The sequence below is a fragment of the Actinoallomurus iriomotensis genome (genome assembly GCF_030269445.1).
GTDB classification, from domain to species: domain Bacteria; phylum Actinomycetota; class Actinomycetes; order Streptosporangiales; family Streptosporangiaceae; genus Actinoallomurus; species Actinoallomurus iriomotensis.
This window is the reverse complement of the sequence record NZ_BSTJ01000001.1, coordinates 372081-487179: the sequence shown is the minus strand read 5'-3', so window position 1 is coordinate 487179 and position 115099 is coordinate 372081. Positions and strand designations below refer to the sequence as shown.

Here is a 115099-nt window from a genome sequence, read left to right as displayed (position 1 = left end):
CGCGGCACCGGCACGATCGAGGTCGACTACCTCAACGGCGAGATCGTCCTGCTCGGCCGCGAGCACGGCATCCCGACGCCGGTCAACGAGCTGTTGCGACGGCTCGCCAACCGCTCGGCGCGTGAGGGGCACGGTCCGGGTGAGCTGACCGCCGAGGAGTTCTGGACGGCGCTGGAGGGCGCGGGCCGGTGAGACGGCCTCCGGTGCGGGTGCGGCGCGTCGTGTCGCTCGTACCGTCGCTGACCGAGGCGATCGCCGCGACCGCGCCGGACCTGCTGGTGGGTGCCACCGACTGGTGCACCCACCCGCCGGACCTGGACGTCGTCCGCGTGCGGGGCACCAAGAACCCCGACGTCGACCGGATCATCGCCCTCGAACCGGACCTCGTCGTGGCCAACTTCGAGGAGAACCGCGCGGCCGACCTCGACCGGCTGCGCGCGGCCGGGGTCCCGGTGTGGGAGACCGTCATCCGCGACCTGCCCGAGGCCCTGTCGGAGCTGGCGACGATGCTCGGCGCCTGCGGCCTGGAGGAACCGCCGTGGCTGGGCGCCGCCCGTACGGCCTGGGCGGACGTGCTGGACGAACCGCCCGCGCCCACCCGTACGGCGGTGGTCCCGATCTGGCGGAGACCGTGGATGGTGCTGGGCCGCGAGACGTTCGCGGGCGACGTGCTGGCACGGCTGGGCGTCGCCAACCTCTACGCCGGCGACGCCGAGCGGTACCCGAGGGTCACGGTGGAGCGGATCCTGGACCGCCGCCCGGACGTGGTCGTCCTGCCGGACGAGCCGTACGCCTTCGGCCCCGGCGACGGCCCGGAGGAGTTCCCCGGCGTACGGGTGGCGCTGGTGAGCGGGCGCCACCTGGAGTGGTACGGCCCGTCACTCGCCGAGGCCCGCACCGTCCTGACCGCGTCTCTGTAGCCGCGCCGCGGTCAGAGCTGGACGGGCCCCGGGTGCTCGGCGGCGGCGAAGGCCGACAGGATCGCGTCGTGGTCGCGGCCGGCGGCGAGCAGCAGGTGCATCAGGACGCGCGCCTTCAGCGGGTCCAGGGACGTCGTCGTGAAGGCGTCGTGGCCCGTGGGGGAGGCGAGGACCACCGGCATGCGGGACGCGGCGGCCGCCAGCGTGCCGGCGATCGGGTCCAGCGGCCCGCCCGCCACGACCAGGCCGTCGCAGCGCTCGGCCAGCGCGCCCAGCAGTTCGCCGTCGTCGCCGAGGACCGCCGTGTGCACGCCGACGTGCGGCGTGCGGTCGGCGGCCGGGCCGCCGCGTACGGTCAGGCGCTCCGGCGGACGCCACTGCAGGCGTGCCGATCCGGCGGTCACGCGGCCCAGCGGGCCGGCTCCGGGCGAGGAGAAGGCGTGCGCGCCGGTGCGCCGGACGTACCGCGCCGCGTGGATCTCGCCGTGCGCGACCACCAGGCAGCCGGAGCCGGCCGGTGCGGCTGCGGCGACGCTGAGGGCATCCGCCAGGTCCACGGCCCCGGCCGGACCGGCGGCGAGCACGAGCGGCGCCTCGCCGGTGTGCAGCACGTCGAGGGCCCAGGCCGTCTCGTCGAGCGCGTCATCGTCGTGGACGATCACGACGCCCTGCGCGCCGTCGGCGAACGCCCGCGCCGCCGCGTCCGCCAGGGCGTACACGCCGGCGAAGCCCGCGGCGGGTGCCGGCGGCGTACGGGCCTCGACGGCGATGCCCGGGACGTCACGCGCCGTGGACTCGTCCGTGGTGAGCAGGACGATCGTGCGGCGCGGTGCGGCCTGCTCCACCGGCGCCGGAGCCGACGCGGGCGGCGGAGCCGTGCCGGTGTCGGGCGGTGGCGGATCCGTGGTCGCGGTGGCGCGCCGGGGCGGCGTGACGGTCCACGACGGCGGGATCGGCCACGGTGGCGGCCCTGGGGAGAGGGTCATGTCGCGTCTGTCCTCCGGCGTCATGCGGCGCCGAAGCGCCCGCTCCGTGATCATGCGTTATACCGAACCTATTGCATGATCACGGATGGCGGGCGACCGACTCAGCGGTAGGCGGCTCAGCGGTAGGAGTGCTCGGGCGCCGGGAAGACGCCGGAGACGACCTCCTCGGCGTACTCCTGGGCCGCTGAACGCAGCACCCCGGCGACGTCGGCGTACTTCTTGACGAACTTGGCGGTGTGCGGCGTCAGCCCGGCCATGTCCTGCCAGACGAGGACCTGCGCGTCGGTGCCCGCACCGCCGCCGATGCCGATGGTCGGGATGGACAGGGCGGCGGTGACCCGCTCGGCCAGCTCCGCCGGGACGCACTCGAGCACGACCGCGAACGCGCCCGCGGCCTCCAGAGCCTTGGCGTCGGCCATGAGGCGCTCGCCGGACTCGCCGCGGCCCTGGACGCGGTAGCCGCCGAAGACGTTCACCGACTGCGGCGTCAGGCCCAGGTGCGCCATGACCGGGATGCCGGCCGCGACCATCGCCTCGACCTGCGGGAGGACGCGCTCGCCGCCCTCCAGCTTGATGGCGTGGGCGCCGGCCTCCTTGAGGAAGCGCGTCGCGTTGCGCAGTGCCTCCTCCGGACCGGTCTGGTACGACCCGAACGGCAGGTCGGCGACGACCAGCGCGCGCGACGTGCCGCGGACGACCGCCGCGGTCAGGGGGAGCAGCTCGTCCACGGTGACCGGCACGGTCGAGTCGTAGCCGAGGACGACCATGGCACCGGAGTCGCCGACGAGCAGCACCGGGATGCCGGCGTCGTCGAACACGCGCGCGGTCAGCGCGTCGTACGCGGTGAGCATGGGCCACTTCTCGCCGCGTTCCTTGGCCGCCGCTAGGTCGCGGACGGTGACGCGGCGTCCGGTCTGGCCGCCGTAGAGCCCGACGGGCACGGTCGACCGACTTTCAGATGCAGACATCGATACCTCCAGCCTCGAGGCGCCGCTCTGGCGTCCCCGGACATACCGAATGATTACACGCGCGCAACGGCCGGAACACCCCCGAAAATTTCCCTGTTCATAGCGAAACGGGACCGTTGCGTATCGATCGGGAAGAGATCCGTGCTCGGCGGTGTTCAGATACGCGACAGACTCGTATCGAATCCCTGAAGGGTCAGATGGATCCGCAGACCATCCACAGAAGGCGCTGGACGATCCTGTACGTCCTCGTCGTCTGCCTTCTCGTCGTCGTGCTCGACAACACCGTCCTCAACGTCGCCCTGAAGACCATCGCCGACCCCGGTGCGGGCCTGGGCGCGTCCCAGGGCCAGCTCGAGTGGGCGATCAACTCCTACACGCTCGTCTTCGCCGGCCTGCTGTTCACCTTCGGCGTGCTCGGCGACCGCATCGGCCGCAAGCGGATGCTGATCATCGGCATGGCGCTGTTCGGCCTGTCGTCGCTGGTCTCCTCCTACGCGCAGTCGCCCGACCAGCTCATCCTGGCGCGCGCGGCCATGGGCCTCGGCGGCGCGGCGGTCATGCCGCAGACGCTGTCGGTCATCGCGAACGTCTTCGAGCCGGAGGAGCGCGGCCGCGCCATCGGCATCTGGGCCGGCGCCGTCGGCGTCGCGATCGCCCTCGGCCCGATCCTCGGCGGGCTGCTGCTCGACCACTTCTGGTGGGGCTCGGTCTTCCTCATCAACGTCCCGATCGTCATCGTCGGCGTGATCGCCATCGCCCTGGTCGTCCCCGAGTCGCGCGGGCAGCGCATGAAGATCGACTTCGGTGGCGTGCTGCTGTCCATCGCGGGCCTGGTCCTCGTGACGTACGGCATCATCGAGGGCGGTGAGAAGGCCGCGGTGTTCGTGCCCCAGGTGTACGGCCCGGTGCTCGCCGGCGTCGCGCTCCTCGCGGTGTTCGGCTGGTACGAGACCCGCATCGAGCACCCGTCCCTCAACGTCCGGCTCTTCCGCGACGGCCGGCTTTCGGCCTCGGTCGGCGCCATCGCGCTGGTGTTCTTCGCGCTCGGCGGCGTCGTGCTGTTCATCTCGCTGTACGTGCAGAGCGTGCGCGGGTACTCCCCGCTGGGCGCGGGCCTGCTGACGATCCCGCTCGCGGTCGGGCAGCTGCTCGTCGCGCCGCGCAGCGCCCGTCTCGTCAGCCGGTACGGCGCGCGGCGCGTGGCCGCGACCGGCCTGATCATGGTCGCCGCCGCCCTGCTGAGCTACCACGTGACCGCCACCGTGGACAGTCCGATCTGGCTGCTCGAGATCACGTTCTTCGTCCAGGGCGCGGGCATGGGCATGGTCATGCCGCCGGCCACCACCGCGGTCATGTCGGTGCTTCCCCGAGAGCAGGCCGGCTCGGGCTCGGCGATCAACAACATCGCCCGGCAGGTCGCGGTGGCGCTCGGCGTCGCCGTCCTCGGCTCGCTGGTCACCTCGCTCTACCGTTCGGGGATGAAGCCGCATCTGACGGCGCTGCCCGCGAGCCTGCGCGGGGCCGCGGGGGAGTCCATCGGGGCCACCGCGGGCGTCGCGGAGAAGCTCGGCCCGGCGGGCCGCGCGCTCCTGGGACCGGCGCACGAGTCCTTCGTGCACGCCATGCACGTGACGTCCGCCATCTCCTCGGCCGTCGCCCTCCTTGGAGCGCTCGTCGTACTCCGGTGGATGCCGGGTAAGAGCCAGGAGGAGAGCTTCGAGGTCTCGGCCGAGGAGCGAGAGCCGATCGAGGTGTGAGACGGTGATCCGCGATGAGTCAGACGCGTGAACGCCTCCCCGCTCAGGTCGCCGCGGGGTCGCCCGGCGCCGGAGGCTCCGAGGGCTCGGTGAGCTCCGGCAGACCGGCGGGGGCGGCCCGGCCGCCCGGCCGCCCGCGCAGCGAGCGCGCCGACAAGGCGATCGTCGAGGCGACGGTGGACCTCCTCGCCGAGGAGGGCGGCGTGGCGGGGGTCTCCATCGAGGCCGTCGCCGCCCGCGCCGGGGTGGGCAAGACGACGATCTACCGGCGCTGGCCGAACAAGGAGGCGCTGATCATCGACGCGCTGGCCGCGCTGAAGGAGCCGTTCCCGGCTCCCGTCGGCGCGTCGGTCCGCGAGGATCTGATCGCCATCGCGCAGGCCTTCGTGTCGAACAAGACGGACAAGAAGCGCCTCGACTGCTACTGGAGCATCATGGGCGGCGCCGAGCGGTATCCGGAGCTGATGGCCCGGTTCACCCGCGAGGTCATCGAGCCCCGGCGCGACGTGATCCGCACGGTGCTGCGGCGTGGGGTGACGGCGGGGGAGCTCCGGCCGGACCTGGACGTCGAGACCGCGCTCTGGCTCATCATGGGCGCCCTGGCCCAGCGCGCCCGCGCGTTCGGCGCGGGTCCGGTGCCGGATGACTTCGCCGCCCGGGTGGTCGACGCCCTGATGACGGGAATCGCCGCGCGCTGAGCCCCGGCCCGTACGGCGGCGGCACGGCGTCCACCGGCAGGCCGGGCCGCCGCTTCCTCACGCCGGAGGACGCTGTTCCGTGTTCATCCGCCTGCGAGTGGTGATACGGGTAGGGCGATCCGGTGAACGGTGCGGCTCGCCGATGCGTGTGACGGGACATTCGGATGTGTGATCAACTGGTGAGCATGCTCTCGCAGTCTGCAGTCGACAATTGCGATTTGTCTCGTATTTAGCGGCCAACTCGACATACTTGACCCACAGCAAGGGTGCGCGGCGGCGCCGAACAGCGGGACAACGGAAGGGTTCGTCAGCCATGGCCGATTCTTCGGCGAGAACGCTCGTGCTCGGCATCGGCCGTTCCGGTGAGATCCTGCAGTGCGGCCAGAACGCCCCCGGCGTCGTCGGCCGCGCCCCGGAGGACATCGTGGGCACCGACGCGGCCGGCCTGTTCTCCACCGACGCCAAGGAGACCCTCACCGGCCTGCTCGACGCCCTCGGCGCCGGCCAGGAGCGCACCGCGGTCCTCAGCGTCCTCGACGACGGCGACCCCCGCGACGCCGTGGTCACCGTCGTGCCGATGCACGGGCGCGACGGCGACTCCGGCCTGATGATGATCCGGGTCGCGGTGACGGACCTGGAACGCTTCACCGACCCGGCGCTGATGCGCTGGGCGCTGCTGGAGGACGCGCTGCCGCGCATCAGCGCGATGCTCGATCTCGAGCAGATGGCGCAGGAGCTCGCCGGCGTGATCGTCCCGCACTTCTGCAACTCCGCCGGCGTGCTCATCCGCGAGAGCATCATGGGCGCCGACGAGGTCCCCTCCTTCTCCCCGGAGGGCACGGCCATCCTGCACCGGCTGGCCGTCGCCGCCGACAACGACTTCCCCAGCTGGAGCGCGGCCTTCCCCGCCGGTGAGGTCCTCGCCTACCCGCCCGGCACGCCGTACGTCCGCTGCATGGCCACCAGCGCGCCCGTCCTCGAACCGCACCTCGACACCAAGGCCGCGCGCGCGATCGCGCGGGCCTGGCGGCGGCCTCCCGTCGGCCGGCTCCTCGACGGCGTCTCCATGGTCCTGCTGCCCCTCATCGCCCGGGGCACGACGCTCGGGTTCATCGTCTGCACCCGCAGCGACGCGCACCGCCCCTTCGACGCGTACGACGTCGAGATCGGCATGGAGTTCGCGGCCCGCGCCGCCCTCTACATCGACAACGCGCGCCGCTACAGCCGGGAGCGCGCCACCGCGCTCACGCTCCAGCGCAGCATGCTCCCCACCGGGCTCACCGCGCCGTCCAGCGTCGAGATCCGCCACCGCTACCTGCCGGGCAACCAGCTGATCGAGGTCGGCGGCGACTGGTACGAGGCCATCGCGCTCCCCGGCGGGCGCGTCGCCCTCATCGTCGGCGACGTCGCCGGGCACGGTGTCCGCGCCGCCGTCACCATGGGCCGGCTGCGCACCGCGCTGCAGACGATCGTCAACCTGGAGCTGTCGCCGGCCGAAGGCCTCCAGCAGGTCGACGCGCTGATGCGGGGGATCGGCGAGCGCGAGCCCGCCTTCGCGACCTGCGTGTACGCCGTGTACGACGCCACGGACGGCACGTGTGAGATCGCCTCCGCCGGCCACCTGCCGCCGCTGCTGCTCCGGCCGGGCGGCACCAGCGAGTTCCTCGACGTCTCGCCCGCGCCGCCGCTCGGCGTCGGCGAGGGCATGATCGAGACCCGGAAGTTCACGATCGGCGACGGCTCCATCCTCGTCCTCTACACCGACGGGCTCGTGGAGAACCGTGGGCAGGACATCGACGACGGCCTGCTGCGGCTGCGGCGCGTGTTCGGGCCGGAGGCGCTGCTCAGCCCGCTGGAGGACCTCGCCAAGGCGACCCTCGACGGCGCGTACTCCGACCAGGAGCGCGACGACATCGCCGTGCTCATCGCCCGGCTGCGGCGGCTCCCCGAAGAGCACGTGGTCACCATGACCCTCCCGGCCCGGCCGTCGGCGGTGCGCGAGGCGCGCGGGCGAGTGCGCGGGACGCTCGGCTCGTGGGAGCTGGACGAGCTGTCCTTCACCGCCGAACTCCTGGTCTCGGAGCTGGTCACCAACGCCCTGCGGTACGCCACGGGCGACATCGGCCTGCGGATGCTGCTCGACCGCACCCTCGTACTGGAGGTACGCGACGGCTCCGACGCGCTGCCGCGCGCCCGCCAGGCGGCCGACGACGACGAGAACGGCCGGGGCCTGCAGGTGGTGCACCGGCTGGCCAAGCGCTGGGGCGCTCGCCTGGAGGGCCAGGGCAAGGTCGTCTGGTGCGAGGTGGACCTGCCGGGCGACGGCGACCGCGTCCTGGAGTCCTGGCCCGGCGAGGCGCTCCACCTCTGACCGCCACCTTCAGGATCCGGACTTCGGGAACGCGCGAGAAGGACGACTCGCGTATCGTCCGGGGACGGAGCCGGGGAAACGGGTGATGGGTCGGTGGGACGAGGGTGGTTCTGGGGGCGGGCGGCAGGGCACTCGGCCGCCTAGGAGTCTTCCGCGTGGTGGGCGGCCTCCTGCGGGAGGCTCCCGCGGCGGCCTCACGAGGCGCACTCAAGGACGGCGGGCGGGCGCTGCGCACCGTCACCGACCTGGGCGACCTCCGTACGAAGGCACGGTCCTTCGCCAAACGAACGGTGACGAAGGACCCGATCGACGTGGCCACCGGCGAGGTGGTGCTCCAGCAGACCGATGTGGAGCTGGCCGGGGTGCTGCCGCTGACGCTGGTCCGCACCCACGTGTCGTCGTATCGGTCGGGCGGTCTGTTCGGGCCGACCTGGGCGTCAACGCTCGACCAGCGGCTGGAGCTCGACGGCTCGGGTGCGACCCTGGCGACCGCCGACGGCGCGATCCTCACGTACCCGGCCCTGGCGGCGGGCGAGACCGTGTCGCCGGTGGAGGGCGCACGCCTGCCGCTGTCGTCGCGGCCGGAGGGTGGATACACGGTCACCGACCCCCACGCCGGGCACACGATGCACTTCGCGTCGTCCGACGGGACGCTCACCCGGACACTGCCGCTCGTCGCCATCACCGACCGCAACGGCAACCGGATCGACCTGCGATACGACGACGAGGCGACACTCACCGAGCTCAGCCACTCGGGCGGATACCGGATCGCCGTCGACGTCGCGGACCGGCGGGTACGGGCGCTCCGGCTCCTGACCGGCGAAGGCGAGAGCACCGAACTGGTCCAGTACGCCTATGACGAGGCCGGGCACCTCGTCGCGGTCACCAACGGGTCGGGTGAGCCGCTGAGGTTCTCCTACGACGAAGCCGGACGCCTCACGGCGTGGGCCGACCGCAACGGCCACTGGTACCGCTACGGCTACGACGAACGTGGGCGCGCCGTCCGGGGCGAGGGCTCCGGAGGCCTGTTGGACACCCGGCTGACCTATGATCCGGACGGCCGGTTCACCACGGTCACCGACTCCCTCGGACACGTCACGACGTACCACCTGAACGGGGCGCACCAGGTGGTCGCCGAGGTCGACCCGCTCGGGCACCGCACCACCGCGGAGTGGGATCGTTACGACCGTCTGCTGGCACGCACGGACCCGCGCGGCCACACGACACGCTACCGGTACGACGCCGCCGGAAACGTCATCGAGATCACCCGCCCGGACGGCCGCCGCATCACCGGCCGTTATCACGACCTCGGCCTCCCGCTGGAGGTCACCGGGGCGGACGCGGAGACGATCTGGCGGCAGGAGTACGACGAGAGAGGCAATCTCGTCGCCGTGACCGACCCGCTCGGCGGCACAACGCACTGCTCCTACGACGAACGGGGACATCTGCGGGCGGTCACCGACGCCGTCGGCGCCACCACCCGGATCGAGACGAACGCCGCCGGGCTGCCGGTCCGGATCGTCGATCCGGCCGGCGGTGAGGTCCAGTATGAGCGCGACGCGTTCGGCCGGGTCACGGCCATGACGGACCCGGTGGGCGGAGTGAGCCGGTACGGCTGGACGATCGAGGGTCGTCCCGCCTGGCGGACCCTGCCCGGCGGGACCGCCGAACGCTGGGTGTACGACGGAGAGGGCAACCCGACCGCGCACACCGATGGCGCGGGCGGGGTCACGCGTTCGGAGTACACCCACTTCGACCTGCTCGCGGCCCGTACCGGACCGGACGGCAACCGCCTGGAGTTCGGCTACGACACCGAGGCTCGTCTCGTGTCCGTGACGACGTCCGGCGGCCTGGTCTGGCGCTACGAGTACGACGCGGCCGGGCGCCTGGTACGGGAGATCGACTTCAACGGCCGGCGGCTGGGCTACGAGTACGACGCGACCGGCCGGTTGATCGCGCGCACCGACGGCGCCGGGCGTACCACCCGTCTCACCAGAGACCCGCTCGGCCGGATCACCGCACAGGTCACCGACGGTCAGGTGATCGCGTTCTCCTACGACCCGGCGGGCCGCCTCGTCCACGCGCGCGCCCCCGGCTCCGAGGTCGCCTTCGAACGCGACCGGCTCGGCCGGGTGCTCGCGGAGACGTGCGACGGCGCCACGGTCCACAGTGTCTACGACCCGCTCGGCCGGCGGGTGCTGCGGCGTACGCCGACCGGAGCCGAGTCGCACTGGGCCTACGACGCGGCGAGCAGGCCGGTCGCCCTGCGCACGGCGGGACGGACCCTCGGCTTCGACCATGACGCGGCCGGACGGGAGGTCGAGCGCCGGATCGGGCCCGAGGTCGCTCTCACGCAGCAGTGGAGCGCCGACCACCGGCTCGCGGCGCAGTCATTGTGGGGGACGCCGGTGGAGGGATCCGGCGCCCGACGCCTGCAGCACCGCACCTACCGCTACCGGGGCGACGGGCACCCCACCGGCGTTACCGACCTGCTGTCCGGTACGCGCGAGTTCGACCTCGACCCGGGCGGTCGCGTCACCGCCGTCCGGGCCGACGGGTGGACCGAACGGTACGCCTACGACGCGGCCGGGAACCTCACCGACGCTGTCTGGCCGGCGTCGCCTGGCGACGGCGCGTACGACGCGGTCGGTGAGCGCGACCACACCGCCACCCTGCTCCGGCGGGCCGGAAGGACGCACTACGAGTACGACCCGCAGGGCCGGGTGGTGCGGCGGCGCCGACGGACCCTGTCCGGGAAGGTCCTGACCTGGACCTATGAGTGGGGCGACGGCGACCGGCTCGTGTCGGTGACGACACCCGCCGGACAGCGGTGGAACTACCGCTACGACCCGCTCGGACGGCGGGTCGCCAAGGAGTGCACCGGCCCGGCCGGCGTCGTCGAGCGGACCGACTTCCGGTGGGACGGTCCCGTCCTCATCGAGGAGACGCGCACCGTCCATCGGCGCACCGGCACCGTGACACGGACGCTCACCTGGAACCACCGGCCCGGCACGTTCGAGCCCCTGACCCAGGCCGAGCGGGTACCGGCACGCGAGCGGTCCGACGGCTGGGTGGACGAGCGTTTCCACGCCATCGTCACCGACCTCGCCGGGTCGCCCGCGGAACTCATCGACACGGCCGGTGACCTGGTCCGGATGCCTGCGACGAACCTCTGGGGCGCCGGCCTGGGCGGCGACGCCGTGGCCGGCCCGTGCCCCCTGCGCTTCCCGGGCCAGTACCACGACGCTGAGACCGGCCTGGACTACAACCACCGGCGCTACTACGACGCCGCGGTCGGCCGTTACCACAGCACCGACCCGCTCGGCATCACGCCGCAACCCAACCCGCACGCCTATGTCCACAACCCGACCGCGGCGGCCGACCCGCTCGGCCTGGCGCCATACCCGCTGTGGGAGAACAACCGGAGCCTGCGGGAGCAGAAGAGCGAGGTGAGGGCCGCCGCGCTCTTCGGCCTCACCCCGGTGACGCTGCACGAGGGTGCGGGGGTGGCCACCCTGATGAACGCGTTGCACGGTGAGTCGGAGATCAAGTGGGCCGTCGTCCCCGGTGAACGAGAGGCTCCTGAGCTGCGGGTCATCCCCGCCGGCTTCGGTGCCAACGGCGAGCCGAGGACGGAGATGTCGCACACCGTGCTCGCCGGCGTCGGGGGGAAGGTCTACGCCGCCGGCATGGGGACGGCGCTGCCCGGCTACCCCGTGATGATCAACCGGCACAGCGGGCACTTCCTACCCGGCCCCGAGACGTTGGTCATCGGCGAGGAGGCCTTCGAGCGCGCGGGCATCGACTTCCTGTCCTACAGCTTCTGAACGGAGACGGACGAACCGGCTCCCCGGCGTCGACGAGGTGGCCCGGGTGCGGTCGCCGGCACAGGTCGAAGCCCTGCTCGCCCGTACGGATGTGACGTCCGCGCCGGCGGACCGGTGGGAGGTCCTGATCTCGCCCTGCGTCGCGGGAGGCGCCGTCGCGCGAACGCGAGAGACTCCGGACGGAGCCGGCGACCCGTCCGGGGGACGGAGTTCACTCGCCGGTCGCGGTCTGCTTCTTGCCGACCCTCGCCGGGTCGCCGGTGTTCGGGGCGGCGATCTCGCGCCAGCGGTTCGTGATGGGCAGGCGGCGGTCGCGGCCGAAGTTCTTCGGCGTGATCTTCGGGCCCGGGGGGTACTGCCGCCGCTTGTACTCCGCCGCGTCGACCAGCCGGATCACGCGCTCCACCAGCTCGCGGTCGTGGCCCGCGGCGATCAGCGCGTCATGGCCCATGTCCTTCTCGACATAGTCGTCGAGCAGGGCGTCGAGGACGTCGTACGGCGGGAGCGAGTCGGTGTCGAGCTGGCCGGGCCGCAGCTCCGCGGACGGCGGCTTGTCGATGATGTTCCGCGGGATCGGCGGCGTCGCGGAGGCGCGCACGAGCGGGGGCAGCCCCGCCGTCTGCTCGTTGCGCCACTCGCACAGCGCGAACACCGTCACCTTCGGCACGTCCTTGATCGGCCCGAACCCGCCGGCCGAGTCGCCGTAGAGCGTGGAGTAACCGGTGGCCAGCTCGCTCTTGTTGCCGGTGGTCAGCACCAGGTGGCCGTGCTCGTTGGACAGGCCCATGAGGATGTTGCCGCGCACCCGGGCCTGGAGGTTCTCCGCGGCGAGGCCGGTCAGGTCCAGCTCTGCCTCGTACGCGTCGACCATGCCGCGGATCGGCACCGTACGCGCGTGGATGCCCTGCCGTTTGACGAGCTCCTCCGCGTCGGTGATGGAGTGGTCGCTGGAGTAGCGGCTCGGCATCAGGACCGCGTGCACGTTGTCGGGACCAATGGCGTCGGCGGCGATCGTGGCGACCAGCGCCGAGTCGATGCCGCCGGACAGCCCGAGGATGACCGAGCGGAAGCCGTTCTTGCGCACGTAGTCGCGCACGCCCAGCACCAGCGCGCCGTACACCTCGCCCAGGTCGCCGAGCGGCTCGGCGCAGGGCGGTGTCTCCGGCGCGTACGGCGGGACCGGCGTGGACGACAGCAACACCCGCTCGATCGTGATGGTGGTGCCGTCGTGCGCGTCGGCCGGCGTCTCGCCCGGCTCGAACTCCGCCGGCGCGTCCGGCAGCTCCACGTCGGCCACCAGCAGGTCCTCGGCGAACTGCGGGCCGCGGGCGAGCAGTTCGCCCGTGCCGGACACCACGATCGAGTCGCCGTCGAAGACCAGCTCGTCCTGTCCGCCGACGAGGTTGACGTAGGCCAGCGCGCAGCCCGCCTCCCGCGCCCGCCGCGCGCACAGCTCCAGGCGCACGTCGTCCTTGTTGCGCTCGTACGGCGAGGCGTTCGGCACGACGAGCAGCTGCGCCCCGGCCTCACGGGTCACCGTGACCGGCCCGCCGTCCTGCCAGAGGTCCTCGCAGACGGCGACGGCGACGTCGACGCCGTGCAGGCGGAGGACCGGCAGCCGGTCGCCGCGCATGAAGTAGCGGTATTCGTCGAAGACGCCGTAGTTCGGCAGATGGTGCTTTGCCGTACGGACCGCGACGCGGCCCTCGTACAGGACCGCGGCGGCGTCGAGCGGCGCCCCGGCGGGCTGCCCGACCCGATCCACCACGTCCGCGCGCCGGTCGAGATACCCGGTCACCACCGGGATCGAGCCGAGCCCCTCGTCGGCGAGTCGCTTCGCGGTGGCCTCGATCGTCTCGATGGAGGCGTCGACGAAGGACTTGCGCAGGACGAGATCCTCGACGGGATAGCCGGTGAGGAACATCTCGGGGAACACCACGAGATGAGCGCCACGCCCGGCCGCGCGCCGGGTCCACTCGACGATCAGGTCGGCGTTCCCGGTGAGGTCGCCGACGGTCCCGTTCACCTGTGCGAGAGCGATGCGCAATTGTGCCACGGCATCGAGCCTAAGGCGTACGGGGCGGACGCGGGGCACGTGGGCGACGCCCGGCCTCGCCGTCACGAGCCGTCGGCCGGAGCCTGCGCCATGATCGGCCAGACCATGATCAACGTGAAGAACGGGGCGCGTACCCGGCTGTCCACTTTCCTCGCCGGTTTCTTCCTCCTCATCGGTTCGACTACGCCGGCGACCCGGACCAGATCGTCATCGGTCAGCTTCGGGGGGCGGCGCAGACCGGGTCCGGGGGCGGGGTGGTCGGCGACGGGAGGGTGCGGACCTCCGGGATCAGCAGCGGGAAGAGGGCCACGAGGACCTGGAGCACTCCCGCCGTCCACAGTGTCGCGTGCAGGCCCAGCCGGCCCGCGATCGGCGCCACCAGTACGAGGCCGAGTGGCTGGCAGGCGACCGCGCCCGCCCACTCGTACGCGCTCACCCGGGACAGTGTCGTGGCCGGGATGTGCTGCTGGAGCGTCGTCTCCCACAGCGTGTTGAACAGCATCATCACCAGGCCGCCGAAGAACGCCGCCGCGGCGACGACGCCCACCGTGAGGCCGGCCGCCAGGGTCAGGGTCGGGCAGGCGAACGCCACCATCACGATGAGCGCCGACCGCAGGGGGAACCGCGGCCGTACGCACAGGGCGACGATGCTGCCGCCCAGGCAGCCGATGCCGAAGGTCGCCGAGATGACCGCCCACGCGCCGGCGCCCCCGAACGAGCGCGCGCTGACCGCCGGGCCGAGCACGGAGAAGCCGGCGTACAGCAGGTTCATCACCGAGGCCGCCAGGATGATGCTCCACACCCACCGCCGCGACCGGAACTCCCGCCACCCGTCGGCCAGGTCGCGTCCGAAGCGGCAGCGGCGCAGGCGGACGTCGTACCGCAGCCGGAGCCGGGACAGGCACGCGGCGCTGGCCGCGAAGGTGACCGCGTCGACGCCGATGGCCCAGCCGGGGCCCACCGCGACGACGAGCACGCCCGCGACCGCCGGGCCGGCGACGAGTGAGCCGGACAGGGCCAGTACGCGCAGCGCGTTGGCGGCCTGGCGCTGCTCGGGTGTCGTGGTGGCCTGGATGAGGCCGGGCACGGCGGGCATGAACATCGCCGCCGCGAAGCCGTGCACCACCTCCAGCACGAGCAGGTGCCAGACGCGGGCCGCGCCGGTGATCAGCAGAGCCGCCATGACGCCCTGGCTGACGGTGCGCAGCAGGTCCGAGCCCAGCATGAGCACGTTGCGGGGGAGCCAGTCGGCGATCACGCCGCCGACGAGCATGAACAGCACCTGCGAGGCGGTGCCGGCCGCCAGGACGAAGCCGAGGTCGGTCACGTGGCCGGTGAGGCCCAGAACGGCGAAGGCGAGGGCCGGCGCGACCATGCCGTCGCCGAGCATCGACGCGCACTGGCCCAGAAAGAACCAGCGGAAGTTCCGCTCGCGCAGAACTCTCAACCCGCTCGCCGCTTCGGCCGAGCTTGATGCTTGCACCATTCGGCTCGCGTGCCGTTTCTTCGGGTATCAACTTCCGAAGTTAGACATTTAGCGGTTAAACGGTCAAGCCTTCCCTTCTTCCGCGTACGGCGGGGGCCAGCGCCAGGGCGCCCGCGCCGGACACCGCGCACAGGGCCGCGCAGGTCACCCACGGCAGCCACGTGCCGTGCCCGAGCAGCCAGCTGCCGCCGAGCGGGCCGAGCAGCGCCGCGACCGAGAACGCCGTGCCGTACAGCCCGCCGTAACGTCCGCGCAGGTGGGGCGGTGCGAGATCGGCGATGATCGCCGAGGACACGGCGGCGAACAGCACCTCGCCCAGCGTCCACACCAGCACCGTCGCGGCGAACATCGTCGTCGAGCCGGCCAGCGCGGTCAGCCCGAACCCCAGCCCGACCGTGCCCATGCCCGCCGCCAGCACCCGGCTGGCGTCGCGGCGGGCCAGCCAGGCCACGGTCAGCGGCTGGACGATCACGATGCCGACGCCGTTGACCGCCATGGCCAGGCCGTACGCCTGCGGCGGCAGCCCCGCGTGCCGCATCGCGAGCGGCAGCGTGGAGTAGGCCTGGAGATAGACGAAGGCGTAGCCGAACACGATCAGCACCGAGGCGACCGCCACCCGGTCGCGCAGCACGTCGCCGAACCCGCCCGGCTCACGGTCGGCGCGCCGCGTCCGCGTCTCGGGCACCGCGCGCCAGACCAGCACGGCGAACACCGCACAGGTGACGGCGTCGATCCAGAACAGCCAGGAGAAGCCCGCGCGCGACAGCGTGCCGCCGAACACCATGGCGACCGCGAACCCCAGGTTGATCGCCCAGAACAGCAGCCCGTACGCGCGTGGCCGGTGGGCGGGCGGGACCAGGTCGGCGACCAGCGCCTGTGAGGCCGGGCGGTAGATGTCGATGGCGATGCCGAGCACGAACACGACGGCGACCACCATCGGCGTCGCCGTGACGTAGCCGAGCGCCAGCATGGCCGCCGCGGTCGCCAGCATGCCGCCGCTCAGCGTCGCGCGCCGGCCGACGCGGTCGGCCAGCACGCCGCCCAGCGTCTGGGAGAACACCGAGCCCAGCCCGAACAGGGCGAGCACGGCGCCGGTCGCGGTGACGGAGAACCCGCGCACGCCGGTGAGGTAGAAGGCCAGGAACGGCTCGACCATCGTGCCCAGCCGGTTGACGAACGAGCCCGCCCACAGCGCCCAGAACGCCCGGGGCAGGCCGCCGACACGCGTGTGGAGAAACGGGGGGAGCCGGGGCCGGACGGGAGCGGGGAGCTGTTCGCCGACGGAGGTCATGGAGGGAATCGTCGCCGACGGGTACGACATTTTGCGAGCGCTTTTCCGCCGCTTGGCGCGCGGACGCCTTTACTGGCGGTCACGGCACGCAACTGGTTGACTCGCCTCGGTGACCGGGTGTCCCCTGCCCGCCGCCGAAGATCCGAACCCCTCGGAGGCACCGTGCACCCCATCGCTCCGTCACGGCCGCCCGCCCTCCTGGCGATCGCGGCGCTGTTACTCACCGCGTGCGGCGCCGGTGCCGGCGGCGCGACCGTCCAGGGAGTACGCCTCATCGGCAGCGGGCTGCTCACGACCTGCACCCACCTGCCGTACGCCCCGTTCCAGTTCGACCGGCGCGGCACCGTCGTCGGCTTCGACGTCGACCTCATGGATCTCGTGGCGCGGCGGCTCGGTGTCCGCCAGAAGATCGTCGACACCGACTTCACCGCGATCACCTCCGGCAGGGTGTTCGCCGCGGGGGAGTGCGACGTCGCCGCGGCCGGCATGACCATCAACGGGCGCCGCGCCGCCAAGGTGGACTTCTCCCGTCCCTACTTCGACTCCGGCCAGGTGCTGATGGCCCGCCGGCGGCCCCGCGTCCGGCCCGACGACATCGCCCGGGACCGCCTGCGGGTCGGCGTGGTCACCGGCACCACCGGTCAGGAGTACGCGCGGGCGCGCGGGTGGGCGCCCAAGGCGTACGAGAACTCCGTCACCGAACTCGGCGCGCTGCGCACGGGCCAGGTCGACGTGCTGGTCCAGGACGACCCGGTGGTGCGCTACTGGCTGACCGACCCGGACAACGCCGACTTCACCATCGTCGCGGGCGCGCGCACGCGTGAGAGATACGGCTTCGCCGTCCGCCGCGGACGCGACCCCGGCCTGCTGCGCCTGATCGACCAGGTCATCGCCCGCAGCCGCGACAACGGCGACTACCGCCGCATCTACGAGAAGTGGATGGGGCCGATGCCGCCCGACGCCGGCTGACCCGCCGCGCGCCCGAGCCCGGCCGACCGGAACAGGTCACGCCTCTCGCCCGCACCGGCGCCGAGTGCTCGACTGGGTGCGGTCGTACGGGGAGGCGGTGACATGCGCACGGCGGTCGTCCTGTCCGGGGGCGTCATGGTGCTGGTCCTGGCGGTCGCCGTGTCCTGCGTCGCGCTGCGCTCGCCGGGCCGCCCGGCCGCGCCCGGAACCGTCGCGACCGACTACTTCAGCGCCTGGGCGCGGGGCGACGTGACCGCGATGCGCCGCCTCGTCGACGACCCGCCCGCCGACTTCGCCGACCGGCACCGCGCGCTGTCCCACGACCTGCGCGTCGTTCGGATCGAACTCGTGCCCGGCCGGCTCGTACGGGCCGGCGACACCGCGACCGAGGACTTCGCGGTGACCCGCGTGCTGTCCGGCGCCGGAGTCTGGAGCTTCCACGCCGTGCTGCGGCTGGCGCGGCGGCGTGGACGTTGGCGGGTCCGCTGGTCGCCCGCGACCCTGTACCCCTCGCTCGCCGAGGGCGGGCGGCTCGTGCTCATCCGGCTCGGCGCGGCGCCCTCCTCGCCGGTCGCCGCCGACGGCAGAGGGCTGCCGGCCGGCAGCGGCGTCCAGCCCTACCTCGCCGACGTCGCGGACAGGTTCGGCGACCCCGATGCCGAGGACGACCCCGGCTGGGCGGTCGAGCTGGACAACCCCGGCCGCTCCGCGCAGCGGGTCAAGGTCTTTTCCGGCCGAGCGCCCAAGCGCGTGCGCACCACGCTCGACCGGCGATCACAGGCGGCGGCCGACCGCGCCGTGGGGTCGGCGGACGCGGCGCTCGTCGCCGTACGGCCCTCGACGGGCGAGATCCTCGCGATCGCCGACCGGCTCCCGGAGCCCAAGGGCGCCTTCCAGTCGATGAGCCCGCCCGGCTCCGCGTTCAAGGTCGTCACCGCCGCCGCCGCTCTGTCGAGCGGGATGTCGCCGGGGTCACGCGTCGGCTGCCCGGCGGTCACCGTGGCGGCCCAGCGCACGATCCACAACGACCGCGACTTCGACCTCGGAACCGTGCCGCTCGCCCGCGCCTTCGCCGAGTCCTGCAACACGACGTTCGCCCGGCTCGGCGTCGCGGCGGGCGGGCGCCGGCTGGCCGCGACGGCGTCCGCCTTCGGCTTCGGCGCCCACTTCGACCCCGGCGTGACGGCCTACTCCGGCGACGTCCCGGGCGACGCCGAGGGCAACGCGCTCGCCGAGGCGTCGATCGGCCAGGGCAAGGTCCAGGCCACCACCATCGCCATGGCGGTCGTGGCCGCCGCGGTGGCCGACGGCACCTACCGGTCCCCGCGGCTGGTCGCCGCGCACCTGCTCGGCCGGCTCCCGGCCAGACGGCTCCCCGCCACGGTCACCGCCGGGCTCCGCTCGATGATGGGCGACGTCGTGCGGTACGGGACGGCCGCGGGCGCCCGCCTGCCCGCCGGGACGCACGGCAAGACGGGCAGCGCCGAGTACGACTCCGCCGGTCACACGGACGCCTGGTTCATCGGATACCGGGGCGATCTGGCGTTCGCCGTCTTCGTCGAGCACGGGGGAGAAGGCGGAAAGGTCGCCGCGCCGATCGCCGCCCGATTCCTCGCCGTGGCCAGGTCGTGACTGAGTCGTCCCTCCTGGTAGCTGCAGATATGACATAGTCTCGGGCATTGCTTTGCAGCGAACCTGGAGGAATTGTGCCCATACGTCGCCGGTTGGCCGTCGCAGCCGGGCTCTGCGCGACCGCCCTCGTCGTCACCGCCTGTGGCAGCGGAGACAAGGGGGTGACGGTCCAGGGCGCCAAACTCGTGAAGAAAGGCGCCATCACGACCTGCACCCACATGCCGTACCCGCCGTTCCAGTCCCCCCAGGGCGGCAAGGTCGTGGGCTTCGACGTCGATCTGATCGACCTGGTGGCCAAGAAACTCGGCGTCACCCAGAAGATCATTGACACGCCCTTTGAGACGATCAAAACGGGTTCGGCGCTGAACGCGGGCAAGTGCGACGTCGCCGCCGCGGGAATGACGATCACCGCTGACCGCGCGAAGTTCATCGACTACTCCAAGCCCTACTTCGACGCCACCCAGGCCGTGATGACCAGGAAGGGCATCACGTACGCCTCGGTCGAGGACCTGAAGGCCAAGAAGATCAAGATCGGTGCCCAGGCGCAGACCACCAGCGAGGAGTTCCTCCAGGGCAAGGGCGTCGACCCCAAGTCCTACAAGGACGCCGAGAGCCTGCTCAACGGCCTGCGCAGCGCCCAGGTCGACGCGATCATGGCGGACTACCCGGTCGTGCAGGGCTGGCTCAAGGACCCGGCCAACGCCAAGTTCGGCCTCGCGGCCAACATCCACACCGGCGAACAGCTCGGCTACGCGGTCCGCAAGGGCCACAACCCCAAGCTGCTGGCGATCATCAACCAGGTGATCGACCAGGCCAAGCAGGACGGCACGTACAAGAAGATCTACGAGAAGTGGATCGGTCCGCTCCCGGCGGGCAGCTGAGCGTGGCGACGGCACAGGAAGCGGCGCCGCGCCTGACGCGGCGCCGCCGCCGGCAACTCGTGCTCGGCGGCGAGTACGCGATCTTCGTCGTGGTGGTCGTCGCCCTGGTCGCATCGGCCGACTGGGGTCAGATCCACACGAACTTCGCCAACTGGAGCATCGCCAAGCAGCTCTTCCCCGACGTCATCACGGTCGGGCTCCGTAACACGCTGATCTACACGATCACGGGGTTCGTGCTCGGGCTCGCCGCGGGACTCGTCCTGGCGCTGATGAGGCTGTCGTCCGCCGCGCCGTACCGCTGGTTCGCCCTCGTGTACATCGAGGTGTTCCGCGGCCTGCCCGCCCTGCTGATCTTCGTGTTCGTCGGCACCGGCGTGCCGCTGGCGTTCCCCGGCACCAACCTGCCCGGCGGGGTGTACGGCCAGGCGGCGCTCGCCCTCGGGCTGGTCTCGGCCGCGTACATGGCCGAGACGATCCGGGCCGGCATCGAGGCGGTGCCCCGCGGCCAGATGGAGGCGGCGCGCACGCTCGGCATGTCGCACGGCCGCGCGATGCGGACGATCGTCGTGCCCCAGGCGCTGCGGATCGTGATCCCGCCGCTCACCAACGAGCTCGTCCTGCTGTTCAAGGACTCCTCGCTGGCGCTGTTCCTCGGCCTCACCCTGACCGAGCGCGAGCTGTCCAAGTACGCCAACGACGTGGCGAGCCAGCAGGGCAACTCCACGCCCATCATCGTCGCCGCGATCTGCTACCTGATCGTCACGATCCCGCTGAGTTACCTGGCGCGGCGTCTCGAGGCCCGGCAGAAGAAGGGACAGCGATGATCGAGGTCCGCGACCTGCACAAGTCGTTCGGCGACCTGGAGGTGCTGCGCGGCATCGACCTGGAGGTCGGCGCCGGCGAGGTCGTCTGTGTGATCGGCCCGTCCGGGTCCGGCAAGTCGACGCTCCTGCGCTGCGTGAACCTCCTGGAGCAGCCGACCTCGGGCACGGTCGTCGTCGACGGCGTCGAGCTGACCGACCCCGAGTGCGACATCGACGCCGTACGCCGCCGCATCGGCATGGTCTTCCAGCAGTTCAACCTCTTCCCGCACCTGTCGGTGCTGGCCAACGTCACCGTCGCCCAGCGCAAGGTGCTCCGCCGGTCGGCCGCCGAGGCGGAGAAGACGGCCCGCGCGAACCTCGAGCGCGTCGGGCTGGCCGACAAGGTCGACGCCTACCCGGCGCAGCTCTCCGGCGGCCAGCAGCAGCGCGTGGCGATCGCCCGCGCCCTGGCGATGGGCCCGGCCGTGATGCTCTTCGACGAGCCGACGTCCGCGCTCGACCCCGAGCTCGTCGGCGACGTCCTGGCCGTCATGCGGAGCCTCGCCGTCGAGGGGATGACCATGATGGTGGTCACCCACGAGATGAGCTTCGCCCGCGAGGTCGCCGACCGCGTCGTGTTCATGGACGGCGGCGTGATCGTGGAGGAGGGCCCGGCCGCGGAGGTCATCGGCGCACCCGTGAACGAGCGGACCCGTACGTTCCTGTCCCGTGTCCTCGACCCGGCGGCCGCACAGGTCGGCGAGGTGGAGGACGTCTGATCAGGCGCTGGGCAGGGCCTCGTAACGTGGGGGAAACACGGAGACGGCAGAATGTAAGTCGCCACACATGTTTCCGGGCTTACGAAGGGATCGGTTTTGGACCGTCAGCAGGAGTTCGTGCTCCGTACGCTGGAGGAGCGCGACATCCGTTTCATCCGGCTGTGGTTCACCGACGTGCTCGGGTTCCTCAAGTCGGTCGCTGTCGCGCCTGCCGAGCTCGAGCAGGCGTTCGCGGAGGGGATCGGGTTCGACGGATCCTCGATCGAGGGGTTCGCGCGGATCCACGAGTCCGACATGCTCGCCAAACCGGATCCGTCGACCTTCCAGGTGCTGCCCTGGAGGTCCGAGGCGCCGGGGACGGCGCGGATCTTCTGCGACATCCTCATGCCGGACAGCACGCCGAGCTTCGCCGACCCGCGCTACGTCCTGAAGCGCACCCTGGCCCGCGCCGCCGACCTGGGCTTCACCTTCTACACCCATCCTGAGCTGGAGTTCTACCTGCTCAAGGAGCAGGTCGCCGAGGGTGGCAGGCCGGAGCCGGTCGACTCGGGCGGCTACTTCGACCACACTCCGCACCGCGCCGCGCACGACTTCCGGCGCAGCGCGATCATGATGCTGGAGTCGATGGGCATCTCGGTGGAGTACAGCCACCACGAGGGCGGCCCCGGCCAGCAGGAGATCGACCTGCGGTACGCCGACGCGCTCACCACGGCCGACAACATCATGACGTTCCGGCTGGTGATGAAGGAGGTCGCGCTCGAACACGGCGTGTTCGCCTCCTTCATGCCCAAGCCGTTCACCGAGCAGCCGGGCTCGGGCATGCACACCCACATGTCCCTGTTCGAGGGCGACCGCAACGCCTTCTACGAGCCCGGCGCGGAGTACCAGCTCTCCAAGGTCGGACGGGCGTTCATCGCGGGCGTGCTGCGGCACGCCGCCGAGCTCACCGCGGTCACCAACCAGTGGGTGAACTCCTACAAGCGGCTGTGGGGCGGCGTCGGCGCCTCCGCGGGCGCGGGCGGCGAGGCCCCGCCGTACATCTGCTGGGGCCACAACAACCGCTCCGCCCTCGTGCGCGTGCCGATGTACAAGCCGCAGAAGGGCCACGCGACGCGCATCGAGTTCCGCTCGCTGGACACGGCGTGCAACCCGTACCTCGCCTTCGCGGTCATCCTCGGCGCCGGGCTGAAGGGCATCGAGGAGGGGTACGAACTGCCCCCGGGCGCGGAGGACGACGTGTGGGCCCTGACCACCGCCGAACGCCGCGCGATGGGCATCCAGCCGCTGCCGCAGAGCCTCGATGAGGCCATCGTCGAGATGGAGCGCAGCGACCTCGTGGCCGAGGTGCTCGGCGAGCACGTGTTCGACTTCTTCCTGCGCAACAAGCGCGCGGAGTGGGAGGACTACCGCCGCCAGGTCACCGAGTACGAGCGCGACCGCTACCTCAAGGTGCTGTAAGCGCTGGTCAGCGCGCTAGCCAGGCGCATATAGCGACAAGGGCCGACGGCCACGTGACCGTCGGCCCGAATCTGCGCTAAGAGCCCTGGGCCGTCCCTGGGCCGTCTGGCACGGAATCGATGCACTCGTACATGCCATCCACGGCCCTGCGGGTACGGCTCTCACTGCTCTGCATTAGGTGCGTGTAGACGCGGAGCGTGAAGCCGGGATCGGCGTGACCTAGGTACTGGCTGAGTGCCTTGACGTTCTCGCCAGCGTCCAGCAGTACGGAGGCGTAGAAGTGCCGTAGGGCGTGCATCCCGTGCTCTCGGGCGGACTGGTGGCGGGCGCCGGGCGCTGGGTGGGGGATGACTCCAGCCTCGACGAGGGCGGGTTTCCATATCCGAACGTTGAAGTCAGTTCGGCGAACCGCACCTTCACCGCCCATCCGAGTGAAGACAAGACGTTTGGTTACCAGCGGTCCGTCCGGTCGGAGCCAAGGTAGGGAGATCTCTACGGGCGGGTACTCGTCCATGTGATCCGTGAGCACTCGGGCAACGCGACTTGGCAGTGGTACGTCCCGTTCCTTGTTGCGCTTCGGTGCCCCGAACACCAAGTGACCATTTGCGACCTTGATCTGACAGGCGATGTGGAGCCAGCCCGAGTCAAAGTCGATCTCGTCCGCCGGAAGCCCGAAGATCTCGCCTTGTCGGAGTCCGCATCCGGCGCCAAGATCCACCATCGCGCGGTAGCGCTCAGGACACGGTGGGGGACATCGGCGTTCGAGGTGCCCCCCGGCGGTGGGGCAGGGGGGCGTGCGCAGGAGCCCGCTGACGCCGTGCTGCGAGCGATGAGGCGTCGAGGCGCACGCGATCATTGGCCCTGGACGACCTATTTGGCCACGCCAAAAACCGTCTACGGTCTCGCCGTCTCCCTTCCCGCTCGTGACGTGAGTAGCAGGTCAGGCGGTGAGGAGAGCTTGGGACGCTCTCGGCGGCCGGATCCGGTCCTGCCGTTCGCCAGAGGCCCGACATGGCAGATCGTCACAGGTCAAGCCGCCGGTGGCGGCGCCTTAGGGGACATGTGATGTATATCACTTTACCTTTTCTATAGAATAAGTTGACTGTCCCTGTAAGTATCTCCATGGATGTCGGAATCTTCCGGCAAGGGTCGCGACGGGGGTGTCGAAATCGACGGGCCTGTTTGCGGCTGTAGGCCGCGCTAAAAACGGCGCGTTCAACGAAGGGGAGTCGATTGGGTGCTTCATGGGGTAGGCGGTTCTTCGGGGCGAGTACCGCCGTACTGATGATCGCCGCGGTTATGCCGCATTCGGCACTAGCGGCGAGTGTCGAAGATCCGACGACGACAGGTCTAGTCACTCGCTCGGGTGAGCCATTGGCGCATGCGGACATCGTGGCTCAAGCGTGGCCGAATAGATCCGAGCTCGACAAAATCATTCACGAAGGCGGAAAGGTGGCTCTCCCGACCGTCGCCGTTACCAGAACCGATGCCAGTGGGCATTTTAGTTTTAGACTGCCCGATGGCATCGATTCGCGATACGTCGGCGACGACGGAAAGGTCGATCTGCGAATCGTCGCATCCGACTCAAAGAACGCGGTGACGTGGCAGTACACGGCCACGCATGGAGCGAGTTCTAGCGCGGCGCGCAGTGGCCACCGTGTCTGGTCGACGGCGAAATCGGACGCAGGCGGGGACGCGCGCCCGGCCGACCTGCGCTTCGATCTGAGTCCGTCGTCGCCGCAAGCGTACGACGCCACTGACGACCCGGCCGAATGGGTGACCAACAGCGGCACGAAACTGACTCGCAGCGCTGCGTCCCATGCCCGGTCGACGGTGCTGCTGCCGCACACCTCAGTGCGGTCCAGTACGTCAAACGCCGAGCCGTGCGTACTGGAACCATCGACCCTCTATACCCAAAATCCAGAGCGATTTGCAGTTGTATCGGCATGGTCCGGCGCCAAAGGCACAGTTTACCAATCCCAGTCAGTCAGCCATACGCTCGGAATCGGAATTCAGGTCGATGGCCAGAGCGGTGCGTGGACGCAGAACGGAACGGAAAGCATAAATCTTACCCAGGGTTCCGGCGCAACCTTGCCAGGCGTCGCAGACGCGACGGTGGGGAATGAGGTCAACTATCGCTACTACAGGGGCACCCTTAACTGCGTCAACACAAGCTATGTCGAGCCAGAAAGCACGTACGCCTTCCTCAGCATCGCCGAGCGCCACGCGCACGTCTCTTACACCGCCTGCGCCGCCGCATTCCACGGCGCAACATATTGGAAGGACACCGCTAAGAACGTGACCTACGGAGCTGGGCTCGAACTTGGCTGGATGAGCCTATCGGCCCAGTCGGGCTGGACAAGCGACACTAAGATCGAATGGGTGATCACCCAGGACAGCAAGCTCTGCGGGTCCACAAGTTCGGGATGGGCGTCCTCCCCGGAGATGAACTCCGATCCCGCCTGATGATGCTGAGAACTCATGCGACTCGCCGAATCGGGGCGACGCTCTGTGCCGGCCTGGCCGTCCAACTCGCCGGAGCGGGATGCTCCGGCGGTGGCCAGGCCGGCCACGGCGCGGACGATGACGGATCCGGTGTCTCCGCGGAGGTGCCACGTTTGGTTCGCCCCGGTACCGGTGCATCTGCGGGTATGGCATTTCCGGCCAAAAGGGATCATGCCTATTCTGCGGGTCTGGGTGTCTTCTGTTTGGATGCCCCGGGCAGCGTGCGGATAGCCAGCGTTGGTCCGATCGCGACGAAGGGTGGTATCGCGGTCACCGGCTTTGCTATACGGGCGAACCCTGCGGATCAAGGCGGGCTACAGATCGCACTGGAGCCCCGGTCACTCAAGGCCCTTGGGTTCGATCCCGTTCGGCCCCAGACTGTGGACGGCACATGCGGTGCTGCCGGGACGGTTCTGGGCAGCAGCCGAGATGATTCCGGACAAAGGTCCGTGGAGCTGGCGGTCCAGCTAGTCCGGAGCGGTGATGAAACCGGTCGTATCGACGGCTTCCTTCTCACCTATCTGTCGATGGGAAAAAGCGAGAAGATCAAAATCCCGATGACCGTCATCCTGTGTGAAGAAAACGATCGGACAACGAGACAGTGCAACCATCATTAGCCGAACCATACCCATCCGGCTCGTCCACGACGAGTCACGTAACGACGGCTGGTCCGGGGGTGCCCTCTGCCAGGTGGCACGCCATCAGCCCTGACGTGTCCGCCGTGTCCCTCAATCGCCTTTGACCTAAGGAAGCATGAGGGGCGCGGTGGGGGACATCGCGCTTCAATGTGTCCTCGCACACCGAAGGGCTGGAACAGTGGGGGTGAGGTGAGTCGCCTCCGAGCCTCATAGACCGAGCGGCACCGGCCTGGCCGGAACCTCGCCGTCAATGGGTGACTAACTGTGGTCCGCCCCTTTGCACGGGGCGGGAGCACGGCACGGCCGACGCCTTTCAGGGTGTATCCGATGTATCCGATGTATCCCTAGTGCTGTGACCAGTGGAAACCTGGGATACATCAGGGATACACGCCTCTATGTTCCAGCAAGGGACGTGAACCGGCTGGAACACAGGGGGGCGTTTGCTGGGGCCGTCTGTGGGCCGTGGAAGGGCGGCCGAGGGTGGCCGACAATGACCAATGACGACCGCTCGTATGCAGGTCAGCGGCTAGCGGGTGCATGGTGTCGCATGTAGCGGACGCGGTTGATCAGTTCCTGCGCAACAAGCGCGCGGAGTGGGAGGACTACCGCCGCCAGGTCACCGAGTACGAGCGGGACCGCTACCTCAAGGTGCTGTAAGCGCCGGCCGGGCGGCGGCGCGGGGCGCTGATCCACGGGCGGTGGACTCGTGTCACTCGTCGGAAAGGTCGTCCTCCTCGCCGCCGTGCAGGGCGTTGAGCAGCCAGACGTTGGCTCTCATCGCCTCGGCCGTGAGTTCCTCACATGCCCGGCGCGCCGCTTCCAGAGTGAGATCGCCGTCGAGGTCGGAGGGCTCGGCCGTGTCCTCCGACCTCGACCCGGCCTCCGCACGAGCGAGCAGTCCGGCATGAGCCTCGTCGCCGCCGGCCGCCCGCTGGATCCGCTCCCACTCCCGGTGTGCCTGGATCGCCCGTTCCACCGGGCGGACGTACTGTTCGACAAGCTCGATCACCGTCTCGTCGGCTCTCCCGGCCGCCTCGGCCGCGTGCGGCGTCATCTCTCTCATCCGCGTGGCGAGCCCCCACTCTTCCTCCCGAAGCGCCGTGAGCACGAGTGTCCCGTCGAAGCCCGGAGTCAGCAGTCGCTGGGCCTCCTCCACCCGCTCGCGAGCCGCCCGTACCCGTGACAGCCGCGCGCGTTCGGCCTCGTCGAGGTCGGCGAGCGAGACGACGCGATCACGCCCCACCACGTGGGTCGTCCCTCCCCCGCAGTCGGCGACGAAACCCGCGTAGACCATGAGCAGCAGAAACGCGCACACTGCCAAGCCTGCGAGGCCTGGGAACAGCGCCCACGGGAACAGCATCGCGACAGAACCCGCCACCACGGGTTCGCGATCGCGGCGCCGATCGACCGCGTTCCAGGGCAGAAAGGTCAGCGCACCGAGCACCCCGGCAGGCCACGCCCACCACCCGCCGGTCACGTGCTCCAGCGTCCCGACCGAGACGATGACGACGCACCAGGTCAGCGCGCCCGACATGACACGTTGGCGACGGAAGCGGTGGGAGCCGGGCGGTGTCCCCGGACCCGTGACGAGCAGCTCACCCGAACCGGAGCGCACGTCTGCGAGCATGGCGGCGGGAAGTGCCGGGTCGAAGACCAGGTCTCCGGCGGTGGCCACGGCTACGCGGCGAATCACCGACTCAGGACACTAGTCGGCGGCCGCCGGTCTGGGGGAGACGAGTTCCAGGGCGAGTTCGAGCCCGGCCTCGTACCTCTCGTCGTCGGTCGCGTCGGCGTCCTGGAGCATGAACGCCGAGGCGCTGACCGGGACCAGGGCGAGCCGCGACCTGAGCTGGTCGGTGAGCGAGGCGTCGGGGCTGCGCAGCATCGCGGACAGCGTGTTGAACCGGTCGTGGAGCTTCTCTCCCGGAGCGAGCTCCTGCATCGTGGTCTTGCTCTCCTGGATGAAGCGCATCATGCCCTTGGGGCGTTCGCGGGCGAGCCGGGCGTACCGGCGGACGATCTCCTGGCGCGTCTCCGGTGTCGGCGGCTGGTCCTTCGCCCAGTCGATGATCTCGTCCAGGCCGGCGATGAGGTCGTCGAAGAGGCTGACGACGATGTCTTCTTTGGTGTTGAAGTGGTAGTACAGCGCTGCCTTGGTCACGTCGAGCCGCTCGGCGATCTCGCGGAGCGAGGTCTTGTCGTAGCCGTGTTCGGCGAACAACTCGACCGCGACGGCCTGGATCCTCTCGCGGGTCCCGCTTCGTCGTTCGCCCATCGTTCTCACCCCTGGAATAAACCTACTTGCCGACCGGCTAGTACCTAGCCTACCGTACGGCAAGTAAGTTCTGCTGGCCGGTCGGCAAGTAAGCCGACCGGTCGACCTATGGGGAGAGGTTATCCATGACGGGGACGAACACAGAGGACTCCGGACCGCCGTCCGACAGAACCACGCGGTCCCTCTACATCGCGATCATCGGGCTGATGCTCGGGATGTTCCTGGCCATGCTCGACAACCTGATCGTCGGCACCGCGCTTCCGACGATCGTCGGTGAACTGGGCGGCATCAACCGCCTGTCCTGGGTCGTCACGGCGTACACCCTCGCGACCGCCGCCGCGACGCCCATCTGGGGCAAGCTCGGCGACCTGTACGGCCGCAAGGGCATGTTCATGGCGTCGATCGTGATCTTCCTGATCGGGTCGATGCTGTCGGGTCTCGCGCAGAACATCAACGAGCTCATCGGCTTCCGCGCGGTCCAGGGCCTGGGCGCCGGCGGTCTGATGGTCGGCGCGTTCGCGATCATCGGCGACCTGGTGCCGCCGCGTGAGCGTGGCCGCTTCCAGGCGATCATCGGCGGCATGATGCCGGTGGCGTTCGTCGGCGGACCGCTGCTCGGCGGCTTTCTGACCGACCACCTGAGCTGGCGCTGGGCCTTCTACGTCAACGTGCCGCTCGGCGCGGTGGCCCTGCTCGTCACCGGCCTCGGGATGCACCTGCACACGCCGCACATCAAGGCCAGGATCGACTACTTCGGCGCCCTGCTCCTGACCGTCGGGATCGTCGCGCTGACCCTGGTCGCGAGCTGGGGCGGCACGGAGTACCCGTGGGTGTCCGCGCAGGTCATCGGGCTCGCCGTCCTGAGCGTCGTCGCGCTCGCCGGGTTCGTGTTCGCCGAGCAGCGGGCGGCGGAGCCGATCCTGCCGCTGCGGCTGTTCCGCAACCGCAACTTCACGGTCGCCCAGATCCTGAGCTTCCTCGTGGGCGCCGCGATGTTCGGCGCGGTGAACTTCCTGCCGCAGTACCTGCAGGACGTCAAGGGCGCCTCCGCGACCGCCAGCGGGCTCTGGATGCTGCCGCTGATGTTCGGCATGCTCGCCGTGATGCTCACCGTCGGCCAGCTCATCATGCGCAACGGCCGCTACCGCATCTACCCCATCATCGGCGGCGCCCTGCTGACCGCCGGCATGCTCGTCATGCTCCTGCTGAAGGTGAACACCGGCATCGTCCTCGCCTCGGCGCTCACGCTCGTGGCCGGGCTCGGCATGGGCTTCATCATGCAGAACACCACGCTGATCACCCAGAACAGCGTGACCCTGCGCGACATGGGCGCGGCCAGTGGCGCGGTGACCCTGTTCCGTACGATCGGCGGCTCGCTCGGCATCGCCCTGCTCGGCTCGATCTTCACCAACCGCCTGGAGCACACCCTGACCGGACGGCTCGGTGAGAAGGCCGGCCACGCGATCGCCTCCGGCGGCACCCACGTGACCCCGGCGATCCTGTCCACCCTCCCGGAGCCGGTCCAGGAGGCGTTCAAGGCGGGCGTCACCAGCGGGCTGCACGGCACGTTGATCGGCGGCGCGATCCTCGCGTTCCTCGGCTTCGTCGTCGCCTTCCTCGTCCGCGAGGTGCCGCTGCGCGGCGGACCGGCCGCGGTCAAGGAGGCGGCCGCCACGGAGGCCGAACTCGTCGAGCCCGTCATCTGACCCCTGGTACGAGATCGCCCGGCCCCGCCGCACGCGCGGGCGCCGGGCGATGTCACGTCGCGACCGGACGTTCAGCGGCGCAGGGGGCGGCCCAGGTGGGCTTCGGCGACGGTGAGGCTGTCCTCGTAGACGGCATAACGGGTGATCACACCGTCCCGCACGGTCAGACGCAGCGCGTACCGGGCCGTGTACGGCTCGCCGGTGGCCTTCACCGTCTGGTGGATGTCGCCGAGCACGACGGCGTCCGTGCCCTCGACGAGGACGCGCGTCACCGACGTGCCGGCCTTCTCGGGGAGGTGCGCCGCGGCGATCTCGCGGAAGTGCTCGGCGACATCGGCGCGCGTCGCGCGCGGCCGGATCCAGGGAACGGCCGGATGATCGCCTGCCGGCCAGTTCAGCCGCCAGTCGACGGGCTCGGCGAACAGCTCGGCGATCCGGCCGGGATCGCCTTCCCCCATCCGGCGGAGGAGTTCTTCCACCGTGGCGCGCGTAGCGGCGCCCTGGTCCGCGACGGTGAACTGGTGGTCGCACCGGATGAGCCCCTCCTCGTCCAGAACGGCGAATATCCGGCCCGTCCAGGCGACGTCACCGCCATCGGCCGGGATCATGTACGTGGTGAAGGCGACGGTGTCGTGATGGCCGGTCGCGTCGCCGGCGCTCCGGAAGACGAAGCCGGCGGATCGCACGAGTTCCTCGTGGGTCCGGGTGATCCGTGCCTCTATCGCGTCCCGTCCCCGGTGCCGTGCCGACTCGGTGACCTCGACGCCGTCTCGCGCCCACAGGCCGGCGATGAGGTCGCGACGGGCCGCCGCGTCCGGCTCGTTCCACACGGCGACATAGCGATCGACGAACTGCTCCATGTTCAGGTTCATGGCCGGAAGTCAACCCGGGCTTCCCTGACACCTCCTGACAGTGGACCGCGGCAGACTTCGGGCCATGCGCGCGAGCCGGCTGGTCTCGATCCTGTTGCTGCTGCAGACACGGGAGCGGATGACGGCACAGGAGATCGCCGGTGCGCTGGAGGTGTCCGTGCGCACCGTCTACCGCGACATGGAGGCCCTCAGCGCCGCCGGAGTGCCGTTGTACGGGGAGCCCGGCCACGACGGCGGATACCGGCTGCTGGGCGGCTTCCGCACCCGGCTGACCGGCCTGACCGCGGGGGAGGCCGAGTCACTGTTCCTGACCGGGCTGCCCCGAGCCGCCGCCGACCTCGGGCTCGGCGCCGTCGTGACAGCCGCGCAGCTGAAGCTGATGGCGGCGCTCCCCACGGAGTCGCGCGACCGGGCCCGGCGGATCGCCGAGCGGTTCCACCTGGACACCCCGGCGTGGTACCGCGACGCCGAGGACGTCCTGTACCTGACCGCGGTCGCCGAGGCGGTGTGGAACGACCGCGCCGTGTGGATCCGTTACCTTCGCTGGGCCGAACCCCACGAGATCACCCGTACCGTGCGGCCGTACGGCCTGGTGCTCAAGGCGGGCCACTGGTACCTGGTGGCCGGAGCGGACCGGCGGATCCGGACCTACCGCATCGCACGGATCATCGACCTGCGCGTCCTCGACGAACGGTTCGACCGGCCGGCGGACTTCGACCTCGCCGCCCACTGGCGGGCCTACCTGGAACACTTCGACGCGCGCCGCCACCAGGACATCGCGACCCTGCGTCTCTCCCCGGGCGCCGTGGACCGCCTGCCCCACATCATGGAACCGGCCGTCGTCCGCGCCGCGCGACGGACCGCCTCGCCCGCCGACGCCGACGGCTGGATCCGGGTGACGATCCCCGTCGAGTCCCACGACCAGACACTGGGGGAGATTCTCAAACTCGGCGCCGACGCCGAGATCCTCGCCCCCGCCGAACTCCGCGACCACCTCATCCGGACCCTCGACTCCCTCCGCCATCTCTACGCCCGGCCGTGACCGTCGCTGTCGGTCGCCGGAGCGTCTCGGTACCTTTTGGTGGTGAGTGAACGCCGACTCGAAAGCCTCGCCGGGCGGCTGGCCCGGCTGGGCGTCACCGATGCCACGGGCGCCGAACGCCGGCTCCAAGGTCAAGAACTCAACGGGCTGGTCGAGGCCCTGGGCACCGCGGCCGATCCCGACCTCGCGCTCACCGGCCTTCTCCGGCTGCTGGAGACCGCCGACATCCGGGCCGAGCTGAACGCGGACGCCGACGCGCGCGACCGGCTGTTCGCCGTGCTCGGCGTCAGCGCGGCGCTGGCCGACCACCTCGTCCGTCACCCCGGCCACTGGCGTGTCCTCGCCGGCCCCGACGCCGTACGCCGGCCCACCGCCGATGAGCTGCGGCAGACGCTGCTGCGCGCGGTCGGCGCCGACCCCGCTCACCCGGCGCCCCGTGCGACCGCGGAGGATCCCCTGGTCGCGCTGCGCGTGGCGTACCGGAGGTCGCTGCTGCACCTGGCCGGGCGTGACCTCACCCACGTGGTCGACATCGAGGACGTCGCCGCCGAGCTGGCCGACCTCGCCTCGGCCGCGCTGGAGGCCGGACTGGCCATCGCACGCGCCGAGCTGGGCGAGCAGGCGGACCTGTGCCGGGTCGCCGTCATCGGCATGGGCAAGTGCGGCGGACGCGAGCTGAACTACGTCAGCGACGTCGACGTCGTCTTCGTCGCCGAGCCCGCGCCGGGCCAGGACGAGGACGCCGCGCTGCGGGCCGCCACCAGGCTGGCGTCCGGGATGATGCGGGCGTGCTCGGCCACCACGCCGGAGGGCGCGCTGTGGGAGGTCGACGCCGCCCTGCGCCCGGAGGGCAAGTCCGGGCCGCTGGTCCGTACGATGGCCAGCCACCGCGCGTACTACGAGCGCTGGGCCAAGACCTGGGAGTTCCAGGCGCTGCTCAAGGCCCGCCCGGTGGCCGGCGACCTCGAACTGGGCGAGGATTACGTTCGCACGCTGGCGCCTCTCGTGTGGAGCGCGGCCGGCCGCGACAACTTCGTCGAGGACGTCCAGGCGATGCGCCGCCGCGTCGAGGAGCACATCGCGCCGGAACAGGCGGGCCGGCAGCTGAAGCTCGGCCCCGGCGGGCTGCGCGACGTGGAGTTCGCGGTACAGCTGCTCCAGCTCGTGCACGGCCGGGCCGACGAGGAGCTGCGCGGCCCGAACACCCTGATCGCATTGAAGAAACTGTCCTGGGGCGGGTACGTCGGCCGGGGTGACGCCGCCGCGCTCGGCACCGCGTACCGCTTCCTTCGCCGCGTCGAGCATCTCATCCAGCTGCACCGGCTCCGGCGCAACCACCTCGTGCCCGAGGACGAACAGAGCCTGCGGCGCCTCGGCCGGGCGCTGGGGTTCCGGGTGGACCCGGTGGGGGAGTTCACCGCCGAGTGGCGCCGGCACGCGCGCGAGGTACGGCGGCTGCACGAGAAGCTGTTCTACCGGCCGCTGCTGCAGGCGGTCGCCCGGCTGCCCGGCGACGAGGTACGGCTCACCCGCGAGGCCGCCCGTACCCGCCTGGAGGCCCTCGGCTACACCGACCCCGCGGGCGCCCTCCGCCACCTGGAGGCACTGACCGCGGGGGTGTCGCGGCGCGCCTCCATCCAGCGCACGCTGCTGCCGGTGATGCTCGACTGGTTCGCCGACTGCCCGGACCCGGACGCGGGCCTGCTGGGGTTCCGCCAGGTCAGCGACGCGCTCGGCACGACACCCTGGTACCTGCGGCTGCTCCGCGACGACGTCGCCGTGGCCGAGCGAATGGCGCGGGTGCTGGCCTCCAGCCGGTACGCCACCGAGCTGCTGCTGCGCGCCCCGGAGGCGGTCGGCATGCTGCGCGCCGAGTCTGAGCTCACCCCCCGCCCGGCCGACGCCCTGCGGGGCGAGGCGCAGTCGGCCGTGGGCCGCTACCTCTCCTCGCCGCACGACCGGTCGGCGGACGCCGTGGCCGCGGTACGCGGGCTGCGCCGCCGCGAGCTGTTCCGTACGGCGGTCGCCGACCTGCTCGGCCTCCTCGACGAGCGGGCCACCGCCGAGGCGCTCACCGCGATCACCACGGTCACGATCGAGGCGGCGCTGCGGGTCGCGATCGAACGGATCTCGGCGGAGCGGAGCGCGCCGCTACCGACCCGGTTCGCGATCGTCGCGATGGGCCGGTACGGCGGGTTCGAGCTGGGCTACGGCAGCGACGCGGACGTCATGTTCGTGCACGACCCCCTGCCCGGCGCCGACGAGCGGGAGGCCTCGTCCGTCGCGCACGCGGTCGCCGAAGAGCTGCGCCGCCTGCTCGCCCTGCCCGCGCCCGACCCGCCCCTGGTGATCGACCCCGGGCTGCGGCCGGAGGGCCGGCACGGACCGCTCGTCCGCACCCTCGACTCCTATGCCTCCTACTACCGCCGCTGGTCGGCGCCGTGGGAGAGCCAGGCCCTGCTGCGCGCCGCGCCCATCATCGGCGACGAGGGGCTCCGCGAGCGCTTCCGGGCGCTGATCGACCCGGTGCGGTGGCCGGAGAACGGCATCGACGACACGGCGCTGCGCGAGATCCGGCGGCTCAAGGCCCGGATGGAGGCCGAACGCCTGCCGCGCGGCGTCGACCGGCGGCTGCACACCAAGCTGGGTCCCGGCGGGCTGTCCGACGTCGAATGGGTGGCACAGCTGCTGCAGCTCCGGCACGGGCACGACGTGCCCGGACTGCGGACGACCCGGACGCTCGCCGCGCTCGACGCCGCCGCGGAGGCGGGCCTGCTCGACTCCGACGACGCCGCCATCCTGACCGACGCCTGGCGCATGGCCACCCGGATCCGTAACGCGATCATGCTCGTCCGCGGACGGGCGTCGGATCTGCTGCCGACCGAACACCACCGCGAACGCTCGGCGGTGACCAGCGTGCTCGGCTACCCGGCGTCCGGCGCTCTGCTGGAGGACTACCGGCGCCGCGCGCGCCACGCCCGTAAGGTGGTCGAGCGCGTTTTCTACGGAGATGACCAGAGCGCCTGAACTGGGTGACACATGCTGACTGTCGGATACCGGTGGGCGGCCGTGGCCAAGGCCGGCCTGCCCGCGGTGCTGCTGCCGCCGGCGGCCGGGTACGCCGCGTACATCGCGCGCGGCGACGGGCCGCTGATCAGCGTGCTGCTCCTGGTCGTCTTCGGGTTCGTGACGGTCGTCTTCCTGCCGCTGTTCCTGCGCGCCGTCGCACGCGCGTCGCGGGGAGCCCCGCTCCTCACGATCAGCGAGGACGGGGTCACGCTGCACTCGGCACGGGTCCGTCTGCCCTGGTCGAACGTTGCCGAGGTCAGGGTCGAACGCCGGCCCGGCCGTGCGGAGCTGCTGGTGTTCGTGCCGGTGGACGCCGCGCAGGTGGTGACCGCGCACCGCGGGACGCCACGGTGGTTCGCCCGCAGCGGCATCCCCCGGGTCGGCGGCCCGATCTTCGTCCGGGCCGACCAGCTGGCACGGCCGCTGGAGGAGGTCCTCGCGGCCGTCCGCCGCTGGACGTCCGCGCCCGTACGCCGCCGCGAGATCCTGCGGAACGGACCGGCCGGCCGCTGAGCGTCAGCCGGTACGGGCGAAGCGGCGGGCGGCGATCGCCAGTGCCACCGCCGTGAACGCCGCGACCACGGCGAGCTCGAGCACCGGCGAGGGGCGCAGGCCGGCCCAGGACACCGGTTCGAACAGCGCCGACGTTTCCCGGACCGGCCGGTAGGCGTTGAGGGTGCGGCGCATCGCGTCCACCGCGTACGTCAGCGGATCGGCTGGCGTCAGCCACGACATCCAGGCGGGCATCGCCGCGACCGGGAACATCAGCCCGGACAGGAAGATCAGCGGCGTCATCAGCACGCTCAGCACCATCGTGAACGTCCGGGCGCGGCGGATGACGACCGCCACCACCGCGCCGAGCACCGTCATGGCGAGCGCCGTCAGCGCCAGCTCGGCCAGCAGCAGCGCGAACAGCGCCGGATCGTACGGGATGTGGATCAGCCCCGCGCCCGCGAGCACGACCGTGCCCTGGCAGGTGGCGACGGTCGCACCGCCGAGGCACTTTCCGGCCAGCAGCGTGCCACGACGGACCGGAGCGACGAGCATCTCGCGCAGGAAGCCGGACTCCCGGTCCCAGACGATCGAGGCGCCGACAGAGATCGCGGCGGGCTGCGCGGCCATGACGAGCACACCGGGGAACAGGAAGGTGAGATAGTCCGTGGCCGAACCGCCTCCCGCGCCGGCGAACAGCCGCCCGAGCCCGACGCCGAGCACGAACAGGAACAGCAGCGGCTGAAGGAGCGCGACGAGCGTGCCGGTACGGTCACGGACGAAGTGCAGCAGCTCCCGCCGCCAGACCATCCGCCCCGCCCGCAACTCGGCGGCGAGCCACCCGGGACCGACACCGACCGCTTCGTACCGCGCGTGAGCGGCATGCGTCATGCCCGCCGCCCAGTCCCTCGCCGAAGCCCCTGCACGACGGCACGCGCCGGGGTCACGACTCCTCCTCCGCCCCACGAGAACCCTTCACCGGCCTCGTGTTTCCCAGGTCCGGGGGTGTGGCCACCGCGGCCGTGTTCTGATCACCGCGCTCGATCATCGGCGTCCCGCCTTTCGAGAGCGGGCCCACGGTCGCCATGCGACCGGGAAACCGCGGACAACGGACGTGTGCGGGCCGCAGCGCCGTGCGCGTGGGTGGCGGGGTCGGGGATTGGTTCGGTCATCATGGTTTACCTGTGGGTTCGTAGGTGCGTGGTGGGTTGCGGGCATCGGGCCGGCGGTCTGTGCACGCCGTCGAAGTGGCACTGGCGCCGGGGTGTGTTCTTGGTTCCGTCGCGCCCGGTCCGGCCGGCCGCCGGTGGCCGTGGTCGGCAGGCCGCGTCGCGAGGACCCGACTTCGCGTGCAGGTCGGCACCGTGCGTAGCGCGCCGTTGGCGGCGGTGCCGTCGTGATGCCGCCAGGGCGGCAGGGTGGGTCTGACGGATGCGTTGTCCGGCTGGGCGGTGCCAAGGCGCCGCATCGCCGGTCGACAGCCACACCAGGCTGGCTCCCTCCTCCGCCGTGGACGCCGCTCGCGACGAAAGGGATAGGCCAGGCACGCCTCGGGGTCGGGGGCTGGTCCGGTCATCGCGGGTCGCCTGTCGGGTCGTCGCGGATGCGGTGGCCGGTGTGGTGGAGGAACACGTCGTCCAGAGTCGGGCGGGTGACCGTCACCTCGTAGACCGGTACGTCCAAAGTCGCGCACAGGCGGGGGACCAGGCGGGCGCCGTCTTCGGCTTCCACCCGTACGCCGTGCGGGCCCGCCATGGCCTTCACCCCGAACTTCGTGCGCAGGGCGGTCGCGGCCGCCTCGTCGTCGCCCGTGCGCAGGTCGACGCGGTCGGCGCCCAGGACGGCCTTGAGTTCGGCGGGTGTGCCCTGCGCGACGATGCGGCCGTCGTCGATGATGGCGACGCGGTCGCAGCGTTCGGCCTCCTCCAGGTAGTGCGTCGTGAGGAACAGGGTCGTGGCCTCGCGCTCGCGTACCTCGCCGAGGTGGGTCCACAGACGGGCGCGGGCGTGCGGGTCGAGGCCGATGGTCGGCTCGTCCAGGAACAGCACGCGTGGCCGGTGGAGGAGCCCACGGGCGATCTCCAGCCGGCGGCGCATGCCGCCGGAGAACGTGCGGACGAGCGTGTCGTGGCGGGCCGCCAGGCCGACGAGGTCGAGCATCGCGTCGACCCGCGCCGACAGTGTCGTGCGGGGCAGGGCGTACAGGTCGGCGTGGAAACGGAGGTTCTCCTCGGCGGTCAGGTCGCCGTCGAGCGTGGTCTCCTGGAAGACGAGCCCGAGGTCGCGGCGCACCCGGTGCGGCGCGGTCCGCGTGTCGTGGCCGGCGATCTCGATGCGTCCCGCCGTCGGCGTGACCAGGGTGCAGAGCATCGCGATGGTCGTGGTCTTGCCCGCGCCGTTCGGGCCGAGAAAGCCGAACGTCTCGCCCTGGGCGACCGTCAGGTCGATGCCGCGTACCGCCTCCACACCCGGAAAGGACTTGCGGACGCCGACGGCCCGGATCGCCGGGATGTCCGGCGCCGGGCCCGCGTCGTACGGGGCGAGGGCGTGGGGACCGGATGCGGGTGAGCGCTGCCTGAGCCCGAACACGTCGCCGCCTCAGACCTGCCGCGCGACCGCGGTCATCCAGTGGTCGGGCACGACGAACCCGAAGCTCCACCGGTGTCGCGGCGTGGGGTTCACGATGCAGTGCCAGAACAGCCGGCGCGGATCCTGCTCGGCCTTGAAGAAGCGGACCATCCGCGGCGTCTCCCGCAGAGTGACGATCTCCTCGGTACGGGGGTTCATGTAGCGGAAGAACGACGTGTCGGCCGGGTCGGCGAACGGCTCGTCGAAGTCGACGACGTACATCCGCCACCCCGGCTGCGTCTCGTTCGTGTGCCACAGCCGGTAGCCGGACGGGGGATACCAGAGGCTGCCCGAGAACCGGATCTCGGCGGAGAAGAACTCCTCGAGCGTACGGATCATGCGGTGCTTGGCCTCGAGGTAGCGGTCGTATCCGGGATGGTCGACGTGCTCGTCGAGGTTGACGAGGTGGAAGTCGCGGCGCGGGGCGCCGGTGCCGAGGGCCGGGTCGCGCCAGTGCGCCTTCATCATCGACTCGTGCCAGGCATGGAAGGCCGGGTCCGCCGGGGACAGGCCGGTCGACCGCAGGTCCTCCTCACGGAAGGTCCGCGCGAACCGGTCGAGGTCGAACGAGGGCGGTTTGATCTTCAGATGGGGGAGCTGGTCGATGACGCCCTTCAGACCGGGCAGGTCCTCCAGCAGGTATTCGTGGTGGAGCGGGCCGGCGTCGCGTTCGGCCTCGGTGGGGCGCCGTACCGGCTCGGGTGCCTCTCCGGGGGTGAAGGCGGAGGACGCCTCCATCAGCTCGGGCACGTCGAAGGAGTACCCGTAGCGTGACCCGAGCCGGACGATCTCTCGCGTACCGGTGACGGCCTTGAGCTGCTGTTTCAGCTCCGGGGAGTCGTAGGCGATCTGGAGGAAGGCGCGGCTGGACTCGACGGACATGCGGTGTCTCCTTATCGGCTGGGGGCGGGATCGAGGAGCAGGACGGAGGGAACCCGGTCGGGCCGGGCCAGGCGCAGGAAGTGCATGCCGAAGCCGGACAGGCCGAGCATCAGGCCGGGGAAGAACCCGCCCTCCATGACTCCGTTCTCGGCGTCGTCGAGGTGGCGCCACTGTTCCTGCACCTGGACGTTCGCCTCGAGCCGGAACGCCGGCTCGTCGCGCAGCGCCGCGAACCGCAGGAACAGCTCCGCGTTGCCGGTGCGGCCGTGGCAGAGCGTGTCGTTCATCAGGCGCGGGAAGCCCCGCATCGTGGCGGCGAGGGCCTGATGGGCCTCGCGCAGCAACAGCTCGTCGTCACCGCCGAGCGCCGCCCAGCTGGAGATCCGGCTCAGCCCGATGCCGGCCGCGCCGTTGCACCAGGCGTTGGCGAAGTGGTGGCCGTCGCGTACGGCGCCGCCCGGACTGGTGCGCAGGTCGTACCAGTCCTGCTGCGCCTCGTCGAAGTGGCGTGCCTCGTACGCGAAGGCGCGCCGGCCGGCGTCGATGTAGACCGGTTCGTCGATCAGGGCGCCGAGCTGGATCAGCGCCCAGCCGATGCCGGCCGCGCCGTGGGAGAAGCCGGTGAGGTTCGCCACGGCCTCGCCCGGATCGGTGGGCGGCCAGCTCAGCGTGTCGCCGTCCTCGACCGCGTGCCGCAGTAGCAGGTCCGCGCATCGCGTGGCGTGTTCGAGCCCCTGCCCGTCGGTCTCGCGGCCGAGACCGAGCAGCACCGGGATCAGGCCGGCGCAGCCGCTGAGCACGTCGAAGTGGGTGTCCGCGTCGATCGGCCCGGCCAGCTCCCGGTTCAGGCGTACGGCGAGTTCGAGCAGGCCGCGGTCCTGCCAGAGGTGGTGCAGGTGGGTGAGGACGTAGATGAGCCCGCCGAGGCCCTGGAACGCGCCGGGCCGCCGCCGGTCGGTGTGGGTGACGGCGTGGGACAGGGCGCGCCCGGCGGCACGGCGGAACTCCGGCCGTGGCACCAGGTCGTTGAGGTAGGCCAGGAACAGCGCGACCCCGGCCGACCCGTGGTACAGGTCGCCGTCGATGTCCACCTCCGCCATGCCGTCGCCGGTGAGCCCGTACGAGGTCCAGGGCGCGGGCGCCGAGGGGTCGCGGAGCGTACGGCACAGCCGCTCGCCGATCCGCGTGGCGTACTCCAGTGACGCGGTCACGAACGCCGGGCTGGCGACCTCGCCGGAGGACAGGCTGGCGGCGATGTACTGCGTCTGCTGCGCCCGGTTGGCCCGCGACAGCCGCCGGATCCGCTGCGCGGCGCCCTCGATGGGGGAGACCTCCAGCCGCGAGCGCAGGCGTACGGCGTGGTCGTGCACCAGCCACCGGTCGCCGGCCGGTGCGGTGAAGATCGGGATGTCGAGCCGCCACAGCGAGACCAGCTCGCGCTCGGAGAGCGTGCCGTCGGTGTCCCAGGTGCGGGGGAAGGTGCCCACGGTGCCGACGAGCAGGTCGACCTCCAGCGGGTCGACCAGGCACTTGGGATGGCGCGCGGAGATCAGCAACTGGGAGTACACCTGGGTGCCCCAGTTGATGAACCGGGCCGAGGTGTCCGCGAAGATCTCGCTCACCTCGCGGATCGCGTCGTCCTTCCGCTGCTCGAACCAGGCGTACACGCGCCCGAAACCGTCCATGATGGCGTCGGTGAAGTCCTGCGGCTGCATCAGCCGGTCGCCGAGGAAGACGCGGTTGGACCCGGCCGGCTCGACGTGCACCCCCGACCGATGGGTCACCGACGCGCGGAAGCTGAGGCGGTGCTCGTTGACGCGCGGCACCGGGATCGGCATCTCGTAACCCTCGCCGCCGGAGTAGCCGCTGATCCGCATCTCGGTCGCGGACGTCGTGGTGCGCGGCCACTCGAGCAGCCCGGTCTTGAAGACGGAGTCGAGCAGCGTGCCGGCGGGCCGTGCCTGGCCGACCGGGAGCACGCCCAGGACGGTCTCGCAGTCGCACACGTAGGCGTGCCCGTCGGCGATCAGGATGTTCTCGAAGTGCAGGTCGCCGCCGCCGAGGACGTAGAAGACGCCGAGGAGGCCGCCGAGCTCCTCGTACACCCGCTCGACCTGCTCGCGGGCGGCCATGCGGTTGCGGCCGGCGGGGATCAGCGCCTCGTAGCCGTACGACGGTTTCGGCAGCACGGGCCGGGTCGAGAACGCGAGGACGCCGTCGTCGCGGAGCCTGCGGAGCAGGTCCTGCATCGCGGCCTCTGAGCGGACGCAACGCGGTTTGTAGACGAACGAGCCGGTGCCGCCGCCGCTCAGCGCGACCTCGACGATCGCGACGCTGCGCGCGCCCGCGTGGTGGTCGGACAGGCCCAGGCGTACGGAGCGGAACGCGGTGATCTCCTCGCCGAAGAAGGCGGCGCCGATGTCGGCGCGGTCGGCGGCGAGGCGGCCGATCAACTCGCGGCCGCACTCGGCGAGCATGCCGGTCACCTCGGCGAGCCACCGGCCGAGGACGGGGAACCGCAGGTAGAAGCGGTGATACGCGTCGGCGTCGGCGAAGGTCGCGTCGAGATAGGCGAGGTACTCCTCACGGGTCGCGGACGCGCGGTCGATGCCGGTACGGGCGCAGTGCACGTTCGCGTCGGCCTCGACGGCCCAGGCGAGCGACAGCTCGAATCGTTCGAGGAGATGCCGCTGAAGGTCGTCGATGAGCCGCTGGTCGAAGAGCCCTGGATGCCGCGCGTGTTCTTCGCCGAGCCGCCGGCCGAGCTCGTCGAGAAACGGTTCGCACGCGATGGCCAGGTGGCCGTAGTAGACGTCGAACTCCCGCCAGCCGGCGTCCGGCAGGGCCTCCGTCGCTTGCCGGGACGCCGCGTCCGCCGGTCGGCGCGGTCGCGCGGCCGAGAGAGGCTCGCGGGGTGGAGCCTCCGGCGGGTGGAGTCGTGGCTCGGCGGGTGAGGCCTCGGGTGTGTGGTGGGGTTGTGGCCCGGCGGATGGGGCTTCCGGCAGGCGGTGGAACTCGCCTGGTGAGGGCTCCGGCGGGAGGTAGGGGGCACCGGGTGAGCTCTTCGGTGGTCGGTGGGGTTGCGGTGCGGTGGATGGGACCTCCGGCGTGCGGCGGACCCGGCTGTTCGGCGACCGGCCGGGTGAGGCGCTCGACGGGCGGTGGGGCCGGTCGTGCGAGACGTTGCCGGATGGGGCCTCTGACAGGTCGAGAGGCCAAGTCCGCGAGGGGTTCGCGAAGCCGGTGCCGGGAGTTGCGCCGGTGCCCGGAGCGGGGGTGGTGCCGACAGTGGCGGCGGGCGGGCGTGCGAAGCCGCCCAGGGCCGCGCGGTAGACGGGGAGCCACGACGCGTGGACATCGGCGAACGCCGTCCGTATCCGCTCACCGGCGCCCGCCAGGCCGAGCTCGTAGTGCCGGTAGGTGGTCAGAACGGTCACGATCTCTTGCTTGGTGCGTTCGCGCTGAGAGCGTTCGCCCGTGGCGGTCCCGTTCGTGCCGGTATCGATCACGGAGGCCTGAGCGGCGGAGGCTTCGGTCCCGTCCGTAGTGTTCGCATCTGCGCCGGACGTGCCCGTGACGTCCGTGCTGGTCCGGTTTGCGTGGGTGGCCATGGTGGCCTGAGGCGAGGCGGCTTCGGCCGCGTCCACGGTGTCCGCGTCTGCGTCGGTTCCGCTCGCGCGCGTCGCGTCGGTGCAGGGCTCCCCCGAAGGCCCGTCCGTACGGCGCAGGTCCGTGCGGGTCATGTCCGTGCGGGTCACGACAGGCTCGGGTGCGACCGTGTGGGGCCCATCCGTGTGGGGCGTGACCACGTGGGGTCTGTCCGCGTTGCCCTCCGCCGGAGGCCCGGTTATGGGCGTTCCGTCCGTATGGGGCGTCTGATCGCCGGGCGGGTCCGGGTAGGGGCGGGCCTTGTCGGTTTCGGTGCTGGTGGTCGGGCGTGCGTGGAGTCTGGCGGCGAGTTTTCCCGCCAGGCGGTCGATCTTCCACGTGTCGAAGGCGGGGAGGACACCGGGCGTCGCCGTTGTGCCCGAGGCGCGCAGGGTGGCGACGACCCGTTCGCGTTCGGACAGGTTGGCGGCGCGGGCGGCGATGTCCAGGAAGGAATGGTCACTCATGGGGAGAAGCCGCTCCTGCGGTCGCGAGGAACGGTGGGCCGGCGTCTGCCGGCCCACCGCGCGGGGTGTGGGCCCCTTCTGTCGCCTACTTGGTGGTGCCGTCGCAGACCGCCGTGATCGGACCCCAGCTGCAACTCGTCTGGCAGGCGTAGATCTCCATCGCGGCGACGCCCTCGGTCCAGAAGTCGATTGACTCCTGGTCCGGCTGCTCGATGGGAGCGGGCAGCGAGGAGCCGGACAGGCCGAAGGCCGCGGGGTCCGCCAGCAGTTCGGTGCGGAACTCGCTGTCGACGACGGCCTGGAGCGTCATGGTGTCGGACACGGATACCTCCTGAGTGAACGTGGGCTACTGGGTCTTCTCGGCGACGAGCCGGATGCCGATCTGCCGCTCGACGTTCTGCAGCTCCCGGATGGCGGCCGCCATGTTGTCACTGTCGTTCTGCCAGCGAACCAACTCCTTTTCGTCCGGGGACAGCCCGCTTTCTATCCAAATGGACTCGAGCCACGCCTTTGTGGCATGAGGCTGAATATCAGTCATGGGAGTGATTCGGGAAAGAACGGGCTCTTCGTGGAGGTCGAGAGCGCGAGTGAGGACTTCGCGCAGCTTCCCGTCCGGAGGCAGCAGTGAGCAGAAGATCATTAATTGCTGAACTTGCCGGATCTCCTCAACGCCCGGATACAGGGTCGGCCCTTTGGCGGTCATGAGCACCCTTTCCTTGTCGGCGTTCCCAACTTAGGAAGGGGTTCTTTCAGTCCGCTTACAGTTCGCCTTCAGGTGGCGTTGACGAAAGCCGGGGGTCGTCGCGCAGGATCGCGGTGTGCAGGTCGCGTACCTCCGGCCCCGGGCAGACGCCGAGACGGCGGCGCAACGACGCGCTGACCTCGCCGTACGCCTCGAGTGCCTCGGCCGGCCGGCCGCAGCGGTACAGCGCGACCATCAGCTGACCCCAGAAGCGTTCGTGGAAGGGATGCCTGCCGGTCAGTGCGCGCAGTTCGCCGACCAGGCGATCGTGCCGGCCGAGCGCGAGGTCGACCTCGTGCCGCCGTTCCAACGTGCGCAGATGTTCCTCGATCAGGCTGGGAACGACGTCACGGTGCAGGGACTCCGACCGTACGTCGGACAGGACCGGACCGCGCCACAGGGACAGGGCCGCGGTGAGCCCGGCGGACTCGGCGGTCAGGTCGCCGCGCCGCCCGGCCGTACGCGCCTCGGCGACCATCGTGCGGAAGCGGATCAGGTCGAGCCCGCCCGCGTCGAGCTCGATGCCGTACCCGGCCGGGGAGGTGCTGATCAGCCCGGACCCGCCGCCGGTGTGGCGGTCGAGCGTCTGCCGCAGCCGCGTGACGTACGTGTGCAGCGCCCCGCGCGGGCCGCGGGGCGGGTCCCCGCACCACAGGCGGTCGGTGAGCTCCTCGATGGGCACGGTCTGGTTCGCGCTGAGCAGCAGGGTGGCGAGGAGTGTCCGCTGTTTCCCCGCCGCGACGGGCACCCGCCGTGTGCCGGCGGAGACCTCGAGCGGACCGAGGACGCGGAAATTTAGACCATGCACGACTGAACTCCAGACTCGCTTCTCGTACCGCGATCCGGCTTCTGAGGCCGACGACGGGGGAACTCGCCGAAATCATTTGATTTATGGTCAAGTCGGGCTTTCTTTGGTCACGGCCGTGAGGACGCGTCCGTGGCACTTCTGTGTCACCGGTTTCGGGCTCGTACGATACAGCTATGGACGTTGAGGGACAATCACGATCAATGGGCGATGGCCTGGGAAGACGACGTGAGGTGGCGCGTTCGGCGCGGATGATCCCGACGGTGGATTTCGGTGTTCCGTTTTCGCGCGTGTGACCGAGGGTGATCGGTGCTTTAAAAGCGGATTAGTGGCGATATTTCCCTGGGTGGAGGTGCGGGTGGCGCGGGAGGCGGAGAGGTGAGGTCAAAGGGAACCGCGGTGGACACAGAGGTGGCCCCGTGTGCAGGGAGCTGCGCGCCTCTCTGCCACGCTGGGCCACCGGCCGACGGCGAGGTCGCGCTCAAGTCCGCCATGAGGGCTCGCAAAGGCACGGCCCCCGCAGCCGCGGCACCTCGGTCCAGGTCTCGACCGCGAGCAGTCCGGTACGGCTCAGCGCTGACCGCCCGAACGGGCGGCTGCAGGGGCTCTACCGGCGAAGCGGTCCCGTACGCTGCCTGTTCACGCCGACGGCCGCCCACGGCCGCCATTACGCCGCCCCGCGAAGGGGCCGCGGCCCTAGTCGGTGGAGAACACCCGCGCGACGGGGCCCAGGCGGGGGATGACCAGGCGGACGCCCCGGGCGGCCAGGTAGCCGCAGCCCAGTGTCACCGCGCCGCCGACCGCGTCCAGGAAGTAGTGGTTCGCCGTGCCCAGGATGACGAGCACCGTCGCCAGCGGGTAGAGGAACGGCAGGATCTTGGCCCAGGGGCGCCGGATCACGTCCGAGACGGCGATCGCGCACCACAGCGCCCAGCCGGTGTGCAGGGACGGCATCGCCGCGTACTGGTTCGACACGGAGCCGACCGGTGAGGCGCCCGAGGCGTACAGGCCGTGGGTGTGCCAGACCAGCACCGTGTCGACGTATCCCGGCAGCATCCTCGGCGGCGCGAGGGGCAGCAGATAGAAGCCGACCAGCGCGAGTACCGTCGTCGCGAAGATCAGCCGCCGGTAGAAGACGTAGCGGTCCTGGTGGCGGACGTACAGCCAGGCCAGGATGCCCGGGGTCACGATGAAGTGCAGGGTCGAGTAGTAGTAGTTCGCGACGACGCCGATCCAGTGCACGCGTACGAACAGGTGGTTGAGCGGGAGTTCGAAGCCGATGTGCAGCAGGTGCTCGAGGTTGAGGATCCGTCCGCCGAGTCGAAGCGCCGCCGTGTGCGTCGTGGGTACCAGATTGCGTACGAAGGAGTACGCCGTGTAGCAGAGGGCGATGAGCAGGATCTCGCGCCAGACGCGCGGTCGTACCCCGGCCGGCTTGTCCTCCGGTGCCTCAGTCGCGTCGCCCGTGGCGACTGGCGCTACGGCCGAACTCGACATGATCCCCATGGTGTCAGATCCGGCCGCCTGGACTATCGGCAATAGTTGTCTTGTTTGTCACTTCGTGATCCTTCGCTGGACGTGACCGGTTCTCCCGCAGATGGAGGATAAGGCCTGCGGACAGGGCGAACGCCATCACGGTGATCCCTGCCACGGCGTCCAGCAGGTAGTGGTTGGCGGTCGAGAAGATCACGGTGACCGTGACGATCGGGTAGAGCGTCGCCAGGGCCCTGACCAGCGGCCGGCGGGTACTCGCGATCACCGCCACCGCGCACCAGACCGCCCAGCCCGCGTGCATCGAGGGCATGGCGGCGAACTGGTTCGTGAGCGAGCCCGCCTGGGGCGAGGAGTACAGGCCGAAGCTGTGGAGGGCGGTCACCGGGTCGACGAAGCCCGCGCCGCCGAGGAAACGCGGCGGCGCCAGCGGGTAGATCCAGAACCCGACGAGGGCGATCGCGGTGGCCAGCAGCAGCGACGTGCGCAGCCACCGGTACTGCCGCGGACGCCGGCGGTAGAGCCACACCAGCACCACCAGCGTGACCAGGAAATGGGCGGTCGCGTAGAAGATGTTGGCGGCCTTGGCCAGCAGGGGCATGCGCAGCAGCGCGCGGTTGAGCGCCAGTTCGACGTTCGGCCCCAGGGCGTGCTCCAGGCGCATGACCTGCCCGGCGTGGACGTACGCCGCCGACTCGTTGTGCGGGATCACCAGGCGCACGAGGGTGTACGCGCCGTAGAAGACGGCGATCAGGGCGATCTCCCGCCAGAGCCGGGGCGACCACGAACCCTTCAGGTCGATGTCGCGCGGTGCCGGGCGACAGGGTTGGGCGAGCTGGGCCATGTCTAGATCCTGAAGGAAAGCCCGGCTTTTGTGATCACCTCCAGGAATGGTCTGCGACTCGGCCCATATGAGTACACGCCCTAGTCCTCAGGGTGGATACGGTCGCCCGGATCTCCTCCGGCGATCACTCGGCCGGGACCGGCACGACCTCGCTGATCGAGGGCGCCGGTGAGCCGGACTCCCAGGTCAGACGCACGGCGTCGACCGGATCGCCACCGGCGGGCAGGTCGGCGTACCCGTTACGGAGGATACCGATGTGGCGCCAGGTGTCACCCGACCTGACCTCCACCGCGGCGGTGCCCGCCGAACCCAGCACCCGGACGCGCGCCAGCCGCCGTGCCGCCGAGGGCGTCACGACGAGCGCGTCGCCCGCCGCCGGGGCGGCCGAGGCGGTGTAGGCGGTGTCCAGCGACCCGTCGGCCGCGGCGGCCAGGTCACCGGCCGGGCCGCCCGTGACGGTGTAGGTGATCTGGCCCGGGACGCTCACCTGGAACTCCCGCACCACGCACCAGTACCCGTCATTGGCCGCCGTGGCCCGGTAACGGACGTACCGTGCGGTCGTGCGGGCCGGCGCGGTGGCGTGCACCTCCGCCGTGGTCCCGTCCGCCAGCGGCGTCCAGGAGGAGCCGTCGGTGGAGTACTCCAGCGTCCCGGCGTGGATGTAGTCGTTCGGACTGCCGGACTTGCCCATGAGGACGCCGACGTCGCCGATCGGCCGCGGCTCGCCGAAGTCGACGCCGACCCAGTCGCCGGCCGCCGGCGCCGCGTTGCTCCAGAAGTACGTGCCGGTGTCGCCGTCGGTCATCCGGGCGGGGGCGTTGTCCTGGTACTGCGCCAGGGAGGTGATCCCGGCCGGCCGTACGGCTTGCACGCCGGCCGTACGGTCGAACGCCGCCTTCGCCGTGGTGAGGAACCGGTCGATCACCCCGTCACCGATCTTGGGCGCGGTGCCGCTGTGCGGTTCGCGGGTGTCGCGGATGGCGTTCGCCCGTGCCACCAGGGCGTCGACGCGCCGCCGGTCGGCCCAGCCGTGCGCGAGCGGGTGGGTGATCATGTCGAGGGCGGCGTCCATCGCCTGCGCCCAGAGTTCGGTGGCGTCGAGCCACGCCTTGGCCTCGTCGGCGAAGGCGGGATCGATGACGCCGGCCCGGATCCGGGCCGGGGCGGCGGCGAGCGCCCGTACGCGCGTCCGCAGGTCGCGGACGGAGCCGTGGTGGTCGCCGGCGTCCCAGCGCCGCCAGAAGGCGTTCACGGCGGCGGCCAGCTCGGGCGCCTGGGTCAGGTGCAGCCGGCCGTCGTAGGTCGACACGTCCGCGAAGGCGCGCAGCGCGGCGATCGTCTCCCGGTCACCGCCGGCGCGCTCGGCCAGGGCCGCCGCCCAGGCGCGCCCGGCGTCGTACGTGGCGTCGTGCCAGCCGAAGTCGGCGAAGGAGAACAGCGCGACGTCGCTCACCGCGGCCTGGTTGGACGGGTTGGAGATGATCCCGGTGATCGAGCCGGACAGGCCGCTCTCCCGGCCCGTGTAGGCGGCCAGCGGCAGCCGCCCGGCGATGTAGTCGTTGACCGGGTAGTTGTCCCAGACCAGGATCGGGTGGCCGAACACCTTCTCGGCCTGCTTCGCCTCGTCGACCGTGATCGTCGCCGGGATGACGCCGACGCCGGTCCAGTGCACGATCACGTCCGGGTCCAGCTTGTCGCGCAGGGCCTGCTTGTACGGCGAGTCGGTCACGTTGGAGTACTCGGTCGGCACCATCTGCAGCGGATGCACGTCGCCCTTGGCGCGCGCCCACGCCTGCACCTTGTTCAGCACGTACGCCTGCGCCGCGCCCGCTCCGGCCGCGCCGTCGCCGAACTTGTCCTTGTCGGCCGCGCAGTGCCAGACGCCGTAGTCGATGTCGTCGAACGGCACGTTGAACGCCCGTCCGCCAAGGTCGTACACGGCCTCCAGCTTGGCGATCAGCGCGTCCACGTCCGCCTGGGAGGAGTAGCAGATCGACAGGCCGGGGGAGAGGGCGAAGGTGAACTCCACGTGGTTGTCGCGGGCCCGGCTCACCAGCGCGCCGAGCTGGGCGAGCTCGTCGGCCGGGTACGGGTCGCGCCAGCGTTCCCGGTGGTACGGGTCGTCCTTCGGCGCGTACTCGTAGGTGTTCATCTTGTGCGCGCCGAGGTAGTCGAGGTGGGCCAGCCGGTCCTCGTGGGACCACGGAGTGCCGTAGAAGCCCTCGATCGAACCGCGGTAACGCATCGCGGGCCAGTCGCGTACGGCGACGCCCGGCATCCAGCGCTCGCGCACCAGCTGCCCGAACGTCTCGGCCGCGTAGAAGGCGCCCGTGCCGTCGGCGCCGTCGAGGACGATGTGGTCGCGTCCGCGGTACCGGCCCGCGGCCAGCACGTAACCCTCGGGCCCCAGCCCGGTGTGGTCGGCGACGCCGAGGCCCTTCAGCACGGGCGCGCCGCCGGACAGCCAGACGGTCACCTCGGTCTTCGGGTCGGCCGCCGACTGCCGGATGTCGGTCGCGCCGGCCTTCTTCAGGACCGCCCGCACCGTCCGCAGCGCGGGCGCGTCGGCGTCGGCCGTGGCGACCAGCCCGACCGTGCGGGGGAGGCGGAAGCCGTCGGACCGGTCGTTGATCTGCTGCGGCGTGGGCCAGACGGTCGCGGTGGCCGACGCGTGTGCCGGTGGGGTCGGGCCGGGCAGGGGCGCGGTGACGGCCGCGGTGGCGAGCAGGGCGGTGACGGGGGCCCAGAGCCTGCGCATGGGGGAACTCCTCGCGATTCAGAACAACCGCGAACAGCCAATAATGCGCGGAAGTGTTCGTCAAGCGCCGATTTCGGGCGCTAACGCGCGAGATCGGGCAGAATCTGCTCCGTCGGGGTGGTCTCGCGCAGGGCGCGGCCGACCGTGCAGTGGTTGTCGTGCACCCGGTGCGCGACGTCGGTGAAGACCCTCGCGGCGTCCTCGTCGCCCTCGGGGAGCTCGACGTCGTAGGTGACGGTGACGGCGCCCAGGCGGGTCGGCGCGACCTTCTCGGCCTCGACGGTGGCCGCGAGGCGTACGAGCCGGTGGCCGCGTTCGGACGTAAGCGGCTCGACCGTGACGATCTCGCAGCCGCCCAGCGCGGCGAGCAGCAGCTCGACGGGCGTGAAGACGCCGTCGTCTCCCGAACCCCCGATGGCCACCCGCGCGCCGCGGCCGTTGGTGGCCACGAAGCCGCCGTCGTCGGTGCGCTCGACCCGTACCGAAGCCATGATCATCCCCCTTGTCGCCGGACTGCCCTACTAACGCGGCCCCTAACGCGCGCGCTGCCGCAGTTGTTCCAGCCAGCCGCGCGCCTGCTCCACGTGGACCTCGGTCAGGCCCTCCTCCGGATCCACTCCCACGATCAGATGCGGGCCGAGCGCCGGCCCGGTCGCGAGGACGTCCGGAACATCCGGTTCGTCCTCCAACCATACGAAAGGCCGCTCGCCGATCCACTCGGCGACGTGCCGCGCCTTCCAGCCCCCGTAGGAGTACACGGGGTCGCGCGGGGGGATCGGGATGGCGCGCAACTCGGGCAGGCCGACCCGTGGGGCGATCCACTCGTTGGCCGCGTCGGTCCAGTAGCTGGCCCAGACGAGTTCCGCGCCGGTCTCCTCGGCGAGCGCGGTCAGCATCGGCCCGTGGCGGGGGTTGAGCAACAGCCGGAAGGTGACGCCGTTCGGCGTGGCCCGGTACCGCTGATAGCCGGGCGAACGCTGCAGAGGATTGAGAACACCGTCCACGTCGAGCAACACCAGCGGCGTGTCCATGCTTGAGACGCTATGACACCACGTGTCCCACGCCTAGTGCGGATGAGTGATCGTCCATAAGCGGCCGGACATCACCCCACGACAACGGGCGGGCGACGACGAACGGCCCGGTCCGCCTGGGCGGCGGACCGGGCCGGTCACGTGTCGCGGAGGGCGCGGGGCGCCCGGCGCTCAGCAGTCGTAGTACAGCTCGAACTCGTGCGGGTGCGGGCGGAGGCGGATCGGGTCCAGCTCGTTCTCACGCTTGTAGGCGACCCACGTCTCGATCAGGTCCGGCGTGAACACGCCGCCCTCGAGCAGGTAGTCGTGGTCGGCCTCGAGTGCGGCCAGGACCGCCTCCAGCGAGCCCGGCACCTGCGGGACGCTGCGGGCCTCCTCCGGCGGCAGCTCGTACAGGTCCTTGTCCACCGGCTCCGGCGGCTCGATCTTGTTCTTGATGCCGTCGAGGCCCGCCATGAGCATCGCCGGGAAGGCGAGGTACGGGTTGCAGGACGGGTCCGGAACGCGGAACTCCAGGCGCTTGGCCTTGGGGTTCGAACCGGTGATCGGGATGCGGACGCAGGCCGAGCGGTTGCGCTGGGAGTAGACCAGGTTGACCGGTGCCTCGTAGCCCGGCACCAGGCGGTGGTAGGAGTTCACCGTCGGGTTGGTGAAGGCCAGCAGCGAGGCGGCGTGCTTGAGCAGGCCGCCGATGTAGTAGCGGGCCAGGTCCGACAGCCCGGCGTAGCCGACCTCGTCGTAGAAGAGCGGCGAGCCGTCCTTCCACAGCGACTGGTGGCAGTGCATGCCGGAGCCGTTGTCACCGAAGATCGGCTTCGGCATGAAGGTGACCGTCTTGCCCGCCTGCCGGGCGACGCTCTTGACGATGTACTTGTAGAGCATCAGGTCGTCGGCGGTCTTCAGCAGCGTGCCGAAACGGAAGTCGATCTCGGCCTGGCCGGCGGTGCCCACCTCGTGGTGCTGCATCTCGACCTCGATGCCGCACTCGGTCAGCTGCCGGACCATCTCCGAGCGCAGGTCGGTGAAGTGGTCCATCGGCGGCACCGGGAAGTAGCCGCCCTTGTAACGCGGCTTGTACCCGAGGTTGCCGCCCTCTTCCTTGCGGCCGGTGTTCCAGGCGCCCTCGACCGAGTCGATGTGGTAGAACGACTCGTGCTGGCTCGTCTCGAACCGCACGTCGTCGAAGATGTAGAACTCCGCCTCGGGCCCGAAGAACGCCGTGTCCGCGATGCCCGTGCCGCGCAGGTAGTCCTCGGCCTTGCGGGCGACGTTGCGGGGGTCACGGGTGTACGCCTCGCCGGTGAGCGGGTCGTGCACGAAGAAAGTGATGTTCAGGGTCTTGTGCTGGCGGAACGGGTCGATGACAGCCGTCGTGGGGTCCGGCAGCAACAGCATGTCCGACTCGTGGATCTCCTGAAAACCACGGATGGAGGACCCGTCGAACATCAGGCCGTCGGTGAAGACGCTCTCACCGAAGTTGTTCACGGGGAACGTGAAGTGCTGCGTCGTGCCCGGCAGGTCAGTGAACCTGACATCGACGAACTGTACCCCTTCGTCCTTGATGTATTTCAGGACCTCGCTGGCACTGCTGAACATCCGACCTCCTAGGGTGTTTTCAGGGCGCTATCACGCTATGCACCGGCCGTTTCCAAGCCGTGTCCCATGTGTTTCGCACGTGTTACATGCAACCCCGGCGCCGGATGATCACCGGTGGCGGATAGCTTTGGGGTCATGAGCGAACCTCGGCGTTCGGCCGGAACCTGGCTCTCGGGCGCCCGCGCGGCAGGCGCCGACCTCGGCTATCCGGGGGAGCGGATGGGCCTGCCGCAGCAGGGCCCCGGCTCGGTGGCCGGGTACGGCCGCCGGCTCGTGGCGCTGGTCGTCGACTGGTTCCTGGCCCTGCTGGTGGCGCAGATCCTGTCGGCCCTCCTGCACTGGAGCCCCACGATGCGCAGCGTCGTCACCCTGGCGATCTTCGGGGTGCTCTCGTGGCTGCTCACCGGCCTGTTCGGCACCACCGTCGGCAAGCGGCTCGCCGGGCTGCGCGTGGCCGTGCCGAACGGCGGCCGCGTCGGGCTCCTGTGGGCCTTCGAGCGCGCCGTGCTGCTCGTGCTGCTGATCCCCGCCGTGCTGTGGGACCGCGACCACCGAGGCCTGCACGACCGTGCGGCGAACACGGTGGTCGTGGTCCGCTGAGCCGTTCAGCGCGTACGGGGCTTGGGGCCCTTCGGCATGCGCGCGCCCTTGGGGATCGGGCCCTTGGGCATCTGCATCGCCTGCGGCAGCGCGTTGAGACGGTCGGTCAGCTCGCTGACCTCGTCCTTCTTCAGGTTGCGCGGCAGCTTGGTGAGGTGGCGCTGGAGCTTGCCGATCGGCACCTGGCCCTCGTCGTTGCCGACCTGGATGTCATAGATCGGGACCTCCGAGGCGGCGCGCGAGATGCGCTTCTTCTCCGCTCCGATGAGCTTGCCGACCCGCGAGCGAGGGCCCTCGGCGAGCAGGATCACGCCCGGGTGGCCGACCACGCGGTGCACGACGTCCATGTTGCGGTTCGCCTGCACGGCGGGGGTGACGACCCAGCGGCCCCGCATGTTCTCCACGATCGACGCGGCGGCGCCGGGCCTTCCCTCGAGCATGGAGTACTGCGTACGCTGCGCCAGCTGCCCGAAGACGATCATGCCGACCGCGAGGGCGGCCAGTACGCCGAGCGGGATCAGCAGCAGTGCCTGGCCCAGGAGCAGCCCGACGACCACGAACACCACGAGAGTCCCGATCGCCGCCAAGAACACCATCGGCAGAGCCTTGGGATTGGCCTGGTGGACCAGCGAGGCGACCATGCGGATCTGCTTGAGGCGGCCGGGTCTTTCGTCCTGTCCGTCCTGGGACTTCTTTGCCATGGAGGGAAGGATACGAGGGTTCGCGCCCGCAGTCGAAAGCGACGCCGCCGTTGTCGGGCCCGGCGGTAAACAAATTTCCACGCAACGCTTGGGCCTGTTAAGCGTTGACACGCGGTCGGCGCGGTCTTACCGTCCCGGTTCAGATCGTCGCCGTCCTTGGAGTCGCCATGGTGTGGTCGGGTGCCCGTGCTTCGGCACGGAGGGTCTCTCTTGTCGTACTGGTCGGTCTCGCGACCACCAGCGTGGCCGCGGCGCCGCACGCGGGGGCGGCCGAGGCCCCCGCACGCTCGCTCGCGGCCTACCACCAGTGGACGTCGGCCCGCGACTTCGCGAAGGGCTCGTCCGAGGGCGTACGGCCGTCCGGCGCCGGCGCCCTCACCATCGCCCGCACGGTCGGCTCCACCGCGTACGCCGACCCGTACGGCGCCGGCACCAAGACCTGGGACTACGCCCGCTGGACGTCGCCCAAGGTGTCGGTCGGGTTCGGCGCGAGCCAGCTGGTGGCCTCCTGGACCGCCGACACCCCCCACGGCACCTGGCTGCAGGTCGAGATGCGCGGCCACACCGGAGCGGGCGCCGACACCAAGTGGTACGTCATGGGCCGCTGGGCCTCCGACGACCCCAAGGAGGGCGGCGACATCAACCGGACGACGGTGCCCGGCCAGGCCGACGCCAACGGCAACGTCGACATCGACACCTTCATCGCCAAGAACTCCCTCACCTCCTACCAGCTACGGGTCACCCTGTACCGCGCGCCCGGCAAGCACGTGCGGCCGGTGCTCCGCTCCGTCGGCGCGATGGCCTCGCTGGTCGCGCAGCGCACGACCGTGCCGGTCAGCCCGCTCGGCGGGGCCGAGGGCATCGAGCTGAAGGTCCCGACGTACTCCCAGAACATCCACAAGGGCCAGTACCCGGAGTACGACGGCGGCGGCGAGGCCTGGTGCAGCCCCACGTCCACCTCGATGGTCGTGGGCTACTGGAAGCGCGGCCCCTCCAAGAAGGACATGTCCTGGGTGGACCCGTCGTACGCCGACCCACAGGTCGACTACGCCGCGCGTCACACCTACGACTACAACTACGAGGGCACCGGCAACTGGCCGTTCAACCCCGCGTACGCCGGCCGCTTCGGGCTGAACGGCTTCATCACGCGGCTGCGGTCGGTGACGGAGCTGGAGCAGTTCATCAAGGCGGGCATCCCGGTGGTGACCTCGCAGTCGTTCAAGGCCGACGAGCTGCCCGGCTCGAACTACAGCACCAACGGTCACCTCTTCGTCGTCGTCGGGTTCACCAAGAAGGGCGACCCGATCATCAACGACCCGGCCTCGTCCTCCGACGCCGTCGTCCGCAACGTCTACCCGCGTGCCAACTTCGAGAACGTCTGGCTGCGGAGTTCCTCCAGCGGCGGCATCGCGTACATCATGTACCCGCCGGGTCACCGGCTCCCCAAGAACATCCCCGGTATGGAGAAGAACTGGTGAAAACCGTCGCCCGGTGCGCCGTGACCGCGGTCACGGCGCACCGGGGGCCCTCCCCCTGGAGCACCCCATGGTGTGGTCGCGGTTCCGCGCTCCGGCGCGGCGAGTCCTCGTGCTGGTCCTCGCCGGCCTGATGACCACGGCGGGAACCGGCGCGCCCGGCGCGGAGGCGGCGAAGGCCGCGCCGCAGTCGAGCGTCGTCTACCACGAGTGGAGTTCGGACGCCGACTTCGCGGCGGGGGTCTCGGAGGGCGTGGAGCCGTCCGGCACCGGCGCCGTCGCCTTCGCCACCCCGGCGGGCACGGCGAGCTACACCGACCCGTACGGCGGCGGAACCAAGACCTGGGACTACGCCCGCTGGACGTCGCCGACGGTGTCGGTCGGGTTCGGCGCGAGCCAGCTCGTGGCGTCCTGGACCGCCGACACCCCGCACGGGAGCTGGCTGCAGATCGAGATGCGCGGCCACACCGGAGCGGGCGCGGACACCAAGTGGTACGTCATGGGCCGCTGGGCGGCCGACGACCCGGGGGAGGGCGGCGACATCCACCGCACCTCCGTGCCGGGCCAGGGCGACGCCGACGGCGACGTCGACATCGACACGTTCGTCGCCACGGGCTCGCTGACCTCCTACCAGCTCCGGGTGACGCTGTACCGCCTGCCGGGCACCGGGACGCGGCCGGCGCTGCGCTCGGTGGGCGCGATGGCCTCCCTGGTGCCCGGCCGCAAGACCGTGCCGGCCAGCCCGCTCGGCGGCGCGGAGGGCGTCGAGCTGAACGTCCCCGCCTACTCCCAGGAGATCCACAAGGGCCAGTACCCGGAGTACAACGGCGGCGGCGAGGCGTGGTGCAGCCCGACGTCGACGTCCATGGTCGTGGCCTACTGGAACACCGGACCCTCGCCGCAGGACATGTCCTGGGTGGACCCGTCGTACGCCGACCCGCAGGTCGACTACGCCGCGCGGAACACCTACGACCACAACTATCAGGGGACCGGCAACTGGCCGTTCAACCCCGCCTACGCCGGCCGCTTCGGGCTGAACGGCTTCATCACGCGCCTGCGGTCGGTCACCGAGCTTGAGCAGTTCATCAAGGCGGGCATCCCGGTGGTGACCTCGCAGTCGTTCAAGGCATCCGAACTGCCCGGCGCCGGCTACGGCACCAACGGCCACCTGTTCGTGGTCGTCGGCTTCACCCAGAGCGGCGACCCGATCGTCAACGACCCGGCGTCGCCCTCGGACGCCGAGGTCCGCCACGTCTACCCGCGCGCCGACTTCGAGAACGTCTGGCAGCGGAGTTCCTCCAGCGGCGGCATCGCCTACATCATGTACCCGCCGGGACACGCGCTCCCGCCGAACGTGCCCGGCACCGACCCGAACTGGTGACGTTCCTCCCTCAGAGGAGGGCGTAGACCGTCGTCGCGTGCGCGGCGACGTTCCCGCCCGCGGTCATGGCGACCTCGGCGAACGCCAGCGTGCGGCCGACCTTGGTGAGCGTCGCCGTGACGAGGACGTCGGCGTCCACGACGGGACGCTGGAACGTGCTCGACTGCTGCACGGTCGTCATCGGGACGAACTCCCCGCGCGCCGCGGACACCGCGATCACGGTGGCGGTGTCGGCCGCGGCCATGAGCGCCTGACCGCACATGGCCCCGCCCTGCCGGGCCAGCCGGGTGGACCACGGCAGCCGCAGCACGGCCATCAGGTCCCCGGTCTCCTCGACCACGAGGCCGAGCTCCCGCACCCAGGGGGCGAAGTTCTCATTGAGGATGGCGTTGCCGTCGGCGGCGCTCAGCGTCATGCGCCCATCATTCCCACCGCCCGGGCTCCGCGAAAGCGTCCCGCGCGCGCGACAGGGCGCCCGGATACGCGGGCTCCGGCTTCGACCACGTCCTCCGCGATGAGGACCTGCCTGTGACGCGATGCCGCGCCGTGGCTGTGAGCGTCCGTACGGGGCGCGGGGCGTCAGGGGCGGAGGACGAGGCGACCGCGGACCTGTCCGGCCTCCAGTCGCCGGTGGGCCTCCGCGGCGTCGGCCAGTGCCAGCACGTCGGTGACGCGGCACGGCAGCGCGCCCGCCGCCAGCATCGTGTTGATCACCGATGCCGCGCCGGCGAGGTCGGCGGCGGAGGCGTTGCTGATCGCGAAGCCCAGCAGCCGCCCGTCCCTCATGTACAGCGGCCCTACGGGCAGTTCCGCGCGGACGCCCACGCCCGCCAGCAGGACGATCCGCCCGCCGTGGGCCAGCAGGCCGACCGCCGCCTCCAGGTCGGGCCGGCCCGAGGTGTCCACGTGCACGTCGATCCCGTCCGGGGCGGCCTCGCGTACACGCGCGGTCAGGGACGGATCGCGGTAGTCGATCACCACGGCGGCGCCGGCCGCCCGGCAGCGGTCGGCGTCCCGCTCGCTCGCGGACGCGATCACCCTCGCGCCCGCCGCCGAGGCCATGCGCACCAGCGCGTCGCCCACGTTGCCCGCTCCGCCGCCCACGTACACGGTCTCACCGAGCCGCAGGCCGCCGTGGCGGAACAGCGCGAGGAAGGCCGTCGCCGCCGGATGGAGCACGCCCACCGCCTCCACCGCGCCGACGCCCTCGGGCAGCCGGTACAGCCGCTCGGCCGGCACCGCGACCAGCTCGGCGAACGAGCCCTGCCGCCCGCCGTGGCCCATGCCGGCGCACCAGACCCGGTCGCCGGGGGAGAAGCCCGGACCCGCGCCGACGACCTCGCCGGCCAGGTCGCGTCCGATGACGAACGGGAACGGCGTCGGCGTCCGGTAGCGGCCCGAGCGCACGAAGGTGTCCACGTGGTTCGCCGCGACCGCCTCGGTGCGGACGAGCACGTCGGCGGGGCCCGAAACGGGGTCGGGCAGCTCTCCCCAGCGGATCTCCCCGGGAGGTCCGAGACGGGTGATGTACGCGGCTCGCGTCATGAAAGCGAGAGTAGAGGCCGCTTCGGCGTATGTGGCGGGACGTTCAGTTTGCGCAAGCGCCGGACATGGTGGAAGGTCGGCCGGGATACTGAGACGACAGCCCCTGCGGCGCCCGCTCTCCCGTGCGCCGGGGGGGTGCGTGGCGCCGGCGGAAGTTGAGACCGGTCTTTTGCCGCGTTCTCACCATACGTAGCTGTCGATCTCTCTAAGGTAACTGGGATGTCGCGTGCACAACTGCGCATAACGGGAGGTCGGGCTTGCGAGTTGCCATGACGTACCTCAGGCTTCCGGAAGCCGAGGGCGGAGGCGATCCGGGCGCCGTCGCCAGGTCGGTTTTCGGGAGAAAGGGCTGGCAGCAAAACCATGCTGTGCTCCCCATCGCCGGCACGTGGCAGGGCCTCCACTACCTGATCACGGGCGACCCGTGGGAGGGCCCGCACCCGGCCGCCGACGTCGTCTGCGGTGGTCGTCTCCTCACCGAGGACGGTGCCGAGGAGTTCGGCGTGGACGTCATCTACCTGGCGCCCCAGCGGGTGAAGCCGGCCGCCGACCATCTCGCGGCGACCGACTTCCGGCAGATCGCCGGCCGGTACGACCCGAAGCAGATGGCCCGGCTCGGCGTCCAGGGCGCCGACGACTGGATCAGCAAGCCCGTCGAGGCCGTACGCGACCGCGATCTGCGCACCGCGTACGAGAACCTCGTGGGCTTCTTCAAGGCCGCCGCGGACGAGGGTCAGGCGATCTACAAGGCGATGGGCTGACCCGTCGGGTCACCGCCCAGCATCGCGTTGAGGGTGCGGTGCGCGGTGTTCGCGGCGCCGAGCGCCTCGGCCAGCCGCTGCTCGGTGAGCGCCAGGGTCTCGGCCACCGAGACCTCGCGGTCGAGCTCCTGCGACAGTGAGGTCACACCCGCGTCGCGGATGCCGCACGGCACGATCCGGTCGAACCACGACAGGTCCGCGTCGCAGTTGATCTCGAACCCGTGCATCGTCACGCCGCGCGAGACGCGGATGCCGATCGCGCCGACCTTGCGGTCGGGCACGCCGGACACCCACACGCCGCTGCGGCCCTCGACGCGCTTGGTCGCCAGGCCGAGGTCGGCGCACGCCCGGATCAGGGCCTCCTCGATCGTGCGGACGTAGGCGACCACGTCGACCGGCTCCTTCAGCCGTACGATCGGGTAGCCCACCAGCTGTCCCGGCCCGTGCCAAGTGATCTTTCCGCCGCGGTCGACGTCGATCACCGGGGCGCCGGGGTCGCCGATCGGGCGGTCCAGCGGCTCGGTGCGCTTGCCGGCGGTGTAGACCGGCGGGTGCTCCAGCAGCAGGCAGACATCGGGGATCTCGTCCGCGACCCGGCGCTCGTGCAGCCGCCGCTGCAGATCCCACGCCTGTTCGTACGGCACCGCCTGCTCGCCGAACCCGGCATGGACGAACACCAGGTCACCGGTTGTCACGGGGGCCGGCGGAAGGTCGGTGGATGGCTGTATCGCAGTCTCGCTCACGTACAAGAGCGTACGTCCCTCACAGGGAGGCCAGCAGGCGAGGTTCGATGCGGGTCTCCTTGACGCCTCCGGCGCCGTCCGGCTCGATGTCGTAGGCGCCGCGCCCGTCGACATAGCTCACCGCCTGCACGAACTCGATGCCGACGTAGTGCAGGCCCACGGCCTCGTCGGCGGCGTACCCGGAGGGCAGCGTGCCGTCGGCGATGAGGCGGTGCAGCAGCGGACGGCGCTGCGGGTCGCTGTCGTAGTGGACGCCGCAGGAGTACGGGAGCAGGCCCAGGCCGTTGGTGAGCGGGCGCAGGCGCGGCCCGAAGGAGTCGGTGTTGCCGCCGACGTGCCAGCACAGCGCGCCCGCGCTCTGCCCGCACAGGACGACCCCGGACCGCCACGCCTCGGCGAACGCGTCATCGAGGCCGTGCAGGCGCCACAGGGCCAGCAGGTTGGCCACGCTGCCGCCGGAGACGTACACGAGGTCCTGGGCGAGCAGGTGCGCCGCCGGGTCCTCGTGGTTGGGCATGGGGAACAGCGACAGGTGGCTGACCTCGGCGTCGAGCTGGGCGAACGCCGAGTAGAAGTGGGCGATGCGCTCCGAGGCGTCACCGAGCGCGGTGGGCACGAAGCAGACGCGCGGACGGTCGTGGCCCGTGAGGTCGAGCGCGTACCGCAGCAGCGGACTCGGCGACAGGCCGTACCTGTCGGTCGGTATGAAACTGCCACCGCCGATCGCGAGGATGTGCGGCTTCCCGTCGGTGCTCACTGTTCGCTCCCGCCCCTCACTTCGAGACGTCCCCTGCGGACTGTCGCATCAGTCACCGTACGCGGCCGGGCGGTCGCGCGCAGGAGAGTGACGGGTTCCTTGCGAGTTCGTGGAGCGCCGTTCAGCCGAGCAGCGCGGCCAAGGCGGTGTCGATGTCGCGGTGCCGGAAGGTGAACCCGGCCTTCGTCAGGCGGTCGGGCAGCACCCGCTGGCTGATGAGCGCTCCCTCGTCGGCGAATTCGCCGAGGGCCAGCCGCAGCGCGGGCGCGGGCACGATGAACGGCGCCGGGCGGCGCAGCGTACGCCCGATCGCCGCGGTGAAGGCGGCGTTGGTCACCGGCTCGGGCGCGGTGAGGTTGACCGGCCCCTGCAGGCCGTCGTGGATCAGGAAGCGCAGCGCGGCGACCTGGTCGTCGAGGGTGATCCAGCTCATCCACTGCCGTCCGGAGCCGAGCCGCCCGCCGAGACCGAGCCGGAACAGCGGCAGCACCTTGCCGAGCAGCCCGCCCTCCCGCGAGAGGACGAGACCGGTGCGCGGGTGCACGACCCGGATGCCGGCGTCGGCCGCCGGCTGCGCCGCGGCCTCCCAGTCGCGGCACAGCGCGGCGAGGAAGCCCGCTCCCGCCGAGGCCGACTCGTCGACCGGTTCGTCGCCGGTGTCGCCGTAGAAGCCCACCGCCGAGGCGCATACGAACACCGCGGGACGGCGGGAGAGCCGCGCCAGGGCCCGCGCGAGCGTACGGGTGCCCTCGACACGGCTGTCGCGGACCTCGCGCTTGTACGTGTCGGTCCAGCGGTGGGAGCCGATGCCGGCCCCGGCCAGATGGACGACGGCGTCCACGCCCTCCAGCGCGCCGGAGTCCACCCCGCCGAAGGGATCCCACCGGACCTCGTCCTCGGCGGCGGCCGGCCGGCGCACGAGCCGGATGACAGTAAGGCCCTCGTCGCGCAGAGCGCGGACGAGGGCCTTACCGATGAGTCCCGTCGAACCCGTGATGGCGATCTGCACGACCGCCACCCTAGTGAGCGCCGGGCCTCGGGAGTACCGCCCGGGTGAGCCTAGAGCCCCAGCTCGGACTCGAAATTGCCCTCCTCGAGCCGGTGCTTGACCGTCGCGAGGAACCGCGCGGCGTCGGCGCCGTCCACCAGCCGGTGGTCGTAGGTCAGCGCGAGGTAGACGATCGAGCGCACGGCGATGACCTCGCCGAGCTGCGGGTCATCGATCACCGCGGGCCGCTTGACGACCGTGCCGGTGCCGAGCATGCCGACCTGCGGCTGGTTGAGGATCGGCGTGTCGAACAGCGCGCCGCGGCTACCGGTGTTGGTCAGCGTGAACGTGCCGCCGGTCACCTCGTCCGGGCTCACCTTGTTGGTACGGGTGCGCTCGGCAAGGTCGGCGATCCGCTGCGCCAGGCCGCCCAGGTTGAGCTGACCGGCGTTGTGGATCACCGGGACCATGAGGCCCTTCTCCGCGTCCACCGCGATGCCGAGGTTCTCGACGTCGTGGTAGGTGACCTCGTTGGTCTCGGAGTTGATGACGGCGTTCAGCTTCGGGTGGACCTTGAGCGCCTCGACCGCGGCCAGCGCGAAGAAGGGCAGGAAGCTGAGCTTGACGCCCTCACGTGCCTGGAAGTCGGCCTTGGCCTGGTCGCGCAGCCGCGCGATCTTGGTGACGTCGGCCTCGACGACCGTGGTGAGCTGCGCCGACACCTGCAGCGACTCGACCATGTGCCGGGCGATCGACTGCCGCGTCCGCGACATCTTCTCGGTCGTGCCGCGCAGCCGCGCGGCCGCCGCCGACGGCTGGGACGGCGCGGGCGCCTGCACCGCGGGCCGGGCGGCCGGAGCGGCCGGAGCCTGGGCCGGGGCCTGCGGGGCGGGGGCCTGCTGCGCCGGCGCCGCGGGCTGCGGCGGGGGCGCCTGCTTGGCCCGCGCGGCCTCCAGGACGTCCTGCTTGCGGATGCGGCCGCCGACGCCCGTGCCCTTGATCGAGGCCAGGTCGACGTCGTGCTCGGCCGCCAGCTTGCGGACCAGCGGGGTGACGTACGGGCTGTCGCCCGACGGCGCGCCCGCGGGCTCGGCCTGCCGCTGGGGCTGCTGCGGGGGAGCCGGCTGCTGCTGTGCCGGCGGCGGCCAGGACGGGGCCTGCGGCTGCGACTGCTGCTGCGCGGCGGGACGCTCCGGCTCGGGCGCCGGCTCAGGCTCGGGCTCGGCCTGGGCCTGCTCCGGTTCGGGCTCGGGCTGCTGGGGCGCCTCTTCCTGCTGCGCCTGGGCCTGGCCGCCCGTGTCCGCGGCGGCCTCGCCCTCCTGTGCGATGATCGCCAGCTCGGCGCCGACCTCGACGGTCTCGTCTTCGGCGACGGTGATGCTGCTCAGTACGCCCGCGGCCGGCGAGGGGATCTCGGTGTCGACCTTGTCGGTCGATACTTCGAGGAGCGGCTCATCGGCCTCGACGTGCTCACCTTCCTTCTTGAGCCAGCGGGTGACAGTGCCCTCGGTCACGCTCTCGCCGAGCTGGGGCATGGTTACGGAGACCGGCATGGTTCTCAGCGACTCCTCTTGGTGCTGGTTCGGGCGGTGATCAGCCGTGGACGTGCAGTGGCTTGCCGGCGATGGCGAGATGGGCCTCGCCGACCGCCTCGGACTGGGTGGGATGCGGATGGATCAGCTGGGCGACCTCGGACGGCAGGGCCTCCCAGTTGTAGATCAGCTGGCCCTCGGTGATGAGTTCGCCCACACGGCTGCCGACCATGTGGATGCCCAGGACCGGGCCGTCCTTCTCCGCGATGACCTTCACCTCGCCCTGGGTGCCGAGGATCTTGCTCCGCGGGTTGCCGGCCAGGTCGTAGGTGAAGGAGGTCGTTTCGAGACCGCGCTCTTCGGCCGTCTTGGTGGTGATGCCCACCGACGCGACCTCGGGCTCGGAGTAGGTGATGCGGGGTACGCCGTCGTAGTCGATCGGCGCCGGGTCCAGACCGCCGAGCCGCTCGGCGACGAGGATGCCCTCGGCGAAGCCGACGTGCGCCAGCTGGAGCGTCGGGATGAGGTCGCCGACCGCGGAGATGGTCTCGACGTTGGTACGGCAGTATTCGTCGACCTTCACGAAGCCGCGCTCGACCTCGACGCCGACCTCTTCCAGGCCCAGGCCCTCGGAGACCGGGCCCCGGCCGACGGCGACGAGCATGATCTCGGCGTCGAGGGTCTTGCCGCCCTCAAGGGTGACGATCACGCCGGAGTCGGTGTGCTTGACGCCCTCGTAGCGCACGCCGAGCTCGAACTTGATGCCGCGCTTGCGGAACGCGCGCTCGAGCCGCTTGGAGCTGGACTCCTCCTCCAGCGGCAGCAGGTGCGGCAGCGCCTCGACGATGGTCACCTCGGCGCCGAAGGAACGCCACACGCTGGCGAACTCCACGCCGATCACGCCGCCGCCGAGGACCACCACGGACTGCGGGATCCGGTCGAGCGTGAGCGCGTGGTCGCTGGAGATCACCCGCTCGCCGTCGATCTCCAGGCCGGGCAGCGACTTGGGCACCGAGCCGGTGGCCAGGACGATGTGGCCGCCCTCGTAGGTCGTGTCGCCGACGCGGACCTGCGTGGGCGACACGAGCCGGCCCTCGCCCTCGACGATCGTGATGCCCTTGGACTTGATCAGGCCGGTGAGGCCCTTCACGGTGGTGCTGACGACCTTGTCCTTGTAGGCGTGCACGCCCGGCAGGTCGATGCCGTCGAAGCGGGCCTTGACGCCGAAGGTGGCGGCCTCACGTGTCTGGTCGGCGACCTCGGCGGCGTGCAGCAGCGCCTTGGTCGGGATGCAGCCGCGGTTGAGGCACGTGCCGCCCAGCTTGTCCTTCTCGACGAGTAGGACGCTCTTGCCCAGCTCCACCGCGCGCAACGCGCACGCATAGCCGCCGCTGCCACCACCTAGGACGACAATGTCGTAGGTGCTATTCGACACGGGACGCTCCTAACGATGCTCATTCGCGCGCCGGGCGCCGGCGCGATGGTTCTTCCCCGGGAAGCATCTTTCCACTTGTGGCCGGTGCCCGGTGACATGCCTCCCGCTCACGCCGGTGCGCACGCGCCGGGTCCCGCCGCGGCGCGGCGTCTCCCGGGGCCGCCGTCCGCGGTCGTCGCGCGCCGCGGACGGGGCCCGGGAGCCCACCTCAGAGTCCCTGAGCGGCGATGTCCTCCGCGATCTGCACCAGGGTGCGCACGGCCGCGCCGGTGCCGCCCTTGGGCGTGTAGCCGTACGGCTCGCCCTTGTGGAACGCCGGGCCGGCGATGTCGAGGTGGGCCCACCGCACGCCCTCCGGCACGAACTCGCGGAGGAAGACGCCGGCGGTCAGCATGCCGCCCCAGCGCTCGGCGCTGACGTTGGCGATGTCGGCGACCGCGGAGTCCAGGCCCTTGCGCAGCTCCTCGGGCAGCGGCATCGGCCAGACGGCCTCGCCGGCGCGGCCCGCCGCGGCGACCACGCGGTCGCGGACGTCGTCGTCGTTGGCCATCACGCCGGCGGTGCGGGTGCCGAGCGCGACGAGCTGCGCGCCGGTGAGCGTGGCGACGTCGACGATCAGGTCGGGGTCGTCCTCGCCGGAGCGCACGATCGCGTCGGCCATGACGAGGCGGCCCTCGGCGTCGGTGTTGAGCACCTCGACGGTCTTTCCGCCGTAGATGGTGATCACGTCGGAGGGGCGCTGCGCGGTGCCGCTGGGCATGTTCTCGGCGATGGCGAGGTAGCCGACGACGTTGATCTTCGGCGCCAGCCGGGCGATCGCCTTGAGGGCGCCCAGGACGGCGGCGGCGCCGCCCATGTCCGACTTCATCCAGTCCATGGAGTCGGCGGGCTTGAGCGACAGGCCGCCGGAGTCGAACGTGATGCCCTTGCCGACGAGGGCGACGGTGTGGGCGGCCTCGGCGTGCTCGTAGGCGAGACGGACGAGGCGCGGCGGGTTGACCGACCCCTGGCCCACGCCGACGATGCCGCCGTATCCGCCGTCGACCAGCGCCTTCTCGTCGAGGACCTGGATGGAGAGGCCGGTCGCGCCGGCCACCTGCTCGGCGGTCTCGGCGAGGATCTCCGGGCTCAGGTCCGACGGTGGCGTGTTGACCAGGTCGCGCACCAGCGTGACGGACTCGGCGATCACTTCGGCGCGGTTGAGCGCGTCCCCGGCGTCCGCGGAGCTGATCAGGGTCACCTCGCCGACCGGCTTCTTGTGTCCGTTGCCGGTGCGGTAGGTCAGGTAGGCGTAGTTGCCCAGCAGCGCGCCGGTGGCGGTCGCGGTGACGTCCTCGGCGGTGGCGGCGGGCAGCGCGAGCGCGACCGACGCGGATCCGGCCAGCGAGCGCAGCGCGGCGCCGGCCGCACGGCGAAGGGCCTCACCTCCGTCGGCGGAGGCGTCGCGCTCCTTGCCCAGGCCGACGGCGACGATGACCGGCGCGGACAGCTTGCCGAACGTAGGGAGCCTGGTGACCTCTCCCTGCTTCCCGGTCGCACCCAGGCCGGCCAGGACCGCGGCGAGACCGCCGTCGAACGCCCGATCGACACTCTCGGCGCCGGGGGCGAGGCCTATGTCCGGCTCGTTACTGACAACGCCGATCACTACCGCGTCGACGTCTAGGGATGCGATTTCGAGATTGGCAAGCCTGAGGTTCGTCACGTGGCCAGATGCTAGTCGCCCTACTGACTGGTTTCGTCAATTCGATCAACAAGGCCCGCGCCGCTGCCTGCGGGTTTGCCGCCGCCCGTGTCCGTGACCGGCCACGGCGACCAGGCGTGTCCGCGCGTGACGGCCCGCGGTCAGCGCAGGACCATCACCAGCAGCGCGACCGTGACGGCCGTCTCGACCAGCGCGCCCAGCACGTCGCCGGTCACGCCGCCCAGCCGTCGTACGGCGTGCCGGAGCAGGGCCGCCGAGGCCGCCAGGCCGGCGAGGACCGCCAGGGCGCCGCGCAGCGCGTCGTACGCGCCGCCGCCCGGGCCGGTCAGCGCCGCGAGCGCGCCCGCGGCCGCGGTGACCAGGACGGCCGTGACCGCGTCGCGGGAGCGTACGGTGCCGGCGACGAGCGCGCCGAGCCCCTCCGGCCGCGCGGCGCGGACGCGGGTGCGGCAGGCCCACGTGACGGCGAGCCGCCCGGTCATCCCGGCCACGACGACCGCGGCGACCGGGGCCTCGGCGATCGCGGCGACCTGGACGGCGAGCGTCAGCACGAGCGTGACCACGCCGAACGGCCCGATGTCGGACCTCTTCATGATCGCCAGCGCGTCGGCGGCGGGCCGGCCGCTGCCCAGGCCGTCGGCGAGATCGGCGAGGCCGTCCAGGTGCAGGCCGCGGGTCAGCACGGCCGTGGCGCCGACCGCGAGGGCCGCGGCGAGAAGCGAGCCGAAGCCCAGCCACCCGGAGACGACGAGTACCGCCGCGGCGACCGCGCCGGCGAGGAGGCCGGCGACCGGCGCCAGCGTCATCGCCCACCGGGCGGTCTCCCGGTCCACCCGCCCGGCACGGACCGGAACGATCGTGAACAGCGACACGGCCAGCCGCAGCCCGTCGCCGACGGCCGGGTCCGAACGGGTTCTCACGGCAGCTCCAGCACGCTGCCGGCGACGACGAGGGCGGTCTCCTCGGACTCGGCGGCCAGCCGCTGGTTGAGCCGGCCGAGCAGGTCGCGGAACGCCCGGCCGACGGGGGTCTCGGGGACGACCGACAGCCCGACCTCGTCGCTGACCGCCACGACGTGGGCCCGCGTGGACCGCCAGGCCGTGACCAGCTCGTCCACGCGCGGCTGGACGGCGCGCGGGTACTCCCAGGCGCCGAGCGCGTCGAACATCGCGGTCAGCCACGTGCCCATGCCGTCGATGAGGAGGGTGCCGGACGCCGTACGGAGCAGGCCCGCCACGTCGATCGTCTCGGTGGTCTCCCACCAGCGGGGCCGCCGCGCGCGGTGCGCGGCGATGCGGGCGCGCCAGTCCGGGTCGTCGGGATGCATGACGCCCGTCGCGACGTAGGTCACGTCGGCGCCGGCCAGCACGCGTTTCTCGGCCTCCTCCGACTTGCCCGACCGCGCGCCGCCGAGGATCAGGGTCCGCCAGGGCGCGGTGAAGGGGCGCCGCCACCGTTCCAGGCGGCGTTCGAGCTCGGCCGGCGACGCGACGCGGTGGTCGACCTGCACGGCCTCGATCCGCGTCGCGGGCGTCACCGCGCCGATGTGCCGCAGCCAGCCCAGGTGCGCCGGATCACCGGCCAGGTCGAGCAGGACCGCGTCGTACGGCCCGGGGGAGGGCGGCCGGGGCCGGCCGCCCGGCCGGGAGGCGAACAGGACCCGGTGCCCCCGGGGCGTCCGTACCTCGTAGCCGCCCGGGATCTCCTCACGCCGGCACTGTTCGAGCGGCACGCCGTCGAGCAGGACCCGCGTCGGCTCGAACCGGCGCCGCGCGGCGCGCATGCGCGTGCAGGACGCGCACCGGCAGCCGGGCTCGGGCCAGCCGGCCGGCCCCGCGATGCCGAGCAGGTGGATCTCTAGTCCGTCCACGGCCGCCCCGCCTCCCGCACCCGTGCTCGCGCGGTCACGAGCCCTCCTCCGCCGGGGGAGTGACCATAAGGGCCGTGTCTTCGATTCCCTCGCTTCGCTCGGTCACGGTCGCCGGAAGTCCACGGGCGCCTCGAACGCGGCGCGGCGGGCGGCACGGCGCAGGGCCAACAGCACCGGGCGGGCGGTCACCGCGACCAGCACCGCGGTCGTCACCGCCCGCGGCACGTCGAACCCCAGCGACGTGGCGAGGTCGAACGCCACGAACCGGCCGAGGTTCGCGGTCACCGCCGCACCGGGTACATAAGCGATCGACGTCGACACTCCCGTCGCGAACGGCCACAAGGCCAGGTCCTGCAACGAACCATAGAGGAACGCGGCCACCGCGCCATAGCCCGCGAGCATCGCGACCTCGCCCCGGCCGCCGAGACGCGGCAGGCAGCCCGCGAAGAAGCCCACCCACGCCGCGCCGAGCATCTGGAACGGCAGCCACGGGCCCACCCCGGCGGTGAGCAGCGCGCTGGCGAACATCGTCACCGACCCGAGCAGGTACCCGAAGCCACGGCCGAGCACCCGGCCGCCGTGCACCAGCACGAAGAACATCGGCTCGAACCCGGCGACCCCCGTGCCGATCGGCCGCAGCGCCGCGCCGATCGCGGCGAGCACACCGAGGAGCGCGACCGCCTTGGCGTCCACGCCGCCCTCAGAGATCTCGGCGAGCGCGACGAGCAACAGCAGCGGCAGCAGCAGCACGAACAGCCACGAGGCGGGCCCGGCCTGGGTGAGGCCCGCGCCCGGCGCCACGAACAGCGGCCAGCCGAACGCCACCAGGCCGGCCAGCGACACCAGCCCGACGGTCAGCGCCGACCGGGGCCGCAGACGCACCGCGACGGCGCGCGCCCTCACGCGAGCTCCACGAGCGCGGCAGTGGCCTGGGCGACGGTCAGGAGCGGCAGCGGCGCGAAGATCTTGCTCATCTGCGGCGCGAACGCGGGGGAGGAGACCAGGACCTCCTCGGTGGGGCCGTCGGAGACCACCTCTCCCTCGGCGATCACGACCACCCGGCCGGCCACCTCCGCGGCGAGTTCGACGTCATGGGTGGCGAGCACGATCGCGTGGCCCTCGGCGGACAGCTCCCGCAGGATCTCCACCAGCCGTGTCTTGGCCGCGTAGTCCAGGCCGCGGGTGGGCTCGTCGAGCAGGACGAGCGGCGGCCGCCCGGTGAGGATGACGGCGAGGGCGAGGCACAGCCGCTGCCCCTCCGACAGGTCGCGCGGATGGACGTCGCCGGAGACGCCGGGCGCGAGGCGCTCGAACAGCGCCCGGCAGGTGCCCTCGGGCGCGGACATGTCGCGGTCGGCGGCGCGGCACTCGGCCGTGACCGTCTCGGCGTACAGCAGGTCGGCCGGCTCCTGCGGGACGAGCCCGGCGCGCCGCACCATCGCACGGGCCCGCAGCCCATGCGGCGCGGCGCCGAGCACCTCCACCCGGCCCGCCTCCGGCCGCACGAGGCCGACCAGCGACGACAGCAGCGAGGACTTGCCCGCGCCGTTGCGCCCCATGAGGGCGACGACCTCGCCGCGCGCGACGGTGAGGTCCACGCCCCGCAGCGCGGGCACCGGCCCGTACCGGACCCGCAGCCCTCGCACGGTGGCCACGGGCGCGGCGTCCGTACGGGCGGCGGGCGCGGCGTCGTTCTTCAGGGTGTCCTCGCGCGTCAGGCGGGCGCGCAGCGGCGCGGCGGCCCGGCGGGCGTCGCGCACCGACAGCGGCAGCGGCGACCAGCCCGCGGCCCGTCCGAGCCGTACGACCGGCGGGGCCACCGGCGCGTCACCCATGACCGCCGCCGCCGGTCCGTACGCCGCGGGGCCGCCGTCGCCCGCCAGCACGACGACGGTGTCGGCGAGGTGGACGACGCGTTCGAGCCGGTGCTCGGCCAGGACGACGGTGAGCGCCAGGTCGTGCACGAGCCGCTGGAGGATGGCCAGCACGTCCTCGGCGCCGACCGGGTCGAGCGCGGAGGTGGGCTCGTCCAGCACGAGCGCCCGCGGATGCGCCGTCAGCACCGACCCGATGGCGACGCGTTGCGCCTGTCCGCCGGACAGCGTCGCCAGCGGCCGGTCCCGTACGCCCTCCAGGCCGAGGAGGTCGAGCGTCTCCTCGACGCGGCGCCGCATCACCGCGGGAGCCAGGCCGAGCGACTCCATCCCGTACGCGAGTTCCTCCTCGACCACGTCGGTGACGAACCCGGCGCGCGGATCCTGGCCGACGTACCCGACGACGTCGGCGAGGTCACGCGGCGGATGGTCGCGGGTGTCGCGGCCGGCCACGGTGACCCGGCCGGACAGGATCCCGCCGGTGAAGTGCGGCACGAGCCCGTTGACGGCGCGCAGCAGCGTGGACTTGCCCGAGCCGGTACGGCCCACCACCAGGCACAGCTCGCCCTCGTCGACCTCCAGGTCGACGTCGGACAGCACCGGGGCGGCCTCCTCGGCGTACCGGAAGCCCACCCGTTCGAAGCGGATCATCCGGCCTCCCGCCGCGAGGGCGACGACAGCAGCGCCGCGGCCAGGGCCAGCACCAGTGCGGCGGCCGGAAGCGGCGGTGTGCCCGTGCGCGTGCCGGCGGCCGTCGCGGCGGCGGCCGCCAGGCCGCAGGCCGACACGGCCCACTCGGGCCACCTCCACGGGTCGGGGCGGTAGCGGGTGCGCGGCGAGCGGCGGCCGCCCAGCCACAGGCCCGCCGTCGCCGCGACGAGGCCCGGCACCAGCACCGGCGCGCCGAGCGCGGCCGGAGTGTCCGCGCCCAGCAGGCCGTACAGGCCGGCGCACACGGCCACCAGCCCGGCGAGCGTCAGCCCGGCCGTGGCGCGCCGGCGCGCGGGCGAGACCGCCGCGGCACGGCCGTACCCGCGGGAGTCCATCGCCGCCGCGAGCTCCACCGACCGCTCCAGCGCGCCCTCGATCACCGGCATGACCAGCCCGCGCACGGCCCGCAGCCCGCGGTCCGGGCGCCCGCGCAGCCGGTGCGCCGCCCGTACGCGGCGGACGTGCGTCACCGCCTGCGGCGCGAACGTCATCGCGACGACGACGGCGACGCCCATCTCGTACAGGGCGCCGGGCACGGCCTTCAGCAGCCGGCTCGGGCTCGCCAGGGCGCTCGCCGCGCCCAGGCAGACGAGCACGGCGGCGAGACGCAGCCCGTCGTACAGACCGGCCCGCAGGCCGTCCGTGGTCACCGGGCCGCCGATCCGGGTGCCGGCCATCCAGTCCGGGAGGGTCACCGACGGCAGTGTGAACAGGACCGGGCCCGGCGCGGGCGCGGCGAACACCACCCAGAAGACGACGCGCACGACCACGACCAGCACGCCGAGGCGAAGGAACACCGCGTACGAGCCCGCCCACGGGTCGCCGGTGCGCCGGACCGCCACGACCAGCCCGGTGGCGGCCACGACCAGGAGCAGGAGCAGGGGGCTCGCGGTGCGCGTGGCGGCGGTGGCCAGGCCGAGAGCCCACAGCCACCAGGCGCCGGGGTGCAGCGGCCGGGACCCTTTCACCGGCGGTCCCGCCCGCTCACAGCTTGGCGCGGCGGCGTACCGCCATCATGCTGCCGCCCGCGGCGAGCACGAGGATCAGGCCGATGACGATCGTCACCGCCTTGGAGCCGGTGCTCTTCTTCCCGGCCGGCGCGGCCGTGGCGCTCGGCGAGGAGGACGGCGCGGCCGCGGCGCAGGTGCCGAACGCGTCGATGGCGCAGACGAGGCCGGACTTGTCCGCTTGTGGCCGCGCCACCTTCGCCAGGACGTCGGAGCCGGTGGCGTTCTTCGGCACCGACGCGCACGCGGTCTTGGCGGCGGGCGGGGCGGCGCCGGCCGGAGCGTCGGCGGCCTCGCCGTAGTCGATGACGACGGCGACCCGCTTGGCGCCCGCCTGTTCCGGAGTGGAGCCGCAGACCTTGCCGAAGTCCGGGGCGCCGCGCGGCGGCGTGCCCGACTCCCCACTCGACTTGGCGAACCGCCAGCCCTCGACGGAGCCGTCCTTGGGGTGGGCGGACGCGGGGCCGGTCTGGGCGAACGCCCATTTGGAGCCGTCGGCCTGCCAGTAGCCCCAGAACGCGGTGGCGTCCGCGGACGCGGGGGCGGCGAGCGCCCAGACGAGCCCGAGCACGAGTGCCAGGACGAACCCCGGGGCCACGAGGACGCGGAAACGAGCCGTGAGCATGGGCGCCTTTCGGTGGGGTGGTGCCGATGGGACGGGCGCACCACGAGCCGCACGCGCCCGGACTCCCACCCGCAGACCACGACGGATTATCGGAGCCGCTCGCGCCGGCGCGGGCGTCCGGCTCGCCGTGCGGGCGGGGGGCCCGTACGGCACACGGTTGCGGGTCAGCGCCGGATTCGGACCGGCTTTCCCCACGTCGGCGCGTGTGCTGCTGCCGATGAGTTGACCACGGAGGCCGAGACCTCGTCAAAACGGCCCACACCGGTAATCTGGCGATCCGTGAGCCAACCCCCTGGCGGCCCGCCCCCCGAGGGCCCCGAACCGCGGGACGCCGTGCCGTACGGAGCGCCGCCCGCATCGCCTTACGGGCCGTCTCATGGGCCGCCTCCGCAGGCAGGCTGGGGGCCGCCTCCCGGCGGCGCGCCGCCCTACGGCCCGCCGTTCGGGCCTCCGCCCGGTCCGCCGTACGGCGCTCCGCCGTACGGGCCGCCGCGCGGCCGTCGCGGTCTGGTCGTCGGTCTCGTCGCCGGGTTGGTCGTCGTGCTGGTGTGCGTGGCCGTCACGGTGTTCCTGCTGCGGCGCGACGCCCGGCACGGCGAGCCGGTGGCCCTCGCGCCGGGAGTGACCGTCACGACGGCGGCCGACGGCACCGTGACCATGGTCAAGAAGGGCGCCGGGCGTACGGTCGTGGACGTCTACGAGGACTTCCAGTGCCCGATCTGCAAGGAGTTCCACCGGGTCAACGACGCGACGCTGAAGAACCTCGCGGCCGAGGGCCGCGCCAAGGTCGTCTACCACCCTGTCGTGATCTTCAGCGGCGAGCCGCTGGCGGGCAACTCCACACGGGCCGCCGCGGCCGCGCACTGCGTCACCGACGGAGCGCGCTGGCTCGCCTACCAGGACCAGCTGTTCGCCCACCAGCCGGAAGAGGGAAGCCCGGGCTTCAGCCTCGCGGACCTGGTGTCGTACGGAACGGCCGCCGGGGAGACCGGTTCGGACTTCGCCTCCTGTGTGCGGAGCCAGCGGTACGCCGCCGAGGTGGACCGGACCAGCCAGGCCGCGATCTCCGGCGGCCTGACCGGCACGCCGACGGTGAAGGTGAACGGCAGGGCCTTGCCCACGAATGAGACGATGACCGCGGAAGGCCTGCGCGGCGCGGTCGTCGCGGCCGGGTGAGGGAGCACGTGCGCGGAGGTAACAGGAGAGTCATGCCCTGGAGCTGGCGGTACGAGAAGGCGGACGGGTCACCGATCGACGCACCCGGCATCGGCGACGAGACCTGGACCACCCAGGCCGACGCCGAGTCATGGGTCGGCGAGAACTGGCGAAGCCTGGTGGAGTCCGGCGTCGACCAGGTCAGCCTGCTGGAGGACGGACGCGTCGTCTACGGCCCGATGAGCCTGCACCCACCCGAGGGCTGATCCAGCGTCCCGCCTCACCGTCGGACCGGGCGGGTGGCCGGTGCTGGTTCCCGGCGTTCATCGATCACCCCTGACCTCCAGGGCGACGCGTCCAGGGCAGGGCCCTCCGGTGAGCCCGGCCGTCGGTGTGGCCGGGATCACCGGACGGTGGGTCACGGGCGGTGCGGGGGGCTGACCGTCCGGGCCGGGTCGCGCTCGATGACCGGGTCCAGGATCTCGTCGATGCGCTTGAGCAGCTCCGGGTCCAGCCGTACGCCGGACGCGCGCACGTTGTCGCGTACCTGCTCGGGTCGGCTCGCGCCGATGATGGCGGAGGAGACGTTCGGGTTCTGCAGGACCCACGCCACCGCGAGCTGGGCCATCGACAGGCCCGCCTCCTCGGCGACCGGTCGTAGCCGCTGCACCCGCGTCAGGACCTCGTCGCGCAGGACGCGCTTGATCATCGAGGCGCCGCCCTCCGGGTCGGTCGCGCGGGAGCCCGCCGGGGGAGCCTGGCCGGGTTGGTACTTGCCGGTCAGCACGCCCTGGGCGATCGGGGAGAAGACGATCTGCCCGAGGCCCTCACGCTCGGACAGCGGCATGACCTCGGACTCGATGACGCGCCACAGCATGCTGTACTGCGGCTGGTTGGACACGATGCGGTCCAGGCCCATCTCGTCGGCGATCTTCAGTGCCCGGGAGATCTCCTCGGCGCGCCACTCCGACACGCCGACGTAGAGGACCTTGCCCTGGCGTACGAGGTCGTCGAAGGCCCGCAGGGTCTCCTCGAGCGGCGTCTCGTGGTCGAACCGGTGGGCCTGGTACAGGTCGACGTAGTCGGTGCCCAGGCGGCGCAGGGAGCCGTGGATCGACTCGAAGATGTGCTTGCGCGACAGGCCGCGGTCGTTCCGGCCGGGACCGGTCGGCCAGAACACCTTGGTGAAGATCTCCAGCGACTCGCGGCGCCGGCCGCTGAGCGCGCGGCCGAGCACCTCCTCGGCCCGCGTGCCGGCGTAGACGTCGGCGGTGTCGAACGTCGTGATCCCCTCGTCGAGGGCGGCGTTCACGCACGCGACGGCGGCGTCCTCCTCGATCTGCGAACCGTGGGTGATCCAGTTACCGTAGGCGAGTTCACTGACCATGAGGCCGCTGCGGCCGAGATGACGAAACTCCATGTCCCGACCATAGACCGGGGATCCGCTGAGGCCGGTTCAGGCGGTTTCAGACCTGGGCCTTCTGCCCCGGCTTGAGCCGCGGCTGTGGCATGCGCAGCCGCCGGATCTGTAGGGAGCGGGCCGCGGCGTAGAAGCCGACGCCCTGCGTGCTCTCCTCGGGGTGGCGTTCGCGGGCCAGCTTCTTGACCTGGCTGGAGATCCACAGCGACTCGACGATCAATATGAGCAGGATCGCCGGCAGCGCGAATGTCTGCAGGTAGATGCGGACGACCAGCGGCGCGGCCATCGAGGCGACGAGGCTGAGGATGGTGAGGTACATGAAGAACTCGCCGAATGTCCGCCGGGCGTCGACGTAATCGCGGGCGAGCTTGCGTACCGGGCCTTTGTCGCGCCGGGGTAGATAACGATCGTCGCCGCGGGCGATGCCCTCGCGGATCTGCTTGGCGTCGCCGGTGCGCTGCGTGCGTTGCCGCCGCTCGCGGGCGAGGGCCTCCCGGCGCGTTCGCGGGGCCGTGATCGGCTGCCGATTGCGCTTTTCGGCGTCGCGGCGTTTGGGCGTGGGCCGGCCCTTGCCCACCGTCTTGGTGGTGCTGTCGGCCTCGGGGGCCTGGGGCGGCTCTTCGGTGGCGGTCTCGGTGCGGCGTCGGAACACGCAGATCAGCCTACCGGCGCTGGGACGCGAACATAATGACTGTCTTGGTCGTTAACGCGTAGGGTGGTGGCTAACCCCAGCAGCGTTTGCAGAGGCACCAGCACGAAGGGACCGGCCACGCGCGATGAGCGTGATGAAACGAATGTCGATGATCTTCAAGTCCAAGGCCAACAAGGCGCTGGACAAAATGGAGGATCCTCGAGAGACCCTTGACTATTCGTACCAGCGCCAGCTTGAGATGCTCCAGAAGGTGCGCCGCGGCGTGGCCGACGTGGCCACCTCACGCAAGCGCCTCGAACTGCAGATCAACCAGCTGGAGCAGCAGCAGGCCAAGCTGACCGACCAGGGCCGCAAGGCCCTCCAGGTCGGCCGTGAGGACCTCGCGCGCGAGGCGCTGACCCGCCGCGGCGGCCTCGACAGCCAGCTGAACGATCTGCGGGCGCAGTACCAGCAGCTCCAGGGCGAGGAGGAGAAGCTCACGCTCGCCTCCCAGCGGCTGCAGGCCAAGGTCGACTCCTTCCGCACGCGCAAGGAGACCATCAAGGCCACCTACACGGCGGCCGAGGCGCAGACCAAGATCAACGAGGCGTTCTCCGGCATCTCCGAGGAGATGGGCGACGTCGGCCTCGCGATCCAGCGCGCCGAGGAGAAGACCGAGAACATGAAGGCGCGCGCCGGCGCCATCGACGAGCTGCTCGCCTCGGGCGCCCTGGAGGACTACTCCGGTCCGCGCGACGACATCCAGGCCGAGCTCGACCGCATGGGCTCGGGCCCCGGCGTCGACCTCGAGCTGGAGCAGATGAAGGCCGAGCTGGGCATGGGTCCCGCGCCCAAGCAGCTCGACGCCGCCCAGGGACAGCAGCAGGGTCAGCAGGCCCCGCAGGCCCAGCCGCACCAGGCGCCGCAGCAGCCGCGGGAGGGCCAGTGATCGTCCGGATCATGGGCGAGGGCCAGGTCGACGTCGCCGACGGTGACCTGACCGCCCTCAACAAGCTCGACGGCGAGCTCGAAGCGGCGATCGAGTCGGGCGACGAGGAGAAGTTCCGCGGGGCGCTGCACGCCCTGCTGGAGCAGGTCCGCACGGTGGGCAAGGTCCTGCCGGCGGAGGAGATCGCGCCGTCGGACCTGATCCTGCCGCCGGCCGATGCCACGATGGACGAGGTACGGGCGATGCTGGGTGATGAGGGACTCATCCCCGACTGACCGGAGAGGCGAGTGCGACCAGAGAACCCGCGGCGAGCCGACGAGCGAGCGGAGCGGCCGGTGAGGTACGAGCCGTCCGTGGAGCGAGTGAGGCGGCGAGCGCGACCAGGAAACCTGGCACCTATCAGGTCGCTCCGGCGTTAGTACGGGGTGTAACGCAGGTCGGGGGTAGGAGGAGCACGATGGCGCGTTCTCGTTTCGCACCGGATCGGGGACTCACGGCGCGCATGCTGGTGACGATGTTCCTGCTGGGGCTGCTCTACGTCGCCTTCATCGGTTTCTTCATCGTGTTCGTCCCCCGCCTGTGGGTGCTGGTCCTGGTCATCGCGGTGGGCTTCCTGCTGGTCCAGTACTTCTTCTCCGACAAGCTCGCCCTGTTCGCCATGCACGGACGGGTGGTCTCCGAGCAGGAGGCACCGGAGCTGCACGGCGTCATCGACCGCATCTGCGCGATGTCGGACATGCCGAAGCCGCGGGTGGCGGTGGCCGACACGGATGTGCCGAACGCCTTCGCCACCGGGCGCAACCAGGACAACGCGGTCGTCTGCGTCACGACGGGGCTGCTCCGCCGGCTCGACAACACCGAGCTGGAGGGCGTGCTCGCGCACGAGCTCGCGCACGTCGCCCACCGCGACGTCGCCGTGATGACGATCGCGTCGTTCCTGGGCATCCTGGCCGGCCTGCTCACGCGGTTCGGCCTCGAGTGGGGGCTGTGGGGCGGCTTCAACGACCGCAACCGCAACAACAACGACCAGAGCACCGCGATGGTGCTGCTGATCGTCATCGGGGTCAGCGCGGCGGTCTACGCGGTCAGCTTCCTGCTGACCCGTGCGCTGTCGCGCTACCGCGAGCTGTCCGCCGACCGGTCGGCCGCGGAGCTGACGGGGCAGCCGTCGGCGCTGGCCAGCGCGCTGACGAAGGTCACCGGCGACATGGCCCGCATCCCGACGAAGGACCTGCGGGCGGCCGAGCCGTTCAACGCCTTCTACTTCGCACCGGCCTTCTCGAAGGGGTTCAGCATCTCCACGCTCTTCTCCACGCACCCGTCGCTCGACCAGCGGCTCGAGCAGCTCGCGAAGATCTCGGCCCAGCTCGGCCGGGGCGTGTGACGTGGGTTTCCTCGACACTCTGCTCGGGCGCTCCAAGCCGAAGAAGCCCGACCTCGACCGGCTGTTCGCGCTGCCCACGGCCGCGATCACGCTGGAGGCCGCGGCCGGGCTCACGCCCACGGGCGTCGGCTCGGTCTGCTTCCGCGCCGCCGAGGGCGCGGCGTTCGCCCAGATCGAGAAGGACGTGCGTGAGCTGCTCGACTCCGACGAGGGGCCCAAGGTCGAGCTGAGCAAGGACTCCTACGGCTACACCTGGCTCGTGAGCCGGCACGAGCCCACCGACCTCGTGGGGCTCGTCACCGACCTTCACGCGGTCAACTCCTCGCTGGAGTCCGGCGGGTTCGGCCCCCAGCTGCTGTGCTCGGTCGTGGCCTTCGCCACCCCGGACGGCCGCCGTACAGGCCTGGTCTACCTCTACAAGCGGGGCACGTTCTACCCGTTCGCGCCGACGTCGGGGGAGCGGCGCGACAACGCCCTGGAACTCCAGGTCCGCGGCGCGGTCGGCGCCGACCTGCCGGTGGAGGGCGACCTGAGCCGCTGGTTCCCGGTCTGGGGCGCCCCCGGCCTGTGAGACCGCCGAAACCCTCGGGCCCTCACTCGGCATGAAGCGCCTGCGGCCGGTCGATCTGGCGCGGGAGCACGGCCTGTCCTCACAAGCCGTACGCAACTACGAAGAGGCGGGCATCCTCCCCGCGACCGAGCGCACGCCCACCGGCTACCGGATCTACACGCCCCTGCACGCCCAGGCCCTGCGTGCCTTCGTCGCCCTCGTCCCGGGCCACGGCCACCGGACCGCCACGGCGATCATGGAGGCCGTCAACGAAGGGCGGACCGCCGACGCCCTGACGCTCGTCGACGAGAGCCACGAGCGGCTCCTGGAGGACCGGCGGACGCTGTCGGCGGTCGAGGCGGCGCTCCGCGACCTGACGGCCGCTCCGGAGCCGCCCGGCGGGGCGTACGACGGCCGTGGCGGCGTCGAGCCGTCCGGCCGGGACCGTACAGGGGGTGAGACGTCCGTGGGCCCGCTGGCACGGCGGCTCGGGCTCCGGCCGGCGACGCTGCGCAAGTGGGAGCGCGCCGGTCTGGTCCGTCCGCGGCGCGACCCGAGGACCGGTTACCGCGTCTACACCGACGCGGACGTACGGGACGCCCGGCTGGCTCACCAACTGCGGCGGGGCGGCTACCTGCTGCGGCAGATCGCCCCGCTCCTGGAGCGGGTCCGCGAGGCCGGCGGCGTGGAACCCCTGCGGGCGACCCTGGACGAGTGGCGCGGCCGGCTCGACGCGCGCGGCCGCGCCCTGCTGGCGGGCGCGGCCGAACTCGACGCCTACCTGCGACAGCAGGCTCTCTAGGGGAGCGCCAGCATCCGGTCGAGGGCGACCCGGGCGTAGTGCGCGGTCTCGGCCTCCACCGTGATCTGGTTCACGACCTCCCCCTGCGCCAGGGACTCCAGCGACCAGACCAGGTGCGGCAGGTCGATGCGGTTCATGGTCGAGCAGAAGCAGACGGTCCGGTCCAGGAACACGACGGTCTTGTCCGGGTGGCGGCCGGCGAGGCGCTTGACGAGGTTCAGCTCGGTGCCGACCGCCCAGGCCGTACCGGCCGGGGCCTCGTCGATGGTGCGGATGATGTACTCCGTCGACCCGATCAGGTCGGCGGCCCGGACGACCTCGTGGCGGCATTCGGGGTGCACCAGCACGTTGACGCCGGGGATGCGGGCGCGCACCTCGTTCACCGAGTCGAGGCTGAACCGGCCGTGCACCGAGCAGTGCCCCCGCCACAGGATCATCGTGGCGTCGCGCAGCTCGGCGGTCGACAGGCCGCCGTCCGGACGGTTCGGGCTGTAGACGACGCAGTCGTCCAGCGACAGGCCCATCTCCAGGACGGCCGTGTTGCGGCCGAGGTGCTGGTCGGGCAGGAAGAGCACCTTCGACCCCTTGGCGAAGGCCCACTCCAGCGCCCGCCGGGCGTTGGAGGACGTGCACACGACGCCCCCGTGGCGGCCGACGAAGGCCTTGATGTCGGCGGAGGAGTTCATGTACGTGATCGGCACCACGTCGTCGGCGATCCCGGCGTCCTCCAGGACCTCCCAGCACTCCTCGACCTGGTCGTAGGTGGCCATGTCGGCCATCGAGCAGCCGGCGGCCAGGTCGGGCAGGACCACCTGCTGGTCGGCCGAGGTGAGGATGTCGGCGGACTCGGCCATGAAGTGGACGCCGCAGAAGACGATGTAGGGGGCCTGCGGCCGTGCCGCGGCCTCTTGGGCGAGCTTGAACGAGTCGCCGGTCACGTCGGCGAACTGGATGACCTCGTCGCGCTGGTAGTGGTGGCCCAGCACGAAGAGCCGGTCGCCCAGTGCCGCCTTGGCGGCACGGGCACGCTCCACCAGTGCCGGGTCCGAAGCGGGCGGGAGCTCACCGGGGCAGGAGACCCCGCGTTCGCTGGCCGGGTCCGCCCCCTGTCCGAGAATCAGCAGGCTGCTGCCGGTGGTCACTTGGGGGTACCTCCTCCAACAGGACTTATCGTCGATTTGACGATACTGCACGAGCGGGCGTTATGGGCCTCCCAGGACCCGTCTGTGGCGATATGCGGCCAGGAACACAGCGGTGGACTTGGGGAATGGCCGGGGGCAGCGGGTACGTTGTGGAGGAGGGAAAGCCAACAGCGACGGCCGTCATGGGACGGCCGAGCCAACCGGGAGTTCGCACATGACGGTTTCAGCCGACACCTCCACGCAGAATGGCGTCATCCTCACCGACGCCGCGGCGGAGAAGGCCAAGAGCCTGCTCGAGCAGCAGGGCGAGGAAGGCCTCGCGCTGCGTGTGCAGGTCCAGCCCGGCGGCTGCTCGGGCCTGATCTACCAGCTCTACTTCGACGACCGCGAGGTGGACGGCGACCTGGTCCAGGACTTCAACGGGCTGGGCGTCCGGGTCGACCGGATGAGCGTGCCTTACCTCTCGGGCGCGAAGATCGACTTCGTCGACACGATCGAGAAGCAGGGCTTCACGATCGACAACCCGAACGCCGGCGGCTCCTGCGCGTGCGGCGACTCGTTCCACTGATCCTCTAGCGCTTCGCCGGATCATGGTGCCCGTGTTCCCGGGATCGCCCGGGTACACGGGCATTCGGCATGTCAGGGCGCCCAGAGGCAGTAGTCTTGCCGGGTTTTGACCACAGGCTTCGAGATGACCTCGCGGCTATGACGAGGTCGCCGATCGACCGAGGAGTACGACGTCGTGCGCATCGCTGTTGCCGGTTCCATCGCCACCGACCACCTGATGACGTTTCCAGGACGGTTCGCCGACCAGCTGATCCCCGACCAGCTGCACACCGTGTCCCTGTCCTTCCTGGTGGACGCGCTGGACATCCGGCGGGGCGGCGTCGCCGCCAACATCTGCTACGGGATGGGGTGCCTCGGCCAGAACCCCATCCTCGTCGGCGCCGTCGGCGACGACTTCGCCGACTACCGCTCCTGGCTCGACCGGCACGGCGTCGACACCTCCTCGGTGTACGTCTCCCAGCTCCACCACACGGCGCGCTTCCTGTGCACCACCGATGAGGACCACAACCAGATCGCCTCGTTCTACGCGGGTGCGATGAGCGAGGCCCGGGAGATCGAGCTCCAGCCCATCGTCGACCGCGTGGGCGGCCTGGACCTGGTCCTCATCGGCGCCGACGACCCCGACGGCATGCTCCGGCACACCGAGGAGTGCCGTACCCGCGGCATCCCGTTCGCCGCCGACCCGTCCCAGCAGCTGGCCCGCATGAACGACGTACGGGAGCTGATCGACGGCGCCGCGTACCTGTTCACCAACGAGTACGAGAAGTCGCTCTGCGAGCAGAAGACCGGCTGGTCGGACGAGGAGGTCCTGGAGCGCGTCGGCGTGCGGGTGACCACCCTCGGTCCGAAGGGCGTGCGGATCGACCGCGCCGGCGAGCCCTCCCTGCACGTCGACGCCGCGCCGGAGGTCCGTAAGGTCGAGCCGACCGGCGTGGGCGACGCCTTCCGCGCCGGCTTCCTCACCGCGATCTCCTGGGAGCTGTCCCTCGAACGCGCCGCGCAGATGGGCAACCTCCTCGCCGCGCACGCGCTCGAGGTCGCCGGGCCGCAGGAGTACACCCTGCACCGCCAGCAGTTCGTCGACCGCTTCGTCGAGGCGTACGGCCGCGAGGCCGCGGACGAGATCGCCGGGCGCGTCCTGAACTGAGCCTCACCAGCGGGGCGGCCCATGCCGGGTCGCCCCGTACGGACGGGTCAGTAGTTGCGGCGTACGTGGAAGGCCCAGCCGCGGGGGAGGGTCTCCTCCCAGACGAAGTCCTGCGACTTCATCCGGCACCACGCCGGGACGTCCGTGCGGGCCGCCACGTCGTCGGCCTTCACCGCGATGATCTCGCCGACCGGCACCTCGCCGATGCGCTCGGCGAGCATGATGATCGGGATCGGGCACTTGCGGCCCAGTGCGTCGATGGTGACCAGCGCCCGGGGGCCGGTGATCACCGGGGGCGTCTCCGGAGCCGGCGTCTCCCGGACGGCGCGGCGGCGCTTCAGGCCCATATGCCGATCTCCTCGTTCATGAGCCCTCCTCCGTCGGAGGAGTGACCAGGCGCGCGTGTTTCATCGGTTCGCTCGCTCCGCTCACTCACTCGACCGGTGCCGATCAACCCGTCACCCCGCTCGTCTGGCGGAGCCTGCGCACGGCCCCGGGAAGGACCGCGAGAAAACGGTCGACGTCGGCCGCTCTGGTCCCGCGGGAGAGCGATACCCGGACATTTCCATGAGTAATCACTCCCATCGCCTCCAGAACATGGCTCGGTCGGAGAGTATCCGCCGTACAGGAACTTCCGGACGAGACCTCGAATCCCAGCCGGTCGAGCTCGGTCAGCAGCGCCTCGCCCTCCACGTAAAGGCACGAGAACGTGACCAGGTGGGGGAGGCGCTCGACCGGGTGACCGATGACCTCGACGTCCTCGACCAGACGGGGCGCGCGCTCACGGATCAGGTCGACCAGCGCCGAAAGGCGCGGGGCGTCCAGTTCCATCTCCGCACCGTACGCCTCCAGAGCCGCCGCCGCTGCCACGATCGCTGGAACGTTCTCAAATCCCGGGACGCGGCGGCTCTCCCGCTCGTCCTCGGGCAGCGGCGACCTCCAGCGGGTGTTCTTGCGTACGACCAGAACGCCCACGCCGGGCGGGCCGCCCCACTTGTGCGCCGAGGCCGTCAGCAGCGACCAGCCGCCCAGGATCGGCGCCCGGCCGGCCGACTGGGCCGCGTCGACCAGCAGCGGCACCCGGGCCGCGCGGCACGCCTCGGCGACCTCGGCCACGGGCTGGAGCGTGCCGACCTCGTGGTTGGCCGACTGCAGGCAGGCCAGTGCCGTGTCCGGGCGCAGCGCCGCGGCGAACTCCTCCGGATCGACCCGCCCCGTACGGTCGACGCCCACCGTGGTGACCGTGCCGCCCTCGCGCTCGTGCCGCCCGGCGGCGTGCAGCACGCTGGAGTGCTCGACGGCGCCCACGACGAGATGCCGGCCGGCGCGGCGGCGCGCGTGCAGGGTGCCGAGCACGCCGAGGTGGATCGCCTGGGTGCCGGAGGAGGTGAAGGACGTCTCGTCGGCGCGTGCCCCGAAGGCGGCCGCGACCTGCGCGCGGGCCCGTTCGAGCAGCATGCGCGAACGGCGCGCCGAGCCGTAAAGCCGCTGGGGATCGGCCCATCCGCCCTCCAGGGCACCCAGCAGCGCCTCGCGTGCCGCCGGGTGCAGGGGTTCGGTGGACGCGGCGTCGAAGTAGGCCACGACTACGACAGTAACGGGGGTACCACCGGGGTGTCCGGGACCCTCCGCTAATGTTTCCTCCACACGTGTGAACATCGACCTGATCGCCCGAGACTCGGGCTTCATCGTGGGAAGGCAATCCGTGAGTCCGACCCGCCGTAGAGAGCGGCGTACGCCCGCGAGCGCCGCCGCGCCCGGCGCCCGCCGACGCCTGCTGACGGGCGCCGCGGCGCTGTCGGCGCTGGCGTTCGCCGCGACGGCGTGCTCCGCTGAGAAAGTGCGCCTCGGCCTGCCGACGCCGGTCACCGAGCAGGGCAAGCGCGTCCTGACCCTCTGGCAGGGGTCCTGGGTCGCCGCGCTCGCCGTCGGCGCCCTCGTCTGGGGCTTGATCATCTGGGCGGTGCTCTTCCACCGCAAGCGGTCCGATCAGCTGCCGCCGCAGGTTCGCTACAACCTGCCGATCGAGATGCTGTACACCGTCGTGCCGTTCATCATCGTCGCGGTGCTGTTCTACTTCACCGCGCGCGACGAGACGTATCTCGAGAAGCTGACGCCGGCGTCCCAGGCCAGCGACGTGACCGTCGTCAACGTGACGGCGTTCCAATGGAGCTGGCAGTTCGACTATCCGCAGTACCACACCGCGCCGATCGTCGGACAGCCCGTCTCGCCCGACGACCCGCACAAGCCGACGTTCGAGATCCCGGTCGGCAAGAAGGTGCGGTTCCACCTGGTGTCCAAGGACGTCATCCACTCGTTCTGGGTCCCGTCCTTCATCTTCAAGCGCGACATCATCCCGGGGGCCAAGACCGGTCAGGACTTCGAGGTCACCCCCACGAAGACGGGCACGTACGAAGGACGCTGCGCCGAACTCTGCGGTGTCGAGCACGGCCGGATGCTCTTCCAGGTGAAGATCGTTCCGCAGGCGGAGTTCGACCAGTTCATCTCCAGCCATAAGGCGAGCGGGAGCACGCAGTGACCACCACCATCTCTCACCCGACCTCGTCGTCGGCGGGCGCGCCCCGGCGCACGAGCAAGGGCCAGATCATCGCGTCGTGGATGTCGTCCACGGACCACAAGGTGATCGGGTACATGTACCTGATCACGTCGTTCGTGTTCTTCGGCATCGGCGGCATCCTGGCCCTGGTCATGCGCGCCGAGCTGGCCCGGCCGGGCCTGCAGGTCGTCAGCGAGGAGCAGTTCAACCAGCTCTTCACGATGCACGGCACGATCATGCTGCTGCTGTTCGCGACGCCGCTGTTCGTCGGGTTCGGCAACGTGATCATGCCGCTGCAGATCGGCTCGCCCGACGTGGCGTTCCCCCGCATGAACATGTTCAGCTTCTACCTGTTCCTGTTCGGCGGGATCATCACGATCAGCGGGTTCCTGACCCCGGGCGGCGCCGCGAGCTTCGGCTGGTACGCCTACTCGCCACTGTCGAACGCCATCCGCTCACCCGAGGTCGGCGGCGACCTGTGGATCATGGGTCTGGTGCTGTCCGGCCTGGGCACGATCCTCGGTGGCGTCAACTTCGTCACCACGATCTTCTGCATGCGGGCGCCGGGCATGACGATGTTCCGGATGCCGATCTTCGTGTGGAACATCCTGCTGACGTCGATCCTCGTGCTCATGGCCTTCCCGGTGCTGGCCGCCGCGCTGCTGGCGCTGGAGGCCGACCGCAAGCTCGGCGCGCACGTGTTCGACGCCGCCAACGGCGGCGCGATGCTCTGGCAACACCTCTTCTGGTTCTTCGGCCATCCCGAGGTGTACATCGTCGCGTTGCCCTTCTTCGGGATCATCACCGAGATCCTGCCGGTGTTCTCCCGCAAGCCGGTCTTCGGCTACATCGGCCTGGTCAGCGCGACCGTCGCCATCGCCGGCCTGTCCGTGACCGTGTGGGCGCACCACATGTTCCCGACCGGCCAGGTGCTGCTGCCGTTCTTCTCGTTCATGACGTTCCTCATCGCGGTGCCCACCGGGGTGAAGTTCTTCAACTGGGTCGGCACGATCTGGCGAGGGCATCTGACGTTCGAGACACCGATGCTGTGGTCGCTGGGCTTCCTGGTGACGTTCCTCTTCGGTGGCCTGACCGGCATCATCCTGGCCTCGCCGCCGCTGGACTTCCACCTCAACGACAGCTACTTCGTCGTCGCGCACTTCCACTACGTGCTGTTCGGCACCGTGGTGTTCGCGATGTTCGCCGGCTTCTACTTCTGGTGGCCGAAGATGACGGGGAAGAAGCTCAACGAGTTCTGGGGCAAGGTCCACTTCTGGCTGCTGTTCATCGGCTTCCACACGACCTTCCTGGTCCAGCACTGGTTGGGCGCCGAGGGCATGCAGCGGCGCGTCCCCGACTACGCCAAGCAGTTCACCGGGCTCAATGAGGTCTCCAGCATCGGCGCGCTGATCCTGGCGATCTCGATGCTGCCGTTCCTGTGGAACGTCTACATCACCGCCCGCAGCGGCGAGCGGGTCCACGTCGACGACCCGTGGGGCTACGGCAACTCGCTCGAGTGGGCGACGTCCTGCCCGCCGCCGCGGCACAACTTCACCGCGATCCCGCGGATCCGCTCCGAGCGGCCCGCGTTCGACCTGCACTACCCGCACAGCGACGCCAAGCCCGCCGTGACGGCCGGTGCCGGAACGGAGGACTGACGATGAAGGTCGAAGGTTACCTGTTCGTCGGCTGCGCGCTGTTCTTCGCGGTGATGGACGTCATCTACTGGCTGTGGTCGCACGACCCGACCGGCACCACCGCGCTGGCCCTGACCGTGGGCCTGGCCGGGCTGGTCGGCTTCTACCTCCTGTTCACCGGCCGCCGGGTGGGTCCGCGGCCGGAGGACGACAAGGAGGGCGAGATCGCCGACGGCGCGGGCGAGCTGGGCTTCTTCAGCCCGCACAGCTGGTGGCCGCTGTTCGCCGCCGCCGCCGCGGCCACGGCGTCGCTCGGCGCCGTCATCGGCTGGTGGCTGCTGATGATCGGGCTGCTCGCCGTGGTCCTGGCCGCGATCGGATTCGTGTTCGAGTACTACCGGGGTCACTTCTCGCACTGAGGAACCCCAAGAAACGGTCACGAGGGCCGGTGTCGCCGAGAGGCGGCGCCGGCCCTCGTCGCATACTCGCCACGAACACTCACGGGTGGGGGTGCGTATGCGACGAGGGGCGGCCGCCGCCGGCGTGCTCCCGCTCGCCGTCCTGCTCGGGGCCTGCGCCCATCGGACTCCCGCGACGCGCCCGCCGGCCGCGGTGACGGTCCTGCCGGCGCAGGGAGCGAGCGCCGTGCCGCCGGACGCCCCGGTGAGCGTCCGGGTACGCGACGGGCGGATCCGTTCGGTCACGCTGGCCGACGGCGGGCGCCTGGAGGGGCGGACCAGCGCGGACGGCACCCTGTGGTGGCCACGGTGGGCGTTGACCCCCGGCCGCTCGTACACGCTCGTCGTCACGGTCGCGGGCGCCGACGGCCGCGTCGGCTCGGTCCGGAGCACGTTCCGTACGCGCCGGGTGGCGCACACGATCGGCGCGACCGTCGCCGCCCCGGAGCCCGGCGCCACGGTCGGGGTGGGAATGCCGATCATCATGCGCTTCGCGGAGCCGGTGCGGAACCGCACCGCCGTCGAGCGATCCCTGTCGCTGTGGACGTCGACGCCGGTGACGGGCGCGTGGCACTGGACCTCTCCGGCAGAGGTGATCTTCCGCCCACGCGAGTACTGGCCGGCGCACACCCGCGTACGCCTGCTGGCGCACCTGTCCGGCCTGCGGCTGGCAGGGGCCGCGTACGGCGCTGAGGACGTCGCCAGGGACTTCGCGGTCGGTGACGCGCACATCACCGTGGCCAGCGCCCGCAGCCACCACCAGGACGTCCGGGTGAACGGCCACAGAGTCCGCCGGATGCCGATCAGCATGGGGAAGGGGACGCGGCTCAAGTACACGACCACGAGCGGCATCCACCTGACCATGGAGAAGAGCCACCACGTCGTGATGGACTCGGCGTCGGTCGGCTGCCCGCCGGGCTGCCCGGACCACTACCGGCACGACGTCTACTTCGCCGTCCGGATCTCCGACAGCGGCGAGTACGAGCACAGCGCGCCGTGGTCGGTGGGGGACCAGGGCAGTCGCAACGTGAGCCACGGCTGCATCAACCTGGGCCCGCGCGACGCCCGCTGGTTCTTCCGCCAGACCCAGCCGGGAGACGTGGTCCAGGTCACCGGCACCCGCCGGCGCCTCGCACCGGGGAACGGCTGGGGCTTCTGGCAGCTGTCGTGGCCCGAATGGCTGTCCACGAGCCGCCTGGGCCCGTCGTACGGCCAGGGCATGCCCGCCCCGGCCCAGCCGCCCACGCTCACCCCGCGCTGAGGCCGCGCGACGCCCGACGAGGCCGCCACGACCAGGGGCGTCCCGCCGCGGACGGCGGTGGGTTCGCGTCAGGCGGCCAGGCGCTGAGTCAGTTCGGTCCAGCGGTCCAGGAGGGCCGTGGCGCTGCCGGAGTCGATGGCCTCCAGAGCGCGCGTGTACGCCGCTCTCATGGCCTCCGTGAGCCGTTCCGCGGGTGGGGTGCCGTCGCCCGCCACCAGCGCCGCGGCCGCGTTGAGGGCCACGATGTCGCGGACCGGTCCGGTCTCTCCGCCCAGTACCGCGCGTGCCACGCGGGCGTTGTGGCGGGCGTCCGCGCCGCGCAGGTCGTCCGGGGTCGCGCGGGGGATGCCCAGGTCGGCCGGGTCGAAGACGGTCTCGGTCGCCGTGCCGTCGCGGACCACCCACACGACCGACGTCGAGGTGGTGGTCAGCTCGTCCAGGCCGTCGTCGCCGCGGAACACCAGCGACGAGCAGCCGCGTTCGGCGAAGACGCCCGCGATGACGCCCGCCATGCGGGGGTGGTACACCCCGACCGCCTGGGCCGTGGGGCGGGCCGGGTTGGCCAGCGGGCCCAGGAAGTTGAAGATCGTCGGGGTGCCCAGCTCGCCGCGCGTACGCGCGGTGTGCTTCAGGGCCGGGTGGTACAGGGGCGCGAAGCAGAACGTGATGCCGATCTCGTCGGCGACACGGGCCGCGGCGGCCGGCGACAGGTTGATCACGACGCCGAGCTCTTCGAGCAGGTCGGCGGCGCCGCAGGAGGAGGACGCGGCCCGGTTGCCGTGCTTGACCATCCGCGCGCCCGCGGAGGCGGCGACGATCGCGCCCATGGTCGAGATGTTGACCGTGTGGGCCTGGTCGCCGCCCGTGCCGACGAGGTCGACCGCCGGGCCGGGGACGGTGATCGGCGTGGCGTGGGCCAGCATGCCCGTCGCGAGGCCGGTGACCTCGGCGACCGTCTCGCCCTTCGCCCGGAGCGCCACCGCGAAGCCCGCGATCTGAACGTCGCTGGCCTGGCCCGACATGATCTCCTGCATCGCCCAAGTGGTCTCGTCCGCCGACAGCGACTGCCCGTTGAGCAGCGCGTCGATCAGGGCGGGCCACGTCGTACGCGGGTCCATCCGGACGCTCCCTGGCGGCTATCGGGTTATCGGCGGGACAGCTCGGAGCCGGGTCCGGCCTGCCGCTTGCGCACCAGCTCGGCCACGCCCTCGGCGAGGGCGACGGCGTCGATGGGCTGGCTCGCGACGGCGTCGGCGCGCGACCAGGTGGCCAGCCAGCCGTCGTCGCGGCGGGCGATCAGGACCATGATCGGCGGGCAGTTGTAGATCTCGTCCTTGGCCTGGCGGCAGATGCCCATGCCACCGGCGGGCTGCGCCTCGCCGTCGAGCACGGCGACGTCGATGTCGCCCTTGTCGAGACGGGCGAAGACCGCGGGCTCGGTGGCGATCTCGACGTACTCCACCTCCGGGAGCCCGGCGGCGGGCCGCCGGCCGATCGCGAGGCGCACCTGCGTACGAGTGTTCGCGTCGTGGCTGTAAACAAGGATCTTCATCGTGGACTGCGGCGCGGAGGCCCCGGCGGTCAGGCCGAGGAGGGAATGCGCCTCCCCCTTCCGAAAGGACATGGTCGCGCCGCCGCACTGCCGGCGCCTGCGAGCCGGGTGATCACCGATCAGGCGATGACGCCCCGCGCACGTAGCGATGCTACCGGGCGCGACACGGCCCGTACGACCGGCCGGGCGCCAGGACCGGCCCGCAACGGAATGTTCCGGCGAAAACCGCCTGGAAGAGCCCTCGTGGCGGCGATCGGGGCGCGCCTGATGGGGGGTCCTGCGTCACCTACTCGGCAGGTGCCGTAATAATGCTTGCCGTGGCAACAGTATCCGCGACTGACAGCGCAGCACCCCGCACCCGCGCCAACCGGCCCAACCTCGTGAGTGTGGGCACGATCGTGTGGCTGTCGTCCGAGCTCATGTTCTTCGCGGCGCTGTTCGCGATGTACTTCACGATCCGGTCGGTGACCGTCGGAGACGGCGGCAAGTGGCCGGAGGCGAACCTCGACGTCCCGTACGCGTCGGTGAACACCTTCATCCTGCTGATGTCCAGTGTGACGTGCCAGCTGGGTGTGTTCGCGGCCGAGCGGGGCCAGGTCGGGCGCCTCGGAAGCATCGTGAACATGCGCAAGTGGGGCCTGCGCGAGTGGTACTTCTTGTCGTTCCTCATGGGCGCGGTGTTCGTCGCCGGGCAGCTCAACGAATACCGCTCGCTGATCCATGAGGGCACCACGATCTCGTCGAGCGCGTACGGATCGGTCTTCTACTTGACCACGGGCTTCCACGGTCTGCACGTGACCGGTGGCCTCATCGCGTTCCTGTTCATGCTCGGGCGGACGTACGCCGCGAAGCGCTGGACGCACGAGCAGGCGACCAGCGCCATCGTCGTGTCCTACTACTGGCACTTCGTCGATGCGGTGTGGGTCGGGCTGTTCTTCACGATTTACATCATCGAGCTGTTGCAATGATCCAGATGGGACCCTCTTCCGTGAAATGGTTCACCGCATGGCGCCGGCGCCCGTGGGCGGGCTACGCCGTCGTGCTGGCCGCGCTCGCGATCATCGCTGTCGCGTACGCCGGTGTCTCCTCGGGAGGCGATCGCGCGCAGGCGTCTGACACCCAGGCGTCGGCGCAGGACATCGCCAAGGGCAAGGAGCTTTTCAACCAGACCTGCTCGAGCTGCCACGGCGCGAACGCCCAGGGCACGCGCACGGCGCCCAGTCTGATCGGCGTCGGCGCGGCGTCCGTGGACTTCCAGGTCGGTACCGGCCGGATGCCCGCGATGAACCCCGGCGCGCAGATTCCGCGTAAGAAGCCGGTCTTCAACGAGGAGCAGACCCGCCAGATCGCGGCGTACATCGCCTCGCTCGGCGGCGGGCCGGCGGTCCCCTCCAGCGACCAGGTCGACCCGAAGACCGGCGACGCCGCGCTCGGCGGCAAGCTGTTCCGCGCCAACTGCGCCCAGTGCCACAACTTCGCCGGGTCCGGGGGAGCGCTCACGGGCGGCAAGTACGCCCCGCCGCTGGACAAGGCGACGCCCACGCAGATCTACGAGGCCATGGTGACCGGCCCGCAGGCGATGCCGGTCTTCAACGACACGACCATCACGCCGGCGCAGAAGCGCGCGATCATCGCGTACGTCACGCAGACCCGCAGTGAAGTGAACCCGGGTGGCAACGGCCTGGGCCGTGTCGGCCCGGTGGCCGAGGGCCTCGCCGGCTGGCTGGTCGGGATCGGTCTGATGGTCGTCGCAGCCGCGTGGCTCACCGCCAGGAAGCCCAAGAAGAAGCACAATGACTGACAACAACGAGACCAGCGGCGCGACCCCGGAAGAGGAGAGTCGCGTACCCAAGCGTGTGATCGGCACCCCGTCGCCGGCCGGCACTCAGGAGCTGCTTCCCGAGGAGAAGGCCAAGGAGGGCGGCAACGCCTACGTGCTCGACGAGACGAAGGCACGCAAGGCCGAGCGCGTCGCGGCCGCCTTCTTCACGCTCAGCTTCCTGGCCGGCATCGCGTTCATCGTGTTCTACGCCGTCTGGCCGGGCCACGTGGGCAACATCGACCGGGCCGCCCGGTCGAACTACACCCTCGGCACCGCGCTGACGGTCGTCTTTCTCGGGCTCGCGGTCGGGATGACCATCTGGGTGCGTCACCTGGTGACCACCAAGGAGATCGTCCAGGAGCGGCACGCGCTGTCCTCGACGCCGGAGGACCGCCAGGTCTTCAACCAGTACTTCCAGGAGGGCACCGACGAGAGCGGCCTGCTCAAGCGCCGGCTGCTGCGCCGCACGCTGCTGCTCGCCGCCGCGCCGCTCGGCCTGCTCCCGCTCATCCTGCTGCGCGACCTCGGCCCGCTGCCGGAGAAGAAGCTGCGCCACACGGCCTGGAAGCAGGGCACCCGCCTCGTCGTCGACGGCACCGGGCAGCCGCTGAAGGCGGCCGACTTCAACTCTCCGGGCGGCATCATCACGGTCGTCCCGGAGGGCTCCGAGGACAACCTCAATGAGATCGCGACGAGCACGGTCCTGCTGCTGAACCTCCCGGAGGACCAGCTCAAGGTCAAGAAGGGCCGGGAGAACTGGAACGTGGGCGGCATCGTCGCCTACTCCAAGATCTGCACGCACGTGGGCTGCCCGGCGGCCCTGTACGAGCAGACCACGCACCACATCCTGTGCCCGTGCCACCAGTCGACCTTCGACGCGCTTGACAGCGCCAAGGTCATCTTCGGCCCGGCGGCCCGTCCGCTTCCGCAGTTGCCCATCGGCGTCGACTCCGAGGGTTACCTCATCGCCGCGAGTGACTTCCACGAGCCGGTCGGCCCGAGCTTCTGGGAACGCGGGAGGCCGAAGGTATGAACGACATGACCCTCACCCCTGCACGCATCCGATGCGACGGCTCGCGGCACGCACCGATCGGTGAACCGCGCGGCGAGCGAGGAGCGGCGAAATGAGCACGACGACACCTCCCAAGGCCATCGACGGCGCGATCGGTTTCGCCGACGAACGCTTCGCCACCGCCGGGTTCCTCCGCGGCAAGATGAAGAAGGTCTTCCCCGACCACTGGTCGTTCATGCTGGGCGAGATCGCGCTGTACTCGTTCATCATCCTGCTGCTCAGCGGCACCTTCCTCACGCTGTGGTTCAAACCGAGCATGTCCGAGGTCGTGTACCACGGCAGCTACACGAAGCTCAACGGCGTCAGCATGAGCGAGGCGTACAGCTCGACGCTGCACATCAGCTTCGACGTCCGCGGTGGCCTGCTCATGCGCCAGATCCACCACTGGTCGGCGATCCTGTTCCTCGGGTCGATCATGGCGCACATGCTCCGGGTCTTCTTCACCGGCGCCTACCGCAAGCCGCGTGAGATCAACTGGCTCATCGGCATCACGATGTTCACCGTGGCCATCCTCGAGGGCCTGTTCGGTTACTCACTGCCGGACGACCTGCTGTCCGGCACGGGTCTGCGCATCACCCAGGGCGTGCTGCAGTCGATCCCGATCGTCGGCAGCTACCTGTACTTCTTCGCCTTCGGGGGCGAGTTCCCCGGCCAGGACTTCATCCCACGGCTCTACACCGTGCACGTGCTCCTCATCCCGGGCATCCTGCTGGCGCTGGTCGCGGCGCACTTCATGATCCTGTGGTTCCAGGGGCACACGCAGTTCCCGGGCAAGAACCGGGAGGAGAAGTCCGTGATGGGCAAGCCGTTCTACCCGGTGTTCCTCATCAAGACCACCGCGTTCTTCGTCTTCACCTTCATGGTCGTCGCCCTCCTGGGGACGTTCGCTCAGATCAACCCGATCTGGCTGTTCGGTCCGTACACCCCGGACTCCATCACGGCCGGTTCACAGCCCGACTTCTACATGGGCTTCCTCGAGGGCGCGCTGCGCATCATGCCCAACTGGGAGACGAACCTCTGGGGCCACACGGTCTCCTGGAACGTCCTGGTGCCGGCGCTCGTGCCACTGGGCCTGATCATGACGGGGGCCGCCGTCTGGCCGTTCGTGGAGCAGTGGGCGACCGGCGACCGGCGCATCCACCACATCGCCGACCGGCCGCGTAACGCGCCGTTCCGCACCGCGGTCGGCATGGCCGCCGTCGCCTTCTACGGGCTGCTGTGGCTGGCGGGAGGCAACGACGTCCTGGCCGACAAGTTCCACATCTCGCTGTACCAGACGACGTGGTTCTTCCGCTTCGCGGTCTTCATCGGCCCGGTCATCGCCTACATCGTGACCAAGCGCATCTGCCTGGGCCTGCAGCGCAAGGACGCGGCGGAGTACGGCCACGGCGTCGAGTCCGGCATCATCAAGATGCTGCCGAGCGGCGAGTTCATCGAGGTCCACGAGCCGGTCAAGGACGACGCCGAGGCGGTCCTCGCGAGCAAGCCGGCGGCGCCGGCGCTCATCGCGGGGCAGGAGGAGGACGAGAACGGCATCCCGTCGCCGGCCTCCCGCGGTCCGCTCGGCCGGGCCCGCCGGGCGCTGAACGGCGCCTTCGCGGCCGACGACATCCCGATCGGCAACGGTCACGCGGCCGGTCACGGCCCTGGTGAGCCCGGTGCGCCGGGCGACGACGACGGTGACGCCGTCGTCAAGCACCCGGAGACCGAGGGCGGCGAACACCGCGAGCTCAGCCGCGGCTGACCCGTACGTCCCGAAGGCCCGTCACCGCATCGCGGTGGCGGGCCTTCGGCCGTGAGCGGGCCGCTCGGGGGCGGGAACGGCTACGCTTGTGCCCTGCGGGCCGTGACTGGCGCTGAAGGTGGAGTCACCACCGGGGAGCGGCCCGGACACCGAGTGCCGTGCGCCTGGGCCGATCCACCGTGACACCCAGGAGCGACCCGATGTCCACGACGCACAGCGCCCGTCTCATGGACGGCACCGCCCTCGCCCGTCGCATCACCGAGCGCACCACCGCACGCGCGGCGGCGGTCACCCGGCGGCGCGGCACGGCCCCGTGCCTGGCCACCGTGCTGGTCGGCGATGACCCCGCCTCCGTGACCTACGTCCGGATGAAGCGCGCCCGGTGCGAGTCGGTGGGCATCACCTCCCGCCACGTTCCGCTGCCGGCCGCCACGACGACGGCGGAGCTGGTCGCCACGATCACCGCTCTGTCGGAGGACCCGGGCGTGGACGGCATCCTCCTGCAGCATCCGGCCGGGCCGCACATCGACGAGCGGGCCGCGTTCGAGGCGATCGCCCCGGCCAAGGACGTCGACGGCGTCACCATGCGGTCCTTCGCCGCGATGAGCTTCGGCCTGCCGGGCTTCGTGTCCTGCACACCCGGCGGGATCATGCGGCTGCTGGAGGAGTACGAGGTCGACCTCGCGGGCCGGCACGCGGTCGTCGTCGGCCGGAGCGCCATCCTGGGCCGGCCGGCCGGCATGCTGCTGCTCGGCCGCGACGCGACGGTCACGTACTGCCATTCCCGTACCGCCGACGTGGGGGCGCTCGTGCAGGAGGCGGACGTCGTCGTGGCGGCCGTGGGACGGCCGAGGTTCGTCCGGGGCGAGGACGTCAAGCCCGGCGCGGTCGTCATCGACGCCGGCTACAATGCGGGCAACGTCGGCGACGTCGACTTCGAGACGGCGAGGACCCGCGCGAGCCTCATCACCCCGGTGCCCGGCGGCGTCGGCCCGATGACCATCGCCGTCCTGCTCGAACAGACCGTCGAGGCGGCGGAGCGAAGCCTGCCCGCCTGACCGACCGTCGAGCGGCAGGGGCTCAGTCGGCGTCGGGGAGGCCGAGCGCGAAGGCGGCCTCCAGGTCGTGCTGGGAGTAGGTGCGGAAGGCGATGTGGGTCTCGGTGTGCGTGACCCCGGCGACCTTGTTGAGGCGGCCCGGGATGACGTCGGCGATCTGCTCGTACTGGCGGACCCGCACGAGCGCGACCAGGTCGAACTCGCCCGTCACCGAGTAGACCTCGCTGACCCCTTCGAGCCCGGCGATGGTCTCGGCGACCTCGGGGATGCGCGAGACGTCGGCCTTGATGAGCACGATGGCGGTGATCAAGAGGTCCTCCTGCGATAGGTCGAGCCGGCCGTGGCGGAAAGCCTAGTAGAGCGGTTTTCACCGCCAGCTGAGGGCCGCCGACTTGCGGGCGAAGCCGCCTCGTCGTACGAGCAGGCCGCAGATCATCCCCGCGACGAACCCGTAGATGTGCGCGACATAGGCGGTCTGGCTCTGGTCGCCGAGGCTGAACCACTGGAACACGAAGAACTGCACCAGCAGGGTCCAGGAGGGCAGCCGGAACGGCAGGAACGACAGGACCAGCGCGATCGTCTTCGAGCGCGGGTAGAGCACCAGGTGGGAGCCGAGCACGCCGGCGATCGCCCCCGAGGCCCCCACCAGCGGCGTCATCGAGCCGGGGTAGGTCACGGCGAAGCCGTACGCCGCGATGTAGCCCACGAGCAGGTAGAAGAGGAGGAACCGCAGGCGGCCCAGCCGGTCTTCGGTGGCGGCCCCGAAGATGAACAGGTAGACCATGTTGCCGAGGATGTGCGTGACGCCGCCGTGCAGGAACATCGACGACAGCGCGGACAGCCATGGGCGCTTGTGGTACGGCGCGGGGTGGCAGGCGGAGGCGACCTCGTCCGGCACCGGCGCCTGCCGGTCGTCGATCATCTCCTTGGGTATCGCGCCGTACTTGAGCAGGAACGTCGTCTGCTCGCAGTTGCGCTGGAGACGGCTCTCGCCGCCGTGGCCGATCGAGGCGATCGGCGAGAGGAGGAAGACGACGACGTTGACCGCGATGAGGAGATAGGTGACCAGCGGCGCGCGCCGTGTCGGCTGGTTGTCGTACAGCGGCAGCGCCACTCCCACTCCTAACGCGTCGGCCGTCCGGCCCGGTCAACCATACGGGAATCGGTGTCGCGATACGCGTCGTCGATCCAGCGCCGCACGCTCTCGGCGCCGTGGGCCGGGCAGCTCCACGTGCCGTCCACCTCGACCAGGCGTACGCCGGGGGAGTCGAGCCAGCGCAGGACGCACTCCATCTCCTCCGCGGAGGCCCGAGGCGCGGCGCCCGGACCGGGCCGTACGGTCTCGGCCGTGGCGACGAGCGCCTCGACGTAGGGCATCGGATGGGCGTGGGGCGGGACGGTGCCCGCGGCGGCGAGCCGGCCGTGCCGTACGACGTGCAGCTCCCAGCCGCCGTCGAAGGCGGGCCGGGCGGCGACGAGCTGGGCGATGCCGGCGAGGGAGGACAGCCGCTGGCAGCGTGCCGCCCCCCGGACGAAGGCGGCCAGCCGGTCGCGGAGTGCGGCGGCCTCCTCGTAGCGGAGCTGCTCGGCGAGCCGGTCGATGCGGGCGCGCGCCGCGGTCACCACCGGGCGGACGTCGCCGGTGAGGATCGCGCGGGCGTGGGCGGCGTGCTCGGCGTACGCCTCGGGGCTCTGCCGTCCCTCACAGGGAGCCCCGCACCGGCCGAGCTCGCCGAGCACGCACGTGCCGGCCCGGCCCTCGGAGATCACCCGCACGGTCAGCCGTTGCGTGCACTGGCGCAGCGGCACGGCGTCGTGCACGGCCGCGCGGGCCTCCTCGGCGACGCGCGTGCTGCCGAACGGGCCCAGGTAGACGCTGTCGTCGTCGCGCACCTCGCGGACGATGGACAGCCGGGGGAACGGCTCGGAGGTCAGCTTGAGCCACACGGCGCGCTCGGGATGGCGCGAGCGGCGGTTGTAGCGCGGCTTGTGCGCGGCGATCAGGCGCAGCTCGCGCACCTCGGCCTCCAGCGCGCTGGCGCAGACGATGGTGCGCACCCGCTCGGCGATGCCGATCATCTCGCGGATGCCCCGGCGCGTCTCGGAGGCGGTGAAGTAGGAGCGGACGCGCGTGCGCAACCGGCCGCTCTTGCCGACGTAGAGCGGCTCGCCGCGCGCGTCCTCGAAGATGTAGACGCCCGGCGAGGCCGGCACCGCGTCGGCGAGGTGGCGCTTGCGCCGCTGCTCCGGCGTCGGGGCCCGGGAGAAGCTCATCAGCTCCTCCAGCGACTCCACGCCGAACGCGCCGGCGCGCTCGAACAGCCCGTGCAGCACGTCGACCGTCGCCTTGGCGTCGGCGAGTGCCCGGTGGCACGGCTCGGTGGCCGTACGGAAGAACCGGGCGAGCGTGGACAGCTTGCAGTTGGGCACCTCGTCGCGGGTGAGCAGCCGCCGCGCCAGGTCGGCCGTGTCGACGACGGCCGGCGCGGGCCAGGGACGCTCCTGCGCGGCGCACGCGGCCTTGAGGAAGCCCATGTCGAACGGCGCGTTGTGCGCCACCAGCACGGCCCCGCGCGCGAACTCCAGGAACGCCGGCAGGACCTGCTCGACGGGCGGCGCCGCGACGACCATCTGCTGGGTGATGCCGGTCAGCACGGTGATGAACGGCGGGATCGGCATGCCCGGGTCGACGAGCGTGCCGAACTCGCCCAGGATCTCGCCGCCGCGCACCTTCACCGCGCCGATCTCGGTGATGGCGTCGTCGCGTGCCGACCCGCCGGTGGTCTCCAGGTCGACGACCACGAAGGTCACTCCGATGAGGGGGGTGCCGAGATCGTCGAGGGTGCCCTGCACGGCAGGGCCAACGGGGGCCATGGCTGGCACCGTACGGGCGGGCACCGACAAGCCGGCCCCCGCGACACCTCCCGGGAGGGGCCGGCGACGAGGCGCGGGGCATTCGTCGGAGGATCGCCTACTCCGGGGTGTCCTGCCGTCTACGCTGGGCAGCGACGGCGGTACGGGCGAGCCGGCGGTATGTTCGCCGGACGCGCGACCCGACCACGCGTGAGGAGAAAGATCATCGACACCGGCCCGGGTGAGCATCTCGATCAGCCGTTGCCAGAGGCGGTCCGGCAACGCGTGGTCGAGATCGCCGCGTACGCCGTCGGCGTGCTGCCGGGCGATCAGGTCCCGGCGCCGCTGCGGCGCGTCGCGCGGTTCGAGCCACGCCGCCGGGCCCGGCTGGCGGCCACGCCGATCGCCGCCCAGCTGGCGAAGGACGACGTGTTCCGCGAGCGCGTCGCCGAGTCCGCCCGCGAGGACCAGACCGAGCTGGCGGCGGCGCTCGAGTCGGGGACGGTTCCGGCCGCGGCCGACCCGGTGACCGTCGCCGCCCTCGCGTACCTCATGCGCCCGCCGGGCTGGACCGAGCGGGTGGAGACGGCGCGGCGCGATCTCGAACGCTCCGCCCTCGCGGCCGACGAGGCCGAGACGATCCGCAAGGTGGCCGAGCTCCAGGAGCAGATCGCGGCGGCCAGGGCGACACGCTCGGAGGAGATCGAGAAGCTCCGCGCCGAACTGCGTGCCTCACGGGCGGAGAACGCCGAGCTGCGCAAGAAGCTGCACGAGAGCCGTACACGCGCCAAGCGCGAGCACGCGCGGGCGGAGGAGCTGGACCGCCAGGCGGGGGAGGACCGCGCCGCCGCCACGGCCGCGGCGGCCGCCGCGGAGACGGAGCTGCGCCGGCTGCGGGCCCGGCTGTCGCAGGCCGAGTCGGCCGCCGAGAACGCCCGCCGCGCCGCCCGCGAGGGGCGCAACCTCGACGACACGCGGCTGCGGGTGCTGCTCGACGCCCTGACCGACGCGGCACGCGGCCTGCGCGAGGAGATCGGGCTGCCGACCGGCATCACCCGCCCGGCCGACAACGTCGTGGCGGTCGCGCCCCAGCGGCCCGGCCACCGCACGCTGCCGGGCCGTGCGCTGGCCGACAGCGACCCCGCGCTGCTCGACCAGCTCCTCACGCTGCCGCAGGTGCACCTCATCATCGACGGCTACAACGTCACCAAGACCGGTTACGGCGACCTTCCCCTGTCGGACCAGCGGTCCCGCCTCGTGTCGGGCGTCGGCGTCCTGCACGCCCAGACCAAGGCCGAGGTGACCGTGGTGTTCGACGGCGCCGAGCTGGACGCCCCGGTCGCGGTGCAGGCGCCGCGCGGGGTGCGGGTGCTGTTCAGCGCGCCCGGCCAGACCGCCGACGACCTCATCGGCCAGCTCGTACGCGCGGAACCGAGCGGGCGTGCGGTGGTGGTCATCTCCTCCGACCAGGAGGTGTGCGACGCCGCCCGCCGCGCCGACGCGCGGCCCGCGCCCGCGTCACTGCTGCTGAGGCGCCTCAACCGCACGTGAGCCGGTTCCGCTGGTTCTGTCGGCACGATTCTGTCACTGCCTCCTCCTACCGTCTGTGTCATGACGCCGACACGAGGAGGCACGATGCTCGTCGACTGCGAAAAGTGTGAGGTACGCAACGTCGGGTGCGCGGACTGCGTGATCTCGTTCATGCTGACCGATCCGGTCGCGGCCGTGGAGATCAGCGACGGTGAGCGCCGTGCGCTGGATGTTCTCGCGGAGGGCGGCATGCTTCCGCCGCTCCGCCTGACGATCTCCGATGAGCGCGCCTCGTAATCACCCGTGCGCACCCTGCTGCCAGATTGACGGAAATTGCGAGTATTCCCGTAGAAGCGGTTGTTACCAGGGTGATACTTGACTAGTCTCACGCGCTGAGTCAGTCGCTCGTTCGTCGCCCCCCAGGCGACGGCGACAGACTCCCGCCGAGTCGTCACGGCAATCCCGGGGACCTTCCGCCGAAGGCCGCCCATGCCGTACCGAGCCGGGGAACCAGGTTCCAGGGGTGAATCGGAGCGTTCGCGTTCCGTAGGGCGCCTTCCACGCCCGAATCCGTCAGCTAACCCGGTAGGCGGTCCTTGGGAGAGGGGCGTGCCGCAATCGTGGCGACACAGCGCAGTTCCGGCGGTGCCACCGCCGGTTGGCTGCCGGGAGGCAGAGTCGGGGCACGTGCCCTGGCGACACTGTGCGTAGCAGCATCGGCGGCGTTGGTACTGCCGTCCGTGCCGGCCGAAGCAGCGCCGAAACCGACGCTGAAAGAGAGCCAGGCCAAGCTCAAGAAGCTTAATTCCCAGGTTGACCACCAGGACAACGTCTACAACAAGGCCAAGGAACAGCGCCAGGCCGCCAAGAAGAAGTACGACGCCCTGAACAAGTCGGTCGCCGAGGACCAGAAGACCTACGAGCGCCTCCGCGAGCGGGTCGCGCAGCTTGCCGCCGCCGCGTACAAGAGCGGCGACTCCGGCGACATTCCGAACCTCGTGTCGTCGAACAACCCGTCGGACGTTCTCGACCAGATCTCGGTCTTCACGCAGGTCGCGCACAACCGGTCGACCGAGGTCACCCAGTTCCTCAACGCGGCCCAGCTGCTGCAGCGCCAGAAGGCGCAGGCGCAGCAGGCCGCCGCCGACCTCAGTTCGAAGCTGAAGTCCGAGAAGGCGCAGCTCGACAAGCTGAAGAAGCAGGCCAGGCAGCAGCAGTCCCTGGTCAACAGGCTCGGCGGGGGCAGCACCTCGTCCGGCGGCCATGGCGGCACCTACAACGGGCCGGCGTCCGGCCCCGCCCGCCTCGCTCTCGAGTACGCGTACCAGCAGAAGGGCGCCCCGTACAAGTACGGCGGCACCGGCCCGTACAACTCCGGCTACGACTGCTCCGGGCTCATGATGATGGCCTGGCGGCACGCCGGCGTCAGCCTTCCCCGCGTCGTGCCGGACCAGTACAACGCCACCCGCCGCGTGGCGCGCTCGGATCTCCAGCCCGGTGACCTGGTCTTCTTCGACAACCTGAACCACGTCGGGATGTACGTCGGCAACAACCAGTTCATCCACGCGCCGCACACGGGCACGGTCGTCCAAATCGAGAGCCTGAGCGGCTACTACAGCTCCAACTTCTACGGCGCTGGCCGTCCGTAAGGGGCTGACCACAGTGGAGATGAAGCGTTCAACCATGTCCAGAACCAGTCGTTGGATCGTCGGCACCGCCGGAGCGGCCGTTGTCGCCGGGCTCGTCCTGCCCGCCAGTCCCGCCCAGGCGAAACCCACTCCCTCGCTGAGCGCCGCCAAGCAGCAGCTCGCCAAGCTCAACGACCAGGTGGACCAGCTGGCCAACCAGTACAACAAGGCCAAGGAGGACTGGAAGGCCGCGCAGAGCCACCTCAAGGCGCTCAAGTCCTCCGTCACGGTCGAGCAGGAGACGTTCAACCAGCTGCACACCCGGGTCGCCCAGCTCGCCGCCGCGGCGTACAAGGAGGGCGGCACGGGAGGGGACATCCCTCAGTTCTTGTCGGCCAAGGACCCTGAGTCCGTGCTCGACCAGATGACGGCCTTCACCAAGGTCTCCAGCAACCGCGCGGCGGAGCTGAACCAGTTCCTGGCGTCCGCGCAGCGGCTGGAGCGGCAGAAGGCACTGGCGGAGCAGGCGGCCGAGCAGCTCAAGCAGCAGAAGGACCAGGTCGACAAGCAGCGGTCGGCGGCCAACTCGGCCATCAGGAAGCAGCTGCGCCTGATCGACAAGCTGGGCGCCAACATCGACCCGGGCTCGTCCAAGGCCAACTGCTCGATCCTGGCGACCGGCCGCGCCGAGACGGTGCTGAGGTACGCCTGCGCGCAACTCGGCAAGCCGTACGTCTTCGGGGGCGCCGGCCCGAACGTCTTCGACTGCTCGGGCCTGACGATGATGGCCTACAAGCAGATCGGCATCAACCTCAGCCACTACGTGCCGAACCAGTACAGCGCGAGCCGGCGCGTGGCGAAGGCCGACCTCCAGCCGGGAGACCTCGTCTTCTTCAGCAACAACGACCACATGGGCATGTACGTCGGCAACGGCAAGTTCATCCAGGCGCCGCACACCGGCGATGTGGTGAAGATCTCCAGCCTCAGTGACGCGTACTACAGCCAGGTGTACTACGGCGGCGGTCGCCTGCTCTGACCGACCCGAACATCACAGGCCCTCTGGCGATGCCCAGAGGGCCTGTTTCGGTCGGGGCCAATTCACCTTAGGTAATTCCTCTCGTACGCTCTGGCGACAAATTTGCGCATTCATTGGTGCCTTGTTAGCGTGCGCCGAGTTATGCGATACGCCCCATGTGTCGCATGCGGCCATCACGAGGGAATTCGTCCTCCGCTTTGGATGTGTTGTGGAACACATTCCGCTGGGCGACTTTCCTCTCGGCTTTCCGGAATGCAGAGATAAGCGGCCGGCCACAGTGAGAACCGCCCGGTGAGAGGGCGCGTCCGGCGGCCGCGAGCGCCGAGTCCGCGGGCACGCGGAGCCGGGGACCCACATGCGCGCGAAGGCGCAGATCCCCAGGGGTGAGTCGGTGCGCCTGCGCCATCACAGCAGACCGTAGTGCGGCGAACGGGCCGTGGTGCGGCGTGGTGCGCCGGGCGGACCGTAGGGCGGCTTCTTCCAGCCCGAACCCGTCAGCTAACCCGGTAGGCGCACACGGAAGGAGAGAACCCTGTCTCGCACCCCCTCGACCGCTTCGCCGAAGCGCGTCCGCCTCGCCGGCGGAATGCTGGCCGCGGGCGCGGTCCTCGCGCCGACGGTCCTGACGGCCTCGACGGCCTCCGCCTCATCGGACGCCGTCACGACCGTCACTCCGGTCGCCAACCTGGTGACCACCCCGGTCGCCACCCCCACGGCGGCCACGAGCGCGACGACGAAGCAGACGTCTTGGAGCAAGCGACACAAGGTCGGGCTGGCGGCGGTCGCCGCAGCCCGTAAGCAGATCGGCAAGCCGTACCGCTACGGTGGCAGCGGCCCGAGCAGTTTCGACTGCTCCGGTCTGGTCCAGTACGTCTACCGCAAGGCCGGAGTACGGCTCCCGCGCACCGCGGACGCCCAGCACCAGCACATCAAGCGGCACGTGAAGTTCTCCGACCTCGCCACCGGAGACCTGGTGTACTTCTACGGCGACGGCCACACGGGCATCGTCTCGAAGGTCAAGGGCAAGAAGATCTACATGATCCACGCCGCCCACTCCGGCACGCGCATCAAGCAGGTGCTGCTCAACAGCTACTACCGGGCACACTTCAACGGTGCCACCCGACCGTACTGAACCTGACGCACCCGCCGTACGACGACCGCCGGCGCCCGTCCGCGAGGCCGGGCCCGGCGGTCGCTCAGTGACGGTGGGCGTCATCGGCGGGGCACCCGGTCGTGGCGACTAGGATCGCGCGCATGCCGGCCAAGGGGAACGTGGACTCGCGGGTGACCACCGCGTCGGCCATGTTCGCCGGGTTGGCGATCGTGGTCAATCTCGCCGTCGCGGTCGGTTACCTCGCGTTCCACGATGGTGCGGGCCGGGCCGCCGCCGCGTCTTCCCGGCCGGTCGCCGGGGCGCTGTCCGCCCCCAGTGTCGCCACGGTGAACGCCCTGCTCCAGCGCCGCTCGCGGGCCGTTCTCGCCCGCGACCGTGCCGCGTTCCTCGCCACCGTCGACCCGTCGGGACAGGCGTTCCGCGCCGGGCAGCAGGTGCTCTTCGACAACCTGGCCAAGGTGCCTCTCTCCGCCTGGAGGGAGTCCCTGGCCGACACGCGTCCCGCCGTGGCGGCCGATGACGGCTGGACGGCCCGGCTCAGGCTCACCTACCGGCTGCGCGGCTTCGACCGCCGCGACCTCGTCTACACCGAATACCTGACCTTCGACCGGCGCCCGGGAACCGGCTGGATGGTCTCCGGCGACGGCGCGGCGCACGGCCTGCGCGACGACCCGCAGATCTGGAACAGCGGCGGCCTCACCGTGGTCCACGGACGCCGCAGCCTCGTGCTCGCCGAGGACGGAGCCGTGGCCGGCGAGCTCCCCGCCGCCCGTACCGCCGAGCTCCGCGACATCGCCGCCCGCCTCGACGAGGGAGTCGGCGCCGTCTCCGGCGTCGTCGGCGACCGGTGGGCCCGGCACGCCGTGGCGCTCGTCCCCGCCACCGAGCAGAAGGCCGAAGAGCTCGCGGGAGACGTGCGCAACCTCGGCGACATCGCCGCGCTGGCCGCGGTCACCGGGGACGAGGGCGGCCAGGGTACGGGAGAGGACCGCCTCGTCATCACCCCCACCGCGTTCGGCCGGCTCACCGCCCTGGGCCGGCGCGTCGTCCTGACCCACGAACTCGTGCACGTCGCCATGGGCGGGGCGCGCGACGGCAAGACGCCGATGTGGCTGATCGAAGGACTCGCCGACTACGTCGGCTACAAGAGGGCGGGCGTCCCGACCAGGGCGGCCGGCCGCGAACTGGCCGACCTCATCGCCACCGGCGGCGTCCCGGCCACCCTGCCGGGCGCCACGGAGTTCGCCGGCTCGGGCGACCGGCTCTCGGCGGCGTACGAGGAGGCGTGGCTCGCCTGCCGCATGGTCGCCGAACGCTACGGTGAGGACCGGCTCGTCCGGCTCTACCGTACGGCCGAGGCGGAGCCGGAGGACTCGGGCGACCCGCGCCTCCAGGACCGCGCGCTCCGCAGCGTCCTGGGCGTCGGCACCGACCGGTTCGTCGCCCTGTGGCGTGCGTACGTCCGCCGCGAGCTCGCGTGAGCGGCGGACGAGGCGGTCAGGTGAGGACCACGGGGTGTGTGCACGTCGTACCGGCGAGGCAAGGCGGGTGAACTCGGGTGATCCGCGTCGTCGAGACAGTGCGCTCCGCCGCGTACGTCCGCTGCGGACCGGCGTGAGCCGCGGATGAGGCAGTCAGGTGAGGAGCACGGGGTGAACGCACGTCGTACGGCCGGGACCGCGGTCGTGGCCGAGGCGGAGGAGGGTCCCGGTCCCGCGCCGGATCGGCGCGGGGCGGCGATCGCCGCCGTGGTCCTGTGCGCGCTGCTGGCGGTGGTGATCCTCGTGACGACTCCCTGGCATCCGCTGCCCGGCGCCGGCCGGCCGGCCGACCCGGCGCTCGACTTCACGCGCGCGCAGATCGGCCGCGGCGACGCCTTCAACAGGGCCCTCGACCCGCCCGCGTACGCCGGGCTCGCCGCCGGGCTCCTGGTCGTGCTCCTGCTCGGGCTGACACCCCTGGGCGCGCGGCTGCTCGGCCCGGTCACCCGGCCCCTGCGGCGGTGGCCGCTGCGGCTGGTCGGCGTCGCGGTGGTGCTCGCGGTGCTGACCCGGCTCGCCGGCCTGCCGTTCGACGTGTGGTCCCAGACCGTGCTGCGCCGGTACGGGCTGTCCACCGAGCACTGGGGCGGCTGGTTCACCGACCAGCTCACCTCGCTCGGCGTCACCCTCGTCATCTGGATCGTCGTGCTGCTCGGCGTGCACCTGCTGGTCCGCCGATTCCCGCGCCGCTGGTGGGCGGGGGCGGCCGCGGGCGGGTTCGTGCTCGTCGCGGCGGCGTCGTTCGGCTATCCGGTGCTGGTCGAGCCGCTGTTCAACTCGTTCCACTCGATGCCCGCCGGGCCGCTGCGCACCGACCTGCTCGCGATGGCGCGGCGGGACGGCGTGCCGGTCGGCGACGTGCTCGTCGCCGACGCCTCCAAACGGACCACCGAGCTGAACGCCTACGTCTCCGGCTTCGGCTCCACCCGCCGGATCGTCGTCTACGACACGCTGCTCACCAGCGAGCCGCGCGCGGAGATCGAGCTCATCGTCGCGCACGAGCTCGGCCACGCCAAGCGCGACGACGTGCTGCACGGCACCCTCGTCGGCGCGCTCGGGGCGGCGGCCGGAGTCTGCGTGCTCTTCCTCGTCCTGACCTCCCCGCGGCTGCTGCGGCGCGCCGGGGCCGACTCACCGGCCGACCCGCGGTCGGTGGCGCTGCTGCTCGCCGCGGTCACCGTGCTCCTGCAGGTCGCCGGTCCGGTGGAGAACCTTGTCAGCCGCCGCATCGAGGCCCGCGCCGACATGCACGCGCTCGATCTGACGCGTGACCCGGAGACGTACGTGCGGATGCAGCGCTCGCTCAGCGCCCGCAACCTCGACGACCTGTCGCCGAACGCACTGGAGTACTCGCTGTGGAACAGCCACCCGACCGGTCCGCAGCGGATCGCCATGGGCCGCGACTGGGCCCGGCTCCACCACGTGCCGGTGCCCGCGCCGCTCGTGAACGGCACTTCGCCGTGACCGCGCGGTGAGCGCGGCCACGGCGAAGAAGGATGCGACTACTCCATCACCGGCTCGGCCGGGGCCGCGCGGCCGCCGAGCGGCGAGCCGACCGGCAGGGACAGCTTGCCCGGCATGCCGTTGGTCACCCCGGCCGCCGAGGTGTACCAGGCGACGAGCGCGGTCAGGACCCCGATCCACCCACCGAGCTTGACCGTGCCGGTGCTGTGGGACAGGTTGCCGATGAACAGGACGATCTCGGTGACCTCAAGGGTCAGGAACACGCCGAACACCGCCGCGTTGACCTGGGTGCTCCAGAGCAACATGTAGGTGTTGAAGATGGCGAAGGCGAGCAGGATCCAGCCGAGGTCGTTCTGGATGAGCGACTCGGCGTTCGCTCCGCCGGCCTTGACGGCCGTCGGGGCGACGAGCTGGACGTACAGGCCCAGCCCGATCCAGAAGCCGCCGTACGTGGAGAACGCGGTGGCACCGAAGACGTTGCGGTTGCGGAACTCCCACATGCCGGCGAGCAGCTGGACGAGCCCGCCGTAGGCGAAGGCGTAGCCCAGCCAGGCGTCGGTGCCGTCCGTCCAGCCGGCGTTCTTGGCCGACAGGAGGAATGTGGTGAGTGCGAAGGCGGCGAGGCCGAGCGGGCCGGGGTCCGCGATGGACGATGCCGCCGGCGCGGGGGTTGAGGGGGTCTCGGTCAAGGTGGCTCCTCCTATATCCGTGGAGAACTCCACCGCCGTGCCTCGTCAGGTCCGCAGCGATCTCTCGCAGGCCGGGCGGGGTGAGGGCGGCCACGTGTTGACACCTGTAAAGATTAACGCCCTGTTTCCTTCCGGTCACTGGGCCGGGACCGAAATGTGATCACGCTTGCGATGCTGACAAAGCCATGACCGAGCGGAGCGAGGGAATCGAAGACACGCCGTGGTGGTCACTCCCTCCGACGCAGGAGGACTCATGACGAAGACGCTTGTGGTGACCAACGACTTCCCGCCGCGGCCGGGCGGGATCCAGGCCTTCGTGCACAACCTCGCCGTACGGCGGCCGCCCGGTTCGGTCATCGTGTACGCGCCCGCGTGGAAGGGCGCGGCGGACTTCGACGCCGCCCAGCCCTTCCCGGTCGTGCGCCACCCCGGCCGGCTGATGTTGCCGCTTCCCACGGTCCTGCGCCGGGCCGCCGGCATCGTACGGGCCGAGGGCTGTGACTCGGTGGTGTTCGGGGCGGCGGCGCCGCTCGGCCTGCTGGCGCCCGCGCTGCGGCGCGCCGGCGCGGACCGGATCGTCGGCCTCACGCACGGCCACGAGGCGGGCTGGGCGTCGCTGCCGGGCGCCCGCGGCCTGCTGCGTCGCATCGGCGACGGCGTCGACGTTCTCACCTACCTGGGGGAGTACACCCGCGGACGGATCGCCCGCGGCCTGTCGCCGTCCGCGGCGGCGCGCATGCGGCGGCTCGCGCCGGGTGTGGACGAGACGGTGTTCCGCGCCGGCGCCGGCGGCGAGGAGATCCGCGCGCGGTACGGCCTGGGAGACCGGCCGGTCGTCGTCTGCGTCTCCCGCCTCGTGCCGCGCAAGGGCCAGGACACCCTGATCCGGGCGTGGCCCCGGGTGTCGCGCGCGGTGCCGGACGCCGCGCTGCTGCTCGTCGGCGGCGGACCGTACCGGAAGGCGCTGGAGCGGCTCCGCGACGAGACGGGCGTGGCCGGGTCGGTGTGGATCACCGGCACCGTTCCGTGGGACGAACTGCCCGCGCACTACGACGCCGGCGACGTCTTCGCGATGCCGTGCCGGACCCGGCGGGCCGGCCTGGACGTCGAGGGGCTCGGCATCGTCTACCTGGAGGCCTCCGCGACCGGGCTGCCGGTCATCGCGGGCGACTCCGGCGGCGCGCCGGACGCCGTGCTCGCCGGCGAGACCGGCGTGGTCGTCGACGGCCACTCGGACGCCGCCGTGGCCCAGTCCGTCATCGACCTGCTGACCAACCGGGCCGAGGCGGCCGCGATGGGGCAGAAGGGTCGCTCGTGGATCGAGCACGAGTGGCGCTGGGAGGTCCAGGCCCGCCGCTTCGCGGCGCTGCTGGAGGGTTAGGGCCCAGTACCTGCGAAGCACCGCGTCGGCGACGAGCGACCTTCGCGCGGAGGGCAAAGTCTCTTGCACCGAGTTCGCTTAGCGATGTGACGGACGGCCCCCAGGAGATACCGCGTCGGCTTTCTCACCGTGTCGTACCATGTCGGGATCCAAAGCGGTGATCATGGAATTGCGGTGGTGATCCGACATCGGCGAGGTCGTTGTATCTCCGGAGCTCATCGCACAGTCGGCCGGCGGTATTAATGACGCGGGCTCGATGCTGGCCCATGGGCTGGTCGGTCTCGTCTACGCTCTGAACGCTTTGGGCTCGCCCTGGGGCGACGACGAACTGGGCCGGAACTTCTTCGATGGGGCACCAGACTCCCTGGGATTCCGGCAGGCCAGGGACGAGCTTCTGGATGGCGTCGCCCAATTGTCCGTGGCATTGAAGGGTCACGCCGTGGGCGCGGTGCGCATGGCCCATACCTGGCACCGGGCCGAGACCGGAGACGACCCGCGGTTCACCCTCGCGGACGCCGGTCGGTCGGCGGCGGAGTCGGCGGCGCTGCGGGCGGTCGTGGGCTCGGCGGCCGACGGCCTGGTACGCGACGACCCACCGCCGCCGTGGTACGAGGAGATCGCGCCGCTCCTTGAGGAAATGGTCACGATGTGCCGCCTGCCCGCCGGTGACGCGGCCGGTATGGAGCAACTGGCGAGAGCGTTCGAGCGGATGGCCGACGTGGTCGACACGGTGACCGGCCACGCCTCAACACACGCTACGAAGATCACCTCCGGCAACGCCGGCGCCGACATCGAGGCGTTCACCAAGTCGTTCGCCCGGCTGGCCAGGGGCGGCGGCGGGCACCTACCCGACGCTGCGGATGCCTGCCGCGGGATGGCAGGGTTCTGCCGTTACATGGCCACGGAGATCAAGGTTGGCAAGGCCCAGTTCTACCTGTCGGGCGCCTACCTCTTCACGCTGTGGGCGATCGCGCGGATCTTCGCGCCCACTCCGGCGGGACCGTTCTACCTGGCGACCGCGACGGCCAAAACCCGCACAGCGGGGATGCGCCTGGCGGCTATGCTCCGGACTGCGGAGGGCCGGGCCGCCGTGTCCGGGGCGAGGTTCGTCGGTGGGCTCAACCTCGTCGGCCAGCTGACCCGGATGGGTTACGGCCTGCAGGACGGCCTGGACCTTGGTGATCTTGCCGAGAGCGGGCTGCTCGGCGCCGCGGGCGGTGGAGCGACCGGTGCCGTCTACCGGCGCCTGGGCGAGGCGGCGATGGACGGAAACTCGCTCGCCAAAATGCTCACCGGCACGCTCCCCGGCCGCCTGGCGACCCACATGGGCGTCAACAGCACGGTGTTCGTGGCCAACGACATCGCCGCGAACGCGATCCATAACGGTGGCACGGTCCACTGGGATGAAGTCAACGTCAGCAAGGATCTGTTGATGTCCGCCGGTATGGGCATCCACGGCGAGGTGATGCACGCGCTAAAAGGCTCCGATGTCGGCGCCGATCTCACGGCCCACGTTCCGCCCGCCGACCACTCTGCGCCGCCCGCCACAGGCGGGGGAGGCCCTCGGCCGGACGCCGGCTCCTCGCCGGAGAGACACGGCTCCGGAGACATGCAACTCGCCAGTGCTCCACATGACTCCGGGGACGTGCCGCACGCCCCGCCGCTCGTACGGGACGCGGGCGCCACGGGCCAGAGCCGCCCCGTCTACGACCAGAGCGGAGGGCCGGTCGTCGGCGGGCACGTCGGGGAGGCGAGCGCTCCGGTCTCCAGGCAGTACGGTCCCCGTGACGAGCCGACACCGGGCCGTGACCGGCCGGGCATGCCCGTGAAGGGAACGGTCGACGGATCAGCGAAGGTCGGCAGCCGGTCGCCGCGTCCGCCCCTGGTCGCCCGGCCGGAGTCCTCTGCTCACGCGGCCGAGGGGACGCGGCCCGCGAACGGTGGCCGAACGAATGAGGCCGTGCCGTCGGAGTCCCGAGACCGGGAGGAGCCGATCGGCCCGACGGGCCGGGGCGAACCGGTGGATCAGGCGGACCGCGGGAATCATCTTGAGCGGTCCGACGACCGTGACGGGACCGAGTCGCGCGAACGCGGTGAGCCGACGGATCCTGTCGCGACCACCCAGCCCATCTCCATCCACGAGAGCGTCCCAAGCCCTCGGACGGAGCACCGAGCGGAGTCGTACGCACCGGCGGGCCACCCGGACACGGGGGCCGCACCCGAACGGCCGCTTCGCACCAAGCTCTCGGAGGACGGACTGCTGGTGCATATCGCCGCGCTCGAAGCGCGGCGTGCCGAACTGGCTGGTAGCGTCCGCGTCGCCGACCAGGCCGTTCTGCATCACCACGATCCCGACCCGGAGATCGCGGCGCTGGACGCCGCGATCCTCCGCGCGCGCCAGGAGCTGGGACCGTCCGGTGATCTCGCACTGGCCATCGGAGGCGCCACGGAGGTCCTCCGGATTCCGCCCAACGGTAAGGTGTCGCTCGGGCGCAGCCGTTACGACTCGCCCCTGCCGTACGACGAATACGTGTCGCGTGTGCACGCCACCTTCAGCGTCGACGCGGCGGGAGTCCCGTGGGTCCGTGACATGGGCTCCCTCAACGGAACCTTCGTCAACGAGAGACGCCTCCTAGACGACGAGAACGTCCGGCTGCGCGAAGGCGACGTGGTCCGGCTGGGCCTGGTTACCGAGCTGGAGGTCAAGGGCGTCCCGGTCGCCAGGGAAGCCGGGCACCTGACGCCGGCCACGGACCATGACGCGCACGACGGCTCGGCCGGCCATGAGAACGGGCGCGGCCCGGTGGCACCGGACCCCATGGTGCCCGCATCGCTGGAGCCGGGTCGCAACGCCGAGTCCGCGGGGCGGCGGATCGCCGAGCAGTACGGTTTGACCGCGGTCTCCGGCCGGGACGCGGCCCACTTCTTCCACGGCCTCACGGAGATCGTCGGCCCGGGCGAAAACCGCCCACTGGGCACCGGCCCGCTGACCGACCTCGCCCACGAGGTCATCGGACGGGACGCCTCGGTCGTCGACCTGCTCAACCTCCACCACGACGCCGTTCTGCTGGGTCACGAACCGTGGCGGGCGCGGGACCGCGACGAACTCGTCGAGATCCTGAGTTCGGCCCACGACCGGTCGGTCGACGACCCGTTCGAGGGCATCGGCCGCCGCCTCGCCCGTACCGTTGGGATGCGAGGGCTGAGCGACGCCGAGGCGAGGGGTCTGGGCATAATCCAGAACCACCTCACTCGAGGCAGCCCGGACATGCTGGCGAGCTATCGCCGCTTGGTCGAGATCGCCCACGCGGCCGGGCTCGGCGACGCGCGTGCGCACGAAGCGGGATTCGGGGAGCGGAGTGACCAGGACGCGGTGCTGCGCCTGGTGCGGCTGGCCGACGGCGATTCCCGCGTCGTCAGGTCCGGGCTGGAGCATCTCATCGAACAGGTGCGCGGCGAGGCGGTCCGTCCCATCCCCGAGCCGGTCCGCATGTCCGCTGCGGCCGGGGGCGAGGACTCGGCACGCGTCCTCGCGGACCACTACGGGCTCTGGTACGCCGACCATCACACGACACGCGTGATCCACGACCTGACCGTGCTCAGCGATCCGGCGTACGACCCCGCGCGAGGTCCCGCGCATGGCTCCTATCCGCTGCGCGACCTCGCGCACGACGTCCTCGGTCCCGATGCCACGGTCGCCGACCTGCTGGCCCTCCATCGAGACGCCCTCGAGATGGGGTTCGAGCCGTCGTACGCGCGCAGTCGTGCCGAACTCACCGACCTGCTCACGCTGGCCCGCCACGATGTGCCGGCCTTCCGGCTGGACCAGGACCGCCAGGCGTTCCGGGAGACCCAGAAGGTGTTCCTGATTCCGGAGCGGGATGACCACACGGTCCGGATCGTGAGCACCCTGAAACGGGTCGAGGTACCGGATCCCGGTGCGGCCGAGCGGGACCTCGGGCTCGCGGCACGCGACGGCCGGCTCGGGGCGTATGCAAAGGAGAGCGTGGACTACGGCGGGCCGAGGCCGGGAGACGCCGCCCTCTACGCTCTGGCCCGCGGTGTATCCCGTGATCTTGCCGTGCGGGACATGATCGAGTTGTACAAGTACGCGGAGGAGAAGTCCTTCCCCGGTCTCAGGGGCGATCACGATGGCGTGCTCGCCGCCTTGCGGCGTGCCCGCGGCGAACTGGGCCCAGACCTGCTGACCGCCCGCCGGATCGCCGACAGCCTGGGCCTCGGTAAGGACGAGCCGACCGTACACGCGGTGGCCGAGCTGAACCGCGCGATGGACCCCGGCGGGGAGCGGAGCCTGCCGCGTGGCGTCGGCTTCCTCGACTGGCTGGCGAACCGCGTCCGTCCCGGTCTGTCGGTGCCCGACCTGATCGCTGTCTACCGGCACGTCGACGCCGAGGTGCGCGGGCAGCACGCCGATCCGCTCGAGCTGGTGCGGGCGCTGCGGCGCGCGGACGGCGAACTGCATCCCGCGTCCCACGTCGCGGAGGCGCCGTCGGCGCTGCGCGCACTGCCGCGGGTGCCGGCGAGCCCACGGTTCCTGCGGGACGACGCCGCTCCGGTCGAACGCTGGCCGCTGTCGGGCGGTTCGCCGCCGTCCGGTCCGATCGACCACACCGCCGCCGCGAACGGGAAGCCGTCCCGTCTCAACGACTTGCTCAAGTGGTACCGCGATGAAGAGGAGGCACCCCAGTACTGGGGTGACAACGGTGACTACTCGGGTGAGCAGCCGAGACGATTGGAGGTCGGCTGGCGGCTCGACCGGAACGCACTGTTCCGCGGGGACCGCCGCGGACCGGAGCGGATCTTCGAAGAAGGCTTCGCGATGCAGAAAGGGGAGCGGGGCTTCGCCTCCGACCCGGAGCTCATCTGCACCTCTCGCCTGGTGGACACCGCGATCGAGTTCGCGAACCAATTCCGGCGCAAAGGCGCCGACCGGTGGGTGTACGTGATCGATGCCCCCGGCGGTTACGACATCGGCGGCGGACAGGACGAGGTGAAGTTCATCGGCGGCATCGACCGGCGGTACATCGTCGGGGCGCTGCGCATTCCGGGCGACCTTCCGATCCCGGGCAGCGTCTCCTACGACGGCCGGGTCTTCTTCCCCGGCCGCCCGCAGGACCAGGCCGAGTGGATCCAGAACCCGCATTACCGGCCAGACTAGGCCGTGTCCCGGAAGCGGTCCGGCAAGCGGGGGCCCAAGGAGCCGACGCGGGACACCGGACCCTACGGAGCCGGTTCGGTCTCGGCCCTGAACAGCGACTCGCGTACCGCCGCGACCTCCTCGGCGAGGAACTCCGGCGGCTCACCCTCCTCCGGTGGCCCGGTGCCCTCGCGGGCCGCCGCGGCCAGATCCGCCAGCGTCGCGGGCAGGCCCGCCGCGCCGGGGACGGCCGGCTCGCCGTCCCGTTCGGCCGCCCAGCACGCGGCCGGCAGCCGGTACGCCGACCGCTCCGTCGCGACCACCGCCGGCCGCAGCCGCTCGGCCGCCCGGCGTACGGCCGCCGATGGGCCGGTGCTCGCGTCGTACGGCCGCGCACGCCAGTGTGAACATGTACGGCCCCGGCGGCCCGACCGCGAGCGCGTTGCACAGCAGGTCGCCGCCACCGCGATCACCGCGACGACGAGGACCGCGGCCCACCCGGTCGCGGCCGCCGCGACGACCGCGAGCAGCGCGGCGCGGCCCAGGTACGGACGCCCGCTGCCGTACAGCCCGGTGAAGCCGCCGATGGTGGCCGTCAGCCGCGCCCGGACGTCCCCGGCGAGGTGGCCGGGCACAGGGATGTCCTGCGGGGCGTCGCGTCGTGAACTCAGCCGGCCGCGGGCACGCGTCCCAGGAGCCGGACCAGCAGGGCCACCGCCATGGTGATCGCGGCGTTCACGCCGACCGCCGAGTGGATGCCCCCGGGCGCGGTGGCGATCGTGCTGAGCAGGGGGATGCCGACGGTCGTGCCGACCTGTTGCGCCATCGCGCTCAGCCCGGTGGCCAGTCCCTGCTCGTGGTCGGGCAGGCCGGAGGTGACGGTGACGACATAGGCCACGACGGCCACCATGTTCCCGAAGTAGCAGGCCGCCAGGGCCGCCGCCACCCACCAGGCGTTCCCTTGGATCAGCAGCCCGGCGGCGGGGACGAACGCCCACCGCGCCACGCCGCCGGTCGTGACGCCCCATATCAGGGCGAGTAGTCCGAGGCTGACGGTGATCGCACCGGGCAGGTCGAGCCGGGCCGTACGGCCGTCGCGTCCCTCCGGGATCAGCCGGGGAACCGCGGCGACGATGACCAGCGCTACGGGGACGTTCACCAGGAAGGCCCAGCGCCAGCTCCACAGCCCGGTCAGCATCCCGCCGAGCAGTGCGCCACAGGTGAACCCGGCCGCCGTGATCGCGCCGTTGAATCCCAGTGCCCGCGCGCGCAGCGGCCCCTCGGGGAACGTGGTGGTGATCAGCGAGAGGGCGGCGGGCGCCGCGATGGCGGTGGACAGTCCCTGAACGACGCGGGCGGACAGCAGCGCGACGGGCGTGTGGGCCGTCCCGCCGTACACGGAGGCGGCGGCCAGCAGGCCGAGTCCGATCAGCAGCATTCTGCGTCGGCCCGCCAGGTCGGCGACCCGTCCGAACCGCAGCGTGAAGCCCGCGGCAGGGAGGGCGTAGGCGGTGGCCACCCACTGCAGGGTGTCAAGGGCGAGCCCGACGCCCCTGCCCACGGCGGGCAGGGCGACATTGAAGATGGAGAAGTCGGCGGCCAGCATGAACTGGGTTCCGAGCAGGAGCGCCAGCACCAGGATCGCGCCGCCGTGTCCCGGGACTGCGCCGCGAAGAACTCGCCCAGCTCGCCGGGGTGAGCGTGGCGTACTACACCC

100 protein-coding genes and 3 riboswitches (2 of these 103 only partly in view) are annotated in these 115099 nt (G+C 71.3%); of the genes, 50 read left to right on the top strand and 50 right to left on the bottom strand.

All coding sequences use genetic code 11. The features are described 5' to 3' along the window. A protein-coding gene (locus QSK37_RS02255; RefSeq protein ID WP_285617147.1) for a ketopantoate reductase family protein crosses the window boundary here: on the top strand, positions 1-192 show its end. The gene continues 768 nt to the left of window position 1, outside the view; only the last 192 of its 960 coding nucleotides appear in the window; its start codon lies off the left edge, out of view; the stop codon is at positions 190-192. Beyond that, entirely contained in the window at positions 189-920 is a 732-nt protein-coding gene (locus QSK37_RS02250) for a helical backbone metal receptor (protein ID WP_285617145.1), read from the top strand. The genes QSK37_RS02255 and QSK37_RS02250 overlap by 4 nt, the downstream gene beginning before the upstream one ends. A gap of 11 nt (positions 921-931) precedes the next feature. Here the strand turns inward: QSK37_RS02250 and QSK37_RS02245 are convergent, their stop codons facing one another. Together QSK37_RS02245 and panB are read right to left on the bottom strand one after the other, a co-directional pair. Further along, on the bottom strand, positions 932-1906 hold the full coding sequence (locus QSK37_RS02245; protein WP_285617143.1) for an asparaginase domain-containing protein: 975 nt from the start codon (positions 1904-1906) through the stop codon (positions 932-934). A gap of 116 nt (positions 1907-2022) precedes the next feature. Then, positions 2023-2874 (bottom strand): 3-methyl-2-oxobutanoate hydroxymethyltransferase, encoded by an 852-nt coding sequence (panB, locus tag QSK37_RS02240; RefSeq protein ID WP_285617141.1) that lies wholly within the window; start codon positions 2872-2874, stop codon positions 2023-2025. Between the two features lie 197 nt (positions 2875-3071). Between panB and QSK37_RS02235 the strand changes: the two genes are divergently transcribed. The 4 genes from QSK37_RS02235 (at position 3072) to QSK37_RS02220 (ending at position 11527) form a co-directional block, all read left to right on the top strand. Beyond that, complete coding sequence (locus QSK37_RS02235) at positions 3072-4631, top strand: MFS transporter (RefSeq protein ID WP_285566965.1); 1560 nt, start codon at positions 3072-3074, stop codon at positions 4629-4631. A gap of 14 nt (positions 4632-4645) precedes the next feature. Continuing rightward, positions 4646-5329, top strand: a complete 684-nt coding sequence (locus QSK37_RS02230; RefSeq protein ID WP_285617139.1) for a TetR/AcrR family transcriptional regulator — start codon at positions 4646-4648, stop codon at positions 5327-5329. A gap of 313 nt (positions 5330-5642) precedes the next feature. Continuing rightward, a complete protein-coding gene (locus tag QSK37_RS02225) occupies positions 5643-7700 on the top strand; it encodes an ATP-binding SpoIIE family protein phosphatase (RefSeq protein ID WP_285617137.1) in 2058 nt (685 codons plus the stop codon). 155 nt (positions 7701-7855) lie between these two features. Then, a complete protein-coding gene (locus tag QSK37_RS02220; protein ID WP_285617136.1) occupies positions 7856-11527 on the top strand; it encodes a DUF6531 domain-containing protein in 3672 nt (1223 codons plus the stop codon). A gap of 211 nt (positions 11528-11738) precedes the next feature. On the opposite strand, the gene QSK37_RS02215 is transcribed toward QSK37_RS02220, so the two are convergent. The 3 genes from QSK37_RS02215 to QSK37_RS02205 all read right to left on the bottom strand — a co-directional run bounded on the left by QSK37_RS02215 (position 11739) and on the right by QSK37_RS02205 (position 16360). Then, positions 11739-13583 carry an NAD+ synthase gene (locus QSK37_RS02215; protein WP_285617134.1) on the bottom strand — a complete coding sequence of 615 codons (1845 nt, stop codon included), beginning with the start codon at positions 13581-13583 and terminating at the stop codon, positions 11739-11741. A 214-nt stretch (positions 13584-13797) separates the two neighbouring features. Next, positions 13798-15069: an MFS transporter gene (locus QSK37_RS02210; RefSeq protein ID WP_285617133.1), complete on the bottom strand. Its 1272-nt coding sequence runs from the start codon at positions 15067-15069 to the stop codon at positions 13798-13800. Between the two features lie 55 nt (positions 15070-15124). Then, complete coding sequence (locus QSK37_RS02205; RefSeq protein ID WP_285617131.1) at positions 15125-16360, bottom strand: MDR family MFS transporter; 1236 nt, start codon at positions 16358-16360, stop codon at positions 15125-15127. A 162-nt stretch (positions 16361-16522) separates the two neighbouring features. On the opposite strand from QSK37_RS02205, the gene QSK37_RS02200 reads away from it, so the two are divergent. From QSK37_RS02200 to QSK37_RS02175, 6 genes are all read left to right on the top strand, one after another. After that, positions 16523-17329, top strand: coding sequence for an ABC transporter substrate-binding protein (locus QSK37_RS02200; RefSeq protein WP_285617130.1), 807 nt, complete (start codon positions 16523-16525; stop codon positions 17327-17329). 102 nt (positions 17330-17431) lie between these two features. Continuing rightward, positions 17432-18961: a penicillin-binding transpeptidase domain-containing protein gene (locus tag QSK37_RS02195; protein WP_285617129.1), complete on the top strand. Its 1530-nt coding sequence runs from the start codon at positions 17432-17434 to the stop codon at positions 18959-18961. A 74-nt stretch (positions 18962-19035) separates the two neighbouring features. Continuing rightward, on the top strand, positions 19036-19842 hold the full coding sequence (locus QSK37_RS02190) for a substrate-binding periplasmic protein (protein WP_285617127.1): 807 nt from the start codon (positions 19036-19038) through the stop codon (positions 19840-19842). Continuing rightward, complete coding sequence (locus QSK37_RS02185) at positions 19812-20666, top strand: amino acid ABC transporter permease (protein WP_285617126.1); 855 nt, start codon at positions 19812-19814, stop codon at positions 20664-20666. Before QSK37_RS02190 ends, QSK37_RS02185 begins: the two co-directional genes overlap by 31 nt. Next, complete coding sequence (locus tag QSK37_RS02180) at positions 20663-21424, top strand: amino acid ABC transporter ATP-binding protein (RefSeq protein WP_285566946.1); 762 nt, start codon at positions 20663-20665, stop codon at positions 21422-21424. Before QSK37_RS02185 ends, QSK37_RS02180 begins: the two co-directional genes overlap by 4 nt. Before the next feature lie 96 nt (positions 21425-21520). Next, positions 21521-22882 (top strand): glutamine synthetase family protein, encoded by a 1362-nt coding sequence (locus QSK37_RS02175; RefSeq protein WP_285617125.1) that lies wholly within the window; start codon positions 21521-21523, stop codon positions 22880-22882. Between the two features lie 76 nt (positions 22883-22958). On the opposite strand, the gene QSK37_RS02170 is transcribed toward QSK37_RS02175, so the two are convergent. Beyond that, the gene (locus QSK37_RS02170) at positions 22959-23738 is read right to left on the bottom strand and encodes a tyrosine-type recombinase/integrase (RefSeq protein ID WP_285617124.1); all 780 of its coding nucleotides are present in this window, start codon (positions 23736-23738) and stop codon (positions 22959-22961) included. A gap of 428 nt (positions 23739-24166) precedes the next feature. Between QSK37_RS02170 and QSK37_RS02165 the strand changes: the two genes are divergently transcribed. Then, the gene (locus tag QSK37_RS02165) at positions 24167-25348 is read left to right on the top strand and encodes a hypothetical protein (RefSeq protein ID WP_285617123.1); all 1182 of its coding nucleotides are present in this window, start codon (positions 24167-24169) and stop codon (positions 25346-25348) included. 185 nt (positions 25349-25533) lie between these two features. Further along, on the top strand, positions 25534-26004 hold the full coding sequence (locus QSK37_RS02160; protein ID WP_285617122.1) for a hypothetical protein: 471 nt from the start codon (positions 25534-25536) through the stop codon (positions 26002-26004). Positions 26005-26734: 730 nt separating this feature from the next. Here the strand turns inward: QSK37_RS02160 and QSK37_RS02155 are convergent. Both QSK37_RS02155 and QSK37_RS02150 read right to left on the bottom strand, forming a co-directional pair. After that, positions 26735-27718: a hypothetical protein gene (locus QSK37_RS02155; RefSeq protein ID WP_285617120.1), complete on the bottom strand. Its 984-nt coding sequence runs from the start codon at positions 27716-27718 to the stop codon at positions 26735-26737. Positions 27719-27730: 12 nt separating this feature from the next. Further along, positions 27731-28300 carry a TetR/AcrR family transcriptional regulator gene (locus tag QSK37_RS02150; RefSeq protein WP_285617118.1) on the bottom strand — a complete coding sequence of 190 codons (570 nt, stop codon included), beginning with the start codon at positions 28298-28300 and terminating at the stop codon, positions 27731-27733. Between the two features lie 125 nt (positions 28301-28425). On the opposite strand from QSK37_RS02150, the gene QSK37_RS02145 reads away from it, so the two are divergent. After that, the gene (locus QSK37_RS02145) at positions 28426-30006 is read left to right on the top strand and encodes an MDR family MFS transporter (protein WP_285617116.1); all 1581 of its coding nucleotides are present in this window, start codon (positions 28426-28428) and stop codon (positions 30004-30006) included. A 71-nt stretch (positions 30007-30077) separates the two neighbouring features. On the opposite strand, the gene QSK37_RS02140 is transcribed toward QSK37_RS02145, so the two are convergent. Continuing rightward, on the bottom strand, positions 30078-30878 hold the full coding sequence (locus QSK37_RS02140) for a nuclear transport factor 2 family protein (protein ID WP_285617113.1): 801 nt from the start codon (positions 30876-30878) through the stop codon (positions 30078-30080). A 64-nt stretch (positions 30879-30942) separates the two neighbouring features. Here QSK37_RS02140 and QSK37_RS02135 point away from each other — a divergent pair, with 64 nt between their 5' ends. Genes QSK37_RS02135 through QSK37_RS02125 form a run of 3 tightly spaced genes read left to right on the top strand, consistent with a single transcriptional unit; the run spans position 30943 to position 35502 of the window. After that, a complete protein-coding gene (locus QSK37_RS02135) occupies positions 30943-31920 on the top strand; it encodes a helix-turn-helix transcriptional regulator (protein WP_285617111.1) in 978 nt (325 codons plus the stop codon). A 42-nt stretch (positions 31921-31962) separates the two neighbouring features. Then, positions 31963-34947: a bifunctional [glutamine synthetase] adenylyltransferase/[glutamine synthetase]-adenylyl-L-tyrosine phosphorylase gene (locus QSK37_RS02130; RefSeq protein ID WP_432705516.1), complete on the top strand. Its 2985-nt coding sequence runs from the start codon at positions 31963-31965 to the stop codon at positions 34945-34947. Between the two features lie 12 nt (positions 34948-34959). After that, positions 34960-35502: a hypothetical protein gene (locus tag QSK37_RS02125; RefSeq protein WP_285617107.1), complete on the top strand. Its 543-nt coding sequence runs from the start codon at positions 34960-34962 to the stop codon at positions 35500-35502. Between the two features lie 3 nt (positions 35503-35505). Here QSK37_RS02125 and QSK37_RS02120 read toward each other — a convergent pair whose 3' ends face one another. The 13 genes from QSK37_RS02120 to glnA form a co-directional block, all read right to left on the bottom strand. After that, positions 35506-36372, bottom strand: a complete 867-nt coding sequence (locus tag QSK37_RS02120; RefSeq protein WP_285617106.1) for an ABC transporter permease — start codon at positions 36370-36372, stop codon at positions 35506-35508. A gap of 681 nt (positions 36373-37053) precedes the next feature. After that, entirely contained in the window at positions 37054-38070 is a 1017-nt protein-coding gene (locus tag QSK37_RS02115; RefSeq protein ID WP_285617104.1) for an ABC transporter ATP-binding protein, read from the bottom strand. 9 nt (positions 38071-38079) lie between these two features. After that, complete coding sequence (locus QSK37_RS02110; protein WP_285617103.1) at positions 38080-38991, bottom strand: Nif11-like leader peptide family natural product precursor; 912 nt, start codon at positions 38989-38991, stop codon at positions 38080-38082. Between the two features lie 11 nt (positions 38992-39002). After that, positions 39003-43106: a type 2 lanthipeptide synthetase LanM family protein gene (locus tag QSK37_RS02105; protein WP_285617102.1), complete on the bottom strand. Its 4104-nt coding sequence runs from the start codon at positions 43104-43106 to the stop codon at positions 39003-39005. Positions 43107-43191: 85 nt separating this feature from the next. After that, entirely contained in the window at positions 43192-43428 is a 237-nt protein-coding gene (locus tag QSK37_RS02100; RefSeq protein ID WP_285566926.1) for a cinnamycin family lantibiotic, read from the bottom strand. Positions 43429-43452: 24 nt separating this feature from the next. Continuing rightward, entirely contained in the window at positions 43453-43809 is a 357-nt protein-coding gene (locus QSK37_RS02095) for a DurN family substrate-assisted peptide maturase (RefSeq protein WP_285617100.1), read from the bottom strand. 55 nt (positions 43810-43864) lie between these two features. Continuing rightward, on the bottom strand, positions 43865-44656 hold the full coding sequence (locus QSK37_RS02090) for an AfsR/SARP family transcriptional regulator (protein WP_285617099.1): 792 nt from the start codon (positions 44654-44656) through the stop codon (positions 43865-43867). 693 nt (positions 44657-45349) lie between these two features. Beyond that, positions 45350-46150 (bottom strand): phosphatase PAP2 family protein, encoded by an 801-nt coding sequence (locus QSK37_RS02085; RefSeq protein ID WP_285617097.1) that lies wholly within the window; start codon positions 46148-46150, stop codon positions 45350-45352. 13 nt (positions 46151-46163) lie between these two features. Beyond that, complete coding sequence (locus tag QSK37_RS02080; RefSeq protein ID WP_285617094.1) at positions 46164-46988, bottom strand: phosphatase PAP2 family protein; 825 nt, start codon at positions 46986-46988, stop codon at positions 46164-46166. A gap of 124 nt (positions 46989-47112) precedes the next feature. Continuing rightward, positions 47113-49746 carry a glycoside hydrolase family 84 protein gene (locus QSK37_RS02075; protein WP_285617093.1) on the bottom strand — a complete coding sequence of 878 codons (2634 nt, stop codon included), beginning with the start codon at positions 49744-49746 and terminating at the stop codon, positions 47113-47115. 80 nt (positions 49747-49826) lie between these two features. Further along, entirely contained in the window at positions 49827-50237 is a 411-nt protein-coding gene (locus QSK37_RS02070) for an OsmC family protein (protein ID WP_285617092.1), read from the bottom strand. Between the two features lie 42 nt (positions 50238-50279). Then, complete coding sequence (locus QSK37_RS02065; protein WP_285617091.1) at positions 50280-50777, bottom strand: HAD domain-containing protein; 498 nt, start codon at positions 50775-50777, stop codon at positions 50280-50282. Positions 50778-50948: 171 nt separating this feature from the next. Then, positions 50949-52373 carry a type I glutamate--ammonia ligase gene (gene glnA, locus QSK37_RS02060; protein ID WP_285617090.1) on the bottom strand — a complete coding sequence of 475 codons (1425 nt, stop codon included), beginning with the start codon at positions 52371-52373 and terminating at the stop codon, positions 50949-50951. 135 nt (positions 52374-52508) lie between these two features. On the opposite strand from glnA, the gene QSK37_RS02055 reads away from it, so the two are divergent. Then, positions 52509-52973, top strand: a complete 465-nt coding sequence (locus tag QSK37_RS02055; RefSeq protein WP_285617088.1) for an RDD family protein — start codon at positions 52509-52511, stop codon at positions 52971-52973. Between the two features lie 5 nt (positions 52974-52978). Here QSK37_RS02055 and QSK37_RS02050 read toward each other — a convergent pair whose 3' ends face one another. Beyond that, entirely contained in the window at positions 52979-53674 is a 696-nt protein-coding gene (locus QSK37_RS02050) for a DUF4191 domain-containing protein (RefSeq protein ID WP_285617086.1), read from the bottom strand. 167 nt (positions 53675-53841) lie between these two features. On the opposite strand from QSK37_RS02050, the gene QSK37_RS02045 reads away from it, so the two are divergent. Both QSK37_RS02045 and QSK37_RS02040 read left to right on the top strand, forming a co-directional pair. Continuing rightward, a complete protein-coding gene (locus tag QSK37_RS02045) occupies positions 53842-55152 on the top strand; it encodes a C39 family peptidase (RefSeq protein WP_285566910.1) in 1311 nt (436 codons plus the stop codon). A gap of 67 nt (positions 55153-55219) precedes the next feature. Continuing rightward, positions 55220-56530, top strand: a complete 1311-nt coding sequence (locus QSK37_RS02040) for a C39 family peptidase (RefSeq protein WP_285617085.1) — start codon at positions 55220-55222, stop codon at positions 56528-56530. A gap of 10 nt (positions 56531-56540) precedes the next feature. On the opposite strand, the gene QSK37_RS02035 is transcribed toward QSK37_RS02040, so the two are convergent. Both QSK37_RS02035 and QSK37_RS02030 read right to left on the bottom strand, forming a co-directional pair. Next, the gene (locus QSK37_RS02035) at positions 56541-56945 is read right to left on the bottom strand and encodes a PaaI family thioesterase (protein WP_285617083.1); all 405 of its coding nucleotides are present in this window, start codon (positions 56943-56945) and stop codon (positions 56541-56543) included. 164 nt (positions 56946-57109) lie between these two features. Further along, positions 57110-58075, bottom strand: coding sequence for an NADPH:quinone reductase (locus QSK37_RS02030; protein ID WP_285617081.1), 966 nt, complete (start codon positions 58073-58075; stop codon positions 57110-57112). A gap of 368 nt (positions 58076-58443) precedes the next feature. Between QSK37_RS02030 and QSK37_RS02025 the strand changes: the two genes are divergently transcribed. Continuing rightward, positions 58444-58836 (top strand): DUF1877 family protein, encoded by a 393-nt coding sequence (locus QSK37_RS02025; RefSeq protein WP_285566902.1) that lies wholly within the window; start codon positions 58444-58446, stop codon positions 58834-58836. Here QSK37_RS02025 and lipB read toward each other — a convergent pair. The 12 genes from lipB to QSK37_RS01965 all read right to left on the bottom strand — a co-directional run bounded on the left by lipB (position 58818) and on the right by QSK37_RS01965 (position 72080). After that, entirely contained in the window at positions 58818-59531 is a 714-nt protein-coding gene (lipB, locus tag QSK37_RS02020) for a lipoyl(octanoyl) transferase LipB (RefSeq protein WP_432705542.1), read from the bottom strand. The two genes, QSK37_RS02025 and lipB, sit on opposite strands and share 19 nt — an antisense overlap. 67 nt (positions 59532-59598) lie before the next feature. Next, on the bottom strand, positions 59599-60336 hold the full coding sequence (locus QSK37_RS02015) for a Type 1 glutamine amidotransferase-like domain-containing protein (RefSeq protein ID WP_285566898.1): 738 nt from the start codon (positions 60334-60336) through the stop codon (positions 59599-59601). Between the two features lie 121 nt (positions 60337-60457). Then, on the bottom strand, positions 60458-61345 hold the full coding sequence (locus tag QSK37_RS02010) for a TIGR01777 family oxidoreductase (protein WP_285617078.1): 888 nt from the start codon (positions 61343-61345) through the stop codon (positions 60458-60460). Positions 61346-61395: 50 nt separating this feature from the next. After that, a complete protein-coding gene (gene sucB, locus QSK37_RS02005; RefSeq protein WP_285617077.1) occupies positions 61396-62877 on the bottom strand; it encodes a 2-oxoglutarate dehydrogenase, E2 component, dihydrolipoamide succinyltransferase in 1482 nt (493 codons plus the stop codon). 40 nt (positions 62878-62917) lie between these two features. After that, positions 62918-64291 carry a dihydrolipoyl dehydrogenase gene (gene lpdA, locus QSK37_RS02000; RefSeq protein ID WP_285566894.1) on the bottom strand — a complete coding sequence of 458 codons (1374 nt, stop codon included), beginning with the start codon at positions 64289-64291 and terminating at the stop codon, positions 62918-62920. A gap of 208 nt (positions 64292-64499) precedes the next feature. Then, entirely contained in the window at positions 64500-65993 is a 1494-nt protein-coding gene (locus tag QSK37_RS01995) for a leucyl aminopeptidase (RefSeq protein ID WP_285617076.1), read from the bottom strand. 140 nt (positions 65994-66133) lie between these two features. After that, positions 66134-66913 (bottom strand): adenosylcobinamide-GDP ribazoletransferase, encoded by a 780-nt coding sequence (locus QSK37_RS01990; protein ID WP_285617074.1) that lies wholly within the window; start codon positions 66911-66913, stop codon positions 66134-66136. Next, a complete protein-coding gene (locus QSK37_RS01985; RefSeq protein ID WP_285617073.1) occupies positions 66910-67863 on the bottom strand; it encodes a bifunctional adenosylcobinamide kinase/adenosylcobinamide-phosphate guanylyltransferase in 954 nt (317 codons plus the stop codon). The genes QSK37_RS01990 and QSK37_RS01985 overlap by 4 nt, the downstream gene beginning before the upstream one ends. 102 nt (positions 67864-67965) lie before the next feature. Beyond that, a complete protein-coding gene (locus tag QSK37_RS01980) occupies positions 67966-68766 on the bottom strand; it encodes an ECF transporter S component (RefSeq protein WP_285617072.1) in 801 nt (266 codons plus the stop codon). After that, positions 68763-70388 carry an ABC transporter ATP-binding protein gene (locus QSK37_RS01975; RefSeq protein WP_285617070.1) on the bottom strand — a complete coding sequence of 542 codons (1626 nt, stop codon included), beginning with the start codon at positions 70386-70388 and terminating at the stop codon, positions 68763-68765. The genes QSK37_RS01980 and QSK37_RS01975 overlap by 4 nt, the downstream gene beginning before the upstream one ends. Beyond that, positions 70385-71416 (bottom strand): energy-coupling factor transporter transmembrane component T, encoded by a 1032-nt coding sequence (locus QSK37_RS01970; RefSeq protein ID WP_285617069.1) that lies wholly within the window; start codon positions 71414-71416, stop codon positions 70385-70387. Before QSK37_RS01970 ends, QSK37_RS01975 begins: the two co-directional genes overlap by 4 nt. Positions 71417-71432: 16 nt before the next feature. Next, entirely contained in the window at positions 71433-72080 is a 648-nt protein-coding gene (locus tag QSK37_RS01965) for an SCO2322 family protein (RefSeq protein ID WP_285617067.1), read from the bottom strand. Between the two features lie 279 nt (positions 72081-72359). On the opposite strand from QSK37_RS01965, the gene QSK37_RS01960 reads away from it, so the two are divergent. Then, positions 72360-73256 (top strand): DsbA family protein, encoded by an 897-nt coding sequence (locus QSK37_RS01960; protein WP_285617066.1) that lies wholly within the window; start codon positions 72360-72362, stop codon positions 73254-73256. 32 nt (positions 73257-73288) lie between these two features. Continuing rightward, a complete protein-coding gene (locus tag QSK37_RS01955; protein WP_285566880.1) occupies positions 73289-73501 on the top strand; it encodes a hypothetical protein in 213 nt (70 codons plus the stop codon). A gap of 152 nt (positions 73502-73653) precedes the next feature. On the opposite strand, the gene QSK37_RS01950 is transcribed toward QSK37_RS01955, so the two are convergent. Both QSK37_RS01950 and QSK37_RS01945 read right to left on the bottom strand, forming a co-directional pair. After that, positions 73654-74655, bottom strand: a complete 1002-nt coding sequence (locus QSK37_RS01950; RefSeq protein WP_285617065.1) for an aldo/keto reductase family protein — start codon at positions 74653-74655, stop codon at positions 73654-73656. A gap of 46 nt (positions 74656-74701) precedes the next feature. Beyond that, positions 74702-75307: a DUF3043 domain-containing protein gene (locus QSK37_RS01945; protein WP_285617064.1), complete on the bottom strand. Its 606-nt coding sequence runs from the start codon at positions 75305-75307 to the stop codon at positions 74702-74704. A 124-nt stretch (positions 75308-75431) separates the two neighbouring features. Between QSK37_RS01945 and QSK37_RS01940 the strand changes: the two genes are divergently transcribed. From QSK37_RS01940 to QSK37_RS01920, 5 genes are all read left to right on the top strand, one after another. Further along, positions 75432-76235 (top strand): PspA/IM30 family protein, encoded by an 804-nt coding sequence (locus QSK37_RS01940; protein ID WP_285566877.1) that lies wholly within the window; start codon positions 75432-75434, stop codon positions 76233-76235. Further along, on the top strand, positions 76232-76510 hold the full coding sequence (gene pspAA / locus QSK37_RS01935) for a PspA-associated protein PspAA (RefSeq protein ID WP_285566875.1): 279 nt from the start codon (positions 76232-76234) through the stop codon (positions 76508-76510). Before QSK37_RS01940 ends, pspAA begins: the two co-directional genes overlap by 4 nt. A 182-nt stretch (positions 76511-76692) precedes the next feature. Next, positions 76693-77619, top strand: a complete 927-nt coding sequence (gene htpX, locus QSK37_RS01930) for a zinc metalloprotease HtpX (RefSeq protein WP_285566873.1) — start codon at positions 76693-76695, stop codon at positions 77617-77619. A gap of 1 nt (position 77620) precedes the next feature. Next, on the top strand, positions 77621-78190 hold the full coding sequence (pspAB, locus tag QSK37_RS01925) for a PspA-associated protein PspAB (protein WP_285566871.1): 570 nt from the start codon (positions 77621-77623) through the stop codon (positions 78188-78190). Between the two features lie 31 nt (positions 78191-78221). Then, positions 78222-78971, top strand: coding sequence for a TioE family transcriptional regulator (locus QSK37_RS01920; RefSeq protein ID WP_285617063.1), 750 nt, complete (start codon positions 78222-78224; stop codon positions 78969-78971). On the opposite strand, the gene nadA is transcribed toward QSK37_RS01920, so the two are convergent. Next, complete coding sequence (gene nadA / locus QSK37_RS01915; protein ID WP_285566867.1) at positions 78968-80113, bottom strand: quinolinate synthase NadA; 1146 nt, start codon at positions 80111-80113, stop codon at positions 78968-78970. The two genes, QSK37_RS01920 and nadA, sit on opposite strands and share 4 nt — an antisense overlap. A 214-nt stretch (positions 80114-80327) precedes the next feature. Between nadA and QSK37_RS01910 the strand changes: the two genes are divergently transcribed. Together QSK37_RS01910 and QSK37_RS01905 are read left to right on the top strand one after the other, a co-directional pair. Then, a complete protein-coding gene (locus tag QSK37_RS01910; RefSeq protein WP_285617061.1) occupies positions 80328-80681 on the top strand; it encodes a HesB/IscA family protein in 354 nt (117 codons plus the stop codon). 174 nt (positions 80682-80855) lie between these two features. Next, positions 80856-81827 (top strand): carbohydrate kinase family protein, encoded by a 972-nt coding sequence (locus tag QSK37_RS01905; RefSeq protein WP_285617060.1) that lies wholly within the window; start codon positions 80856-80858, stop codon positions 81825-81827. A 47-nt stretch (positions 81828-81874) separates the two neighbouring features. On the opposite strand, the gene QSK37_RS01900 is transcribed toward QSK37_RS01905, so the two are convergent. Together QSK37_RS01900 and QSK37_RS01895 are read right to left on the bottom strand one after the other, a co-directional pair. Next, positions 81875-82174 carry a sulfurtransferase TusA family protein gene (locus tag QSK37_RS01900; protein WP_285617059.1) on the bottom strand — a complete coding sequence of 100 codons (300 nt, stop codon included), beginning with the start codon at positions 82172-82174 and terminating at the stop codon, positions 81875-81877. Positions 82175-82277: 103 nt separating this feature from the next. Beyond that, a complete protein-coding gene (locus QSK37_RS01895; RefSeq protein WP_285617058.1) occupies positions 82278-83411 on the bottom strand; it encodes a cysteine desulfurase family protein in 1134 nt (377 codons plus the stop codon). Between the two features lie 121 nt (positions 83412-83532). Here QSK37_RS01895 and ctaC point away from each other — a divergent pair, with 121 nt between their 5' ends. The 4 genes from ctaC to QSK37_RS01875 all read left to right on the top strand — a co-directional run bounded on the left by ctaC (position 83533) and on the right by QSK37_RS01875 (position 87740). Further along, positions 83533-84366: an aa3-type cytochrome oxidase subunit II gene (gene ctaC / locus QSK37_RS01890; protein ID WP_285566860.1), complete on the top strand. Its 834-nt coding sequence runs from the start codon at positions 83533-83535 to the stop codon at positions 84364-84366. After that, positions 84363-86042, top strand: coding sequence for an aa3-type cytochrome oxidase subunit I (gene ctaD / locus QSK37_RS01885; protein WP_285566859.1), 1680 nt, complete (start codon positions 84363-84365; stop codon positions 86040-86042). The genes ctaC and ctaD overlap by 4 nt, the downstream gene beginning before the upstream one ends. Positions 86043-86044: 2 nt before the next feature. Next, positions 86045-86440 carry a cytochrome c oxidase subunit 4 gene (locus tag QSK37_RS01880; protein WP_285566857.1) on the top strand — a complete coding sequence of 132 codons (396 nt, stop codon included), beginning with the start codon at positions 86045-86047 and terminating at the stop codon, positions 86438-86440. Positions 86441-86537: 97 nt separating this feature from the next. Then, a complete protein-coding gene (locus tag QSK37_RS01875) occupies positions 86538-87740 on the top strand; it encodes an Ig-like domain-containing protein (protein WP_285566855.1) in 1203 nt (400 codons plus the stop codon). 68 nt (positions 87741-87808) lie between these two features. Here the strand turns inward: QSK37_RS01875 and trpD are convergent, their stop codons facing one another. Then, positions 87809-88858, bottom strand: a complete 1050-nt coding sequence (trpD, locus tag QSK37_RS01870; RefSeq protein ID WP_285617057.1) for an anthranilate phosphoribosyltransferase — start codon at positions 88856-88858, stop codon at positions 87809-87811. A gap of 26 nt (positions 88859-88884) precedes the next feature. Next, positions 88885-89292, bottom strand: coding sequence for a hypothetical protein (locus QSK37_RS01865; protein WP_285567202.1), 408 nt, complete (start codon positions 89290-89292; stop codon positions 88885-88887). Between the two features lie 308 nt (positions 89293-89600). Here QSK37_RS01865 and ctaE point away from each other — a divergent pair, with 308 nt between their 5' ends. From ctaE to QSK37_RS01840, 5 genes are all read left to right on the top strand, one after another. Continuing rightward, complete coding sequence (gene ctaE / locus QSK37_RS01860; protein WP_349497936.1) at positions 89601-90260, top strand: aa3-type cytochrome oxidase subunit III; 660 nt, start codon at positions 89601-89603, stop codon at positions 90258-90260. A gap of 5 nt (positions 90261-90265) precedes the next feature. Then, positions 90266-91093, top strand: a complete 828-nt coding sequence (gene qcrC / locus QSK37_RS01855) for a cytochrome bc1 complex diheme cytochrome c subunit (RefSeq protein ID WP_432705515.1) — start codon at positions 90266-90268, stop codon at positions 91091-91093. Then, positions 91086-92147, top strand: coding sequence for a cytochrome bc1 complex Rieske iron-sulfur subunit (gene qcrA, locus QSK37_RS01850; RefSeq protein ID WP_285566850.1), 1062 nt, complete (start codon positions 91086-91088; stop codon positions 92145-92147). The genes qcrC and qcrA overlap by 8 nt, the downstream gene beginning before the upstream one ends. Before the next feature lie 91 nt (positions 92148-92238). Next, on the top strand, positions 92239-93930 hold the full coding sequence (gene qcrB / locus QSK37_RS01845; protein WP_285617055.1) for a cytochrome bc1 complex cytochrome b subunit: 1692 nt from the start codon (positions 92239-92241) through the stop codon (positions 93928-93930). Positions 93931-94022: 92 nt separating this feature from the next. Further along, positions 94023-94107, top strand: a riboswitch (ZMP/ZTP riboswitch). Between the two features lie 23 nt (positions 94108-94130). Next, a complete protein-coding gene (locus QSK37_RS01840; RefSeq protein WP_285617054.1) occupies positions 94131-94988 on the top strand; it encodes a bifunctional 5,10-methylenetetrahydrofolate dehydrogenase/5,10-methenyltetrahydrofolate cyclohydrolase in 858 nt (285 codons plus the stop codon). Positions 94989-95010: 22 nt separating this feature from the next. Here the strand turns inward: QSK37_RS01840 and QSK37_RS01835 are convergent, their stop codons facing one another. Genes QSK37_RS01835 through QSK37_RS01825 form a run of 3 tightly spaced genes read right to left on the bottom strand, consistent with a single transcriptional unit; the run spans position 95011 to position 97862 of the window. Next, positions 95011-95298, bottom strand: a complete 288-nt coding sequence (locus QSK37_RS01835; RefSeq protein WP_285617053.1) for an Lrp/AsnC family transcriptional regulator — start codon at positions 95296-95298, stop codon at positions 95011-95013. Between the two features lie 57 nt (positions 95299-95355). Then, positions 95356-96102: a rhomboid family intramembrane serine protease gene (locus tag QSK37_RS01830; RefSeq protein ID WP_285617052.1), complete on the bottom strand. Its 747-nt coding sequence runs from the start codon at positions 96100-96102 to the stop codon at positions 95356-95358. 8 nt (positions 96103-96110) lie between these two features. Further along, the gene (locus QSK37_RS01825; RefSeq protein WP_285617051.1) at positions 96111-97862 is read right to left on the bottom strand and encodes a DEDD exonuclease domain-containing protein; all 1752 of its coding nucleotides are present in this window, start codon (positions 97860-97862) and stop codon (positions 96111-96113) included. Positions 97863-98051: 189 nt separating this feature from the next. On the opposite strand from QSK37_RS01825, the gene QSK37_RS01820 reads away from it, so the two are divergent. The 7 genes from QSK37_RS01820 to QSK37_RS01790 all read left to right on the top strand — a co-directional run bounded on the left by QSK37_RS01820 (position 98052) and on the right by QSK37_RS01790 (position 106154). After that, on the top strand, positions 98052-99392 hold the full coding sequence (locus QSK37_RS01820; RefSeq protein WP_285617049.1) for an NYN domain-containing protein: 1341 nt from the start codon (positions 98052-98054) through the stop codon (positions 99390-99392). 60 nt (positions 99393-99452) lie between these two features. Beyond that, positions 99453-99668 (top strand): hypothetical protein, encoded by a 216-nt coding sequence (locus QSK37_RS01815; protein WP_285566837.1) that lies wholly within the window; start codon positions 99453-99455, stop codon positions 99666-99668. A gap of 177 nt (positions 99669-99845) precedes the next feature. Continuing rightward, positions 99846-99979, top strand: a riboswitch (cyclic di-AMP (ydaO/yuaA leader). A gap of 132 nt (positions 99980-100111) precedes the next feature. Continuing rightward, positions 100112-101020, top strand: coding sequence for a C40 family peptidase (locus QSK37_RS01810; RefSeq protein ID WP_285617048.1), 909 nt, complete (start codon positions 100112-100114; stop codon positions 101018-101020). Positions 101021-101054: 34 nt separating this feature from the next. Next, the gene (locus tag QSK37_RS01805; RefSeq protein WP_285617047.1) at positions 101055-102035 is read left to right on the top strand and encodes a C40 family peptidase; all 981 of its coding nucleotides are present in this window, start codon (positions 101055-101057) and stop codon (positions 102033-102035) included. A 309-nt stretch (positions 102036-102344) separates the two neighbouring features. Beyond that, positions 102345-102563: riboswitch (cyclic di-AMP (ydaO/yuaA leader) on the top strand. A gap of 58 nt (positions 102564-102621) precedes the next feature. Continuing rightward, positions 102622-103167 (top strand): C40 family peptidase, encoded by a 546-nt coding sequence (locus QSK37_RS01800; protein ID WP_285617046.1) that lies wholly within the window; start codon positions 102622-102624, stop codon positions 103165-103167. A gap of 122 nt (positions 103168-103289) precedes the next feature. Further along, the gene (locus QSK37_RS01795) at positions 103290-104630 is read left to right on the top strand and encodes a basic secretory protein-like protein (protein WP_285617044.1); all 1341 of its coding nucleotides are present in this window, start codon (positions 103290-103292) and stop codon (positions 104628-104630) included. 171 nt (positions 104631-104801) lie between these two features. Continuing rightward, positions 104802-106154: a M48 family metallopeptidase gene (locus QSK37_RS01790; RefSeq protein ID WP_285617043.1), complete on the top strand. Its 1353-nt coding sequence runs from the start codon at positions 104802-104804 to the stop codon at positions 106152-106154. 38 nt (positions 106155-106192) lie between these two features. Here the strand turns inward: QSK37_RS01790 and QSK37_RS01785 are convergent, their stop codons facing one another. Then, positions 106193-106843 carry an acetate uptake transporter gene (locus QSK37_RS01785; protein WP_285617042.1) on the bottom strand — a complete coding sequence of 217 codons (651 nt, stop codon included), beginning with the start codon at positions 106841-106843 and terminating at the stop codon, positions 106193-106195. A 253-nt stretch (positions 106844-107096) separates the two neighbouring features. On the opposite strand from QSK37_RS01785, the gene QSK37_RS01780 reads away from it, so the two are divergent. Together QSK37_RS01780 and QSK37_RS01775 are read left to right on the top strand one after the other, a co-directional pair. After that, on the top strand, positions 107097-108224 hold the full coding sequence (locus QSK37_RS01780) for a glycosyltransferase family 4 protein (protein WP_285617040.1): 1128 nt from the start codon (positions 107097-107099) through the stop codon (positions 108222-108224). A 256-nt stretch (positions 108225-108480) separates the two neighbouring features. Next, on the top strand, positions 108481-113403 hold the full coding sequence (locus tag QSK37_RS01775; RefSeq protein ID WP_285617039.1) for an FHA domain-containing protein: 4923 nt from the start codon (positions 108481-108483) through the stop codon (positions 113401-113403). A gap of 62 nt (positions 113404-113465) precedes the next feature. On the opposite strand, the gene QSK37_RS01770 is transcribed toward QSK37_RS01775, so the two are convergent. Together QSK37_RS01770 and QSK37_RS01765 are read right to left on the bottom strand one after the other, a co-directional pair. Beyond that, positions 113466-114017 carry a hypothetical protein gene (locus tag QSK37_RS01770; protein ID WP_285617038.1) on the bottom strand — a complete coding sequence of 184 codons (552 nt, stop codon included), beginning with the start codon at positions 114015-114017 and terminating at the stop codon, positions 113466-113468. A gap of 32 nt (positions 114018-114049) precedes the next feature. Next, positions 114050-115018 (bottom strand): MFS transporter, encoded by a 969-nt coding sequence (locus QSK37_RS01765; protein WP_285617036.1) that lies wholly within the window; start codon positions 115016-115018, stop codon positions 114050-114052. A gap of 65 nt (positions 115019-115083) precedes the next feature. On the opposite strand from QSK37_RS01765, the gene QSK37_RS01760 reads away from it, so the two are divergent. Next, positions 115084-115099 carry the start of an MmyB family transcriptional regulator gene (locus QSK37_RS01760; RefSeq protein ID WP_432705514.1) on the top strand. It continues 677 nt past the right edge of the window, so only the first 16 of its 693 coding nucleotides appear in the window; its start codon is at positions 115084-115086; the stop codon falls past the right edge of the window.

What these genes read in the sequence shown, in the direction of transcription:
- QSK37_RS02030 (WP_285617081.1), bottom strand. Translation starts at nt 58,075, where the DNA reads ATGACGCGAGCCGCGTACATCACCCGTCTCGGACCTCCCGGGGAGATC.
- QSK37_RS01920 (WP_285617063.1), top strand. Translation starts at nt 78,222, where the DNA reads ATGAAGCGCCTGCGGCCGGTCGATCTGGCGCGGGAGCACGGCCTGTCC.
- QSK37_RS02055 (WP_285617088.1), top strand. Translation starts at nt 52,509, where the DNA reads ATGAGCGAACCTCGGCGTTCGGCCGGAACCTGGCTCTCGGGCGCCCGC.
- ctaE (WP_349497936.1), top strand. Translation starts at nt 89,601, where the DNA reads ATGCTTGCCGTGGCAACAGTATCCGCGACTGACAGCGCAGCACCCCGC.
- QSK37_RS01865 (WP_285567202.1), bottom strand. Translation starts at nt 89,292, where the DNA reads ATGAAGATCCTTGTTTACAGCCACGACGCGAACACTCGTACGCAGGTG.
- QSK37_RS02245 (WP_285617143.1), bottom strand. Translation starts at nt 1,906, where the DNA reads ATGACCCTCTCCCCAGGGCCGCCACCGTGGCCGATCCCGCCGTCGTGG.
- QSK37_RS01840 (WP_285617054.1), top strand. Translation starts at nt 94,131, where the DNA reads ATGTCCACGACGCACAGCGCCCGTCTCATGGACGGCACCGCCCTCGCC.
- QSK37_RS02235 (WP_285566965.1), top strand. Translation starts at nt 3,072, where the DNA reads ATGGATCCGCAGACCATCCACAGAAGGCGCTGGACGATCCTGTACGTC.
- QSK37_RS02210 (WP_285617133.1), bottom strand. Translation starts at nt 15,069, where the DNA reads ATGGTGCAAGCATCAAGCTCGGCCGAAGCGGCGAGCGGGTTGAGAGTT.
- QSK37_RS02035 (WP_285617083.1), bottom strand. Translation starts at nt 56,945, where the DNA reads ATGACGCTGAGCGCCGCCGACGGCAACGCCATCCTCAATGAGAACTTC.
- QSK37_RS02160 (WP_285617122.1), top strand. Translation starts at nt 25,534, where the DNA reads ATGGCATTTCCGGCCAAAAGGGATCATGCCTATTCTGCGGGTCTGGGT.
- QSK37_RS01975 (WP_285617070.1), bottom strand. Translation starts at nt 70,388, where the DNA reads ATGATCCGCTTCGAACGGGTGGGCTTCCGGTACGCCGAGGAGGCCGCC.
- QSK37_RS02080 (WP_285617094.1), bottom strand. Translation starts at nt 46,988, where the DNA reads ATGGCCCAGCTCGCCCAACCCTGTCGCCCGGCACCGCGCGACATCGAC.
- QSK37_RS01825 (WP_285617051.1), bottom strand. Translation starts at nt 97,862, where the DNA reads ATGGCCCCCGTTGGCCCTGCCGTGCAGGGCACCCTCGACGATCTCGGC.
- QSK37_RS02045 (WP_285566910.1), top strand. Translation starts at nt 53,842, where the DNA reads ATGGTGTGGTCGGGTGCCCGTGCTTCGGCACGGAGGGTCTCTCTTGTC.
- QSK37_RS02065 (WP_285617091.1), bottom strand. Translation starts at nt 50,777, where the DNA reads ATGGACACGCCGCTGGTGTTGCTCGACGTGGACGGTGTTCTCAATCCT.
- QSK37_RS01955 (WP_285566880.1), top strand. Translation starts at nt 73,289, where the DNA reads ATGCCCTGGAGCTGGCGGTACGAGAAGGCGGACGGGTCACCGATCGAC.
- QSK37_RS02225 (WP_285617137.1), top strand. Translation starts at nt 5,643, where the DNA reads ATGGCCGATTCTTCGGCGAGAACGCTCGTGCTCGGCATCGGCCGTTCC.
- QSK37_RS02120 (WP_285617106.1), bottom strand. Translation starts at nt 36,372, where the DNA reads ATGACGCATGCCGCTCACGCGCGGTACGAAGCGGTCGGTGTCGGTCCC.
- QSK37_RS01775 (WP_285617039.1), top strand. Translation starts at nt 108,481, where the DNA reads ATGCTGGCCCATGGGCTGGTCGGTCTCGTCTACGCTCTGAACGCTTTG.
- QSK37_RS02085 (WP_285617097.1), bottom strand. Translation starts at nt 46,150, where the DNA reads ATGTCGAGTTCGGCCGTAGCGCCAGTCGCCACGGGCGACGCGACTGAG.
- QSK37_RS02180 (WP_285566946.1), top strand. Translation starts at nt 20,663, where the DNA reads ATGATCGAGGTCCGCGACCTGCACAAGTCGTTCGGCGACCTGGAGGTG.
- QSK37_RS01880 (WP_285566857.1), top strand. Translation starts at nt 86,045, where the DNA reads ATGAAGGTCGAAGGTTACCTGTTCGTCGGCTGCGCGCTGTTCTTCGCG.
- sucB (WP_285617077.1), bottom strand. Translation starts at nt 62,877, where the DNA reads ATGCCGGTCTCCGTAACCATGCCCCAGCTCGGCGAGAGCGTGACCGAG.
- QSK37_RS02150 (WP_285617118.1), bottom strand. Translation starts at nt 28,300, where the DNA reads ATGGGCGAACGACGAAGCGGGACCCGCGAGAGGATCCAGGCCGTCGCG.
- qcrC (WP_432705515.1), top strand. Translation starts at nt 90,266, where the DNA reads ATGGGACCCTCTTCCGTGAAATGGTTCACCGCATGGCGCCGGCGCCCG.
- QSK37_RS01780 (WP_285617040.1), top strand. Translation starts at nt 107,097, where the DNA reads ATGACGAAGACGCTTGTGGTGACCAACGACTTCCCGCCGCGGCCGGGC.
- QSK37_RS01910 (WP_285617061.1), top strand. Translation starts at nt 80,328, where the DNA reads ATGACGGTTTCAGCCGACACCTCCACGCAGAATGGCGTCATCCTCACC.
- QSK37_RS02135 (WP_285617111.1), top strand. Translation starts at nt 30,943, where the DNA reads ATGCGCGCGAGCCGGCTGGTCTCGATCCTGTTGCTGCTGCAGACACGG.
- QSK37_RS02145 (WP_285617116.1), top strand. Translation starts at nt 28,426, where the DNA reads ATGACGGGGACGAACACAGAGGACTCCGGACCGCCGTCCGACAGAACC.
- QSK37_RS01965 (WP_285617067.1), bottom strand. Translation starts at nt 72,080, where the DNA reads ATGCTCACGGCTCGTTTCCGCGTCCTCGTGGCCCCGGGGTTCGTCCTG.
- QSK37_RS01795 (WP_285617044.1), top strand. Translation starts at nt 103,290, where the DNA reads ATGCCGGCCAAGGGGAACGTGGACTCGCGGGTGACCACCGCGTCGGCC.
- QSK37_RS01875 (WP_285566855.1), top strand. Translation starts at nt 86,538, where the DNA reads ATGCGACGAGGGGCGGCCGCCGCCGGCGTGCTCCCGCTCGCCGTCCTG.
- QSK37_RS02110 (WP_285617103.1), bottom strand. Translation starts at nt 38,991, where the DNA reads ATGTCCGTCGAGTCCAGCCGCGCCTTCCTCCAGATCGCCTACGACTCC.
- QSK37_RS01805 (WP_285617047.1), top strand. Translation starts at nt 101,055, where the DNA reads ATGTCCAGAACCAGTCGTTGGATCGTCGGCACCGCCGGAGCGGCCGTT.
- QSK37_RS01800 (WP_285617046.1), top strand. Translation starts at nt 102,622, where the DNA reads ATGCTGGCCGCGGGCGCGGTCCTCGCGCCGACGGTCCTGACGGCCTCG.
- QSK37_RS02140 (WP_285617113.1), bottom strand. Translation starts at nt 30,878, where the DNA reads ATGAACCTGAACATGGAGCAGTTCGTCGATCGCTATGTCGCCGTGTGG.
- QSK37_RS02125 (WP_285617107.1), top strand. Translation starts at nt 34,960, where the DNA reads ATGCTGACTGTCGGATACCGGTGGGCGGCCGTGGCCAAGGCCGGCCTG.
- qcrA (WP_285566850.1), top strand. Translation starts at nt 91,086, where the DNA reads ATGACTGACAACAACGAGACCAGCGGCGCGACCCCGGAAGAGGAGAGT.
- QSK37_RS02050 (WP_285617086.1), bottom strand. Translation starts at nt 53,674, where the DNA reads ATGGCAAAGAAGTCCCAGGACGGACAGGACGAAAGACCCGGCCGCCTC.
- QSK37_RS02040 (WP_285617085.1), top strand. Translation starts at nt 55,220, where the DNA reads ATGGTGTGGTCGCGGTTCCGCGCTCCGGCGCGGCGAGTCCTCGTGCTG.
- trpD (WP_285617057.1), bottom strand. Translation starts at nt 88,858, where the DNA reads ATGGACCCGCGTACGACGTGGCCCGCCCTGATCGACGCGCTGCTCAAC.
- QSK37_RS02165 (WP_285617123.1), top strand. Translation starts at nt 24,167, where the DNA reads ATGATCGCCGCGGTTATGCCGCATTCGGCACTAGCGGCGAGTGTCGAA.
- QSK37_RS02195 (WP_285617129.1), top strand. Translation starts at nt 17,432, where the DNA reads ATGCGCACGGCGGTCGTCCTGTCCGGGGGCGTCATGGTGCTGGTCCTG.
- QSK37_RS02070 (WP_285617092.1), bottom strand. Translation starts at nt 50,237, where the DNA reads ATGGCTTCGGTACGGGTCGAGCGCACCGACGACGGCGGCTTCGTGGCC.
- panB (WP_285617141.1), bottom strand. Translation starts at nt 2,874, where the DNA reads ATGTCTGCATCTGAAAGTCGGTCGACCGTGCCCGTCGGGCTCTACGGC.
- glnA (WP_285617090.1), bottom strand. Translation starts at nt 52,373, where the DNA reads ATGTTCAGCAGTGCCAGCGAGGTCCTGAAATACATCAAGGACGAAGGG.
- htpX (WP_285566873.1), top strand. Translation starts at nt 76,693, where the DNA reads ATGGCGCGTTCTCGTTTCGCACCGGATCGGGGACTCACGGCGCGCATG.
- QSK37_RS02105 (WP_285617102.1), bottom strand. Translation starts at nt 43,106, where the DNA reads ATGAGTGACCATTCCTTCCTGGACATCGCCGCCCGCGCCGCCAACCTG.
- QSK37_RS02095 (WP_285617100.1), bottom strand. Translation starts at nt 43,809, where the DNA reads ATGACCGCCAAAGGGCCGACCCTGTATCCGGGCGTTGAGGAGATCCGG.
- QSK37_RS02205 (WP_285617131.1), bottom strand. Translation starts at nt 16,360, where the DNA reads ATGACCTCCGTCGGCGAACAGCTCCCCGCTCCCGTCCGGCCCCGGCTC.
- QSK37_RS02170 (WP_285617124.1), bottom strand. Translation starts at nt 23,738, where the DNA reads ATGATCGCGTGCGCCTCGACGCCTCATCGCTCGCAGCACGGCGTCAGC.
- qcrB (WP_285617055.1), top strand. Translation starts at nt 92,239, where the DNA reads ATGAGCACGACGACACCTCCCAAGGCCATCGACGGCGCGATCGGTTTC.
- QSK37_RS01815 (WP_285566837.1), top strand. Translation starts at nt 99,453, where the DNA reads ATGACGCCGACACGAGGAGGCACGATGCTCGTCGACTGCGAAAAGTGT.
- QSK37_RS02075 (WP_285617093.1), bottom strand. Translation starts at nt 49,746, where the DNA reads ATGCGCAGGCTCTGGGCCCCCGTCACCGCCCTGCTCGCCACCGCGGCC.
- QSK37_RS01900 (WP_285617059.1), bottom strand. Translation starts at nt 82,174, where the DNA reads ATGGGCCTGAAGCGCCGCCGCGCCGTCCGGGAGACGCCGGCTCCGGAG.
- QSK37_RS02230 (WP_285617139.1), top strand. Translation starts at nt 4,646, where the DNA reads ATGAGTCAGACGCGTGAACGCCTCCCCGCTCAGGTCGCCGCGGGGTCG.
- QSK37_RS01940 (WP_285566877.1), top strand. Translation starts at nt 75,432, where the DNA reads ATGAGCGTGATGAAACGAATGTCGATGATCTTCAAGTCCAAGGCCAAC.
- QSK37_RS01950 (WP_285617065.1), bottom strand. Translation starts at nt 74,655, where the DNA reads ATGGAGTTTCGTCATCTCGGCCGCAGCGGCCTCATGGTCAGTGAACTC.